The sequence below is a fragment of the Leucothrix arctica genome, from assembly GCF_003172895.1.
In the GTDB taxonomy this organism is placed as follows: domain Bacteria; phylum Pseudomonadota; class Gammaproteobacteria; order Thiotrichales; family Thiotrichaceae; genus Leucothrix; species Leucothrix arctica.
In genome coordinates this window covers 1-101,841 of the sequence record NZ_QGKL01000026.1, presented here as the reverse complement: position 1 = coordinate 101,841, position 101,841 = coordinate 1, and the positions used below count along the sequence as shown (strand labels likewise).

The 101,841-nt window shown below is 43.5% G+C and carries 97 protein-coding genes and 2 pseudogenes; 34 read left to right on the top strand and 65 right to left on the bottom strand.

The annotated features are described in order from the left end of the window. Positions 1-120: 120 nt before the first annotated feature. On the bottom strand, positions 121-432 hold the full coding sequence (locus DKT75_RS08690) for a transposase (RefSeq protein ID WP_109821425.1): 312 nt from the start codon (positions 430-432) through the stop codon (positions 121-123). A 57-nt stretch (positions 433-489) separates the two neighbouring features. On the opposite strand from DKT75_RS08690, the gene DKT75_RS08685 reads away from it, so the two are divergent. After that, a complete protein-coding gene (locus DKT75_RS08685) occupies positions 490-1,173 on the top strand; it encodes an ATP-binding response regulator (protein ID WP_146201344.1) in 684 nt (227 codons plus the stop codon). Positions 1,174-1,184: 11 nt separating this feature from the next. Here DKT75_RS08685 and DKT75_RS08680 read toward each other — a convergent pair whose 3' ends face one another. Further along, positions 1,185-1,697 carry a lipocalin family protein gene (locus DKT75_RS08680; RefSeq protein ID WP_109823030.1) on the bottom strand — a complete coding sequence of 171 codons (513 nt, stop codon included), beginning with the start codon at positions 1,695-1,697 and terminating at the stop codon, positions 1,185-1,187. 268 nt (positions 1,698-1,965) lie between these two features. Here DKT75_RS08680 and DKT75_RS08675 point away from each other — a divergent pair, with 268 nt between their 5' ends. Next, positions 1,966-2,808, top strand: coding sequence for a TAXI family TRAP transporter solute-binding subunit (locus DKT75_RS08675; protein ID WP_109823029.1), 843 nt, complete (start codon positions 1,966-1,968; stop codon positions 2,806-2,808). 78 nt (positions 2,809-2,886) lie between these two features. Here the strand turns inward: DKT75_RS08675 and DKT75_RS08670 are convergent, their stop codons facing one another. The 5 genes from DKT75_RS08670 to DKT75_RS08650 form a co-directional block, all read right to left on the bottom strand. Then, positions 2,887-3,708 (bottom strand): polysaccharide lyase family 7 protein, encoded by an 822-nt coding sequence (locus tag DKT75_RS08670; RefSeq protein ID WP_109823028.1) that lies wholly within the window; start codon positions 3,706-3,708, stop codon positions 2,887-2,889. 70 nt (positions 3,709-3,778) lie between these two features. Continuing rightward, complete coding sequence (locus DKT75_RS08665; RefSeq protein WP_109823027.1) at positions 3,779-4,123, bottom strand: 5-carboxymethyl-2-hydroxymuconate Delta-isomerase; 345 nt, start codon at positions 4,121-4,123, stop codon at positions 3,779-3,781. Positions 4,124-4,191: 68 nt separating this feature from the next. Beyond that, positions 4,192-6,327 carry a heparinase II/III domain-containing protein gene (locus tag DKT75_RS08660; RefSeq protein ID WP_109823026.1) on the bottom strand — a complete coding sequence of 712 codons (2,136 nt, stop codon included), beginning with the start codon at positions 6,325-6,327 and terminating at the stop codon, positions 4,192-4,194. Positions 6,328-6,517: 190 nt separating this feature from the next. Next, entirely contained in the window at positions 6,518-7,300 is a 783-nt protein-coding gene (locus DKT75_RS08655) for a HalD/BesD family halogenase (RefSeq protein ID WP_109823025.1), read from the bottom strand. A gap of 43 nt (positions 7,301-7,343) precedes the next feature. After that, positions 7,344-7,703 carry a hypothetical protein gene (locus DKT75_RS08650; RefSeq protein ID WP_109823024.1) on the bottom strand — a complete coding sequence of 120 codons (360 nt, stop codon included), beginning with the start codon at positions 7,701-7,703 and terminating at the stop codon, positions 7,344-7,346. 228 nt (positions 7,704-7,931) lie between these two features. On the opposite strand from DKT75_RS08650, the gene DKT75_RS08645 reads away from it, so the two are divergent. From DKT75_RS08645 to DKT75_RS22255, 4 genes and pseudogenes are all read left to right on the top strand, one after another. Further along, entirely contained in the window at positions 7,932-9,026 is a 1,095-nt protein-coding gene (locus DKT75_RS08645) for a rhodanese-like domain-containing protein (RefSeq protein ID WP_109823023.1), read from the top strand. Beyond that, a complete protein-coding gene (locus DKT75_RS08640; RefSeq protein ID WP_109823022.1) occupies positions 9,026-10,753 on the top strand; it encodes a PEP-utilizing enzyme in 1,728 nt (575 codons plus the stop codon). Before DKT75_RS08645 ends, DKT75_RS08640 begins: the two co-directional genes overlap by 1 nt. 183 nt (positions 10,754-10,936) lie before the next feature. Continuing rightward, entirely contained in the window at positions 10,937-13,249 is a 2,313-nt protein-coding gene (locus tag DKT75_RS08635; protein WP_109823021.1) for an Ig-like domain-containing protein, read from the top strand. A 257-nt stretch (positions 13,250-13,506) separates the two neighbouring features. Beyond that, positions 13,507-13,965, top strand: a pseudogene (locus DKT75_RS22255) (dioxygenase family protein); the annotation flags it as partial. A gap of 32 nt (positions 13,966-13,997) precedes the next feature. Here the strand turns inward: DKT75_RS22255 and DKT75_RS22425 are convergent. From DKT75_RS22425 to DKT75_RS08585, 9 genes are all read right to left on the bottom strand, one after another. After that, the gene (locus DKT75_RS22425; RefSeq protein ID WP_109823019.1) at positions 13,998-15,881 is read right to left on the bottom strand and encodes a DUF3592 domain-containing protein; all 1,884 of its coding nucleotides are present in this window, start codon (positions 15,879-15,881) and stop codon (positions 13,998-14,000) included. Between the two features lie 69 nt (positions 15,882-15,950). Further along, entirely contained in the window at positions 15,951-17,363 is a 1,413-nt protein-coding gene (locus DKT75_RS08620; protein ID WP_109823018.1) for a sensor histidine kinase, read from the bottom strand. After that, positions 17,364-18,038: a response regulator transcription factor gene (locus tag DKT75_RS08615; RefSeq protein WP_109823036.1), complete on the bottom strand. Its 675-nt coding sequence runs from the start codon at positions 18,036-18,038 to the stop codon at positions 17,364-17,366. It abuts the gene before it with no gap. 10 nt (positions 18,039-18,048) lie between these two features. Continuing rightward, positions 18,049-18,258 carry a hypothetical protein gene (locus DKT75_RS21730; protein ID WP_146201343.1) on the bottom strand — a complete coding sequence of 70 codons (210 nt, stop codon included), beginning with the start codon at positions 18,256-18,258 and terminating at the stop codon, positions 18,049-18,051. Between the two features lie 151 nt (positions 18,259-18,409). Continuing rightward, entirely contained in the window at positions 18,410-18,739 is a 330-nt protein-coding gene (locus tag DKT75_RS08605) for a DUF4389 domain-containing protein (protein WP_109823016.1), read from the bottom strand. Between the two features lie 225 nt (positions 18,740-18,964). Continuing rightward, entirely contained in the window at positions 18,965-19,954 is a 990-nt protein-coding gene (locus tag DKT75_RS08600; RefSeq protein ID WP_109823015.1) for a nucleotidyl transferase AbiEii/AbiGii toxin family protein, read from the bottom strand. Continuing rightward, positions 19,951-20,637 carry a DUF6088 family protein gene (locus DKT75_RS21980; protein WP_211665298.1) on the bottom strand — a complete coding sequence of 229 codons (687 nt, stop codon included), beginning with the start codon at positions 20,635-20,637 and terminating at the stop codon, positions 19,951-19,953. The genes DKT75_RS08600 and DKT75_RS21980 overlap by 4 nt, the downstream gene beginning before the upstream one ends. A gap of 205 nt (positions 20,638-20,842) precedes the next feature. Next, positions 20,843-21,589 carry a phosphate/phosphite/phosphonate ABC transporter substrate-binding protein gene (locus DKT75_RS08590; protein ID WP_109823014.1) on the bottom strand — a complete coding sequence of 249 codons (747 nt, stop codon included), beginning with the start codon at positions 21,587-21,589 and terminating at the stop codon, positions 20,843-20,845. Further along, the gene (locus DKT75_RS08585) at positions 21,586-22,032 is read right to left on the bottom strand and encodes a PAS domain-containing protein (protein ID WP_245923141.1); all 447 of its coding nucleotides are present in this window, start codon (positions 22,030-22,032) and stop codon (positions 21,586-21,588) included. The genes DKT75_RS08590 and DKT75_RS08585 overlap by 4 nt, the downstream gene beginning before the upstream one ends. 405 nt (positions 22,033-22,437) lie before the next feature. Here DKT75_RS08585 and DKT75_RS08580 point away from each other — a divergent pair, with 405 nt between their 5' ends. The 4 genes from DKT75_RS08580 to DKT75_RS08565 are packed head-to-tail and all read left to right on the top strand — an operon-like array spanning position 22,438 to position 25,396. After that, on the top strand, positions 22,438-23,181 hold the full coding sequence (locus DKT75_RS08580; RefSeq protein WP_109823012.1) for an amino acid ABC transporter ATP-binding protein: 744 nt from the start codon (positions 22,438-22,440) through the stop codon (positions 23,179-23,181). Positions 23,182-23,199: 18 nt separating this feature from the next. After that, positions 23,200-23,883: an amino acid ABC transporter permease gene (locus DKT75_RS08575; RefSeq protein ID WP_109823011.1), complete on the top strand. Its 684-nt coding sequence runs from the start codon at positions 23,200-23,202 to the stop codon at positions 23,881-23,883. Then, positions 23,880-24,566 carry an amino acid ABC transporter permease gene (locus tag DKT75_RS08570; RefSeq protein WP_211665297.1) on the top strand — a complete coding sequence of 229 codons (687 nt, stop codon included), beginning with the start codon at positions 23,880-23,882 and terminating at the stop codon, positions 24,564-24,566. The genes DKT75_RS08575 and DKT75_RS08570 overlap by 4 nt, the downstream gene beginning before the upstream one ends. A gap of 29 nt (positions 24,567-24,595) precedes the next feature. Next, complete coding sequence (locus tag DKT75_RS08565; RefSeq protein ID WP_109823009.1) at positions 24,596-25,396, top strand: transporter substrate-binding domain-containing protein; 801 nt, start codon at positions 24,596-24,598, stop codon at positions 25,394-25,396. A 122-nt stretch (positions 25,397-25,518) separates the two neighbouring features. On the opposite strand, the gene DKT75_RS08560 is transcribed toward DKT75_RS08565, so the two are convergent. From DKT75_RS08560 to DKT75_RS22500, 4 genes are all read right to left on the bottom strand, one after another. Further along, complete coding sequence (locus tag DKT75_RS08560) at positions 25,519-25,725, bottom strand: hypothetical protein (RefSeq protein ID WP_109823008.1); 207 nt, start codon at positions 25,723-25,725, stop codon at positions 25,519-25,521. Between the two features lie 90 nt (positions 25,726-25,815). Next, positions 25,816-26,904, bottom strand: coding sequence for a hypothetical protein (locus DKT75_RS08555; RefSeq protein WP_109823007.1), 1,089 nt, complete (start codon positions 26,902-26,904; stop codon positions 25,816-25,818). A 478-nt stretch (positions 26,905-27,382) separates the two neighbouring features. Beyond that, positions 27,383-28,693: a hypothetical protein gene (locus tag DKT75_RS08550; protein ID WP_109823006.1), complete on the bottom strand. Its 1,311-nt coding sequence runs from the start codon at positions 28,691-28,693 to the stop codon at positions 27,383-27,385. After that, entirely contained in the window at positions 28,694-28,834 is a 141-nt protein-coding gene (locus DKT75_RS22500; RefSeq protein ID WP_245923139.1) for a type I restriction-modification system subunit M N-terminal domain-containing protein, read from the bottom strand. Between the two features lie 300 nt (positions 28,835-29,134). Between DKT75_RS22500 and DKT75_RS08540 the strand changes: the two genes are divergently transcribed. Next, complete coding sequence (locus tag DKT75_RS08540) at positions 29,135-31,066, top strand: RelA/SpoT family protein (RefSeq protein ID WP_109823005.1); 1,932 nt, start codon at positions 29,135-29,137, stop codon at positions 31,064-31,066. 100 nt (positions 31,067-31,166) lie between these two features. Here DKT75_RS08540 and DKT75_RS08535 read toward each other — a convergent pair whose 3' ends face one another. The 10 genes from DKT75_RS08535 to DKT75_RS08490 form a co-directional block, all read right to left on the bottom strand. Next, complete coding sequence (locus tag DKT75_RS08535; RefSeq protein WP_146201342.1) at positions 31,167-32,288, bottom strand: HlyD family secretion protein; 1,122 nt, start codon at positions 32,286-32,288, stop codon at positions 31,167-31,169. Positions 32,289-32,393: 105 nt separating this feature from the next. After that, a complete protein-coding gene (locus DKT75_RS08530; protein WP_170310663.1) occupies positions 32,394-32,669 on the bottom strand; it encodes a BufA1 family periplasmic bufferin-type metallophore in 276 nt (91 codons plus the stop codon). A 36-nt stretch (positions 32,670-32,705) separates the two neighbouring features. Then, entirely contained in the window at positions 32,706-35,813 is a 3,108-nt protein-coding gene (locus DKT75_RS08525) for an efflux RND transporter permease subunit (protein WP_109823002.1), read from the bottom strand. A 9-nt stretch (positions 35,814-35,822) separates the two neighbouring features. After that, the gene (locus tag DKT75_RS08520) at positions 35,823-37,076 is read right to left on the bottom strand and encodes an efflux RND transporter periplasmic adaptor subunit (protein WP_109823001.1); all 1,254 of its coding nucleotides are present in this window, start codon (positions 37,074-37,076) and stop codon (positions 35,823-35,825) included. Positions 37,077-37,114: 38 nt separating this feature from the next. After that, positions 37,115-37,480 carry a hypothetical protein gene (locus DKT75_RS08515; RefSeq protein WP_146201341.1) on the bottom strand — a complete coding sequence of 122 codons (366 nt, stop codon included), beginning with the start codon at positions 37,478-37,480 and terminating at the stop codon, positions 37,115-37,117. A gap of 63 nt (positions 37,481-37,543) precedes the next feature. After that, positions 37,544-38,314, bottom strand: a complete 771-nt coding sequence (locus DKT75_RS08510) for an HvfC/BufC N-terminal domain-containing protein (RefSeq protein ID WP_109822999.1) — start codon at positions 38,312-38,314, stop codon at positions 37,544-37,546. Then, positions 38,315-39,142, bottom strand: coding sequence for an MNIO family bufferin maturase (gene bufB / locus DKT75_RS08505; protein ID WP_109822998.1), 828 nt, complete (start codon positions 39,140-39,142; stop codon positions 38,315-38,317). A gap of 159 nt (positions 39,143-39,301) precedes the next feature. Next, complete coding sequence (locus tag DKT75_RS08500; RefSeq protein ID WP_109822997.1) at positions 39,302-40,192, bottom strand: radical SAM protein; 891 nt, start codon at positions 40,190-40,192, stop codon at positions 39,302-39,304. 107 nt (positions 40,193-40,299) lie between these two features. After that, positions 40,300-41,577, bottom strand: coding sequence for a DEAD/DEAH box helicase (locus DKT75_RS08495; protein WP_109822996.1), 1,278 nt, complete (start codon positions 41,575-41,577; stop codon positions 40,300-40,302). A 111-nt stretch (positions 41,578-41,688) separates the two neighbouring features. Continuing rightward, positions 41,689-42,591: a DUF368 domain-containing protein gene (locus DKT75_RS08490; RefSeq protein ID WP_109822995.1), complete on the bottom strand. Its 903-nt coding sequence runs from the start codon at positions 42,589-42,591 to the stop codon at positions 41,689-41,691. Between the two features lie 536 nt (positions 42,592-43,127). Between DKT75_RS08490 and DKT75_RS08485 the strand changes: the two genes are divergently transcribed. After that, complete coding sequence (locus DKT75_RS08485) at positions 43,128-43,760, top strand: multinuclear nonheme iron-dependent oxidase (protein ID WP_109822994.1); 633 nt, start codon at positions 43,128-43,130, stop codon at positions 43,758-43,760. Then, complete coding sequence (locus tag DKT75_RS08480) at positions 43,750-44,361, top strand: HvfC/BufC N-terminal domain-containing protein (protein WP_109822993.1); 612 nt, start codon at positions 43,750-43,752, stop codon at positions 44,359-44,361. Before DKT75_RS08485 ends, DKT75_RS08480 begins: the two co-directional genes overlap by 11 nt. A gap of 213 nt (positions 44,362-44,574) precedes the next feature. Here the strand turns inward: DKT75_RS08480 and DKT75_RS08475 are convergent, their stop codons facing one another. The 9 genes from DKT75_RS08475 to DKT75_RS08435 all read right to left on the bottom strand — a co-directional run bounded on the left by DKT75_RS08475 (position 44,575) and on the right by DKT75_RS08435 (position 52,384). Beyond that, positions 44,575-46,428, bottom strand: a complete 1,854-nt coding sequence (locus tag DKT75_RS08475; protein WP_109822992.1) for an ABC transporter ATP-binding protein — start codon at positions 46,426-46,428, stop codon at positions 44,575-44,577. Between the two features lie 119 nt (positions 46,429-46,547). Then, positions 46,548-47,021: a GNAT family N-acetyltransferase gene (locus tag DKT75_RS08470; RefSeq protein WP_109822991.1), complete on the bottom strand. Its 474-nt coding sequence runs from the start codon at positions 47,019-47,021 to the stop codon at positions 46,548-46,550. A 160-nt stretch (positions 47,022-47,181) separates the two neighbouring features. Then, positions 47,182-47,478 (bottom strand): chorismate mutase, encoded by a 297-nt coding sequence (locus DKT75_RS08465; RefSeq protein ID WP_109822990.1) that lies wholly within the window; start codon positions 47,476-47,478, stop codon positions 47,182-47,184. A gap of 357 nt (positions 47,479-47,835) precedes the next feature. After that, on the bottom strand, positions 47,836-48,426 hold the full coding sequence (locus DKT75_RS08460; RefSeq protein ID WP_109822989.1) for a DUF6940 family protein: 591 nt from the start codon (positions 48,424-48,426) through the stop codon (positions 47,836-47,838). A gap of 88 nt (positions 48,427-48,514) precedes the next feature. Next, a complete protein-coding gene (locus tag DKT75_RS08455) occupies positions 48,515-49,507 on the bottom strand; it encodes a DUF6635 family protein (protein ID WP_109822988.1) in 993 nt (330 codons plus the stop codon). A 243-nt stretch (positions 49,508-49,750) separates the two neighbouring features. Next, positions 49,751-50,143: a type II toxin-antitoxin system VapC family toxin gene (locus tag DKT75_RS08450; RefSeq protein ID WP_211665296.1), complete on the bottom strand. Its 393-nt coding sequence runs from the start codon at positions 50,141-50,143 to the stop codon at positions 49,751-49,753. Continuing rightward, positions 50,143-50,373: a CopG family transcriptional regulator gene (locus DKT75_RS08445; RefSeq protein ID WP_109822986.1), complete on the bottom strand. Its 231-nt coding sequence runs from the start codon at positions 50,371-50,373 to the stop codon at positions 50,143-50,145. The genes DKT75_RS08450 and DKT75_RS08445 overlap by 1 nt, the downstream gene beginning before the upstream one ends. A gap of 76 nt (positions 50,374-50,449) precedes the next feature. Next, positions 50,450-51,016 (bottom strand): DUF234 domain-containing protein, encoded by a 567-nt coding sequence (locus tag DKT75_RS08440; protein WP_109822985.1) that lies wholly within the window; start codon positions 51,014-51,016, stop codon positions 50,450-50,452. Positions 51,017-51,700: 684 nt separating this feature from the next. Next, positions 51,701-52,384 carry a hypothetical protein gene (locus DKT75_RS08435; protein ID WP_109822984.1) on the bottom strand — a complete coding sequence of 228 codons (684 nt, stop codon included), beginning with the start codon at positions 52,382-52,384 and terminating at the stop codon, positions 51,701-51,703. A 159-nt stretch (positions 52,385-52,543) separates the two neighbouring features. Here DKT75_RS08435 and DKT75_RS08430 point away from each other — a divergent pair, with 159 nt between their 5' ends. Together DKT75_RS08430 and tnpC are read left to right on the top strand one after the other, a co-directional pair. Continuing rightward, positions 52,544-53,008 (top strand): DUF6444 domain-containing protein, encoded by a 465-nt coding sequence (locus DKT75_RS08430; RefSeq protein WP_109822983.1) that lies wholly within the window; start codon positions 52,544-52,546, stop codon positions 53,006-53,008. Between the two features lie 15 nt (positions 53,009-53,023). Further along, positions 53,024-54,010, top strand: a pseudogene (gene tnpC / locus DKT75_RS08425) (IS66 family transposase); the annotation flags it as partial. 263 nt (positions 54,011-54,273) lie between these two features. Here tnpC and DKT75_RS08420 read toward each other — a convergent pair. The 9 genes from DKT75_RS08420 to zapE all read right to left on the bottom strand — a co-directional run bounded on the left by DKT75_RS08420 (position 54,274) and on the right by zapE (position 62,095). Continuing rightward, complete coding sequence (locus DKT75_RS08420) at positions 54,274-55,164, bottom strand: hypothetical protein (RefSeq protein WP_109822981.1); 891 nt, start codon at positions 55,162-55,164, stop codon at positions 54,274-54,276. Positions 55,165-55,254: 90 nt separating this feature from the next. Beyond that, the gene (locus DKT75_RS08415; RefSeq protein WP_109822980.1) at positions 55,255-56,766 is read right to left on the bottom strand and encodes a fumarate hydratase; all 1,512 of its coding nucleotides are present in this window, start codon (positions 56,764-56,766) and stop codon (positions 55,255-55,257) included. Between the two features lie 54 nt (positions 56,767-56,820). Then, a complete protein-coding gene (locus tag DKT75_RS08410) occupies positions 56,821-57,063 on the bottom strand; it encodes an FAD assembly factor SdhE (protein WP_109822979.1) in 243 nt (80 codons plus the stop codon). Between the two features lie 163 nt (positions 57,064-57,226). After that, positions 57,227-58,009 (bottom strand): succinate dehydrogenase iron-sulfur subunit, encoded by a 783-nt coding sequence (locus DKT75_RS08405; RefSeq protein ID WP_109822978.1) that lies wholly within the window; start codon positions 58,007-58,009, stop codon positions 57,227-57,229. 9 nt (positions 58,010-58,018) lie between these two features. Beyond that, positions 58,019-59,815, bottom strand: coding sequence for a succinate dehydrogenase flavoprotein subunit (sdhA, locus tag DKT75_RS08400; protein ID WP_109822977.1), 1,797 nt, complete (start codon positions 59,813-59,815; stop codon positions 58,019-58,021). 4 nt (positions 59,816-59,819) lie between these two features. Next, complete coding sequence (sdhD, locus tag DKT75_RS08395; RefSeq protein ID WP_109822976.1) at positions 59,820-60,203, bottom strand: succinate dehydrogenase, hydrophobic membrane anchor protein; 384 nt, start codon at positions 60,201-60,203, stop codon at positions 59,820-59,822. Positions 60,204-60,213: 10 nt separating this feature from the next. Next, entirely contained in the window at positions 60,214-60,597 is a 384-nt protein-coding gene (sdhC, locus tag DKT75_RS08390; RefSeq protein ID WP_109822975.1) for a succinate dehydrogenase, cytochrome b556 subunit, read from the bottom strand. A 14-nt stretch (positions 60,598-60,611) separates the two neighbouring features. Then, entirely contained in the window at positions 60,612-60,812 is a 201-nt protein-coding gene (locus tag DKT75_RS08385; protein WP_245923136.1) for a DUF1674 domain-containing protein, read from the bottom strand. Continuing rightward, a complete protein-coding gene (gene zapE / locus DKT75_RS08380) occupies positions 60,809-62,095 on the bottom strand; it encodes a cell division protein ZapE (RefSeq protein WP_146201339.1) in 1,287 nt (428 codons plus the stop codon). The genes DKT75_RS08385 and zapE overlap by 4 nt, the downstream gene beginning before the upstream one ends. A 172-nt stretch (positions 62,096-62,267) precedes the next feature. Here zapE and DKT75_RS08375 point away from each other — a divergent pair, with 172 nt between their 5' ends. Further along, entirely contained in the window at positions 62,268-63,182 is a 915-nt protein-coding gene (locus DKT75_RS08375; protein WP_211665294.1) for a LysR family transcriptional regulator, read from the top strand. A gap of 137 nt (positions 63,183-63,319) precedes the next feature. Further along, the gene (locus tag DKT75_RS08370; RefSeq protein ID WP_109822972.1) at positions 63,320-63,970 is read left to right on the top strand and encodes an adenylate kinase; all 651 of its coding nucleotides are present in this window, start codon (positions 63,320-63,322) and stop codon (positions 63,968-63,970) included. 120 nt (positions 63,971-64,090) lie between these two features. On the opposite strand, the gene rfbB is transcribed toward DKT75_RS08370, so the two are convergent. From rfbB to DKT75_RS08355, 3 genes are all read right to left on the bottom strand, one after another. Continuing rightward, positions 64,091-65,161, bottom strand: a complete 1,071-nt coding sequence (gene rfbB, locus DKT75_RS08365) for a dTDP-glucose 4,6-dehydratase (RefSeq protein WP_109822971.1) — start codon at positions 65,159-65,161, stop codon at positions 64,091-64,093. Next, positions 65,154-66,044 (bottom strand): dTDP-4-dehydrorhamnose reductase, encoded by an 891-nt coding sequence (gene rfbD / locus DKT75_RS08360; protein WP_109822970.1) that lies wholly within the window; start codon positions 66,042-66,044, stop codon positions 65,154-65,156. Before rfbD ends, rfbB begins: the two co-directional genes overlap by 8 nt. A gap of 98 nt (positions 66,045-66,142) precedes the next feature. Beyond that, complete coding sequence (locus DKT75_RS08355; RefSeq protein ID WP_109822969.1) at positions 66,143-66,922, bottom strand: RNA methyltransferase; 780 nt, start codon at positions 66,920-66,922, stop codon at positions 66,143-66,145. A gap of 50 nt (positions 66,923-66,972) precedes the next feature. Between DKT75_RS08355 and DKT75_RS08350 the strand changes: the two genes are divergently transcribed. After that, positions 66,973-67,827: an inositol monophosphatase family protein gene (locus tag DKT75_RS08350; RefSeq protein ID WP_109822968.1), complete on the top strand. Its 855-nt coding sequence runs from the start codon at positions 66,973-66,975 to the stop codon at positions 67,825-67,827. 77 nt (positions 67,828-67,904) lie between these two features. On the opposite strand, the gene DKT75_RS08345 is transcribed toward DKT75_RS08350, so the two are convergent. From DKT75_RS08345 to DKT75_RS08335, 3 genes are all read right to left on the bottom strand, one after another. Next, a complete protein-coding gene (locus tag DKT75_RS08345; protein ID WP_109822967.1) occupies positions 67,905-68,114 on the bottom strand; it encodes a cold-shock protein in 210 nt (69 codons plus the stop codon). A gap of 192 nt (positions 68,115-68,306) precedes the next feature. Next, positions 68,307-69,173, bottom strand: coding sequence for a ParB/RepB/Spo0J family partition protein (locus DKT75_RS08340; protein ID WP_109823034.1), 867 nt, complete (start codon positions 69,171-69,173; stop codon positions 68,307-68,309). Between the two features lie 14 nt (positions 69,174-69,187). Beyond that, a complete protein-coding gene (locus DKT75_RS08335; RefSeq protein ID WP_109822966.1) occupies positions 69,188-69,970 on the bottom strand; it encodes a ParA family protein in 783 nt (260 codons plus the stop codon). A gap of 199 nt (positions 69,971-70,169) precedes the next feature. On the opposite strand from DKT75_RS08335, the gene aspS reads away from it, so the two are divergent. Further along, complete coding sequence (gene aspS / locus DKT75_RS08330; protein WP_170310662.1) at positions 70,170-71,933, top strand: aspartate--tRNA ligase; 1,764 nt, start codon at positions 70,170-70,172, stop codon at positions 71,931-71,933. An 87-nt stretch (positions 71,934-72,020) separates the two neighbouring features. Beyond that, complete coding sequence (locus tag DKT75_RS08325) at positions 72,021-72,551, top strand: hypothetical protein (RefSeq protein WP_109822965.1); 531 nt, start codon at positions 72,021-72,023, stop codon at positions 72,549-72,551. Positions 72,552-72,553: 2 nt separating this feature from the next. Here the strand turns inward: DKT75_RS08325 and DKT75_RS08320 are convergent, their stop codons facing one another. The 3 genes from DKT75_RS08320 to DKT75_RS08310 all read right to left on the bottom strand — a co-directional run bounded on the left by DKT75_RS08320 (position 72,554) and on the right by DKT75_RS08310 (position 76,435). Further along, a complete protein-coding gene (locus tag DKT75_RS08320; protein WP_109822964.1) occupies positions 72,554-73,408 on the bottom strand; it encodes an alpha/beta hydrolase in 855 nt (284 codons plus the stop codon). 148 nt (positions 73,409-73,556) lie between these two features. After that, a complete protein-coding gene (gene guaD, locus DKT75_RS08315) occupies positions 73,557-74,858 on the bottom strand; it encodes a guanine deaminase (RefSeq protein WP_109822963.1) in 1,302 nt (433 codons plus the stop codon). 20 nt (positions 74,859-74,878) lie between these two features. Further along, positions 74,879-76,435, bottom strand: a complete 1,557-nt coding sequence (locus DKT75_RS08310; RefSeq protein ID WP_109822962.1) for a permease family protein — start codon at positions 76,433-76,435, stop codon at positions 74,879-74,881. 164 nt (positions 76,436-76,599) lie between these two features. On the opposite strand from DKT75_RS08310, the gene DKT75_RS08305 reads away from it, so the two are divergent. The 4 genes from DKT75_RS08305 (at position 76,600) to xdhC (ending at position 82,455) form a co-directional block, all read left to right on the top strand. Next, positions 76,600-77,511, top strand: coding sequence for a LysR family transcriptional regulator (locus DKT75_RS08305; protein WP_109822961.1), 912 nt, complete (start codon positions 76,600-76,602; stop codon positions 77,509-77,511). Positions 77,512-77,634: 123 nt separating this feature from the next. Next, positions 77,635-79,131, top strand: a complete 1,497-nt coding sequence (gene xdhA / locus DKT75_RS08300; RefSeq protein WP_245923134.1) for a xanthine dehydrogenase small subunit — start codon at positions 77,635-77,637, stop codon at positions 79,129-79,131. A 2-nt stretch (positions 79,132-79,133) separates the two neighbouring features. Further along, positions 79,134-81,413, top strand: a complete 2,280-nt coding sequence (gene xdhB, locus DKT75_RS08295; protein ID WP_109822960.1) for a xanthine dehydrogenase molybdopterin binding subunit — start codon at positions 79,134-79,136, stop codon at positions 81,411-81,413. A gap of 10 nt (positions 81,414-81,423) precedes the next feature. Beyond that, positions 81,424-82,455, top strand: a complete 1,032-nt coding sequence (gene xdhC, locus DKT75_RS08290) for a xanthine dehydrogenase accessory protein XdhC (protein ID WP_158278816.1) — start codon at positions 81,424-81,426, stop codon at positions 82,453-82,455. A 3-nt stretch (positions 82,456-82,458) separates the two neighbouring features. Here xdhC and DKT75_RS08285 read toward each other — a convergent pair whose 3' ends face one another. Further along, entirely contained in the window at positions 82,459-83,760 is a 1,302-nt protein-coding gene (locus DKT75_RS08285) for a DEAD/DEAH box helicase (RefSeq protein WP_109822958.1), read from the bottom strand. Positions 83,761-84,016: 256 nt separating this feature from the next. Here DKT75_RS08285 and DKT75_RS08280 point away from each other — a divergent pair, with 256 nt between their 5' ends. Then, the gene (locus DKT75_RS08280) at positions 84,017-84,733 is read left to right on the top strand and encodes a hypothetical protein (RefSeq protein WP_109822957.1); all 717 of its coding nucleotides are present in this window, start codon (positions 84,017-84,019) and stop codon (positions 84,731-84,733) included. Between the two features lie 93 nt (positions 84,734-84,826). Continuing rightward, entirely contained in the window at positions 84,827-85,297 is a 471-nt protein-coding gene (locus DKT75_RS08275; RefSeq protein WP_109822956.1) for a hypothetical protein, read from the top strand. Between the two features lie 61 nt (positions 85,298-85,358). On the opposite strand, the gene DKT75_RS08270 is transcribed toward DKT75_RS08275, so the two are convergent. Together DKT75_RS08270 and DKT75_RS08265 are read right to left on the bottom strand one after the other, a co-directional pair. After that, on the bottom strand, positions 85,359-85,928 hold the full coding sequence (locus DKT75_RS08270; RefSeq protein ID WP_211665293.1) for a hypothetical protein: 570 nt from the start codon (positions 85,926-85,928) through the stop codon (positions 85,359-85,361). 42 nt (positions 85,929-85,970) lie between these two features. After that, on the bottom strand, positions 85,971-86,417 hold the full coding sequence (locus tag DKT75_RS08265) for an HD domain-containing protein (protein WP_109822954.1): 447 nt from the start codon (positions 86,415-86,417) through the stop codon (positions 85,971-85,973). 435 nt (positions 86,418-86,852) lie between these two features. Between DKT75_RS08265 and DKT75_RS08260 the strand changes: the two genes are divergently transcribed. Beyond that, positions 86,853-87,500, top strand: coding sequence for an RNA ligase family protein (locus tag DKT75_RS08260; protein WP_109822953.1), 648 nt, complete (start codon positions 86,853-86,855; stop codon positions 87,498-87,500). Continuing rightward, a complete protein-coding gene (locus DKT75_RS08255) occupies positions 87,497-88,777 on the top strand; it encodes an AAA family ATPase (protein WP_109822952.1) in 1,281 nt (426 codons plus the stop codon). The genes DKT75_RS08260 and DKT75_RS08255 overlap by 4 nt, the downstream gene beginning before the upstream one ends. 92 nt (positions 88,778-88,869) lie before the next feature. On the opposite strand, the gene DKT75_RS08250 is transcribed toward DKT75_RS08255, so the two are convergent. Further along, positions 88,870-89,820, bottom strand: a complete 951-nt coding sequence (locus DKT75_RS08250) for a bifunctional helix-turn-helix transcriptional regulator/GNAT family N-acetyltransferase (protein ID WP_109822951.1) — start codon at positions 89,818-89,820, stop codon at positions 88,870-88,872. A 343-nt stretch (positions 89,821-90,163) separates the two neighbouring features. Further along, the gene (locus DKT75_RS08245) at positions 90,164-90,697 is read right to left on the bottom strand and encodes a phosphatase PAP2 family protein (RefSeq protein ID WP_109822950.1); all 534 of its coding nucleotides are present in this window, start codon (positions 90,695-90,697) and stop codon (positions 90,164-90,166) included. A gap of 250 nt (positions 90,698-90,947) precedes the next feature. Here DKT75_RS08245 and DKT75_RS08240 point away from each other — a divergent pair, with 250 nt between their 5' ends. Then, positions 90,948-92,129 carry a glycosyltransferase gene (locus DKT75_RS08240; RefSeq protein WP_109822949.1) on the top strand — a complete coding sequence of 394 codons (1,182 nt, stop codon included), beginning with the start codon at positions 90,948-90,950 and terminating at the stop codon, positions 92,127-92,129. Between the two features lie 45 nt (positions 92,130-92,174). Here the strand turns inward: DKT75_RS08240 and DKT75_RS08235 are convergent, their stop codons facing one another. Together DKT75_RS08235 and DKT75_RS08230 are read right to left on the bottom strand one after the other, a co-directional pair. Then, the gene (locus tag DKT75_RS08235) at positions 92,175-93,254 is read right to left on the bottom strand and encodes a fatty acid desaturase (protein ID WP_109822948.1); all 1,080 of its coding nucleotides are present in this window, start codon (positions 93,252-93,254) and stop codon (positions 92,175-92,177) included. Positions 93,255-93,281: 27 nt separating this feature from the next. Further along, entirely contained in the window at positions 93,282-94,079 is a 798-nt protein-coding gene (locus tag DKT75_RS08230; RefSeq protein WP_158278815.1) for a fatty acid desaturase, read from the bottom strand. 80 nt (positions 94,080-94,159) lie between these two features. Between DKT75_RS08230 and DKT75_RS08225 the strand changes: the two genes are divergently transcribed. Next, the gene (locus DKT75_RS08225) at positions 94,160-94,822 is read left to right on the top strand and encodes a DUF6962 family protein (protein ID WP_109822946.1); all 663 of its coding nucleotides are present in this window, start codon (positions 94,160-94,162) and stop codon (positions 94,820-94,822) included. A 20-nt stretch (positions 94,823-94,842) separates the two neighbouring features. Here the strand turns inward: DKT75_RS08225 and DKT75_RS08220 are convergent, their stop codons facing one another. Beyond that, a complete protein-coding gene (locus DKT75_RS08220) occupies positions 94,843-95,538 on the bottom strand; it encodes a CPBP family intramembrane glutamic endopeptidase (RefSeq protein ID WP_158278814.1) in 696 nt (231 codons plus the stop codon). A gap of 513 nt (positions 95,539-96,051) precedes the next feature. Here DKT75_RS08220 and DKT75_RS08210 point away from each other — a divergent pair. The 4 genes from DKT75_RS08210 to DKT75_RS08195 all read left to right on the top strand — a co-directional run. Continuing rightward, on the top strand, positions 96,052-98,049 hold the full coding sequence (locus DKT75_RS08210) for a hypothetical protein (RefSeq protein WP_109822943.1): 1,998 nt from the start codon (positions 96,052-96,054) through the stop codon (positions 98,047-98,049). A 286-nt stretch (positions 98,050-98,335) separates the two neighbouring features. Continuing rightward, positions 98,336-100,096 carry an ABC transporter ATP-binding protein gene (locus DKT75_RS08205; protein WP_109822942.1) on the top strand — a complete coding sequence of 587 codons (1,761 nt, stop codon included), beginning with the start codon at positions 98,336-98,338 and terminating at the stop codon, positions 100,094-100,096. Continuing rightward, positions 100,093-101,595: an ATP-binding cassette domain-containing protein gene (locus DKT75_RS08200; protein ID WP_109822941.1), complete on the top strand. Its 1,503-nt coding sequence runs from the start codon at positions 100,093-100,095 to the stop codon at positions 101,593-101,595. The genes DKT75_RS08205 and DKT75_RS08200 overlap by 4 nt, the downstream gene beginning before the upstream one ends. Positions 101,596-101,649: 54 nt before the next feature. Next, positions 101,650-101,841: transposase (locus DKT75_RS08195; RefSeq protein ID WP_146201338.1), on the top strand; the 192-nt coding region annotated here is incomplete at its 3' end.

The following is a 101,841-nucleotide window of genomic DNA, read 5'->3' as shown; positions in this document are numbered from 1 at the left end:
GTTTAAGGCGTTGTGGTGAAACAGTTTTAGATGGTTTGCACCAGTAACGGTAACTACTTCGGTTGACCGCCAATACTCGACATAAACGGCTGACACTGTGGCTCTCTTGCTGCTGACGGATCAGCGCAAACCTTTGATTGAGTCCTGCATCAAGAGAGCTGAAGCCTTTTTTAGGATGTCGTTATCGCCTTCCAACCGTTTGATTTTACGTTCAAGCTCACGAATTTTAAGTTGATCAGAGGTCAGTGGTGCAGCGCTAGAAAGCTGACCGTTACGCGCTTGTTTAAGCTGTCTTGCCCATTTATCGACCGTCGATTTTCCTAATCCTAAACTCTCTGAGACGTCCTTAACATTGCGCCCTTTATCGACGACCTCTTGAGCAACTTCAAGGCGGAACTCGGGTGAGTAGGTTGGTCTGGTTCGTTTTGTCATATTTACACCTGCTTAGTTAAAGTGAGTTTATCACCTCTAATCAGGTGGCCAAATTTAGTGTGCCACTACAGGTTTAGCGTCAGTGATGACGGAATCGGTATAAAGAACGCCGACATTGATAAGCTATTCAATCAATTATCTCAGTTAGACAGTGGCTCTGACAGAGCACATGGCGGAACTGGCCTTGGCTTAGTTATTGTGAGCAAACTTGCGGGGCTCATGAACGGTACGGTAGATGTCCAGAGCACTCACAATGAAGGCTCATGTTTTAGTGTTTACTTACCGCTAGTTAAAGCGACGGAAGAAGAATATTCGTCTACTCAGCCCGTTATTACTAAGAAGGCGTCTAGCAATAGTAACCAACTGATTGCAAAAATATTGCTAGTTGAAGATAACAAGATCAATCAAATGGTCGCCAAGAAGATATTAGAAAAAGCGGGAAGTGAAGTGACAGTCGCCAACAATGGACTGGAAGGGGTAGAAAAAATGCAAACACTCAAGTTTGATGCAGTGCTTATGGATTGTCAGATGCCTGTTATGGATGGCCTGACCGCGACGACTAAGATTAGAGAGTTTGACAACATCACACCTATTATTGCCCTGACGGCAAACGCTCAAGACTCTGACCGAGAAGCCTGCATGAAAGTCGGCATGAACGACTTTATAAGCAAACCCTTTAGACCCGATGCACTCTACTCAGCTATTAAAAACCAAATGGCTAAGGTGAGTGCTCATGCTTAATTATGCTTTGGTTACTGCTTTACAAATATCAACTTACTCGTATCAAAACCAATCTCTTTCGCTTGCTTAAGAAAGCTTGCCTTCACTTCTGGGCTGACTGTTTTATTTCGTGATAACAACCACAAGTACGACAAATCTGGCCCAGAGACAAAGGCATACTCGTACCCTTCTTTATCCAGATCAAACACCACATAAGAGCCATAAAACGGCCCAAAGAATGACACTTTCAAGTAGCCCGTTGTCGGATCTTGAACGAACTTCGCCTTACCGACCGCCTCGCTCCACTTATTCTTAGTCGTTGAGTAGCCACGGTTAACAACTTTCACGCTGCCGTTTGGGTTCAAGCTGTACTCTGCACTCACCTGCTCCAAGCCTCTTTCAAACGAATGATCTAGGCGAGCGACTTCGTACCACTTTCCAAGGTAGCGGTTTAGCTCAAAGTCTTTAACGGGCGCAACGCCTGCGGGCATACCTGTGCAAGCACTTAAAAATAATGCCGCTGCGATCACTAATAATTTTTTCATAACATCCTCACTGTTACACACGCATCGGCAGTTTACCGATAATATGAAGTAAGCTTACGAGTGAAAGTGTCAATCTAACGTGAAAGCAAATGAATACACTGCTAGTGCTTACAACACTGACTCATTAACTAAATGTGGAATCCTTTATTATCCCCGTCAAAACAATGATAATAAGAGCGTGATTGAAAACATAATATGCCTATGTTGGAGTCAGCTGTAGAAGCTGAAGGCTACGAATTCTGTAAATTTTATTAAAAGGAAACATTTTATGAAAATGACGCTTATTGCGTTGGCCTTAACACTGGCCTCGTCTCAAGTAATTGCCGAAGAAGTAGTGATCAGTACTGGAAGTCGCGGCGGCGCTTACCATGCAACTGGCGAACAACTGGCAACCATACTGAACGAATATGACTACGAAGCTAAGGCGTCAAAAAGCAACGGCTCAGTAGAAAATATTGGTCGTGTAGCGAACTTTGAAGTCACACTGGGCTTTGCTCAACTGGATGCAGTAGCTTGGTGGATGAAACGCCACCCAACCCAGGCTAAAAACTTCTCGGTACTGGGAAACCTATTTCCTGAGTGTGTCTACATCGCAGTCAACAAAGATGGCCCGATTGGAGATGAAGGTGATTTGCAGTCAGACAAAGGCAAAATCGCCGTCCAAAAGAAAGGCTCTGGCGCAGCAGTGACGTGGGAATACATGCGCGAACTCAATCCGGGTTACGCAAAGTCCCAAACCTTTTACAAAGGCGGCATGCAGGTATTAAGTCAATTGGCGAGCCAACCTGATGGTGAGGTCAATGCTTTCTTATGGGTGAGTAATCCAGAAAAATTAGATCAACGTTACCTAAAGACAGTATTGAACAATGACCAGTTAGAACTCATTAACGTCGACGACTGGGACTTGAACGACAAACACGAAGAACTGGGTCGCCCAATTTATCGCTTTGAAACGCCAGAAGTTAAGAAAGGGTTCCTTAACGACAAAGAAATTAAAACCATCTGCATGGACTCAGTCGTTATCGCTAGTAAAGCGGCAGACGAAGACATGGTAGATGATGTCGTCGACCTACTGGTTAACAACCGAAGCAGACTGTTCCCACCGAAGTAAGTGTTATAAGCGACTTTATAGAACCAACTAACCGGCGACAAACCGGTTAGTTGGATATCAATCTAGCGTGAATATTTCTTAACGCTCCACTCTTGAATAGCTTACATCCGTCATCGTCACTCGAGATTCAGTAATTCCAAAACTTGCGTAACACGCTAAGAACGAACTGGTGTCACCCGGCGTCCCACACTTAGCATTTCCCTCAGGGTTTTGTGACTGCAAGTAGTTACCAAACTTCAGGTATGACGAAGAGTCATCTTCAACATTTAACTCAAACGTTTTGCCAAACGCACCCACTGATACTAAACCGTAGTTGTTCACTACTTTAAGGACAAAGCTTCCGCCTGTTGTGATAGTCCCAAGCGCGAACTTCTCTTCAACTCCAGAGGTGTTACGTAGACGCACATAGACATCAAAGACACCATTAGATGCGGTGCTATCATCAAATCCGCTTTCGCTAGAGTCAGACACATAAACTTTCATGATTGTGCCAAGGTCACCAGCATGGTGCTGAGCAATGATGGTTTTACCGCCCGCAGACATATCGACTTTGATGTTTGCTTGAAACTGCTCATACGTGTCAGTCATAGCAACACGAAGGTCTTGTTGAATCTTATATTCGTGACGTAATCCGTTGCCATTTGGCGACGTATACTGTGCCTGCAATGGTAGGAATATCAGTGTTTTTGAGTTGACTAATGGGTCTGGATTAGAGCCTTCAAGCTCCCACAAACTACCATCAGTAATGCTACTTGGAATCGTGCCGCCACTTGATGCTGATTCTGTGGGTATAGAGGCTATTACCTCTGCTTTTTCTTCTACACTGCCGCAACCTGCTAAAGCCGCTGTACATAAAACCAAGACGGCAGCAGATAACCTGCTATTCGTAGATAACATCATTCTCTTTCCTTCTCCTTGTAAATAGCCCAAAACGGAATCAGTTAACTGACTCCGTCCGGTATTCTAATCTTTAAAGCTTTTTCTTACTAAATCCGACGCCTTTTTCAAGGTCGCAAACATCCATTCCAATCGTTTCAACATCTGGGAACATTTCAGCCAGCGCGGTAATCACTGCCTTTGAAAGTGCCAGCTTTTGCTCTTTGGTTCGACCTTCTAAGATGCTAGCAAATACGTGGATAGACTCCACCTTCTTTCCGCCCATGAAGCTGTTGCTAAATGGAACTAAACGAACTTGAATATTGCTCTCACCGAATAACTCAGTCGAGTTGGCCGCTTTATGAACGTGTAAGTTAATCGCTTCCGCATCATGGGTCGACAACAGGCTTTCAGAACAATCAATAACGAAATGTGGCATGTAAACTCCTAATATGATGTAGATAGCCAGAGAGCATCACGCCCTCTGGCCCATCTATAAGTGACTAATTAAGCCTTTGGCTCAACAGCAAAGTAACCTGTCCAGCTGTACGTTACACCACCAAACTCAGCGGTTGCTTGAGTCTGCTCAGTAACATCTGGGCTGTTGTTAACCATTACTAACAATGAAACATCGTCACCGATGATTTCAACAACCGTCGCAGCATCGCTATAACCGATAACATTGACAGCCGTAAACTTACCCGTCGCGCCGTTACATACTTCAGTCGACTCATCAAAGAAACCGTGAGTCTCAACAACACTTGCGAACAAGCTGTCTTTCGCTTGGCGACGAAGCACTAAGCTAGTCTCGCTACGAAGGTTGAAGTCAGGATCATTTGCACCTGTACGTGTGAAGAACAATGTCTCATCAGAAGATGAAGCGCTCAACCATGTGTAGAAGCTCTCACCTTGCAACCAAGTCACAAGCGTTGTGTCTGCATCCGCAGCACCCTGTGCTTCATTCCAAATATGCTGGTAACCGAAGTCAGAACCTAGAGTGTTTAGCGTAGAGTGCTGCTTCACATCTGAGTTAGTACGGATGATCTGGCCACTGTACTGAATCGCATAGTCATATTGGTGTGACGCTTCACTATCCAAACGGAATAGATCAACCAATAACGGGTGCTCTAGTGTTTCATGCTCAACCAATAACACAGAACGCTGCTGATCAACGCCAGGATAGTAGTCACGTGCAAATGCACTAACCGCTTGAATCGGAGCATTACCCGTGAAGAAGTGAGGCTCACAATGCTTGCTATCTGCTAGCTTCACATTGAAGTCATTCTGACACTTCTCATCAACCGTTACTAAGTTGTGAGCAATTGTTTGACGTGCGTATGACTTGTTCTCGTCTAGGTAACGACCACCAAATTTGTGCTCAACGTTAACCCAACGGCCATAACCGTACTCACGTAGCACTTCTTGGTTGTTGTTGAAGAACGTCATGCCAAGACCGTCAAAGTTACCGTGACCCATACCGTGCTGACCGTAAGCCATCACGACTTGAGAAATGTCACCATTAGCATTTTGTGAACGGATAAATGCTTGTGCACCACGATCGCCATTAGGGCCTTCGTTTAGCTCAACACTTGGTAGGCAAGGTAGCTCAACATTGTCTTGTGCTTCATAAGACTCTGACAGTGCTGCACCACAACCACTCACCCAAAGGCGGCCCTGTAGTTTTGCAATACCGTAGATGTTCTTATCTTCAGGGTAGTGTTTCGCATACAAACTTACCGCTGTAACCACACCTTCATCGCTGTAACCCATTGTCTTAGACGCATCATTCAATGCTGGGAATACACCATTTGGATATGCCGAAGAAAGCATCGCTTGAATTGTCTTACCGATAACCTGACCTTTGAAGTTAAAGATATCTAACTCAGGACGGTAGCGCTGCGTGATCTCTGCCAATAGGCATAATGGACGGATCGCATAACGGTGGTAGTAAGGACCTTCAATGTAGTAGCCAGACGGTGCAAACAACTTGCTTATCTGTGCAAGGAAACCACCCGTTACGTCATCATTCAACAAACCGTGAATAGATAGATCGATATACTTCTCTTGCCCAATAGCAGCACCGATAGCCGCAACACCTGCAACCGCCCAAACACCGTGGTTATGAATACGGTCGAAATCGTGATCATACTTAACTGTCGCTACTTCAAGCATAGGCTCGAACAACTTAGTGATGATGTGCTGACGCTGCTCTTCTGACAACCACGCGCTAATGCAGCTGTAACCCAAACCAACGAAAAGCATCCATACGTGCTCGTTTAGCATCTGGTGGAAGAAACGACCTGGAGGGTTAGTGTTCTTCTGTTCGTGGAAGTCCATTCCAAGATACTTATCAGCGTAGCCAGTAATTAGGTCTGCCGTAAACTGAGCGTACTTCTCTTCACCAGTGATAAGGAACAAACGACCTGCCTGGTCGATGTATTTCGCGTTAGCTGTGTGCTTGTTATGTGCGTAACCGCCTGCAGGGCTGTGACCCGGAACATCAATGCCAAGTGCCATGAACTTATCTGTATCGAGAATAAGTTCCTTAAGGCTTTTGCCCATTAAGCTATCTTTGCCAAGCTCTTTCTGGATAGCTTCGATTTCTTGTTGATTCATTAAAACAGGTTTAGTACTTGAAGACATTGATGTTCCCACGGTTTAAAAAAATGATGGCAGTAAAAAATAAGAGTATTTTACTTTTGCCCTGCACTATTTAACTAGTACATAAGGTATCTAATAATAAACTGCCTGAGGTCTTAAGTACATGGAGCTGATGAAATTTGGTGCAAGATCAACTTGTTGGGTACGCTGAACGCCTATATTGCATGACGAACTACGCTAAACGACCGTAAAAAGTCATTCGTGCAGACTCTGACAACTCAACACCTTGCTGACCGTTGTAAGCCAAAACAACCAGCATACGCGTGGTATCACCTTCCGTAGGTGTCACCCGATGCATAGAGTTTCGACCGCGAAATAGCACCAATGACCCTTCTTCAATAGCCAAGGTTTGAACAGGCACTTCACCTTTTAATATGTGCTCTACGCCTTCAAAATTCATCTCACCGTTATCAGCATCACGAACATCTTTCACATACTCAAATGCGCCACCGCCAACAGACTTCTGAATCATCATAGTGATCGCAAATGAGGAGTTATCGAAATGCCAACCAAGCTCCTGCCCTTCACTGGCAAAGTGCACATTGATCGATGACAAAGGATCTGCGTATTCATACAGTGCTGCTTCACCGAGCACATCACAAAGAAACGACTTAAATGCTGCGGAGTCATACAAAGTATGTAACGGAGAATCCAGAGAAACTTGATCGTCGGTGATGCAGCCTTTACTCGAAGTGACTTCAATATTACGCGGGTGAGTCATGGAATAATCAGCATCAGGAGGCGTCAAAAACATATTGTGACTCTGCTTACAAAACCACGCTAAATGTTGATTCTCAGCGCTTTGTGCTTTGACTTGAGAGATCGCGGCATCTGTAAAGAAATTGGGTAGAACCAAAGCACCCTTATCATCCAACTGAGCTTTGCAATTTGCGCGAAACTCACGATCATCGATAGGATGTTTATTCGTATTGATAATATTTGATAACGTCTGCATATCGTCCTTTTAATTATCCAAAACACTGTTACTGTTAAAGCACTTAATCAAAAAACACCCAAATTCTTTGATCAGAGCCTGAGTAAGCATATTTAATTTCGGATAAGTGACCCGCTAAAGCGACTGGACTTACCTCGGTGTCTTCCCATGAGCTTTCATATGACCAGTTAACCGCTAACTGCTTCAAGCCTTCAGTATCAACCGTCGATAATCTTTCAGAAAAGCTACTAGACAATAACCACAAATTATCATTTTGAGTGGAGCTTCCACTTTTAAAACAACTTAGCAGTTCGCCTATATTGTCTTTGGTAAAGTTACCGCCACCAAGAATCGACGTTTCAGGGACTTCATCAAGGCGACTGAAAGAACAATCATCTGCTTCCGTAAAGAAAGTTGCATTCATACGTTACCCTCTAGGTATCAACATAAAACGGTCATTATTTAGCAGGTATTTTAACAGAGAAAACTCAAGAACTATCAAATTTCGCCATTCCAACTCAACGTTCGTTCTAGGTCATTTGTATCGTTTTTGTAAAAAATACCAACATCAGAGAACATAGCCTAAAATAAACGGTCAATACGATTAATAACTCTGCAAAGAGGTCATTAACCAACGACACATAGGGATAGCATGAAAACACCAATACTACTGATGGGTCTAGGCCTGCTATTAGCCAGCTTACCCGCTCATGCCATTCCACCACCTGATGCGGTTATCTCTCTTTGGCAGTCGCTGTTACAGTTTTTAGGGGTCGCCTCAGTCTTTATTGGTGGGGCCATTTTTAGTGTGCGTCAGTTTTTTGGTCACTACATTGTCGGCTGGAAACGCACAGCCTTTTACCTATCATTAGCCACTATTTTTATCGTTATTTTATGGGTTACATTTGGTTCTAAAATTGCCAAAGCGGAAACACCTAAACCCGACTTTGTCAGCGGTGAACTCATCCCTATTAAACAACTCGTCAAGCGTGAAAGTGATGATTGGATACGCGAGTGGAAGCTAGACACCATCGATGAAATGAAAGATGAGTTAAACCTCGCAAGGAAGCGCAAAGGTTTAGCTGAAGTACCGTTTAGTACCGTGCAGTCCTTCTCACCTAAAACACTGAACAGCCTTATTGAATCACGCAACAGCCAAGTGTATGTATTGGATATTCGTGAAGGTTATGAGCAATCTCGCTTCGGCATAAAGGCTAATGGCACTGCGCGTTATGGCGACATTGTTAATAATGTCATCCCTCAAGACTTACCAAAGGATGCGGTGATTGTTGTGTTATGTCACTCTGGTTTACGCGGATATTTGGGCGCTACCTTACTTAAAAATGCAGGGTTTAAACGCGCTGCATTTTTGCAAGATGGGCTAGCAGAATGGAATAAACAAGCGTTCCCTATTACAGGGACTGCTGATTACAAAGCTAAAAAACGCTGGTTGCCTACAGCCAAACAAGCTCGCTCTGTAAATGCTATCAAAGTGCAAGTAGACTCAGAGGGCAGTAAAGCCGTTCGCAACCTTCCTGACCTGATCAACCTACCGTACGAAACGGCTGCAACTAAAGACCTGCTAGAAATTATCCAAGCCTCACAGCAACTGCCAGTATTGTTAGTATGTAATACGTATGGTGGCTGTTTTCACACGACTAATTTTGCATGGTTAATTGAGCATCATGGTGGAAAAGTGGCAGGTGTTTACGATGAAACAGGCGAACATATGGTCAACTTTTTCTAATGTCAGATTTCGAGCAGCAAGGCGCTAAGCCTAGCAAATACAGCACGCTTAAACAGGCTCAAGAAGCAGGTTTAAATGTGCCTAAAAGCATTCTGTTAAACGCCGCTGACTTGATTGAAAACGATATTGAAAGATTTTTGAGTGACTCAAGCAGTCAGCTCTTTATCGTGAGAAGTGCCAATTTAGCGGAAGATGGTAGTGATTTTTCACTGGCAGGACACTTCTGGAGTTCAGAAGCCGTCAGTAAATCGGACGTAAATAGCACTATTCAATTAGCGGCCGTAGAAAACGGCAAAATACTAGCCTCTTTGAGCTTAGAACACGCACCTCTACTGATTTTGCAAGAGTACATCGAACACACGGTTGGTGGTGTATTGTTCAGTCCTTGGGGATTCTATCCTGACTATGCGTATGTCGAATACTCAGAGTCAGGTGTAAAAAGTGTCGTTGAAGGTGAAGACAGTCACCCTGCTGTTTTGTGTATAGACGAGAAGCAAAATGATCCGCTAGCGTTACCCGAAACACTCTCTCATCTCAAACCTTTGCTAAGCGCTTTATGTCAGCAGTTGCGCCAACTATTCCCTTTTCCAATCGACTGCGAATGGGCTTATGACGAGTCACAGCAATGCATTGTAGTACTCCAAGTCAGACCTCAAACTCATCTGATTGGACCTGTTTTGCCCTACAGTAAACTTCAACAATCAAAACCTGCAGGCAATAGTTCTGCACTTGATAATGGACAATGGGAATTCACCGCACTTTCCGAAAGTCTGGGACGGTTATCGCCACTGTCGTTTAGCTTATTAGAGCAACTTTATGCAGACGCAACCACGACACTTCAGTTACTTGGTTGCAAAGCAGAGTCCGTTAACTTTATGCATTACGCGCCGGATGGCTCTGTTTTAGTTGACGCGAAGCTTGAACAGCAATTCTTTAGAATGACCTTATTCGGTGGTTTTAAGCGAGGCTTACAACAAACACAGCTACTGACTGAAGCACTACAAGTAATGAGTGAATACCAAACGGATAACACCTTTTCGTATGACACCTTACAAGCTCTATTTAAGTATTGGCTAGCGGCGAATGTATTGAGTAATGGCGCAGGTAGGCACCAAGTCTCTAAAGATCACGCGGCTATCCATGCCTATGAATTGAGCTGGCCAACCTCACTGTTAGAACCTATAACACCCGATGATCGTTCATGGGCATCGATAAATAGCTGGGGACGTAACCTGTTTTTATTTGAGTTAAATAAGCTTAAACATGACTTGGCTCATGACTCAAAAACTCACCCTTACCAAACCTTTTTAACTTGGTCGGAGTTTACAAAGCAAGAGCATGCTCTGGGTGAGCAACGCCAACATACCCAAGCCCTTGGTGCGTTTTATGACCATGCACTTATATCTGATAATGACACCAATGAAACTCACGCATTAAGTACCACCAAGCCTGTTCAAGGGCAACTACTCATCATCACAAACCCTGCTCAGTTTACTGGCAACATCGCTGAAAGCTGCATTTTAGTAGCGCCCTATTTTGATAATCGCTGGGTAAGTAAAATTGAGTCGTTACAAGGCATAATCGTCAACAGAGGGAGTCGGTTATCGCACTCCGCCATTGTTGCGCGAGAGCACGGGATTCCGTATTACGTGATGTCTGGGTTAGACCTACACACGCTATCGACTGGCCAACAAATCACTTTAGATGCTGGAAAAATAGAGCAATAGCCTGCTATTAATACACCAACTTCATTAACTTATTGGACTGTTCGGTAATTGCTATGCCGACGGGCTTTATGGGTAATGACTTGCCTTTTATCAGAAAGCCACGCCCACTAGCTTAACCTTAGCTAGTAGCTTATCTCATTGATTTTTATGCTATCTCTATAAACAATAGCTAGGGATAAGCGCATGATAATCAAAAAAATAACAGTAACTTCAATCGTGGTCATGATGTCATGGTCAAACTCACTTCTCGCCGCCCCAGATACCGAGGGTGAATGGAGTGCAGTACTCGATTGGCCGCTCATCGCTATTCATGCCGTTATGACTCCACAAGGTAATATTTTTACTTGGGGAACTGACGAAGCTGGTGTCCAAGGTGCTCAATTTAGTTACGACCTTTGGAACCCACAACAAGGCACAGGCGCAGCATCTCATAACACATTAACCAATACACTTGGCGTTGATTCATTCTGCTCTGCTGCCGTTATGTTGCCAGAGTCAGGTGACATTTTGATGTCTGGTGGTGATGCCCGCCCCCAAGGTGCGACCAACTCAGGTATCAACTCTGCACCTATTTTTGATACAGGTAATAACACGCTTAGCAGTGCAATGGATATGAATGCAGAGCGCTGGTACCCCACTTCAATCACATTACCCAACGGCGAAATACTCCTTAACGGTGGTCGTGATGGACAGAACCGCACAGTCGCAACGCCTGAAATATACTCACCTTCTTCTAATAGCTGGCGCTCTTTGCTTGGTATAAATACAGCAAGCTATGGCTATTGGTATCCACGTAACTGGATTATTCCTGATGGACGTGTATTTGGCATTCAAAACAAGTCGATGTACTACCTTTCAACAACGGGTAATGGCTCGCTTCAGGATGCGGGAGATCTGCCCAACGTTTCGTTTGGTAACACCTCGACCCAAGTGATGTACGAGCCGGGTAAAATCCTTCAAGTGTCAGGTAATGGCACAGGCGCTATTGTAAATGGTGCTGTATTGATAGATGTAAACGGTACAACACCTGTTGTGCGTGAGACAGAGCGACCTTCGCAAGTAGGTCGTCGCTGGTCCAACTCAGTCGTACTACCTAACGGCAAGGTTTTACTATCAGGTGGCTCACAAACTGCAAACCAACTCGTTGGCGTTGCCTACCGTCCTGAGATTTGGGATCCAGCGACAGAGAAATGGTCTTTAATGTCGGCAGGACAGCGCTCACGACTGTATCACTCAACCGCCCTATTGCTTAAAGATGGCCGCGTATTAGTTGCTGGCGGCGGCGCTCCAGGCCCAGAAGTAAATACCAATGCTGAGATATTCTCGCCACCTTATTTATTTGATGGCTCTGAACTTGCAGCGCGCCCAACAATTAATTTCGCGCCTGATGAAGCCCCATATGGCACAGAAGCTTTTGTAGCTCACCCTGCAACAGACACGATAAGTCGAGTGACCTTAATCAAAACAAGTGCTGTGACGCATTCATTCAACATGGAACAGCGCTTTATAGAGCTGGATTTCTCTGACACCACAGGCGGCATTCGAGTCAATCTACCGGAGTCCAATACTATCGCGACACCGGGGCATTACATGATGTTCTTGATCGATAATAAAGGCGTCCCATCTGAAGGCCATATTATTCGCCTGTCAGCTTCAGCGACTTATAGCGAACCTGTTTACCCTGTTGCTTTGACAGAAACTGAGAGCGCGCAAGCTGGCGTACCTATTACCTTAAATGTATTAGCAAACGATATTGGTACCAACCTTAGCGTCACGGCTTACAACCAATACTCAGCACAAGGCGGGACAATTACTCAAAGTGGTAATCAATTGATCTACACAGCCGCTGCGAGCTTTAGTGGCGAAGACAATTTCTGGTATGTGATTACGGATACCTATGGTCGAACAAACAGCGCCAAGGTAACACTTAACGTCTCCAATAGTTCGACTAACCCTGTGCCTCTGGGTGTTGCTGATAACGCAAGTACAGGCTCTGGTAACAGCATTACAGTTGATGTTTTAGCGAACGATATTGGTAATGATTTAGCATTGAATACACCAAATATTTGGTCTCTAAATGGCGGGACAGTAGCCCTCAGTGGTAACCGCGTAAGTTACACTGCTTCAAGCAGCTTCACGGGTGAAGACAAGGTTTGGTACACCTTCACTGATGTTGAAGGTCGTACAAGTTGGGGACTGTTAACCATCACAGTAACAGGTGATACCCCTTACCCTGTCGGTATTGTAGATAATGTAACGGCATCAAGCGGTCAGACAACAACCATTGACGTGTTAGCAAACGATATAGGTTCTGGACTACAGCTCAACACACCCAATGCTTATTCTTTGAACGCAGGCGATATTGTGCTGACTGAAAACAAGCTCAACTACACGCCAAAGGAAGATTTTACGGGTGAAGATAAGCTTTGGTATACGTTTAGTGATTCATTAGGAAGAACCAACTGGGGAGAAGTAGTGATTACTGTTGAAAATTAACTGCCCCCTTGTACTTCAAAGTTTACTCAACGCCTAAATCAACTAGGTGCAAAACCTAAGACAATGGCCGATCCTCTTGGATTGGCCATTGTTGTTTATGACGCATCTAAAATGTATAAACCAATGACCTAGTAGCAACTCATCTGAAACCTCCTCTCCCCACTCACGTATTCACATAATAAATGAATGTTTATTATGACTGAGGCGCTGATTCCGATACTTTAGACGGTAAGATACAAACGCACTCGGAGTTAACTATGAAATATTCAAACCATTCACGTCGTGGCTTTATAGCCAGCATGGCCTCAGTAATGGGTGGTTTATTTATTACTCGGAGCGTTCACGCAAGAGACTTAACACCACGAACAACAGACGGGCCATTTTACCCACGACCTTCTATGCGCTTCGCTGACGTGGATAATGACCTTGTAAAAATCGAAGGCGCTGTGCGTGAAGCTGGTGGTGAGGTTTTCTACCTGAAAGGCGTACTCTCTGATAAGCAAGGCAGACCACTTGCTGGACATCGTATTGAAATCTGGCAAAGCGATGTGAATGGTAAATACCTACACACGGGTGATAACCAATCAACCCCGTATGACCAAGGGTTTCAGGGCTTTGGACACGACATTACGGATGCCAATGGCGCTTATCAATTCCGCACCATAAAACCAACTGAATACCCGGGGCGTACGCCACATATTCATGTGAAAGTGCTTAGTGCAGACCGAGAATTGCTCACAACACAGTTCTACATTAAGAACCATCCAATCAACACCCGAGATGGTTTGTTTAACTGGATGTCGGCCGCAGAGCAGGAAAGGGTTTCTATGGGGTTTCGCAATGGCGAGTCAGGTGTTGAGGCATTAGTGAATATTGTCGTCTGACTTGTAGTCGCGTCAGAGTGAACACTATCCTCTATTGCTGAGTGATGTTTTACGTTTGGCAGACTTAGCTTTTCACGCAAATACGCCTCAACAGTATTTGCCGCAGCCTGACCATCGACCTGCTTCGCTAAAGGCAGTTTTTCGCCCGAATGCAACAACGCCAGTATAGAGAAATGAACCGTATGCTTATTGCCACTCTGCGAGCGCATCACTTCTTTCTGCTCAATGCCTTCAATCTCTGAGAACGGTACTTCCTCGTTTTTAGTAGTGATACACAACAAGCCTGTTTTGACATTCAACGTTCTATTTTTGAATACTACTGTCAGCGAAGATAACAATGCTTTAACAGTAAATACCAACATTAGCGTGGCGATAGAGAAAATAACCCAGTAAAGAAACGAAGGCATTTCATCTTTAAACACACCCAACAATGCCTGCATAAACAACGCCACAAAGATCATGATCATTTTATTCATCGGCTTATAAAACATCGGATAATGAATACTCACCTCACCACCCTGCTCTTGTAACGGCAAAGAGTTTTCAAGGTCGGTTTCCTGTTTATTATCCATTAAAGCCTGTGGCACTTTGTAGCTAATAGTCGACTGTTGCTTAGTTTCATACACAGGTATGTCAAATGATCGCTTGAACTTGATCTCTTCAGACTCAACCTCTACGCGCCACTGATGCCAACTATCGTTTTTATCCAGCTCTGTTTCAGGTAATCCCTCGGGGACATCAACACTAAACTCGATACCTGCGCCAGCACCAAGCACACAGTTATTAGCAAAGGTATCCGCTTCCCATACCATGCTCTCTCTGAGGCTTCTGTTTTTTCCAGAGCCTGAGTAATGCTTACGTACGCAAATCACTTTCACTGAATAAAACGCCAACTCAGAGGCGTTGTTATTTAAAACAATTTTCCCACCGATCTGTCCGCCAATAGAGCCAGGAAACGGCGTCAGTGTGAGCGGTGTTTTTCCAAAACGTTTGCTCTGTGTGACTGCCTTAGCGGTGATATAAATAAGGTACACACCGATAATAGGAAACAGCGCGAATAATAAGCAGACGATTAATGGCAACTCTTCGTAGATTTTCTCTGCGCCCAAAATGACCGCTGGCCATGTGATTAGATTCCAAAACACGCTAAAAAACAGCAAACCGTACATCTCAAGCTTTGCGTTTGAATAGATCTTGTTAGCGGCCCATTCAGGCTTGCTAGTCCACGGTTTTTCGTGACTTTCAGCGGTGACAATACGCTTATCGCCACGCCAGCCAAACCACATAGCCCCCACACCGACCATGCCAAACAAAACGCCAAATATAGACATAAAGCCGACCATACCCCAACGTATTGAACGGTCAATAATGGACTCCTGAGGGTTGTCGGGGTTGTAATAAACCGTGACTAAGTTATCTGAGTTACGCAGCTTTCTACCCATGTCTTGATGATAGCTACCCACGTTATCGCTACCCGAGTATAAGGAAACTCGGTCGCCTTCGTACACGCGCCCATTTACTGGGTAGGTGTAGTCTGCGATGACTTTATAAGTCGTTGAATCACCTTGGTAGTACTTCACTTCTGAGGAAAGTAACTTGGCTTCAACAGGTTCCCAAAACTGCATACGAGCAGCGTTGTAAAACGGTGTTGCTAGCATGGCAATTAGCACATAAAGCGCTGGGGCGGCAAAGCAAGCCCCAAAGAAAATGAGAAACCACGAACGCTTTGTTTTAGTTTGAGAACCCATGCCAAGGTACCTGTTTTTATTATAGTTATTAGGTACGGAGTATAACTGAACTGAATTTATGTAGACAAACTAGCTGACCGTTGGAAACCCCATACAAACCAACAACCCCGGTTCATTATCCAATAACGTAATGTCAGCATTATGCAGCTCAATAATCGCCTTAACCAAAGACAGCCCTAAGCCAGTTCCACGCTTATCTGTTCGGCTTCGATCACCCTGATACAAACGCTCAAAAACATGCTCACGATCAGCTTCTGGTATGCCTGAACCATTGTCAGATACCTGCAATCTCACCTGCTCACCATCACTCACGCAGTGAATAACAATGGCCGTTCCCTCTGCACAATACCGAATCGAGTTCTCAATCAGGTTCGCCATCATTTGAATCAACAACTCTTTATCGCCGTTGATCATTAACGGAGGTTGGCTCTCAGCTTGGGCGTTCACTTCGAAGCGCAACGACATACCCGAGTCCTGCGCAACTTCCGCATAAATATCCATGACGGTATTGATTAAGTCATTCATATTTAGTGTCGTGAAATGTGCTCGACGCGCCCCACCCTCAATCTGCGCGATTCGCAACAGTGCATTAAACGTTTCAGTGATTTGACCTGACTCTTCATACGCATCATTCAAGGCCACCATTGCATCCTTGCCTTGCTCCGTCTGGTCTAGCGCGGTGATAAGGTCATGCCGCAAGCGGGAAATGGGGGTTTTCAACTCGTGAGCAATATTGGCTGAAATGTCCGTCATTGCTGACATGGAAGTTTCAAGGCGAGCCAACATCGTATCTATTTGTGCGCTGACATGCGCCAAGTCGTTATTTTTATCAGTGGGGCCAATCCGCTGTTTCAGATCACCCTGAGCGGCATGCTTTAACACATGCTCAATAGTACGGATTTGGTGATACGAACGATTCGCTAGATAGATAACGAGTAGCGTGGTGAAAAATAGCGAGATTAGGCCGTTAAACAAAAAGGAGGATACAACGATATCCATAATTTCTTGGTCGTTGTCATTGCTCTCTGCAACAACAAACACCAAACCATCTTCGTGCTTCACCAATAAGCGGTAGTGATCATCGTCATGATCTAATTCTTTGTTACTAAATCCTTCCTTTCGAAAGATCCTATTTTTCTTTGATTCTAAATCACGCTTAGGAAAGACGAGGAAAAACTCATTGCCGAAGTTTACTTGGTTCAGTGTTCTTGGCTCTGATGAGTATTGTTCATCGGAGTCACTATTGGATTGCTGCTGAACCAAAAGACCCATTTTTTGCTTAAGGCCGTCATCCATTCGCTCAACCAGCGCACCTTGCACCGATAGATAGGTAACAATAGACAGTAGCAACAGGCTGATTAGAAAAATACTGATATTGAGCACACCCTGCTGGATGGCACTCGATCGTTGCAGATTGGTTCTATAACGCAATAGGGTTCGAGTAGACACCGAACCGAACTTTTTGAACACTGAAAGCAACATCTAACTTACTTCCAGCTTGTAACCCGCCCCTCTGACCGTCTTCAAAAGTTGACTATCAAATGGCTTATCTAGTTTGTCTCGCAGACGACTAATGTGGGTTTCAACAACGCTAGTTTTAGGGTCAAAGTGAATGTCCCATACTTTTTCCAGCAGCATGTTTTTAGTAATCACTCGACCAGGATTACGAATGAATATTTCTAAAATTTTGTATTCTTTGGGTAATAGGTCCAGCACTGTGCCAGCACGCAACACTTTACGCTCAGCAACATTCATCACGATATCGGCATAGCTTAATGTCAGCTCTTCACCTTGTATGGGAGGGCGACGACCTAAGGCCGCAACGCGTGCGAGTAGCTCTGGAAAGGCAAAAGGCTTGGTGAGGTAATCATCTCCGCCTGCTTCTAAACCGTCAACACGGTCATCGACCCCGCCAAGGGAGGTGAGAAATAATACCGGTAATGCAAGATTCGCTGATCTCATTGCTTTGACTAAGGAGAGCCCATCGACTCCCGGAATCATTCGATCAATGACGCCTACGTCATAAGACTCAGTGACGCTGGCGGCCAAGGCAATACTGCCGTCACTGATGTGATCAACAGTATGCCCAGCACTTAATAGTCCTTGCTTGATGTAGTCAGCAAGTTTTTGATCATCTTCTACCAGCAATATATGCATGTCACTTTTCTCAACCGAATTTAGAGGAAACAGGTGTGACATCAATGATAATCGGTTTTCGTGTTCTTTTCGGTAAAAAAGGCCTCGCAATTAAACCCATTACGACTAAAACAGCGGTAAACCCTAATACTGCTAAACCAATCGTGGCGAAACTAAAAACCATAAAGCCAAAAGCAACAATGCCAAGGCTGAAGAAAACTGCTCTTTTTAACGTGTCCATGTGTCGTACTCCGTGGGTGAGACAACCCAGTGCTGTCTCAATAGTTAGGACTATATTTGATCCTGTATACAGCAAGTTTGCGTGAACTTTACAGGTTTGTAAGGTTGGGACTTTGCGTAGACCTTTTATTATTTAGGACTACGCAAACGGCTTAGCTACTCTGAGTAGGAAGGTCTGTGACAACGCTCGCTTGCTCAGTTGGCTTGTCCAAACTCTTATATGGAAAAGGACGCTCTTCAGTGTTGAATGTCAGGTAGTTGACGGTCTCGTGTATATAGTCCGACAGCTTCTGACCCAGTTCCTTTAGCGCCACGTTTTGCTCTTTAGCAAATAAGCCAAAGAGTATTTGTCCAACCACTAAAGCGAATAGCACGTTAAGGCTTATCCCGAGTGATACGGTGAGAACGAGCATGCTGATTAAACGACCTTTGGTGTCGTTGCTCGGCTTGCTGTCTGTTGCTACTTCTGTTTGTTCAGTCATTAGATTACTCCGTTGTGCTCTGTTAAATGGTGAAACTGCCAGTGCAATTCCAATGAGAGCATTCTAATGACTTCTGTATACAGGTTGTTTGCGGGGAGTTTACAGGTTTGTAAGGTTGGAGGTTTGTGAAAGTCTCAACCTTAGTTGAAAGTTTTCGTTACGATAATTATTAGAGGTAATAACTATGGTTCAGAAAGGTATCTCTCAATCGATTCCACAGAAACCTTAAGAGCTTTCAGAGTGTATTTCGACTTCAAGCTTCACTAAAACATCCAATAACTCTTTAAAGCTGGGCTTACTACCGAACAGCATTTCTTGCATCTGCTCATAGTCTGTTTGCAAAGCATCAATATGATTAACCGAAGGCTGTAACATCAGACCTGACAACGTTGCCGTGTCATAATTAGCCCAGCCACTGGCATAAAAGCGCTGCTTAAACAACACAACATCCTGTAGCAGCGTTGTATCAGTTAACGCTTTTTCATGAACGCCTGACTCAACCAACTTATAAACATCATAATAGTGCCTCGCGTAACGACTAGGTAATCTCTTATCCGCTGGTCTATGTGCTTCAGCATGCAAGATAGTCAGCTTTTCCCAAAAAGTACGTGCCACAACAATAGTCGGTACAGACACCACTCTCTGGTTAAAAACATCAGGAAAATACTCAGCTGCATAAGGCTGAACATCACACATTTCCATCGGTAACATTGCCGCCAGAGGACCGATCTCCAGCCGCACTTGCGGACGTAAGTACTCTGAGTTAAAAGCCTTAGGGTAAGTAATATTAATGGTATGCGGGTCTTCCGCATCAACCTCTAATTGACACACTTCCCCCATCAGCTCATTGAGCCTAGGCAGTAACACCTCTGAAATATGCGCTTGCGCCTGCTCATTAATATCTTGATTCAACTTACGTTGTTTGGTTTTACTTCGTCCCTCAGCGGTAGGATCTTCTTCCGTTAACGATGACCAATCTAAAATAAGATCAATATCTTCAGAGAAGCGTTCAATACTGTTGTAACACTTAGATAGACTGGTTCCACCTTTAAAACGTAAGTACCGGCTTAGCTTCTCATCCTCAAATACATGTAATAGTACCCAACAAATCCAGAAGTCTTTTTCAGCTGCTGCCGCCGTGATATTCATTGCATTAGCCGTTTCAGAGAACAGCTCTCGACGTTCTTTTTCGCTTAACTGTGCGACTTGTTTCATCGTTCTTTGATCTCTTGAGACTTAGAGGTACTTAACAGCACTTGACGAATGTTATGTGCTATCCAGCTAGTCACGTATTGCGTGTCTTTCAGTGTTCTATCAATCAATATTTGGGGCAGCTCTAAATCATCACCATCCGTTTTAGTACGGCTAGCTTTCAATAAATACGTTCGCAGCTTATGCAACTCTTCCGTTGTAAGTGATCTATTTCCCAACGTATGAATGGCTTGCACTAAAATTTCATTGTACGAGTACTTCAAACCTAACTGAGTAAAGCGTGTTTTTTTAAATGTAACCTCAGTGTTTCCTAGTTGATAAGACTTACTTGGGCCATCACTTAGGTACAAATATTGAGTTGGGATCTGGGTAGATAAACCCACAAGGTTTAGCGCCGCATTACCCGAGATTTGAATGGTCCAACCAAACTTACGAGACAGTGCTTGGGCTATTTGATTAATGTCGGGGCTGAGGTCTTTTTTAAGCAACTTACTATAGGCGGGGTAGTCATATAATCCGCGCATGACTCTTCGAACTGTGCCTTTCTCGGCCATCCGACTCAATGTTCTATCTATACTAGCCAGCTCACCTAAGTGAGAGAAATCTTTCTTAGAAAAAGACCAACCCCTACCTTTTCCATAGATAATGCTAACTACTTGTTTATCTAATGATTTAGATCTATCCAATTGAAAAGCCTTGTCCGAAAAAAACATTGTTATTTCGGACATAATAGCAGCTAAAGACAATTTTCAGCAAGCCACCAGACTAGTTTAGGTGTACAAATAATCATGAGGCATACATAACAAACAGAATATCAATAAGCTATCCTTTCCTAAGTGAAATAAGGCAAAAACAAAATGGGAACCTTCTGTTAAGATTTTCCATCCACGATCAAACCAACGTATCCATCAAATCAATCATAAACTCAGTATCCTCTTGCGTTTGTTCCTGCCATCCCGACAACCCCATACTGTCTAGTACGCCCTGACCTTTGTCACGATTAGGCATATCCAACAAGCAGGCTTTTAAGGTTTCCTGATGCGCTACAAAGTTCGGGCTCGCCAACAGCACATGCTTCACCACATGAATCTCGCTACTCAGCAACACTCGCAGCTGATTTTTCACGAAGTCCGACAAGCTGTGATATGCCTCCTGCAAGAAAAAACCAAGATCTGCACGCTCCTGAAACAACGCTTTAGCCACCAACACATAGCTATCAACCATTTGAACGTCGGTGTTATCTGCATTCAAATCCGCCGCTTCGATCATCATCATGCCGATCAAATTAACATCGGGGTCATCAGTCCGTGCAATGCGCGTGCCCGACTTCAGGTCGTCTAATGTTTTTATTGGTGAATCAACTGGCACAGAAAGCACAACCTCATCAGGCTTATCTAGAGGTGCTGCAATGGCTATAAAACCTTTTTCCCGCACCAACATTGCGGCATCAAAGGGGTTAGCATAAATCAGATCAATCTCGTCTCGGCCAATGGCTTCTCGCTGAGTCGCAAAATCGTTATATAACTCCAGATGAATATTTTCCCCAAGCTGACGCTGTAACCACGTATTGAAAATATACCAACCCGCAATATAGTCCGGCATAAAGTCAGGACTCACTGTCATTGTGTAAGGCTTCATGAAACCTCCTGCGCGCATAACTGCTGATACTGTTCGATGCACTCGGCAATGCGTTGGCGCGATGGTTTTCGGCGCACCGAGGTATAACCAACGACCTCACCCTGCCGTACATTTGCTACCACCGTAGCTAACACCCAATAATAGGCTCCGTCTTTGCGAAGATTTTTGACATAACCAGACCATTTTTCACCACGCGCCAAAGTATCCCAAAGGTCTTTAAAAGCGGCTTTTGGCATATCGGGGTGGCGTAAAATATGATGCGAATGACCAATCAACTCGTCTTCGGTGAAGCCAGACATTTCAACAAACGACTGATTACCATGGGTAATAACGCCATGCTTATTCGTACGCGAAACAATCAATTTCCCTTCTGGAAACGGCACTTCCTTGTCCGTCACAAACACTTCTCTGCGACTACCATCATGATGTACCAATACCTGCATACCTATCTCCCTCTCGTTAGAATCCATTCTATAAAAGTGATTTTGATGCTAGTAACTACTAACACCTAAACTTAGGTTAGCAGCTTAGTAAAAAGAAGGATTGACCTAAGTCATGTGGCGGATTGTTAGTGATAAAAAAGCTATTTAAAATGAAATTTAAATTTCAAAAAAACTTAACCGTCTATAATAAACGATAAAAAATGGTGCTTAAACACTTCAAAATCCCTACAAAGGGGCAATAAAAACAAAGCATCCTCTTTGTCTTCACATTCACTGTGACCAGTGAAATTAAAATTTCACCTTGTAAAGCCTAGTACCGTTCATACATCTTTGAATATAACCATAATCTGGCACAGCTTTTGCTATGAATTAAATATGCGAATAACACATTAATGGTCTCACCCCATGAACGAAGCGACTAATAACTCAATCGTTATAGAGAATATGAATAAATGGTATGACGACTTTCAAGTATTGAAAGACATCAACCTCACCATCAAACAAGGCGAACGAATCGTTATCTGTGGCCCCTCAGGCTCCGGTAAATCTACCCTAATTCGCTGTTTAAACCATTTAGAGATCTATCAAGAAGGAAAAATCACCGTCAATGACGTACACGTTTTTAACGGCATGAAGAATCCCGAAGCCATACGGGTCGAAGTCGGTATGGTGTTTCAATCATTCAACCTATTCCCCCACCTCACGGTGTTAGACAACTGCATACTGCCGCAACTTCGAGTGCTTGGCTTAGATAAAGTAAAAGCACGTGAAACTGCCATGACCTTTTTAGAGCGCGTCAAAATACCCGATCAGGCAGACAAGTATCCCGCACAACTATCAGGCGGACAGCAACAACGTGTCGCGATAGCCCGCGCCCTCTGCATGAAACCACAGATCATGTTGTTTGATGAGCCGACCTCGGCACTCGATCCCGAAATGGTTAACGAAGTCCTCGACACCATGCTAGAGCTAGCAGAGTCAGGTATGACCATGGTCTGTGTGACCCATGAAATGGGCTTTGCAGCTAAAGCGGCAGACCGAGTGATCTTTATGGATGCTGGCCAAATCATCGAAGACAGCACGCCAACCGAGTTCTTTGAAAACCCTAAACATGAACGTGCTAAAGAGTTCTTAGGGCAGATTCTGTAATGACCATGGTGAAAGCGTATGTTTGATTTTAGGTTTTATGAGATTTGGCGTTCAGAAGAATTCGTCCAAGTCTTGTTTGAAGGCGCATTTAACAGCTTCTGGTTAACAACTGTCGGTGGCATATTCGGCTTTATCCTTGGTACTGGCTTAGCGTTACTTCAAGATAAGTCTGTCTTTGTCGGTCTCAGGCTGCTGGCTCGCTCTTACGTAGAAATCATCCGCAACACGCCCTTCGTTGTGCAGATGTTCTTTGTAGCATTTGGCTTGCCTATATTATTAGATATGCAGTGGAGCTTTTTCGCCTCAGCGCTACTTGCCATCATGCTTAATTTTTCGGCGTACTTTTCTGAAATCATTCGCTCAGGTATCGACTCCACACCCAAAGGACAAATTGAGGCCGCCTACTCGCTTGGCTTTAAGAAATACGATCTCGTTAAAGACATCATCCTGCCGCAAGCCTTAGAAAAGGTGTATCCGTCACTGGTGAGCCAGTTTGTGTTCCTGTTTCTAACCACAGGACTAATCTCAGAAATTGGTATTGAAGACATCACCTGGGCAGGTCGTTTTATCTCAGACAGAAACTTTCGAGACTTCGAAGTCTATCTAGTTTTAAGCGCTATCTACATGAGTATGTCATGGATGTTCATCCTGATATTAAACGGTTGTCGTCGTAAATTATTCCCATGGAGAGCCGAAAAATGACTGACTTACTGATCTCAATATTTGGTGACTTCTACGGCAACATGCTGGGTATTTTACTTAACGCTACTCAGTGGACAATTTACCTATCGCTAACCGCTTTTGTCGGTGGCGGCATCGTCGGTTTGGTAATGACGGTACTCAAAATATCACCGAGCAAACCGCTGCGAGTGTTTGCATCGATGTACATCTGGTTCTTTCAATCCATTCCGTTGCTGATGCTGCTGTTTATTCTAGGTCTGGGCGTACCTGTGTTTTTCAGTATCGACGTACCGCCTTGGCTGGCTGCGAGTGTCGCACTTACGTTATTTACCAGCGCATACCTGTCAGAAGTGTGGCGCGGCGCATTGCAAAGCATCCCAAAAGGACAATGGGAAGGTGGCACAGCGGTTGGTATGACGTTTAGTCAAAACCTAATTTACATCATTGCCCCACAAGCCATCCGCATCGCTATACCCTCGACCGTTGGCTTTATGATTCAAGTCATCAAAGGCACCTCAATGGCCTACATCATCAACTATGACGACTTGATGCGCTGGGGCAAAAAAATCGCAAATTCACAATTAGATGGCGCAGAGCCATTTATTATTTTTCCAATCGTAGGGCTGTTCTATTTCGCCCTATGTTTTCCACTGTCTTGTTTATCTAAACACTTAGAAAAAAGACTCAACACTCAAAACCGTTAATTTACCTGAATAGAAATGGAGTTACTTCAATGTACAAATCATTAAAAAAGCTTGGCCTTATTTCTCTGCTATCCGTCAGCGCGATGATGAGCACGATCGCACCAGCAATGGCAGATCAGTTCGATGACATCTTAAAAGCTGGCACTATCAAAATTGGTGTTCCAGAAAACTTCCCTCCGTTTGGCTCAGTCGGTAAAGACTTCAAACATGAAGGTTATGATGTTGACGTGGCCGCACTAATCGCTGAAGACTTAGGCGTAAAACTGGAGCTAGTACCCATCACTTCAAAGCAACGTATTCCGTTTTTAACTACGGGTAAGATCGACTTGGTTATCTCGTCTATGGGTGCAAACCCAAGCCGTGCAAAATCAATTTGGTTTTCAAGCGCTTACGCACCATTCTTCTCAGGTGCATTTGCAAGTGCGGATATGGCTATCACATCACCAGCTGATCTTGCAGGTAAGAAAATCGGTGTGACAGGTGGAACGATTGAAGATCTAGAGCTAAGTAAATCGTTACCAGAAGGCGCTGATATGAAGCGTTTTGGTGATAATGCAGCAACGATTTCTGCTTATGTTTCTAAGCAGGTTGATGTCATCGTAACGGGTAACACGGTTGCCGCGAAGATCACCAAGGACAACCCAAAGCTCAACATGGAAACTAAGTTTATCGTAAGACAATCACCTGCGTTTATGGGCATTAAGAAAGGTGAAACGAACCTATTAAGATGGGTGAATGTGTTTATCTTGCATAAGACACTCGGCGGTAACTTGGATGAGTTATCTCAGAAGTGGTTAGGTCAGAAGCTACCGGCTTTGCCTTCGCTTTAATCAGTAACTGACAGACAAAAAGCTGATGGGGCACCTCCTCGCTCCATCAGCTTTTCATAATAAAAAAACTCCTACTGACTTAGTAGCAAACCACTTTACTTAATTGCGATTACAGCATTATTTCAACACGCTAATGTTGAGTCACCCCTGAAATACTTCACTTCTGAGGAGAGTAATTTGGCTTCAACAGGCTCCCAGAACTGCATACGCGTAGCGTTGTAAAACGGGGTTGCTAGCATGGCTATCAGCACATAGAGCGCAGGTGCGGCAAAAAACGCCCCAAAGACAATAAGGAACCATGTACGTTTTGTTTTTGTTTGAGAACCCATGCCGAGGTACCTGTTTTTATTATAGTTATTAGACAGGAAGTGTAGCTGTGAACTACTTACTTTAAGAAACTGATTGATAATTGGTTAGTTCTATTTTTCTTTTCTCTCAAAAATTTCTCGATAATCAGTATTTTCATACACCTCCCAAATTTTGACTTTCTGATGGTGTATAACTTGATCAGTGTGCTCATCGTACTCCTGATCAGGAGCTCCAGTATAAAATTCATTATCGGTTCTGATAAACTCAAAAACTTTATAATAAGAAATAATATCTTTTGAGAGTATATTTGCATACTCAACCATACCAACAAGATACATACCATTTAGCTCTGAAGAGGATTTCAGGCTATGTGATACTTCTATAGCAAAGTTCTCATCCAAACCATGATAAAAAGTATCTTGATTAGTCGACATATTTGGAACCACGTAATCTTCGGGTCCAGAATAGCTATTAGGTGAAACAACTCCAAATTTTTTACTAAAAAGCTTTCTTTCACTCGTAGTATCAAAATTTGAAGTAATGTGATTTGGGTTATTACCATCAACTAACCAGAAAGATAGTGTTACATTTCTCGCTGGCGAACTCCCAAAATTTAAAACTTTAGACCTGATTTTTATTGAAAAAGCATACTCATTTCCAACCTGCTTCTCTGATAGCTTAAAGTGAACCTGTTCAGCTAAGAAAAAATCACACCATGACCTATTAGCGTGCTCCATACTTATTCTAGCAATATCGTTTGAAGTATTGGCTGCAGCAGCTGCTTTACGGGTTTCATCAAGTGTATCTCTAATCAGAAAAACACTATAAATGGTAAATATAGTAGAAATAACTAAAAGCCAGAGCTGAATTACACTGAGCTTAAGTACCTCACTTGCAGCTTTCCACATTCCCTCTTGAGCCACTAAGTCCCTTTTATCTTTAATGTACTCATTTAATTCTTTGCTTGATTCTTTCTCGCAAAGCTCTCTATCAAAAGGTTTTTTTTGCCCCTTAACAAAAAAGCAATTTGCTATAGGATATTTCAACTTAGGTGCGGAGTACTCACCTATATGTTGCCTTTCGGCAGGTATATATGAATTCACTTCGTTGTATCCATACCATAAATTCCCTATAAATAAAAAAGATAAGACCATAAATAAAACAGCCAAAATTTCTTTATTTATTAATTTATTAATCAAACGCAAATACCTGAAGAAATTAGAGAAACGCAATTAAAGTAGCTTACTAAAGAACACTAAAAAGACCTATGTAGAAATTTTTATTTATGAATCTATTTGGCTAGTTTCAACCATCAACTAAAACCTACTAAAGAACTATGATTTAACAAAATTAAGAAACACCATAAAAACCAACAATTCCGACTCATTATCTATCAAAAAACTCAATTTCAGCATGATGCAACTCAATAATCGCCTTAACCAATGACAAACCTAAACCAGTGCCCCACTTATTCGTTCTGCTTATATCACCCTGATACAAGCGCTCAAAAAACACTCACGATCAGCCTCTGATATGCCCGCACCATTATTAGACACCTGCAATTTCACTTACTCACCATCACTCGTACACATAATAAGAATGACCGTTCCCTCAGCACCATAACGAAGTCAGAACGAGAATGCTGATTAAGCGCCCCTTAGTGACCTTGCTGGGTCATTATACTGAAACTTTCTCTTTCATTAGTTTTGATTCAAACTCCTTGTAGACACTTTCGACCAAGTTTGCCAATGGAGTAATATCATTATGATTGATATCTAGCTGAGCTAATTTATCGAAAGGTATTCTGATTGAAACGTGATATCCAAAAGCAATATTGAATAGTGACCGATTGGAGTTAAGGATTTTACCTTGCCAGTTACATTTAACTTTCCATTCTGAACTTATGTGTTCATCTAGCAAGTTTTCAATAGCGGGCCAAGCTGCTTTTTTTACTCTACCTGTGTATTTCGTGAAGTTTGCTTTAGTGTAAAGATTCTTCTTAAAGTCAGCTTTAGTCAACCATAACCCTGTTATGTAAGACTGTCCCATAAGCTTTATGTGGTAGTTAATCCTTGTTGGATAAGCAATATTGTCAACATGCAATTCATCATTAAACGTCGCCTCTTTATGAAAAATCCCGTACCCCTGCCCTTTGGTGTTTCCGGGGTATATATCAATCACTAAATCACCAAAATCGGGGTCGACTTTAAACAAAAGTTCGTTAGCCCAGCCTTTTGAAAATGTAGTACCCAATCTATCGTTGTAAGTCAGTTTCTCGACTGTTTCATCATTTTTACAAAACTCAGTGAGAGCCGACTCTATTCTTCGATGAATAGATTTAGGGTTCTTACCTTTTAAAGAGCCAATTGGAGTTTCAGGTAGCCAACGGAAGTTATGACCTTTTACGAGCTGAATAAAGTCGGTAAGAAATCGATTGGTGTTACCTGTCGTTTTTTCAAAACTGGCAACTTTTACAGCAATAGCCATGAGTTTCATCCAGTTTAAGTCAACGGGGGTCACAGCGTCCTTATCGCTGACGATGCACTTACCCTGTTTTTTTAAAGTATTCAGTATTTGGTTGTACAGTTGAGCTGTACAGTTGATGTTGTCCCTTTTGGCTTCAACAACGATCAGAATATCATTGACCGTAATTACCAAGTCACAAACTGGGTCATACTCTGAGTTATGAGTCTGTTGCCAAAAATTTGACATGACGCTCTCACTTAAAGAAACTGCGAATACCTTCTCAAAGTCAATGATGTGACTTGTTTTCTTTTGAATTTCTATTTGAATTTCTGTGTCGCCATCAATATCTTCAAACAACTTATTGTATAAAGCTGAATCATTAATAATAGCTTTCAAGACCTCATGAAAAAATAGAGCATCCTCTTGTAAACAAATCGCCAAAGCTCTTGTTAAGTCATTCTCTAATTGGTAACTACGGTTACCTTTCGCGTATGTTTTAAAGATATTTAAATGCTTATTCATTTACAGAAACCTTTTTATGCGTTTAAAGAAAAGTAGCGGAAATATGTAAACTTTAAAGTCAGATGCACCAACAGAGCCTTTTAAGATCCAAGCTGCTTTTGAAAGGTATTGCTCTAACTGCGAGAGCGTTATTTTATCCATAATTTAGCGACGCTAATTCTTGTTGACAACACCATGTTATTTAGGGATTTTCTACACCGTGCCGTAATTGTGAATTTTGTCAGTCAACCTGCTAGAAAAAAGGTCATTTAGTTTTGTCATCCTAACCGTTAATCAGCGACTGTGCCACATTTTATATCTCGTCATCTAGGCTGAAAAATTGATACACCATACAAAGCACTTCTTCAAACCCCGCTTCACTTATTGTGTAACCTGATTTTGTTATACAATGAGCACTCAGGCTGTAAAAACAAACCTCGCACAATTAGAAAAGACATCCCCATGAAGCATACTAAATTTTCTGGACAGGCAGAGTACCAATCCGTCAAAGACGTCGAGACGTATTTATTAAAAGGCGTTGAAGAAGAGCAACAGCGGTCGCTGCTTAAGCAAGCCATTCAATGCGCTGACAGCATACAAGATGAGCCTACTCACCTGCCGTCATCGGTTGATATTGCCTTCATACTAAAAAAGCTGGGCGTAGAGCCACAGACGCTGATAGCCGCACTACTCACTGACCCACGTTTTGATGAGCGCCTATCGCTACTTGATATCGAAGACCAGTTTACGCCCAGCGTTGCAGCACTGACTAAGCAAGTTAACTGGCTCAATACCTTTAAAGAACCAGAGCTGGTTGAGCACAACATACCTGACCAAGCGGAAGCCTTGCGACGCATGCTTCTAGCCACAGTCAACGATGTACGCGCGGTACTGGTACGTTTGGTTTATCGTGTACAACGCTTACGAATGCTGGGCACTGAACCACGACACGTCCAGTACGCCATTGCCCGTGAAACGCTAGATATCTATACGCCATTAGCAAATCGCTTAGGTATTGGTGAGTTGAAGTGGGAAATGGAAGATTTAGCGTTCCGTTACCTAGAGCCTGAGCAGTACAACGCCATTGCGAAATCGATGGATGTTAACCGCACACATCGGGAAGCCATTATTGATGGTTTTGTCGATACCTTGCAGGACTTATTTGCTGAACGAAATATCGAAGCACGTTGCTACGGCCGCGCTAAACACCTCTATAGCATCTGGAAAAAGATGCAGCGTAAAAACCAAGAATGCCATGAGTTATCAGACTTACTCGCGGTCCGTGTGGTGGTTGACAGTGTTGAAGATTGTTATCAAGTATTAGGCTTAGTTCACGGCCTTTGGCGTCATCTGCCAGAAGAGTTCGATGATTATATTGCCAATACAAAAGAGAACGGATACCAGTCAATTCACACCGCTATTCACGGCCCTGAGCAACAGGTTATCGAAGTTCAGATTCGTACCAAGTCGATGCAACAGTTTGCCGAGTACGGTGTAGCAGCACACTGGCGGTACAAAGAAGGCAGTAGCCAAGACCAAGCGATGGAGAATACCATCGAGGCACTACGCAGCCTGTTGGAACACCCTGTTGCGGATGAACAACTACTTGAGCAACTAAAACCAGACTATTTGAATGACCGAGTCTATGTCTTAACACCCAAAGGTGAAGTGGTAGATTTGCCGCCTCAGGCAACGGCCTTAGACTTTGCTTACTTTGTGCATAGCGAGGTTGGACACCACTGCATTGGCGCGACTATCGATGGGCAGCGTGTCCCTCTGAGCTATCCACTTAAGTCTGGCGAACGTATCGAAATACTGACCGATCCAAACTCAACGCCTAAGCTAAGTTGGCTCAGTTATAAAAATCGCTACTTCACCACATCACGCACAGCGGCGAGTGTTCGTAGTTGGTTAAATAACCATTACAAAGACACCGATACCGCTCAACTCATCACTAGCGAACTTGTGACGGGCGTGGGTAACCGTGAGATTATTGTGTCGTCTTGTTGTCAGCCGAAACTAGGCGAGCGAATCGTTGGTGTGTATCAGTCTGACACTTCGGTCGTTGTTCACTCAGCTGAGTGTCCAAATGCGGATAAGAGCAAACACGAGCAGCCTGTTTTGGAACTCGAATGGGGTGAGAAAACAAACACCATTCGCCAGACTATTCATATCAAAGCCTTTGATCGACAGGGATTACTACAAGACCTATCGACTTTGATGAGTCAGGCACAGGTGAACATTTTGCAGATTAATTCGGTGACGGATACTGATGACCAATCGGTGTCGATGGATCTGTTAATTGAGATTGGCACAGAAGATGAACTACAGCACTTGTTTAGACGGATTGAGTTTATCCCGAATGTGTTTGAGGCTAGTGTGGGTGGGGAGTAGTTCCACACCCTAGTTATGTAAATTAACTAAGTATACTTGAGTACAATTGCTCGAAAAATCCGATAGACACGCTATAGCTCCAAGGAAAATTTTCACCGAATCACCAAGAAACACGCCCATTTTTTCCGATTGGAAGTACATTTTCTTGAGTAAACTTAAGCCGGATTTCTTGGGTGCTTGCTTGCCCTGTCACTGTTGCAACGATGGAACGTAAAGACACCTCTAATTGTTTATCATCAGCAGTGAAATAAATAGTTTTGGCTTTCTGCAAGCTGTCCAACTCATTGGCAGATAACGATGCAACGACTTCAGCATCTTGAATAGACAGCAATTGAAATGCTTTTTCACCGGTGGCGATTCTCTGCCCCTGTTGGACCATTCTGTTAACGATTTGACCATCAAATGGTGCACTTAATGTGCATCGTGAAACCATAAGCGATTCCGTTTTATATCTCGCCTCTGCGGCTAACAAGGTTGCAGCAAAAATAGAAACATTCGTTTTAGCTACATCTAAATTGCTTTTTGCGGCTAACGTTTTCGCTTCCTGTGATTTCACCATTGCAGTAGCAGCACTTGCTGTTGCCTCTGCGGTAGCAATATTAGCCTTTACAGCGATTAAGCTTGATTCTACTGCTCGGCACTCAGCCTGGGCGACTTGCAAAGTGGTCTGTGCAGTGTCTAACTCCTGCTGTGAGATTGCACGTTGCTGACGTAGATTACGAGCTCTCTGTAACTCTATATTTGCCAGCAGACACTTAGCTTGCTCTGCCTCCAACCTAGCTTTCGCAGCGCTGTACTGAGAATGAGCAACAGAGATACGAGAGCGCTCAGCTTGTGCTTGAGCCTCAGATAACGCTTCATTTGCTTTACTCGCTTGAATATCACTTAGACGTGTTTGAACCAGTGACTCCGCCGATTTTTTTTGTGCTTCAATGGTTTTAACATTCGCTTGTGCCTGTTCTAAATTGGCATCGTATTCACGGCAATCAAGGTGCGCAAGCTCATCTCCTAATTTCACCGTATCACCAACATCAACATGAATGCGTTCAATATTTGCGGCAACTTCAGCACTAACAAGAGAGTTTTTTAAACTAATGATACTGGCAGGTGCGCTATGTAATGTGCCCACACTCGATTGATTTGTTTCAGTTACTTCATTAGCGATAACATCCCCTGAAGCAAAGACCAGTGCCATCATTAATACAGCAGGTAAACGATTCATAAAAAACTCTCTATTGATTTTATTAGTAAGGTCCCACTCACGAGGCAAAAGTGGGACTTTCAAGCAATTTGCAGCGTCAACGTCTGCCTCACTGCGCAAGAAAAATTACATTTTCATGCCTTCTGACTCATCTAATACCGTTCCGCCAGCAATTTTTTCGCAAGTACCCTTAGGTAATGTAATCCAATCTTCTGGGGAATAGTCCTCTTTACCCATACCTGCGCATGCATGTTCACTTGTGCCACAGTCATTCATGCCGGCTTTTACAACACCTGCACAAGACTCTGTTTCAGGCTTTGCCTCATCTGCTGTTGCACTCCCAAGGCCTAGCGCTAAAACACTACTGATTGCAGCACTGACCAATAATTTATTTTTAGACATCACTTACTCCTAATTTATAGATTCAAATTCACAGCTTTAAAATGACCGACGTTTCCATATTAGGTAGATCGCCGGAATCACTAACAAAGATAGCAATGGCGCTGTAACCATGCCACCAATCATAGGCGCAGCAATACGCTGCATGACCTCTGACCCTGTACCAGTACCCAACATAATGGGCACTAAACCCGCAATAATGACGGCCACCGTCATGGCTTTTGGACGCACTCGCATAACAGCACCCTCCATTATTGCTTCACGCAATTCTTCTTCGCGATTAATTCCACCTGGATGGTCTTTCAAAGCATTATCCAGATAGACCAACATAATGACACCGAACTCCGCAGCCACACCGGCCAAGGCAATAAAGCCAACCATCACAGCCACTGATACATTGAACTCCAGTAGCCACAGATACCAAACACCCCCTGCAAGCGCAAAAGGTAAAGACAACATCACAATCAATGCTGAAATCATGTTGCTAAACGTTAAGTAGAGCAAAATAAAGATAATCACCAAGGCCAATGGAACGAGTAATTTCAATTTCTTTTCAACACGTAACATGTACTCATACTGACCCGCCCAAGAAATTGAGTAGCCTGCGGGCAACTTAACTCGTTCAGCAACTCTAGCTTGTGCAGATTCCAAATAGCTTCCCAAGTCAACGCCACGTATATCAACAAACGTCCAACCATTTAATCGCGCATTTTCTGTTTTAATCATTGGTGGACCTTCGGTGAACTTTAAACTTGCTACCCGTGATAAAGGAATATGTTCACCCGTTGGGGTCACAATAGGTAAATCTAATAATTTATCGATACTGTCACGCGTCTCTCTCGGATAGCGAAGATTGACTGGGTAGCGCTCTAAGCCTTCCACCGTACTCGTAATATTTGCCCCGCCCACAGCAGAACCAACAACACTCTGAATATCAGCAATATTCAAACCGAATCGAGCAGCAGCTTGGCGATCAGGGATAACTTCGATATAACGACCACCTGATACACGCTCTGAAAAAACGGATGCGGTACCTTCTAGATCTCCTAGTGCCGTTTCAATATCCTTACCAATACCTTCAATAACCTTTAAATCTTGGCCTGCCACCTTAATCCCGACAGGCGTTTTTATCCCCGTTGCCAACATATCAATACGCGTTTTAATGGGTTGTACCCAAGCATTCGTTAAGCCAGGAAACTGCACCGTCGCATCAAGTTCAGCGATTAATTTTTTTAGCGTCATTCCTTCTCGCCACTCTGACTTGTCTTTTAGCAAGATCGTGGTTTCTATCATGGTAAGCGGCGCAGGATCAGTCGCAGTATCAGCACGCCCGATTTTGCCGAAGACTCGTTCTACCTCAGGCACTGTTTTAATGAGTCGATCTGTTTGGATGAGCATTTCTTGGGCTTTACCAATCGATACACCCGGTAACGTCGTCGGCATATATAGGAGGTCACCCTCCTCTAACTCCGGCATAAACTCAGAGCCCAATTGTTTATAAGGTAAAAAAACCGAAACCATCACAAGTAGAGCAACAACAATGGTTGCTTTTGGCCAATCAAGGCAGACTTTTAATGCCGGCTTGTACAGAGCAATAAGAAAGCGTGAAATCGGGTTTTTTTGTTCATTTGGAATATGTCCACGAATAAAATAGCCCATTAATACGGGAATTAGCGTTACGGATAAACCTGCCGAAGCTGCCATAGCGTAGGTCTTAGTGTAAGCCAATGGAGAGAACATTCTCCCTTCTTGCGCTTCCAACATGAACACAGGAACAAAGCTGAGCGTGATAATTAATAAAGAGAAAAATAACGCAGGACCAACCTCTGCCGCGGCACGCTCAATCACCACCCAGCGGTCTTCTTTCTGACCACTTTCCTGCCATCGTTCCAAATGTTTATGAGCATTTTCGATCATCACAATCGCCGCATCCACCATGGCACCGATGGCAATAGCAATACCGCCTAATGACATAATATTGGCGTTAATACCCTGCTGTTGCATGATGGTAAAAGCGATCAAAACACCTAAAGGGAGACTAACAATCGCAACTAATGCCGAGCGTAGATGAAACAAAAAGACAAAGCAGACAAGTGCTACTGCAATAAACTCTTCTCCTAACTTAAGGCTGAGGTTATCAACTGCGCTTAGAATCAAATCAGAGCGATCATAGGTGGTGACTAACTCAACCCCTTCAGGTAATCCCGCTTTCAGCGACTCTAATTTAACCTTGACGTTATTAATCACCTCTAAGGCATTTTCTCCATAGCGCATAACGACAATGCCGCCGACAACCTCTCCTTCACCGTCTAAGTCCACAATACCGCGGCGCATTTGAGGACCCAACTGAATGTCCGCAACATCACGTAATAAAATGGGTGTCCCTGTTTCTGCGCTAACGGCGATGGGTATAAGCTCAAGGTCCTCTAAGGTACTCAGGTAGCCTTTTGCACGAATCATGTATTCGGCTTCAGCAATTTCCATGACGGAACCGCTGGTTTCTTGATTAGCCTTTTGAATCGCGGACTTAATCTGATCCAAGGTAATATTATAAGCGCGCAGCCTTTGTGGGTCTGCTGTGACTTGGTATTGCTTTACCATGCCACCCACGGTGGCGACCTCTGATACCCCTGGCACCGTTTGCAATTCAAACTTAATGAACCAGTCTTGTAAGCTGCGTAGTTGGGATAAATCATGCTTACCCGTTTTATCAACTAAGGCATACTCATACACCCAACCAACACCCGTCGCATCAGGCCCTAAACGAGGTTGAACACTGGCCGGCAACTGACTAGCCGCCTGACTTAGATACTCCAATACACGTGCCCGTGCCCAATAAATATCCGTACCGTCCTCAAAAATCACATAAACGAAGGAGTCACCAAAAAACGAATAGCCACGAACCGCTGTTGCTTTGGGAACGGAAAGCATCGTCGTTGTTAGTGGGTAGGTCACTTGATCTTCAACGACCTGCGGCGCTTGACCTGCATAGTTCGTTTTGATGATGACCTGCACATCGGATAGATCAGGGATCGCATCTAGAGGGGTCATCTTCACCGAGACGACACCAATGACCGTCAATAAACCGGCCAACATCAGTACCAAAAAGCGCTGCTGAATGGAGAAAGCAATTAATTTTCTTAACATGGTTTTCTCTTATTGGCTCATGCGCTGAAAGCTAGCTTGGAGGTTGCTTTCCGAGTCAATCAAAAACTGCCCTGACAAAACAATTTCATCTCCTACATCTAAGCCTTCAGTAATTTCTACCCGATTACCCGCCTTAATACCAACCTTGACCTCAACGGGCTGATAATGATTTTCCTCAGTCACTTTGACAACGCGAAAGCCTTCCGAACTAGGAATCAACGCTTCACGAGGAATCGTGACAGCGCCAGCCACTGGACGATTGTTGATTTTCACACTGGCAAACATATTGGGTTTTAACAAACCGTCATCGTTTTTAAACTTAAGTCTGACCTGCAATGTACGTGTCTTTTCATTGAGCTCTGGGTAAATATAGTCAACGCGACCACTCCAGGTTTCACTGGGTAATGCACCCACCCGCATGGTTGATTGAGCGCCTTTTCTGACCCAACTTAACTGGTCAGGAAATACATCAACAATGACCCAGACACTACTCAAGTCGGCTATCGCATAAAGTAACTTAGAAGGTGTAACGTACATGCCATCACGCACGCCTATTTCTGTGACTACACCATCAATAGGTGAGGTTAAAGGAACATTAGGCGTTTTAGTGGCGGTTGTTTCTAGGGTTCTGATAACTGACTCCGACACCTCCATGACCTGCAAACGCGTTAATACATCGATTTGCTTTTGTCGGTCACTGGTATTTCGTAAAGCCGTTAAATAGTCTTCCTGAGCGGTATAAATGTCTGGTGAGTAATAACTGGCTAATCGCTGGCTTTTTTTAACCTTGTCACCCAAAACTTTCACAACAGGGTCTTTAATCCAACCATTTGTGCGCGCATGGATGTGGAAAAGCTTACTCTCATCATAGCGAACATAGCCCACCGTATTGATCGCACGAGACAAGGTTCGCTTAGTCACTTTACCTGTTCGCACCCCCATACTTTGAGCAGTACTAGAAGACACACTAACAATAGGCTTCCCACTACTCATATTGGGGTCAAAAGACTTAAGGACCAAATTCATGCCACAAATCGGACAGGAGCCTTCCTCACCTTGTTGGACTTGCGGGTGCATAGGGCAAATATAGGTGGGGTCAGCGTGCTTGGCAGCATGCTCTGCGGGTGAGGCTTTTTTAGCCTCAGACAAAGTCTCAGAGCCTGGTACTATCCGTTCAATATCTTTTGCGATAGCGATATTTGATAGAACTATTAGTACTAAGGCAGTAATGCCCATAAAGGGCGTAAACCAATTGTTTTTCATGCGTCATACTCAGGTAAATGAACAAAATTCAAATAAAACTAAGCTGGCATGATCCTTGGAGGTCGTTGATTGGGAAGTAGAAATTGTGTCTGCAGACTGGGAATGTCCATTTTTTTGAACGATACCAAACCAAAATAAGGTGCTAGGTAAGAAAGCAACTCGTTTGGTACTTTGGCCGTGTTGAGACTGTCACACTGACAGTTATCCATATTGCAGGGGTTATCAGCCTGAGAAGGCTTAACCTTTTGATGAGAGCGCTCTGACTGCGCAACTTTCATTTGCTCGCAATGCGTCATCACTATTTCATCGTTGGTAGGTACAGATACCATCACCGACATTGATGCAATTGACACTGAATTCAGTACCAACATCAATAAGGTGATTAAAGTGATCTTTACTTTCAACAGCTTCTCTCAACAAAAAAACAATCTAGTGAAACTTTTACATAAATTAAGCACCTGAGCAAGTTAATTAAAATTGCATATCCACCCTTGTTGAACTGCCGTTGCTAAAAGCGTAGTGATATCACTACCAAACTCATCGCTTAACGCCTGAAGCGTGTATTTCTGCTGAACACACTGTAAAAATCGCCACTGCGCATGGCTCAGTTCGCTTTGTTTCAAATGACGCCCTTGTCGCCAAATGATGACATATACTTCACTTTTTAAGACTAACGAGGCTAACTGCTCCGAAACCTCTAGAGGGCTCTTTGCCTGATGAGCCAACCAAATCGCATCTACGGCAAACGCTGAGTGCAACAGAGAAGCGGAGCTAGGTAGCTCGAAGTGTAACTCCGCTTGCGCTTGTTCATTCAGTTCGGCTAATTGGGAAAAGTCTGCAATGGGCTGGTTTGGTTGGTGCCAGGCTAAATGGCGCATCCACTCTAAGCTTGCAACATCTGCTATATACGGATGAGACTTGAGCGCTTCTTGTTGACTTATAAAGTCATTAAAGCACTCGCCAAAGTCCGCAAGATAAGGCGTTGATGGTTGATTTTGGTCAATAAACGTATTGGACAACACTGCAAATCGTTGTTGCCCAATGAGTTGCTGAGAAACCGAAAATAACGCGGCGAGGTGCTGCTTCAAGATGGCCCTTGTACTGTTCCGATAAATACCTAAGCGCTGCTCTGCATTTAATTGGCCTTGCGATAAAACATTTTTACTCGCCGCGATTAAATCTGGTTGCTTATCAAACAGCGCATGAGCGACAAGATGTTGTAACTTGCTAAGATCCATTTACATCACCTTGCCAGACTGTTGGAGCATGTCTGATGCTTTACTCGCTTCTCGTAATAAAACGTCTAAGGTGGGAATATTATTATCCCATTCAATCAGTGTTGGCACAGGCCCAAACCGCTGCAATGCTTTCTCATAAAGCGCCCACACAACATCTGGTACAGGGTGACCATGTGTGTCGAGCAAATGCGTACCCCGATCTTCAAATCCAGCTAAATGCATTTGCCGAATTCTTGAAGCGGGAACCGTATTCAAATACGTCTCAGGGTCAAACTCATGATTATGGGCACTCACGTATATATTATTAATATCTAACAACATGCCGCAGTCAGCAGACTCAGCAACTTCGCTAAAAAACACCCACTCAGGCATCTCTGACGTTTTGTATTGCAAGTAGCTAGATACATTCTCAATAATCAACTCATATCCTAAGAAGTCTTGAACTTGCTTAATACGAGCAGACACATGTTCAATGGTAGCTTGGTTGTAAGGCAAAGGCATGAGGTCGTGTGTATGCATACCATGAACGGCTGACCAACATAAATGATCCGAAATCCATGCTGGTTTAACCTTATCGGCTAACGCTTTTAAACGCTTGAGATAATCCATGTTCAATGGATCAACTGAGCCTAGTGATAACCCCACACCATGCATGGTAAGCGGGTAATGATCGGCAACCTCTAATAAATAATCTTGCTGCACACTACCCTCAACTAAGTAATTATCAGTTAATACCTCTAGCCAAGGGATTGGGGGACGCTCTTCTAGTATCTGATCGATATGTGAAAATCGAAGCCCAATACCACATCCTGAAACTGCAAGATCCATACGATTACTCAAAAATAAAAAAATATTAGTTTGCTAACTTAATAACTCACCTGTCAAGCCAATTACCAATGATAGACTGATCTACAATCATTGCATCAGCGATCTCTTTTATGATGTAACTTTAGGTGTTTTTCTAATTTGGAAAATCGCTAAAAGATTCTACAACCCACGCTGCCATTCCTGTCTCAGCCCTGCACTACTCGGTGAAGCGATCGCTTGGTTCACCGTTTGCAGCAGCTTTTCTTTGTCCTTATTCAACACACCTTTTAGGATTAAATAGTTAGAGGCATGGTCGCTACGGAAAATCGTTTTCTCTAGCTCCAACGCCTCCAATAACATCTGCATTTCACGGAATAAGTCCATCTGTTCTAGCGGCAGGTATTGATCCTCAAAACCCGCTTGTACACGCTGCATCCCCATAGGAAACGACACAACGAGTGTTGCTAAATAATCAGGCTGTGCTTCATTCATTAGCAACGCTGAGCGTAATGCATGCTGCTCACTGAATCGTACGCCTCCCATGCCATTTAGAATCATCACAGAGCTTTTCATGCCGCTTTGTTTGATTTTTATCAACGCATCTAGTGAGCTGTTAAAAGTCTCACCTTTATTGATCGCAGCCAGTACTTCATCGTCGCCACTTTCACAGCCGACATACATAAGCGTCAGGCCTAACTCACGGAGTTCGGTAAGTTCTTCGACGGTTTTATTTAGTAGATTTCGTGGCAAACAATAGGAGGAAACACGCTGTACCTTTGGCAGGTACTTTTTGATGGATTCTAAAATGCCTTTGAGACGTTTAAATGACAATGTCACCGCATCGCCATCAGCCAGGAACACGCGACGTACATGCTCACCTGTTGCTGCAATTGCCTGTAACTCTTGATCAATATCTGCTTGAGGCTTAGGTCGGAATTTCTTTTGGTCAGCGGTGTACATATCGCAAAACGTACATTTATTCCACGAGCAACCGTTGGTGACTTGCAGAACGAGCGAATAAGCTTCACTGGGCGGGCGAAATACGGGTTCGATGTAATTAATTGGGAACATATGATTGTCTGGCCTGTGTTAGCGACCTGCTTATTATACTCAATACGAAATTAGGCACAGGAGCTTTCGAAATGTCTGTGTATATCAATTAGAGAAAGGCTTCCCTATTACAACAGATCCCGCCAGCTCTCACGCTTAGATTTAGATTTCCCACGACCACCACGCCCTTTTGACTTCCCTCGCTTTGACGCTTGAGGGTCTGCTTCAAAATTACCATACTCTTCATCAACTGAAGGATGTGCCAGTCCTGCCACGCTAGGCTCAAAGCCCGGAATCACGTCACGCTCAAACTTACGCTCAATAAGCCGCTCAATCGCCTGTAACTGCTTATATTCATCTTCACTAAACAATGACACTGCTAAGCCTGAAGTCCCTGCACGCCCCGTACGACCAATGCGGTGCACATAGTCTTCTGGCACATAAGGCAGGTCAAAGTTAACCACGCACGGTAGCTGGTCGACATCTATTCCACGAGACGCAATATCCGTCGCAACAAGCGCAACGACCGCACCCGTCTTAAAGTCTTCTAAGGCATGAGTACGCGCATGCTGAGTTCTGTTCGCATGAATAGATTCTGCAGGAATACCTGCGTTCTTTAGCTCGACAACTAAACTATCCGCACCTCGCTTGGTACGACTAAACACCAACACTTGATGCCATTTATTTTGCTTAATCAGATGGATTAATACCTGACTCTTAAGCTCTTTATCTACAGGGTGAACGACTTGCTTTACTGTATCGGCGATACTGTTTACCGCAGTCACTTCAATCAGTATTTGGTCATTCAACATGCCATCTGCAAGTGACTTGATCGCTTTAGAAAACGTTGCTGAAAACATGAGCGTTTGACGATTAAGCGGCAGTAGCGTTTGGATGTGACGGATGTCGTCGATAAAGCCCAAGTCCAACATCCGATCAGCTTCATCTAAGACGAGTATCTCAAGTTGGTCAAAGTTAATGGCTTGTTGTTTATAAAGGTCTATCAAACGACCCGGGGTTGCGACAAGCACATCTAGACCACTTTCTAGCTCAGAGATTTGCGGTTCAATGCGCATCCCGCCAAACACGGCTGCAGATCGAATATTCATCGCGCGGCTGTAATTTTTAACACTCTCAAACACCTGTGCCGCAAGCTCACGAGTGGGTGTAATGATTAACGCACGAACAGATTTTGACTGAGGGCTAGCGCCTCCAGACAACAACTGAACCACAGGCAAGGTAAAACCCGCTGTTTTACCTGTACCCGTTTGCGCTACAGCCATCACGTCGCGCTTACTAAGCACCGCCGGAATCGCTTCAAGTTGTATCGGTGATGGCGTTGAGTAGCCTTGTTCGGCAATCGTTTTTAACAGCTCATCATACAAGCCTAAAGCGTCAAATGACATGAATTAACATTCCTTGGGGGGTGAAATTTTCTAGATGATGCCTGAAAATTTAACCTAACGTTAGGTGATCATTGATTATTTTCAGAATTCGCAAAATCTATAGTGAAAACGCTACTTCGACACTTTCTCCATACCCCAGATCATTAATCCGCCGACCACCATTAAACCCAAAGCCATCAGCGTTGAGCTCTCGTTTAACATAGGCGTAAACCATTCGTAGCCAGTGGTAATAACTTTGTCGTCCTTACCTTCACGAGTAACGATTTCAGTTAATGTGTTTTTCCACGGCCAAACAATCGCTAACGACCCGACTATAAAGCCTGTCATCAAAGCAACGGTTTGATCATGAAACTTGTCGTACACCCAACCTAACAAGTGAGCAAAGGCAAGCAAACCTAAGCCACAACCTAAAGCCATTGGCAACAAGATAGCCATATCAAAACGGCCTATCGCACCTAGCACCAGCGCGTAGTTACCCAAAATAATGAGAACAAATGAGCCTGACAAGCCGGGTAAAATCATTGAGCAAATGGCAATCACACCACAGAGAAACAAATAACCTGCATTGGCGTTTTCACCAGCCGGTGCCAGCATGGCGACACTCACGGCCAGTATGGTTCCTAGTACAAGGGCTATCAAAGCACTTGCGCCCCACTTCTTCACTGTACGCCCAACACTGATGACGGACACCGCTATTAGCCCGAAGAAAAACGCCATGGTCAGTACTTCGTAATTATCTAGCAAGTACTCAAGTACCTTAGCCAAGCTAACAATACTCACCACCACACCGCCTAATATTGACGATAAGAAAGCACCATCAACATGCTTCCATGCCCCTTTAAAGTTTCTAGAAAATAGCAGTTTTAATGCATTAAGGTCGCATGACTTGAGTGCATTAATCAGGCGCTCATAGATGCCTGTCACCAACGCAACAGTTCCGCCTGAAACACCAGGGATTACGTTAGCCGCACCCATGGCTAATCCTTTAATAAAATTGGAAATATTTTCGTTCATTAGTAGTGGCTTTATGTTGAGTGTTAAAAAGAGAGTCAGATTTTATTTTATATCATTGGTGGGGAATTTATAGACATACCCTAAGCATCATTGTAGGGCATCTAGCAATACACTTACCTAAATATTTCGACCAACACGCGAGTGAACAACGGAATAGCTAAATAAACCTTATAAAATTAAAATGCAGTCATTTTTTCATGTGCGCGTCTTTATGAAGAGGCGTGTGTTTTTTATACATGACTTTAATAACATTTCTCTTAATTTTTAAATATAAAGGCATTTAGTTGAAGAGTATGCTCAGCACGAAAATGGCCACTTCATGGTTAAGAACAAAGACGGTAGCACTGTCTTAGTAAAGACTGAGTTCCAAGTTAAAAAAATCGTAACGTAAGTGAGCGGGAAGCATATCATTCTACGAAACAAACCAAAAAACACCTTGGTTTGAAATGATCGCAGATGATTTACTATTGTACGCGAGCATTACCCTATTGCACTACAAGCGGTTGGTTTAAACATTGCTGGCCCATACCCTTTAGATACCAAATACCCTCAGTGCCTTAGCTTCTATCTATCAACATACTGAAGCTGCTTGGCTGTCTGATCACCTGTGCTGGTCTGCAGCGGGTAAACGACAACATTTTGACTTACTCCCCTTTGCATTTACTCAAGATATGTTGGGCTACCTCTGTCCGCGAATTGATCAGGTACAGCAAAGTATTAATGCGCCTTTAGTCTTGGAAAACATTAGTTATTACCAACGTTTCCAGCAAGATGAAATGAGCGAGTGGGCATTTACCGCAGAGCTTATGAAGCGAACTGGCTGCCGAATGCTATTAGACTTAAACAATCTATGGACCAATTCGACTAACTTTGACCTTGATCCAAACGCAGAACTCGCCACACTCATATCGTTAATCGGTGCAAATGATATTGCACAAATACACGTGGCTGGCTCTAAGTTTCACCCAAGCAATGAACAGGGTGACGAAGGCTATTGGGTTGATACGCATGGTGAAGAAGTCCCACCAGAAGTTTGCGAATTACTAAAAGCCGCACATGCCGCCTACGGTGACATCCCTACTATTATCGAGCGTGATAATAACTTACCCGGCTTTGATGAATTAGAAAGTGAACGCCAAATGTTAGCTAGGAATATTTATGGGCAATAAACAAACCTCGCCCTTCTCCGAAGCGCAACAACAGATGTCTGAGCACATTTATCAGGAAAGTGACTCTGGTGGACTGGATAACTGGCGTTGCAGTTCACGCATTCCAAAAGAAGTCGCGTTAAGTATTTACCAACGTAATTTTCACGTGGGTGTCGAGCAGCATTTGCAGTCGCACTTCCCTATTGCGCATGCCTACATCGGTGCACAAGGTTACCCGTTCATTTGCGCCCAGTACTTAAAAGCACACCCACCAGAACAACCCATTTTTACCATCTACGCAGCCCATTTCCCAAGCTTTTTAATCGAATTTGGTGAGCAACACCCACAGCAATTAATTTGGTCAGTGGCAGCGCAGTTAGCACCGATTGACTTCTTTCATCACAATACATTTTATGAGAACCAGCGTATGGAGGTTGCAGATACGGTTTATCAGCTTTGGATAGATATGACGTCGATCGTGAACCGTGAAGTAGAGCTGCCTGCAAACGGCTTATACCAACTACCAGACCTTCATCCAGAGAGGCGTAGCAAGTTAGAAAGTCGGCAGATTACACTGGTTACTTTTTGGCAGGATGATGAGTTATTTTTTCGTGCTGAGTGAACAATACCTAAATAACAGGCAAAGCACAGATGGCTAAATAGAGCACAGTGAAATCTATATACCCAGATTCTTACAGCCCTATTTCATCTGTTTGTTATATACGACGTTACATGAATCAAATCTTCAACGTAAACTTCTTTTAACTCTACGAATAGGTCAAATTTCAGCCGAAAAATAATGGTATTAAACGGCTATAACAAAGAATTTCTTAAATTACTCCTCATCCGCTCCAATAAACCCGCCAGATTGACGCTTCCAGAACCCAGCGTAACGCGTGTCTTGCTTGACCAGCTCATCATGCGAACCATCTTCAATGACCTGCCCTTCTTCGAGCACAAGAATACGATCCATCTGCGCAATCGTCGATAAACGATGCGCGATTGCAATCACCGTTTTCCCCTCCATCACGGCTTGCAGCTCTGCTTGAATTTCGGCTTCAACTTCACTGTCCAGTGCTGACGTCGCTTCATCCAAAATCAAGATAGGTGCATTTTTCAAAAACACACGTGCCAAAGCAATACGTTGGCGTTGCCCGCCAGATAATTTAACACCGCGTTCGCCCACATGCGCATCATACCCTGTACGACCTTTGCTATCTTTCAACTCTCCAATGAAGTCATCCGCCTTAGCTTTTTTCGCTGCTGCCATGATCTCATCGAGTGTTGCATCCGCTTTACCTAGCGCAATGTTGTCATAAACAGATCGGTTGAGGAGCGCGGCTTGTTGGCTCACCATACCAATGGCACCGCGCAGACTATCTTGGTCAACCGTGCGAATGTCTTGACCATCAATGAGGATAGTACCCTTCTCAGCTTCATAAAAACGTAAGATCAGATTTACCAATGTCGACTTACCCGCGCCAGAACGTCCAACAAGGCCGACTTTCTCACCTGCGCCCAGTTTTATAGAAACGTCATTTAAACCGCCACGCCCTGTGCCATATTGGTGGTTCAAGCCTTCTAATGTGATCTGGCCGCCTGTGACGACGAGATCTTTTGCATCACGGTGCTCGGGAATGGTGATTGGCTGCGCAACGGTTTTAAGTGACTCCTGCAAGTTGCCGACACTTTCGAAGATACGCCACACTTCATTGAGTACCCACTCTGCCAAACTGGTGATCCGTAGGCTCAGCGCCACAGCAGAGCCGATAAGACCAATCGTACCCGCCCCAACAGACCACAACCAAACGCCATAACCAATGAAGCCGACCATGATCAGACCTTCTAGAAGTACAACGATGGTGTTCATTGAAATAGAAATTTGTCTCGATAAGAACAGTTTCTCGCGCGTCAGTTCTAAGCTTACTTTGTGATCCGCTGAGATATCTTCGCGTCGAGAAAATAACTTCAGCGTGTCAAAGTTAGAAAAGCTATCCACGACATTGCCCACGAGCGCAGATTTCGCGCTGAAAAACTTCCGCTGCGCCTTCACCATGCGCGGGATAATGCGAATCATAATCCCCATGTAGAGCGCAACCCAAAGCACAAGCGGCAAAGCCAAGCGGATATCTGTTTGCGCCATGAGAATGATCATACCGATCATGTAGACAAGACCAAAGGCCACTGCGTTGAGCAGACCGCCAATAATGTAGGATGCTTGATTGCCCAGATCGACAAGCCGCACCGACGTACGCCCTGCGAGATCATCTTGAAACCAGCCAACAGATTGCTTAGAAAGGTGCTGGTGTCCACGCCAGCGAAACAGATTCGCGACATTACAACTGATGCTGATATCGTTTACCACGTGGCGTGCACATTGCGATAGAGGGCGTACGAAAAGTACGGCAAGTGCTGCCAAAATAAACTCACCGCCATGAACTTGCCAGATTTTTTCTGGCGTTGTTTGCGCCAGCGTATCAATAAGCTTACCAGCGTAACTGATCAACCAAACTTCAATGCAAGCGGCGATCACCGTTAACACTAGGCTCAGTGCTATTGCTTTGCGCATTGGCTTCAAGTTTGCCCTGATGTAACGCCAAACTGAATCTGTTGGTGGCGTATCACTTGGGACATATGGATCGATTAAATTCAGAGCGCTACGCGTGATCTTTTCAAATATGCTAAACATAAAATCCCTTTAGGTTCCTCCATTGGCTGAGCTGGTAAATCTTAAAACACTTAGAACATGGTGACTCGATTCACTTTGACTTGATAATACTGAGAGTTTCTGGCCGTTTAATCAACTATTTAGGCCAATGATTTCGACATATGTGTAGCTGTATTTTTGAAGCCATGATTTTCGTAGAAATCAACAGCAGTTTTATTGAAAGTAAATACGTCTAAAACTAGACGCTGAGCACCATGCTCTTTAGCTATTTCACATACCTTTTCAAATAACTCAGAACCTACGCCTTTTTTCTGGTGTTCATCTGAGACTACTATTGTTGCAATTTTGCAGCGTTTCATCGGGTTCAAAAAAGGCAGGTTCGGCATATCAGAAACCTCGGCAGCCACAAAGCCCACAACATTGCTATTTGAAAGCGCCACAAGAACGAAACCGCCATCCTTTTCGTGTGACTCTTTCCAAAAGCTCCAATCATCACCCTCAGCGACAGGCTGACAAAAAACTCCTGGCTCATTCAAATAGTGGTCACTGTTTATCTGGTGCGACAGTTTACAAACGCCTGACTTATCTGAGTCCTTCAAATATCTAAGATCCATATGACTCCCTATTGTTCGCCTTTCTGGAAATATCCCTCAGTCGAGAAATACCTTCCTTGCATACTTGCGTGATACTCATCATTTGATTCTTATAACTCTAAGTTAAACGACAGTAACCCCTTTCCGACGCACTTGCGCCGAAGGGAATTTATACGCCTTATTAAGTAGCTGGACCATCATTGTAAGAGCGAGCGATTTGTTCATGATTTTTTACAACTCGATCAATGACTGCTTCTAAATATGATTGAGCAAATTCTGGGTCAAGACCATATTGTTCAGCGAGTTCAGTCATCCTTTCAAATTGTAATTTTTCTTTTTCATGGTCTTTTGAAACCAACTGATTCTCTGCCTTAAAAATCCCAACTTTGTTAGTAACTTTAAATCGCTCAGCGAACATAGCAACAATCGCATTGTCGATGTTATCGATACTTTTTCTCATCTCTTCTAGAGGTTCCATTTTCTCTCCTTACATTACTTAAGCTACTGAACAGCTCATTAAAAAGGCCTAAGACCTTTAGCATACCCCACTATACTTATGTGTAAATACAAGACAACTGATAATCTATATTAACGAACCATTCTCAACTAATCACAAAAAAGGGATAACCACAAAGGGTTTAATTATAAATTGAGTCTCTGACCAAGTTCCAGCAACTGTTACAAGTGCAAAGATGAACAAAAAAGCAGAGACAGATGCTAAGCGAAATTGATTTAGTTTATTTGACACCGTTTTAATTGATTCCTTATAAGTTCTTTTGCACGCTCCAAAAACTTCCAACCCAGAGGCTACACAGTCCGCCATTCAAATTTATTATTAGGCGGTTTTGAATGGTGAGTAAGCGTAATATTTGGGCTGGTTGTCAACTCGGGCATGCAACCATGCTACACCACCACCCGCTGTACTCACCCAAATAGAATTTTTGTCGAGCATGAATTTTACAGTACCTCCAAGCACCTTCCAAAAAGCATCATGTTGCTCTGCAGGAGCTTGACGGAGGAATGCGGCCAAGTGCCCGTATGCATTTGCGTCTGTTCGGGGAGAAGGAACGATAAGGGTCGCGTCACCACCGAGGTTGGCGAAGGTCACTATTCCACCGTTTTTTTCTTTGTTAGTGAAATACTTTTTATACGTCGCCGCATCAGTTTTTCGATTACATAACGATGGAGAGTTGATAAGAACAAATTCAAACTCATTATCGACAGTGCCAATGTTTAATGCTGGTGTCTCCCAGCGATACGCAGTAAAAGGCGATGCTGCCAGCAGGGATGTAAAGTACTCTCGGAAAGTGAAATCAGTGCTCCAGAGGTCCAACACGTTGGCGTACGTTAGCGGCGAACCGTTGCGTATGACGCGATACTTAGCAACACGACCAGCTTCTTCGTTGACGATGATGGCTTTGAACATAGATGTAATCTCATAACGCTAAGCTAAATGGTACAAATTGTTATGATGTTGCGAAACGAACCACAACAACATCAAACACTCCAACCATTCATAGCGAACGCCCAACAGTGGACAGAACATCAATAATATCAAAAAGGCGCCCGGCGTACTTCTCCCTTAGGTGGAAGTCAGAACCTTTCTTACCGCTTAGGTCACTCCCAACCGCACTCACCAGTTTTTTCAATCTTTTCTGATGTATTCCGAGCTTCGCTTGTAATGGGTCAGTCAAGATTCCTATGAACGTTGAAATAAGTGCAAGTACAATACAGATAACAACCGTAACAGCCATTAATTGCGAAACCGAGGCAGCAACAGGGAAAACTGCATAGTAGTATAAGCCAGGCATTGAACCTAGCCAAAAACTTGATGCTGCCGCAGAGTTCGCCACCGCTGCAGAAACAGCAGCCCCTGCACTAAGTGCACCAAACGATGCTTGCCCAAGCGCAATTTTACTCGTCACCAATAGCGTTGTGCTGGTTGCCAACTCCGATGATGCAGTGCGTGTTGCGCCGTACTCAGCCAGTTTGGCATCAAGCTTTGCTCTGAACTCTGGAGATTTCGCAGGCTCAGACAACGTATCAAGCTTCTCATTAAGCAATGACCGCAAATGAGGATCTTTGAGAACTTCAGTCATCAGTGCATCGTTGTCGCTGATTTTCTGACCTTGTTGATACGGAAGCTCAAGTAACTCAGTGACAATAAGCCAACTAATCTGCCGATCCATATTGGTCTGTAGACCTAGGGGAATCTTTTTTATCCAGTCCTTTGGTTTCTTCAGCCCGACAAGACCTGCTAAAAAACCAAACAACGCTAGGAGAGTTCTTACAACCGACAACAGAATGTTAACGGGCACACGAATCAAGTCCCAACCAAATGCGTGCCTGTGGATCTTTAGCGCACCACGAAACGAATAGTGGCGACGAACGAAGTCACCAATACGCTTTTCACGTTCACCAATGTAGCTCCCAGAACCAACGGTAATCGCTTTTCCAATGAGGGCAAGCACCTCACCTTCACCAAGCTTTCTGTGTAAACCTCCCAACTTACTCTCCCATTGCCTATGTGCCTATTTTTTAACCCCTTGCTTATACCTGCATAAACAACTGCTAACTACAAAGCCAGCCTACGAGACTATAAATCATCCAACGACAATCCACGATACTCAATTTTATACCCTTCAACTTTTGCTCCAGCTTCACCGTCTTCTCTTTCAGCTTACTTAAACGAATATTCTTAGGGTTATGCTTAACCTCGTCAATATAGCTAAGCTTTAACAACCAATGTATTAATACCAGTCCTCTAGGTCGAGCCCTGCAACACGCGAAAACTCACCGGTGTTATGCGTCACTAAAACACCTTGGTTAGCCAGAGCTGTCCCAGCAATCAAAATATCCTGTGGTCCAATAGGTGTACCCTGCCTTTCTAAAGTCGCTCGAACTGTTGCCGCACACTTAGCTTCAGCCTCATCAAACGGCAATATATTCACCAATGAACATAACTCACCGATCTGGGCACGACGTTTTTGCGGTGCATTAGACTTTGCTAGCCCATACTCCAGTTCATAAACCACAACAGATGGAATAGCGAGATCTTGAGGAGGTATTTGCAACAAATTATGCTTAACGTTTCCCATGTCTTTAAAGAAATAGATCAGCGTGTTCGTATCAAGTACATACATCAAAAGGACTCTCTTGCTATATCTTGTACTTGATTAGCACGTAACTCGTCAGCTTCTGGAAAGTCGCTCCATGAGCCTGCCATATCTATCACCGATTGCGGCCACTCTTTTGCTATTTTTTCTTGGATCAAACGCGCTATCCACTTACTTTTAGAAAGGTTAGCTGACTCCGCTGCTTTGATCATTTTTAATTCGATTTCTTCTTCGAGATATATTGTGACTTGTCCCATAAATCACCTCATAAAGTATATGTGTCATTATATGTTAGCAGAAAATAAGCTTTGTCACAGCATTTAGATATAGCCGTTACTCCACTGACAAGTCATCCAACGACAAACCACGATACTCAATATCATACCCTTTCAACTTTTGCTCCAGCTTTACCGCCTTCTCTTTCAGCTTACTCAAACGAATATTTTTAGGGTTACGCTTCACCTCCGCAACCAACGCCGTCTTATCCAACTCGTTTAGGGCGACAATATCAATTTCGTTTTTATTTCTAGGCCCCCAGTAGTTACCAATCACACTGTATTGACCAGTTGCGGCAAGCTGCTCCTGAAACAAACGCTCCAACCACTCACCACTGTAAGTTGCAAAGTCACGCTGAATGACTTGTTGTAAAAACTCCAAATTACCAATCTCAACCGCACTACGGTAACGGTAAATAAAACGAAACCAAAAGCTCAAAAACGCATCTTGAATACGGTACTTCACTTGTCGTGACTTAGGCGTAGAAAGCACAGGCTGAATGCGCTGAATAATATCGAACTCACCCTCCAAGCGTTGCAAGTAAGGCTCAACCGACATCTCCAGCACAGACTCAATATCACTACGACTCGTTTTACCAGACGCAATACAGGCTAAATCAATCACGCAAAATTGAATATTGAGATCAGCTATGCCAACAGTTAGAATTAAGGATGAAAAAGGACGAGAAGTCGAAGTAACCAGGGAAAGAATACTTTGCTTGAGAAAAGTAAAGAAATTGCGGACTAAGAAAATCAAGCCTTGATAGACCGTGAGCAATCTGAGAAATTCTCGTCTAAACCTAGTTCATGAAGAACTAAACAGTGGTGAGCTAGTACAACTCACCACTGCACGTTTTATAAAAAATTAAAAACTGTTTTCTGTGGAAAACTTATTGCGATTAACAGTTCTCTTAGGCTTTTCGGGTGATTATTTCTATATTGCGTATCAAGAGATGAAAGTTACGCTATCATTTTTTCAGTGCATTCGTTACCCAACGCAAATAATAATTTTTCCGTCTACTTGTCATCTTTAACATTCATATAACAAGTATGCACTTACTGCATCGTCGCCAGGTCACCATCACAAAATCAAGCCTCATCAGTATCCTAGTCTTATGATATTAAGTATGTAGGGAGCTTTATAATTGCAGCAAAACAAACTGAAATAAACCATCGTTTTTCTTTGTTTCTAAGGCGAAAAAATAATTTAGCAGATTATATATGTGCATAACCTGCTAACTTACCTAAATAGGCTTTAAAGGTACTGGAAATGGTTTCTTATTTTGAATCTTGTGCGCAAAGACTTTGCTCACTCAGTTCCTAACAATGAAGATACGGCATTCATGTCTAATCCCAGATAACCCAAAGATTGATTATTAATTGTTTTTGGTTCGAACGAAATAGCGGTTTTAGGTTTGATGTTATTTTTTTGAGCTTTCGCGCCATTTAATATCTCTTTTATAGTTATCATTTTTTTCCTTTCATAAATTCGGTTAGTGTGCTCATCTATCTCGACTTTTTTTGAGCTACACATGTAACTTGACTTGGTAGGACCCGTCCACATTGACATATCTACAGGATAAATCTCAAAATAACCAATATTGTATTTATTGTCAAAACCACTTTTATCAACGGAGATCTTAAATGATACCATTGGGTTGTTTTTTTCCTGGGTAACTGTATTTGTTATTTCGGTTCTAAATATCATCAAAACACCAGGACTACTATTACTTTCATGCAATGAGTCGAATTTCAATCGGATTTTTTTGGCATCAGAATTTTTGGAACAATTTTCAACTTTAATTGCCCAGTCAATAGACTTAATCATTAACTGCTCTGCGACTTTTTTATATGGTTCAATTTTCTTACCAAGATCTTTTACCATCTCTATTCCATCTTGTTTTCTAGGATTAATGTCAGCTAAGGCTTGAAAACTTATCGTTGAAGCCAATATAATCAATATTGGCTGAAAAAAAGATTTAAAATTTAACATTTATTAAAACTCCTATTTTAGATAGCGCACGCTATTACAAAAAATGATAACAATACTAAAAAATAGCGTAAAAATAAAGCTTTTTACCTTGTAGTCAGCTATTTTTAACGTAACCGTTCACGGGGTTGTATTTAAGTCATCATTCGTTATGATTAGATAATGAACAAACTTACTGAGGCACTTTTCAATGATCAACTACCCACTGAGCTTGCGGCTTCGCAACAGCTCAATCGTCAGTTATTGGACTTAGTGGCTCAGCTAGAGCAACGGGTGGCTGAACTGGAAGACAATGCGGGCAGCGGGAGTTCTTCCAGAAACTCATCCAAACCACCCTCCCAGGATTCGCCAGAACAGCGTGCTAAGCGCGAGAAAAAACCAAAGAGGCCTCGCAAAAAAGGGGCACAACCCGGTCACAAAGGACATCAACGTGTGCGGGTAGATCTCTCTGCTACTGATGAGAAAATTCATTACTATCCTGATACTCAGTGCGCCTGTGGAGCCCTCTGTGATTTATCTCAGGAGCCTTACCAACGTCATCAGGTATTTGACCTTCCTGAAGTACGCAGCAAGATCACTGAGCATTGTCTTTATGATGCAATATGCCCTCGTTGCCAGATGCGTTAGGTTGCTCATCTACCAGACACAATACCTAGCGGACAAATGGGGCCAGGGTTGATCAGCTGGATTACGTTGATGAATGGGGCATACGCCTTATCCATTTCAAACATCCAACGATTACTGAACGATCAATGGCAACTCTCCTTTAGCACGGGTGCAGTGAGTCAAGCGACTCGGTCGGTAACGGAATGGTTGTTACCACTTTATCAACAGGTCGGCCAAGCCGTCCGCGAGTTGCCCATCGCCCATGCGGATGAAACCAGTCATTACCGCAACAGTGAGCGGCGTTGGCTCTGGGTGCTTTGTTCGTCACAGGTCGTCTACTTTCTAGTTCATTATTCTCGGGGTAAAGGCGCAGCCAATGGCTTGCTGGATGAATTTGATGGCATACTCGTGACCGATCAACATGGCGGTTACAACGATTACCCTATCGAGAAACGGCAACTTTGCTGGGCGCATATTATCCGTAAGTTCAAGAAAATATCAGAACGCGTGGGGCGAGCGGGTGTACTGGGAAAACAGCTCTGGCGATTATCCCGCTTGATTGTTCACTTCCGTAATCGTTGGCGATCTGACGGTTATTCTGATGCCTGTTATCACGCTCGAATGCTGCGATTTAAACAGTGGATGCACCGCCTACTCAACTTAGGTCTTGAAGTTTCGCCAGCTGACGTGGAACAAAAAACCAGTAAAACAGCCAATCAGTGCAAACGTTTACTGATTGATGAATCTATGCTCTGGACATTTTTGCGGGATCGTACGATTCCCATGACAAACAATGAAGCGGAACGCGCGATACGTCCTTATGTGATCTGGCGTAAAACCAGTTTCTTTAGTCAATCGGCCAGAGGTGATCAGTTCCGTCCGGTGATTCTGACCCTAACTGAAACGTGTAAGCGCCTAGGCTTGGGTGTTCATGAGATATTGAGAAAAGTCTGTGAACAAGGCCTGCGTGGTGAAGCGATTACCGTACGGCTGCCGTTAGGTCAGCATGCTATATCGGCCTAAGTCCCCCCGTGAACGGTTACATTTTTAACTATCTCTTTATAAGTTTAGACCCAATTGGTTATGTGTTTAGACCCAGTTGGTTATGGTCTCTCTAAATTTGATAAGCTATACCATGCTCGTCAAGTGATGAGATGTCAGATCTCGTATGATCATATAGCGCATATTCCAAAAAGAAGCTATGCTCTTTATCAAGCAAGAGAAGCTCTTTTTAGTTTGTTCAATGATACAAGGACTGTCTAATGGTTATTACGAACGCTAGTAGCTTACTGCAGGGAAAAGTCACGCACCACCACATAAGAATCAGCAAGGTTTTGTATCAACTTTCCCATTGATTTTTTTCTAGTTTCAATTAACTGATCTCTACCAACCAACTCATACGGAGGCTTATACTTAAAAGATAGCCCAATATCTTCGTAGTAGTGATCTTGACTCACCTGATTAAACATAGAAATCAGTTGATTCCACATATTTTTCTGGTTTTCTGCAATTCTTTGATCAGTACATAACTGCCTACTTACTTCCCAGTCGTTATTAGTTTTTCTGTCGATAAAGTAAAAAACATTTGCAGGAAAAAAATATCCAGCTTCCGTACTTGAATTAAAAAGCGCTTCAAAAATGAAAGACAGTTCATCTAAAAACTCTCTAGCTTTTATCTGGTCTTCTCTTGAATTAATATTACTCTCTGCTTGGGTACCAAGTAGTGAACATATATCAGCATTCGGAAGTTTAAATAACTCTCTTTCAAGATCGTCATTTGAAAAAACACCAACTGTTACAAGATTGTATTCCTTCTTTAAAGACTCCACAGCCTGAGATATATGGGGAGAAACCCCTTGAAATTTATCATTTAACACATAGTAGAATGAATTTATTCTAGATATGTCATCCCAGTAACCTTTGAGAACTTGAAAGTCTCGTTTAACTTTTAAAATTGCATTCTTAGTATTTTTAAAAAGCTCTTCTGGGGCATATACTTGGTAATAACTACCAGTACTTTGCACCCAACCGTCATTGCCTCTATCACCAATGTTACCATGAGGCTTAACACTCTTAAAATCATCAACAGCTAACCTCATAATACTATTAAACAATATTTCATACTGAGTGCCATCAGATTCATAGACTTTTAGCCTAAATCTTTCTCTTAAATCCACAATTTTAATCCTATTAATTATCACAACTGACAATTAATTAACAAATGAGGTTAGGCCCAAAAGACCTAACCTCAACGCATTTTGATAATCTTACGACTTCTTATCTAAAATAATCTGCTGCCACTTCTGAGGCCCAGTCTGGTGTACTGACTCACCCAGTGAATCAACCGCAACCGTCACCGGCATATCACGTACATCAAACTCATAGATCGCTTCCATGCCCAACTCAGGGAACGCAAGTACTTCAGAGTGAACTATCGCTTTAGACACCAAGTAAGCCGCACCACCGACCGCCATCAAGTACACAGACTTGTGCTTCTTAATGCTTTCGATAGCCACAGGGCCACGCTCAGCTTTACCAATCATACCTAGCAAACCAGTCTGCTCTAGTACTTGGTCTGTAAACTTATCCATACGTGTTGCTGTTGTCGGGCCAGCAGGACCAACCGCTTCTTCACGCACTGGGTCAACAGGGCCAACGTAATAGATAAAGCGACCTTTTAGCGATACTGGCAACTCTTCACCACTATCCAAAATGCCTACAATTTTCTTATGAGCCGCATCACGACCTGTCAACATTTTACCTGACAGCAAAATCACTTCACCCGGTTTCCATGTTGTAACGTCTTCAGCAGTCACAGTATTTAGATCAACACGACGTGAGTTCTCACCTGCTTCGTAGCTAATGTCTGGCCATGCTGACAAGTCAGGCGGCGTCTGTAGCGACGGGCCACTACCATCAAGCGTAAAGTGTGCGTGACGTGTCGCCGCACAGTTAGGGATCATACAAACAGGCAATGACGCTGCGTGTGTAGGATAGTCCTTAATCTTCACATCAAGCACAGTCGTTAGACCACCAAGACCCTGCGCACCAATACCAAGGTCATTAACCTTATCCATGATCTCAAGACGTAGCTCTTCAACGCGGTTTTGTGGGCCACGGTCACGAAGCGCTTGAATATCAATCGACTCCATCAACGCTTCTTTTGCCATTACAGCCGCTTTCTCAGCTGTTCCACCGATACCTATTCCAAGCATACCCGGTGGGCACCAACCTGCGCCCATTGTCGGTACTGTTTTAAGTACCCAGTCAACAACGCTATCACTAGGATTAAGCATCGCCATCTTCGCTTTATTCTCAGAACCACCACCTTTAGCAGCGATTTCTAATTCAATCTTGTCACCCGGCACAACTGTCATGTGAATCACAGCAGGCGTGTTGTCTTTAGTATTTGTACGCTTGCCCGCAGGATCAGCAAGAATAGAGGCACGAAGAATATTATCAGGCTGCGTGTAAGCACGACGCACACCTTCATTAATCATGTCTTCAACGCTCATACCATCCGCTTCCCACTGCACTTGCATACCGATACGTACAAACACAGTAACGATACCCGTATCCTGACAAATAGGACGGTGGCCTTCAGCACACATGCGTGAGTTGACTAGGATCTGTGCAATAGCATCTTTTGCAGCTTCAGACTCTTCACGCTTGTATGCGTCATACATACCTTCGATGAAGTCTTGTGGGTGGTAATAAGAAATATACTGTAGAGCATCCGCGACGCTATCGATTAGGTCGTCTTTCTTGATAATGGTCATATTATCCTCCTGCTAAATTATTCATGTGGCTACTAGGAATGGTAATGGATTGTGTTACAACGAGACGATCGTGCGCAGCTTATCCATCAGTATCTTTTGGTCAGGATTTTGTGGCTCGATTCGCTCCATTAGCAAATCAATAATGGTTGGATCTTCAACCAAAAGCAGTTCTTCAAAGGCAGTTTTCTGACTCTGCTCTGCGTCTACATAGACTTGCTCAAGATAACGGTTCATTACGATATCTAATTCTTTCTGGCCACGTCGACAGCGCCAACGTAACTTCATCATTTCACTCATTGCGTTTCCTCTCTGCTTCAGCAGGATTGAGTAGCAATAAAAAACTCCGGCAAGCTCAGTAGCTATACTGGCTTGTACCGGAGTCATGTCGCATTGTTTTAAGTCTGTACGTTCTAGGGATTTCCGTAGAAAACCTAGAACGACGAACTAAACAAACATCATACTAGATCTGACGTTCAACCAGCATTTGCTTGATTTCAGCAATTGCCTTAGCAGGATTCAAATCCTTAGGGCAAACATCAGTACAGTTCATGATGGTATGACAACGGTAAAGCTTGAACGGATCTTCCAACTCATCCAAACGTGCGCCCGTTGCATCATCACGAGAGTCCTTAATCCAACGGTGTGCGTTAAGCAGCGCAGCAGGGCCAAGGTAACGATCACTGTTCCACCAGTAGCTTGGGCAACTAGTTGAACAACATGCACAAAGAATACACTCATACAAACCATCAAGCTGCTTACGGTCTTCAACAGACTGTACGCGCTCTTGGTCAGGTGGTGCAGGTGTGTCTGACTTCAACCAAGGCTCTACTGACGCATACTGCGCGTAGAAGTTAGTTAGGTCAGAGACCAAGTCTTTAACGACTGGCTGGTGAGGTAGTGGATAAACGTTAACGTCTCCTTCTACTTCAGCAATCGCCTTAGTACATGCTAGTGTGTTTCTGCCGTCGATGTTCATCGAGCAAGAGCCACAGATACCTTCACGACATGAACGACGCAATGACAGCGTTGAGTCCATTTCGTTTTTGATCTTCAACAAAGCATCAAGAATCATTGGACCACAAGTGTCCATATCAACTTCGTACTTGTCCAAAGACGGGTTACTACCCGTTGAAGGATCGTAACGGTATACGTTGAAAACTTTGACGTTTGTAACGCCCTCTGCCGCCTTGTACGTTTTACCTGTCTTAACGATAGAGTTTGCTGGTAATGTAAATTCAGCCATGATTAGCTCCTAGTAAACACGTTTCTTAGGTGGGATAACTTCGCAGTCATCAGACAATGTATACATATGTACAGGACGGTAATCGATAGATACCTTACCTGTCTCAGGGTTAACCCAAGCCAATGTATGCTTCATCCAGTTCTCGTCATCACGATCTGGCATATCATCACGCGCGTGACCACCACGACTTTCGTCACGGTTAGCTGCACCACACATAATTGTTTGCGCTTGTAATAACAAGTTCTCAAGTTCTAGTGTTTCAACTAAGTCCGTATTCCACTGTAGACCGCGGTCAGAAACGCCAACATCTTTGAAGCTTTCGAAGATCTCTTGCATCTTCACAACACCTTCATCCATGCTCTCACCCGTACGGAATACGGCTGCTTTTTGCTGCATAGTGATCTGCATGTTGTCACGAATAGACGCTGTAGAGTTACTACCTTTAGAGTTACGTAGCTTGTCGAAACGAGCCATGATCTTGTCAGTAATTGCTTCATCAAGCGGCTTATGAGGCGTGTCTTTCTCAACTAGTTCCGCTGCACGGATAGCCGCTGCGCGACCAAATACAACGATATCTAGTAATGAGTTAGAACCTAGACGGTTAGCACCGTGTACAGATACACAAGCTGCTTCACCGATAGCCATCAAACCAGGCACGATTGAATCAGGATCACCATCTTTCAGCGTCACTACTTCACCGCGGTAGTTCGTTGGAATACCACCCATGTTGTAGTGAACTGTCGGTAGTACTGGGATAGGATCTTTAGCAACGTCTACACCTGCGAATACACGCGCACTTTCTGCGATACCCGGTAGACGCTCGTTGATTACATCAGCACCCAAATGCTGTAGGTTTAGGAAGATATGATCCTTATTTGGACCTACTCCACGACCTTCATTGATTTCAACCGTCATTGAACGAGATACAACATCACGAGATGCTAAATCTTTAGCATTCGGCGCATAACGCTCCATGAAACGCTCACCTTCGGAGTTGGTTAGGTATCCACCTTCACCACGAACACCTTCAGTGATCAATACACCTGCACCGTAAATACCGGTTGGGTGGAACTGAATGAATTCCATATCCTGTAGTGGAAGACCTGCACGAAGAACCATCGCGCTACCGTCACCAGTACACGTATGAGCAGATGTAGCTGACTGATAAGCACGGCCAACACCACCAGTAGCAAGTACTACTTCGTGGGCGCGGAAACGGTGCATTTCACCCGTTGCCAAGTCCCAAGCCATAACACCACGACAAACACCGTCGTCGTCCATGATTAGGTCAGTTGCAAAGTACTCAATGAAGAACTCAGCTTTGTGCTTTAGAGACTGCTGGTAAAGCGCGTGCAAGATTGCGTGACCAGTACGGTCAGCAGCAGCACAGGTACGCTGTGCAATACCTTCACCAAAGTTAGTTGTCATTCCACCGAAAGGACGCTGGTAGATTTTACCTTCTTCAGTACGTGAGAACGGAACACCGTAGTGCTCAAGCTCAATCACTGCTGGAATCGCTTCACGACACATGTACTCGATTGCATCTTGGTCACCTAACCAATCAGAACCTTTTACAGTGTCATACATGTGCCATTTCCAGCTATCTGGACCCATGTTACCCAATGCAGCAGACATACCACCCTGTGCAGCAACCGTATGACTACGCGTTGGGAATACTTTTGTGATACACGCAGTACTTAAACCAGCCGCTGCCATACCCAATGTCGCACGCAAACCTGCACCACCCGCACCAACAATGATAACGTCATAGTGATGATCAATAATTTTGTAATCGCCTTCTTGCATCGAATTAACCTCCGACCGCAATTTTGATAACTGAGAAAACACCCAATGAAGCAAAGAAGAAGCATGAAAGCTTCATAATCATAATGCTTGCCATATGGATCTTAATATTTGAAACGTAGTCTTCTAGGATGACTTGTAAACCCATCGATAGATGATAAAACGAAGCAACAATGCTTAGCATTAACATCACTGAGTTAAATGGCGACTTCATCCATGCAACAACAGTTGCGTAGGTTGCTTCTGGCATCATCGCGAGACTTAGGCAGAACCATAAAACAAGAGGTACTAGTGCAACTGCTGTTACGCGCTGCATCCAAAAGTGGTGTGTACCACTCTTTGCCGATCCGTGACCTTTAGCCACAGACAATGGACTTCTAAACTTACTCATATCGAATTCCTTACAACAGGGCAATAACCCAAGTCAGACACGTTAGTACACCTGTAGCAGCTAGTACTATGGGACCTGATTTATTCACTTCGTGCTTCTCTAGGCCTTTACCCAAATCCCACATCATGTGACGGATACCGTTACAAAAGTGGTAAAATAAGGTAGCAGTAAAGCCGAAAAGGACTAAGTAACCAAACCAGCTAGATAAAAATCCCTGCATAGTATTCCAGCTGCCTTCACCATTAGCGGCAGCAACCAATGCAATGACTAACAATATCATTCCAGCTGAAAGCGCCGCACCCGTACCGCGGTGTAATATTGAAAGTTTTGCCGTCACTGGAAGATCATAGATCCCCAAGTGGGGTGACAATGGTCGACTATCATTCTTGGACATGTGTTTCACCTGTGTTAAAAATCGATACAACGGCCGTTCTTTTCCCAATCGCCATAGCGGGTTGGGTCGAGGCCAGTTTTGCGTCCACCTATTTCGGCAGAGCCGTCAGTGGTTTTCTCATCCTTAGGCTCAGTAGACTTGTTCAGTTCACTGATTGGCTGGATACGGATAACCGTGTCTTTCAACGACGGCTTTGAATTTGTTTCATCAGTCATGATTCTTCATGCTCACTTCGTGGGTCGTGCTCAGCGGTAAGGTATTCCTTAGAGCGAATTTCCATTAGACGACTGATCGTACGATCAAACTCAAATGTCATGCGCTTACCGGTGTATAACTCTGTTGGAGTCGCTTCTGCTGAGATCACAACGTTTACGCCACGGTCATACAGCTCATCAATCAGGTTAACGAAGCGTCTTGCAGCATCGTCTTGGAGTGTTCCCATCACAGGAATATTTGAAATCAGAATTGTATTAAAACGCGTCGCTAATTCGATATAGTCAAGCGTCGATCTAGCACTCATGCATAGATCTTTAAATTCGAACCAAGCAACGCCTTTATAAGCCTGCTTAATTGGAATGCTACGACCATTCACCTCAATCGCTTCATACTCAAGCTCTGCATTGATACCGACCATGGCAGTGAAGTAGTTTTCTAGACGCTTCTCTACTAATTCGCCAGTACCAATTTGATAGACGTCTGCTTGCTCTAAAGCACGCATTCGATAATCCATTTCACCATCTGCATTAATCAGCTCAGTATGCTTCTCAAGTAATGCAATTGCAGGCAAGAAACGTTTACGTTGTAATCCGTCCTTATATAGCCCTGCTGGTGGAATGTTTGCAGTGGTAATTAGCGTAACACCATCCTTAAATAGGTGTTCGAATAACCCGCCTAAAAGCATGGCATCTGTGATGTCATTGACGTGCATTTCATCAAGGCAAAGAATGCGTGTTTTGGCAGCAATCTGCTTGGCAATTTTTTCTAATGGCTCTTCTACATTTCCTAAGTCACGAATCTGGTCATGAACAGACTTCATAAACGAGTGAAAGTGTGTACGTTGTTTTTGTTCAGTCGGTAGGTGCTTAAAAAAGAAGTCAACAATAAATGTTTTACCGCGACCAACGCCACCCCAGATATAAACGCCCTTTATAAGCGCTTCAGCTTCCGGCACATCAGCTTGGCCGACAGCGGATAGGAAGCGACTAAAGAAAGATTTCTTTTCATCAGTTTCCGTTATAGTAGTTTTGGACGCTGAAAATGCATCGAAAACGGGGGTCAAAGCATCGATCAATGCAGCTTGATGTGGGTCTGCCAAAATCTCGCCATTTTTAATCGCTTGCTGATATAAATCGTGAAGAGTAAGGGATTTCATCGTATCTGCTTGTTTCGCTTGGGCTTGCTGTAGCAACCGTAATACCTCATTGACAAGATCAGCGCATAGCGTTTCATTTCTAAACGCACGCATAGTAACCGAGAATAATACGTGATTGCTAAGCACTTAAACACTTAATTATCCCAATACTATTTATCTAAAATAGCACTTACAAGCAATTAAGTATTGATTTTTCCAATACTTATACGGCAAAATACTAGATGAAATTGTTAACACGAAATAATCACTTCTTATCTCGTGCTTGACCGCCCTCCTACCCGCGAGATACAGGATGCCTATGAAGCACTTAACAACATGTAACCTTCTTAAAGAGCTTCGCGCTTTTTGTGTAACACGCCAAGAAGGAAGCATGAGTAAAGCGTCTGAAGTGCTTTATGCTAGCCAGCCCACTATTTCGTTACAAATAAAAACACTAGAACAAGAATTAGAAGTTAAGTTATTTGAGCGACGAGGCCCAAAACTAAAACTAACCACAGAAGGTGAAATCCTTTACGACCTTGTTAGCCCTTTAGTCCAAGGCATTGACCACATAAAAGAAAGCTTCGCAGCACATTATGGCGACCTGACAACGGGTGAATTAACCATCGCTGCTGAAGAATCGACTATACTTTATACACTACCTGAGCCGGTTCGCCGATTCGTAGAAGAGCATCCGGGCATTCGCTTACGCCTTGCTAATGTAACGGGTCGCGATGGACGCGATATGTTATTAGCCGATGAAGTCGATTTTGCTGTTAGCTCGATGTTAGATGTTCCAGAAAACCTAGACTACACACCCTTTGTTTCATATCCACCAGTACTTATTACACCTAAAGGACACCCTTTAGCGAAGCTAGATAAAGTTACACTGGCTGATATCGGTGAGTACGGCATGATTCTACCGCCCTCACACTTCAGTAGTTGGCGCTTGGTTAAAATGGTGTTCGCACTAAATGGCACAAGCTATCGCGTAGTATTAGAAGCAGGTGGCTGGGAAGTTGTGAAGCGCTACGTTGACATTGGACTAGGGATTTCGATCGTAACGGACATTTGTATTACCGATGCTGACCGCGAGCGCTTTGAAATAGTTAATCTAGATGAGTACTTCCCTGCTAGAAAGTACGGAATCGTGGCTCGAACAGGTAAATTACTGTCGGCACCCGCCCAAAAATTTATTGATATTCTTAATGAGTGTTATACCCAGAAACCTTGAATAACTGCTTTAAGTATATTGAAAACTGATTATTGCGATTAAATCGCTCAACTAATTCTTCATCACCTTGCGCCTATTTTCAAAATACGGTAGAAGTGGTGTTATATATTTTTTAGTTTATGGAAGGAATTAATCTTATGAGAATCGTATTACTCGGTGCTCCAGGCTCTGGTAAGGGCACACAAGCCCAACAGCTTATTTCAGAATATGGCATCCCGCAGATTTCAACGGGTGACCTACTTCGTGCTGCAGTTTCAGCAAACAGCGAATTAGGTAAGAAAGCTAAATCAGCAATGGATAATGGCCAATTAGTGTCTGATGACATCGTACTTGGTATGATCGAAGAACGTCTAAAAGACGACGACACACAAAAAGGCTTCATCTTAGATGGCTTCCCTCGCAACCTATCTCAAGCAGCATCACTTGACGCGTTACTTGCTAAATCAGGCAAGCCACTTCAGGGCGCACTACTGATCGATGTTGAGTTTGATGTGCTTCTTAAGCGCATTACAGGTCGCCTTTCTTGCAAAAATTGCGGCTCTATATTCAACCGTTTCACTTCAGCACCTAAAGTTAAGAACATTTGCGATAAGTGTGGCTCTGAGCTTTTCCACCGCGCGGATGATAACGAAGCAACAATTGGTAAGCGTTTAGAGACTTACGAAAACGAAACAGCACCACTAGTAAACTACTTCGATGAAAAAGGTCTACTGCTTAAAGTAGCTGGCATCGGTGAGATTGAAGAGATTACTGCGGCAGTAAAAGCTGAGCTAGCAAAAATTAGCTAATTCCAGACTGACTTGCTAAACAATAAAAAGGCCACTCATTGACATAATGAGCGGCCTTTTTATTTAATGATGAAATGCGAGCCTACAAAGAACCCACATCACTATCTATTTTCAAAAGAATTACGCTTTCAATAATGGAGCCCACCACTCAGGATTATCCAAGTACCAGTCAATTGTTTTATCAATTCCAGTCTCGAATGTCTCAGCAGGCGTGTAACCCAATTCGTTCTGACTCTTTCCTGCATCAATCGCATAACGCCAATCATGACCTGCACGATCTTCAACGTAAGTGATCAAGTCTAAAGACTTCTTACCATTCGCAGGCGTAGCATCTGGGTAACGCTCAGCAAGTGATGGATTTTCAGCAAACTTTTTATCCATAATCTCGCAAAGTAGCTTTACGATATCGATATTAGTCCACTCATTGTGACCACCGATATTATAAACTTCACCCAACTTATCTTGCTTAAGGATTAAGTCGATACCACGTGCGTGATCTTCCACAAACAACCAGTCACGAATATTCTTACCTGTACCGTAAATAGGTAGCGCCTTATCTGCCAAGATATTACTTAGGCATAAAGGAATTAACTTCTCTGGAAACTGGTAAGGACCGTAGTTGTTAGAGCAGTTGCTCGTTGTAACATTCAAACCAAATGTATGGTGATATGCACGCACAATATGATCAGAAGCAGCTTTACTTGCAGAGTATGGCGAGTTTGGCGCGTAAGCGTGATCTTCAGTAAATGCAGGATCGTTATCACCTAGCGTTCCATATACTTCATCTGTAGAAACATGGTGGAAACGGTGATTAGGCGTTGCTGTTTCAGGGTTAACAATCCACACCTGGCGAGCAGCTTTCAATAAGTTGTGCGTACCAACAATATTAGTTTCGATGAATACATCTGGACCAGAAATTGAACGGTCAACATGGCTTTCAGCAGCAAAGTTAACAATAGTATCTAACTTATGCTCTATCAATAGAGACTCAACCAGTGTTTGATCACCAATATCACCTTCAACAAACACATAGTTTTCGTTACCCACAACAGGCAGAAGACTTTCTTCATTACCAGCGTAAGTCAGCGCATCCAAAACAACTACCTTGTCAGCAGGGTATTTACCCAACCAGTAGTGAACAAAGTTTGCACCAATAAAACCAGCACCACCAGTAACTAAAAGATTACTCATTATCCATATCTCTCTTTAATTCGTTCATCATATTTCGTAAAGCTACGCGCCAATGCGTGCCTTCCAATCTTAATGCTTTCCAAGTTGTCGTTTTATCTAACACGCTATACGCGGGACGACTTGCAGGGGTCGGGTAGTCTTCAGTCGTTAACGGCGCAAGATCAATTGTATGATCTAACAAACCAATGGCAACACCCTCTTCCATAATTGCTTGGGCAAAGTCATACCAGCTCGCAACACCTGCGTCGCTCCAATGGAACGTGCCTTTAACATCTAACTTAAGTGCTTGCCATAGTGCAACAGCCAAACCATTAGCCCAAGTAGGCGAACCTACTTGATCAGCAATTACACCTAACTCTTCGCGACTAGCCATCAGCTTCAGCATTGTTTTCACGAAGTTATTACCATGAGCCGAGTACAACCAAGCTGTTCTAACAATAAATGCCTGATCACCCAGTATCGCTCTAATAGCCTGCTCACCCTCTAACTTAGACTGACCGTAAAAACCTTGTGGCTTACATTCAGCATCTGAAGGGATTGGCGAATGTGCATCGCCAGAGAAGACAAAGTCTGTCGACACATGAAGTAGTTTACAGTAATTATCAAAAGCAGCCTGCGCTAGGTTTCTAGCGCCTTCTGTATTGATTGCAGCAGCCTGCTCACGCTCTTCTTCAGCTTTATCAACAGCAGTATAAGCAGCGGCATTAATAATGGCGACTGGCTTATGCTCAGCAACAAATGCTTTCACTGCATCCGCATCACTAATATCTAGCATTGAGCGATCTGCAGCTAATACTCTATAACCATCGGGACACATCTTTTGTAACTCATAGCCTAACTGGCCATTTGCACCCGTAATAAGAACTGTACTTTTACTATCCATCAATTAATCCTATCGCTTTAGACTAAACACTTTAATAATATCGCAGCATCTTACCTAACATTTACAGCCAATCAAGTGATAAGCCTCTCAACTCGTGATTAGTCCTGCTCTGTCTTACGACGCTGTAACTTACGCCCTTGAAATGCAGATAACGAACCACGCAGCAAATTCAACTCACTACGTGTCACATTAATGCGTCCATACATGCGACGCATGCGACGCATCAAATAACGCGGATCATCTGGATTTAAGAACTCAGTCTCAACCATCAACGCTTCTAACTGGTGATAAAACCCGTCCATGTCCGCCGCACTAACAATTTCTTCACCCAATACCTCAGCGTCAGCTTCCTGACTCGCTGATTGCTCTGCTCCACCCTCAGTCAGAGCAAGATGCCCTACTCGGCTCTCATAACTCAAAATCTGCACAGCGGATGCCACATTCAAAGAACTATAGTCAGGGTTACTAGGAATATGTACCAACTGGTGACACAACTCCAACTCTTCGTTAGTCAAGCCGGTGCGTTCACGACCAAACACAATCGCGACCTTTTGAGTCTGCGCACTTTTTGCAGCAAACTCACCACAAGCTCGCGGCGTCAATAAACTCCAGCGCAATGTACGCTGTGAACGAGCACTAGTGCCAATGATATGCTGACAGTCTGCGACTGCCTCCGACAAACTGGAGACCACCGTTGCCCCATTTAAAACGTCATCAGCACCCGAAGCCATTGCGTCCGCCTGAGGGTCTGGGTATTTCACCGGATTGACTAAACATAAGTCACTCAACCCCATAGTTTTCATTGCCCGTGCTGCTGCACCAATATTTCCGGGGTGAGATGTTTGAATTAATACGATTCGTATATTGCTCAAGCTCATTATCTGCTATCCTGCGCGCCAATCAATGTTGTTTAAAAAAGTCAAATACCATGCACCCAATGCTTAATACCGCTACAGCGGCTGCTTTAAAAGCAGGAAAATACATTCACCAACAAACTGAGCGTCTAGATCAACTCACTATCGAGAGCAAAGAGCTTAACGATTTTGTGTCTGAAGTAGATCGTACTGTTGAAGCTGACATCATTGGGGCATTACAACGCGCCTACCCTGATCACGGCTTCCTTGGCGAAGAAAGTGAAGAGATCATCAATCCAGACGCTGATTATCAATGGATAATCGACCCGCTGGATGGTACTACTAATTTCCTTCGTGGCGTACCTCATTTTGCAGTATCTATCGCGCTTACCTACAGAGGTCGCCTAGAACAAGCTGTCATCTATGATCCGATTCGCGATGAGTTATTCACTGCAAGTCGTGGTGATGGCGCACGTTTGAACAACAAACGTATTCGCGTAGGCGCACGTCGCTCTATGTCAGGCGCTCTGCTTTCAACGGGTATTCCATACCGTGAGAGCCACATGAAGTACCTAGACACTTACCTCGATACGGTTAAGGCCCTTCTTCCTGGTACAGCAGGCGTACGTCGTCAAGGCGCAGCATCGCTAGACCTAGCTTACGTAGCAGCAGGCCGTTATGATGGTTTCTGGGAGTTTGATCTAAAACCTTGGGATATCGCAGCAGGCCTATTGATCATTCAAGAAGCTGGCGGATTATCAAGTGACATGCAAGGTGGCAACACGCAAATGCAAACAGGTAATGTTGTTGCAGGTAGCCCAAAAGTATTCAAAGAAATGTTACAGCGCTTAAATGGCGTAACCATTGCCGTTGAAACTGAAAGTACTGATGTTAAAGCTAAGCTTTCGTTGAAAGGGAAGTCTGAATAATAATTCAGGCTTGATCTCTAAACGCTAGATACAAAAAGGGGAGCCAATTGGCTCCCCTTTTTGATTACAGAATTCGATTACAGTGGAGTAACATTTTCTGCTTGTGGGCCTTTCTGACCCTGAGTTACTTCCATTGTGACACGCTGGCCATCATGAAGAGTCTTACGGCCGTCGCCGTTGATTGCAGAAAAATGTACGAATACATCCTTACCGCCTTCTTGCTCGATGAAACCAAAACCTTTCTCATCATTGAACCACTTTACCGTGCCTTGTACTGAATTTGACATATTACTTCTCTTGGAAAAATGCCGCGTCTGCGGCTGACTAGAGATTTAATTGAATACCATATGCCCTTATAAAGCAATAGATTTATTGACACTTTTTACCGCTAAAAACATCGCACCGAGATGGTGCGCTCTACCCAGTTACTCAATTAATCTTGGTTAACTAGAACATTAGTTAACCAAAATCGCCATAGGTTATTGAATATGCGATAAAATACCATCTAACTCATCAAGGTTACTATAAGCAATAACCAGCTTACCTTTACCTCGACTGTTATACTGAATTTCCACGTTTGAACCAAGACGGTCCGCCAAATCTTGCTCTAATTTTCGCACTTCAATAGACTTTTTAGGGGCATTTTTCGACTTTTCACCACCGGACTGCTCTTCCAAAATTTGTTTAACCAGTTTTTCAGTGTCTCTAACAGACATTTGGCGTGACGCAACTTTAGCAGCCGTCTCAACCTGAACGCGTCCTTTAAGCATCAACAAAGCACGCGCGTGCCCCATATTTAATTGCTTAGAGTCGAGCATAGACTTCGTTTCAGGCTCTAAATCTAGCAAACGCAATGCATTACTAATCGCCGAACGTGAACGACCAATCGACTCGGCTGTTTGTTGATGCGTTAAACCAAACTCAAGAATCAAACGATTAATCGCTTGAGCTTCTTCTAAAGGATTTAAGTCTTCACGCTGAATATTCTCGATCAATGACATTGCTGCCACTGTCTTATTAGGAATACGACGCACTAGCGCTTGAATCTCATGCATTCCAACCATCTGTGCAGCACGCCAGCGGCGCTCACCTGCGATCAGCTCGTAACGACCATCATCTAGGCGACGCACGATAATAGGCTGGATCAAACCTTGAGCTTTAATAGACTCAGATAGTTCCTGCAAAGCATCGGGATCAATATTTATACGTGGCTGATACTCACCACGACAAATCTTCTCTACCGGCAGCTTCTTAAGTACACCATCATCATTTTCTGTTTTATTGGCAGAGCCTGAACTCAACAACATATTCAGACCACGGTCGCCCAACCCTGATTTTTTTACCATTTTTTGTCCTTCCATCAAGCTGCAACTTTACGGGATGCTTCCTTTCTCAAAATCTCAGCGGCCAAGGCTAAATAAGCCAATGCACCACGCGACTTCTGGTCGTACATAAGCGCAGGCATACCATGACTAGGTGCCTCAGCTAAACGTACATTACGAGGAATCGCGGTATTATAAACTTTGTCTTTAAAGACTTCGAGTAACTCACGTGACACATCGCGCGCCAAATTACTTCGAGGGTCATACATCGTTCTTAGCAAGCCAGTAATATGTAGATCTGGGTTAGCCGCTTCACGAATCGTCTCTATAGTACGAATCAGTGCAGACAAACCTTCCATTGCATAATACTCACACTGCATGGGAATAAGCACAGAGTCAGCTGCAACCAACGCATTTACCGTCAGCATGTTCAATGAAGGTGGGCAATCGATGATCACGTAATCAAAATCATTACGCACCGTTCTTAGCGCACTCTCAAGACGATACTCTCGCTCATCCATATTCATCAGGTGAACTTCGGCAACCGTCAAGTCAGGCCCGCCAGAAATCGCACTCATACGAGTGTCACCTATTCGTTGAATAGCACTGTCAATTTTGACATCACCCAGCAATACATCACTTAGTGAAGCAATAGGGTTGTGCTTATCTAAACCGACGCCTGTTGTTGCATTACCCTGAGGGTCCATGTCAATCAACAACACGCTTCGCTTCACTGCATGAAGAGACGCTGCTAGATTGACGCTAGTGGTAGTTTTACCTACGCCACCTTTTTGATTTGCAACCGCAATCACTTTACTCATTGATTATCCCAAATTCCTAATAGTGGGTTGATGCTCTGACCATTTTCCATAATAACACAGCCATCTTGCAAGCTCACCTAAAACACAAGGCAACAAAAAAGGTCCGAACGGCTTTCTACACTACCAATACACTTGCGTCAATTCGCTACAACGCTTAACATTCTCGCTCTTTAGTATAGCCTTAAAATGGATGATTATTATGCGAAGCCACCACTGCGGACTCGTTGACGACACATTATTAGAACAAAAAGTAACTGTTTGCGGTTGGGTTAATAGCCGCCGTGACCACGGTGGCGTTATCTTTATCGACCTTCGTGACGGTGACGGACTTGTACAAGTGGTTGTTAATCCTGGAAATGATGAGATCTTCGCACTAGCTGAACGCACGCGTAATGAGCACATCCTTAAAATCACAGGAACTGTAAAGCCTCGCATGGAAGGCACAGTTAATGACAAACTTCGTAGTGGTAAAATTGAAATTATCACCGAAGAATTCACTGTATTAAGTGCATCTGACACTCCTCCTTTCCAACTTGACGACAATGTAGGCGAAGATGTTCGTCTAAAATATCGTTATGTTGACCTACGTCGCCCAGAAATGCAGCAGCGTATGCGCACTCGTGCGAAAATGACTTCAATCATGCGTCATTATTTAGAAGACAACGATTTCTTAGAAATCGAAACACCGATGCTAACAAAAGCGACGCCAGAAGGCGCACGTGACTACATCGTACCTAGCCGTACTCATCCGGGTAACTTCTTCGCACTTCCACAGTCACCACAGCTATTTAAGCAGTTGTTGATGATGGGTGGAATGGATCGTTATTACCAAATCGTTCGCTGCTTCCGTGATGAAGATCTTCGTGCTGATCGTCAGCCTGAATTTACTCAGGTGGATGTTGAGATGTCGTTTGTAGAAACGGCAGACGTTATGAACATGATGGAAAACATGATTCGTAAGTTGTTCAAAGAAACGCTAAACGTTGATTTCCCTGAAGTGTTGCCACAGATGGATTACAGTGAAGCGATGCGTCGTTTCGGCTCTGATAAGCCTGACATGCGTAACCCGCTTGAGCTTATCGACGTAGCTGACTTGATGAAAGACGTTGAATTTAAAGTATTCTCAGCACCTGCTAACGACCCTAAGTGTCGTGTTGCAGCGCTACGTTTGCCTGAAGGCGGCAAGTTAAGCCGTAAAGATATCGATGGTTACACTAAATTTGTTAGCCGTTACGGCGCACGTGGTTTGGCATACATCAAAGTAAACGCACTAGCTGATGGCATTGAAGGCCTACAGTCTCCAATATTGAAGTTCCTACCAGATGACGTTGTAATGAACATCATGGAACGCGTTGGTGCTGCTGATGGCGACATCGTATTCTTCGGTGCTGATAAAGAGAAAGTTGTAAACGACGCACTGGGTGCACTACGTGAGCAACTAGCAAAAGACCTTAACCTACTTGTAGGTGACTGGGCTCCGCTATGGATTGTTAACTTCCCAATGTTTGAGTGGGATGAGAAGAACGAGCGTTACCAAGCACTTCACCACCCATTCACAGCACCGACGTGTACTGCTGAAGAATTGGTTGCTAACCCTGCTGAAGCATTGTCTGACGCTTATGACATGGTTATCAATGGTTATGAAGTGGGCGGTGGTTCGATTCGTATCAACGACCCTAAAATGCAGTCAACTACGTTTGATGTACTAGGTATTTCTGAAGAAGAAGCGAACGCGAAGTTTGGCTTCTTACTAGATGCACTAAAGTTCGGCTGCCCTCCACTAGGTGGTTTAGCATTTGGTTTGGATCGTTTGGTTATGTTGATTACTGGTACGGAAAACATCCGTGACGTTATCGCATTCCCTAAGACTCAGACTGCGGCTTGCCCATTGACTGACGCTCCTGCTGATGTGCCTCGTGCTCAGCTACGTGAGTTAAGCATTCAGGTTAAGTTACCAGAATAAGCTTAGAAGAAACAATGAGTAAGGTGGCTTTATGAAGCTGCCTTACTTTTTACGTAACACCCTTCCCTTCATACTAGAATCATATCTATGACTCTTTTAGCTATCGTTACACTTAGCTGTATTCTTCTCTATATCGGCTTTCTCATATACACATCATCGCTATCGACTAAGTACTCTGTCATTAGCCTCATCAGTGCGACCTTATTTAAAAGCAGTCGCGGCGATGTAAGAATAAGCACCGTTATTATTAATGACACTAAGAACGCAGAAGATAGACAAGCTGGCTTAGCCATACTTGGCTCTAAAACGGTCAACAACATCAATGGTCTTGATCTAGTCACAAATGATCTAATACTTCCACTGACTCAGCTCGAAATTCTTAGCGTTATAGATATTCTTAAGATAGGTGCACCGCTAATATTTACCTTAGGCGACAAAAAAGAATTCAAAATGGTGATGGACGAACACCCTGACAAAGCCAAAATACTATTTAATACCAGCGCTCTGTTTCGTCAGGTATATGTTGTCAACGTATTGAAAAGCGACATTAAACAACTGATGACTGGGTTTGAATTACTACTTGAAGACCCTGTTTTGCAAGACTCTCCAAGTAAATAACTTTAGCTAGCTTGTTGTTTTGCTAACTGAGCTTCTAACCACTCTTTCACATCGGCAAACACCAACGCTTTTTCAGGATCATTAAATAACTCGTGATAAAAGCCGTCGTATACTTTTAGTGTTTTGTCTTCTGAAGAAACCAACTCATACAAAAACTCTGCACCAGCCGGATCAACAATACGATCTTCCGTGCCTTGCAAAATAAGCATTGGCAAAGTAATAGATTGTGCCTCAGCCTCTACTCGCTCCATACCATTCAATATTTCAGCCAACAAACGGATCGTAATTTTACCGTGACCAAAAAGTGGGTCATTGATTATCGACTCAAGCACCTCTGGCTCTCGGCAAACGTCTTTACCATTGATGGACTTAAAACCAAATGTAGGTACAAGCGCAGACAAAATTCTGCCACCAATTTTGGTGATAGGGCTGATGCCACCCGCTGGTTTAATCGCAGGCGCAGACAAAATCAAGCCTGAAAAGTCATGTTGATGATCTAGCAGATAATTCACGGAAATGAGTCCACCCATACTATGCCCAAGCAAGAACACGGGTGACTCTGGGTGCTGTTGTTTAATCTGAGCAACGTACTGAGACATGACATCAGTGAAGTCAGTAAATGCGTCGATATACTTTCGTGGCCCATCTGAGCGACCGTGACCAAGGTGATCCCAGCTATAAACGGCATAACCTAGAGGTACTAAAGAATCGATTAAATAACCGTAGCGTCCACTATGCTCACTTAAGCCATGTGCCAGCAGTAGCACTGCTTTTATCTCACCTTGAGGTAACCAAGCTTGGTGAAATATGTCGTTATTATTGGCATCTTTAAACATGCCATTTGAATGATCAATCACGAAACAACCTCATTAGACTACGCATTATTTTCTAAAAGAGTAGCACTAATCCTTAGTCTTTACTCTCCCTATAGTCTAATGAATAGACAAGCTCAGAGATAAAAATACTACTGAGCCAACTAAAAAACAGGTTAACCGTATTGGTGCTTTAAAACTTAGCTTGCTCACCTTTGATATAAGTCGCCGAAATACTTCTGTCATCACCGAGCATCATCAAAGCAAACAACTTATCATGCAAGGTAGTAGCTGCTTTTAAGCGCCGCTTTATCAAAGGTGTGGAGTCATAGTTAAGCACCACAAAATCAGCTTCTTTACCCTGCTCAAAGTTTCCAATTTTGTCATCCAAATACAACGCCTTCGCACCGCTCAATGTCGCAAGATACAAAGCCTGAAACGCTGACAGTTTACCTCCACTTAATTGCGTGACCTTATAAGCATCACTGCTGTTACGCAGCATATTAAAACTCGTTCCCGCACCGACATCACTCCCCATGCCTATACGTACACCCTTCTCTTTAAAGTCAGCAACATCAAACAAGCCACTCCCTAAAAACAGGTTTGAGCTTGGGCAAAATGCTGCGGCTGAGCCAGTGTCTGACATACATTTTTTATCGTCATCATCAAGATGTAGGCAGTGAGCCAATACCGAACGTGGCCGCAACAACTCATGCTGCTGATATACATCTAAGTAACTGCGACTTTCTGGGAATAGCGACTCAACCCAAGCCACTTCATCTTTATTCTCTGCAACATGCGTGTGCATGTAAACATCTGGGTACTCACTTAACAACTGTCCTGCTTTTGCCAGCTGCTCTGGCGTTGAAGTCGGTGCAAAGCGAGGTGTCACGGCATAAGACAGACGCCCTTTCCCGTGCCATTTTTCAATGAGTGTTTTGCTGTCTTCGTAACCTTGCTCTGGCGTGTCTTGTAGGTACTCTGGACAGTTACGATCCATAAGTACTTTACCTGCGATCATTCGCAAGTCTAGACGCTCCGCTTCTTCGAAAAATGCATCGACCGATTCAGGGTGAACCGTGCCAAACACTAGCGCCGTGGTAGTTCCATTACGTAACAACTCACTCAAAAAGAACTGCGCTACATCTGCTGCATGTGCTTTATCTGAAAACTGTTTTTCCGTTGGGAATGTATACGACTCCAGCCAAGTGAGCAGCTGCTCACCGTAGGCTGCAATCATATCGATCTGTGGATAATGCACGTGCGTATCGATCATGCCGGGAATGATGAGTTGGTTAGGATACTCAATCACTTCGCACCCCTCTGGAAGGGTCTTCAGTAAAACCTCCGCAGGCCCAACCGATTTAACATAACCTTCTACAATAAGAAGTAAACCATCTTCCCAATACTCTATTTTTTCAGAATCCAAATCATTTTCAGGATCACCGAGTAGATGTAAAATTGAAGCACGAAACGCTTTACACTTTGACTGCATTATCTATATCCAACTTGTCACTATGACTGAGAAGTATCTTGAGAAAGTGACTCCACTTTCCCCCAAATTGGGTATGCAATCAACGCAACACCCATAATTAAATAGCCACCAACGATACCATTCAACTCAGGCATGTGAAGCGCTCCTGCATGAAGAATACCTACCGATGACATCACCGCACCCGCAAGCGCAAAACCACCTGCATTTTTGAAATGACCATCAATCACACTTGCAACAATAGCACCCCAAACCAGACCCGTAATAATCGCTCCTTGTGACAACGCTTGATGCCCAACAACATGTGCGCCCTGCTGCATCATTGCCGCCACCATTGCGTCATCCGTCAAGCCAGTAAGATTGGTCGCTCCCGTCTCACGCAGTGCGTTCATCATCGAGCCCCACTTTGTCATCAAGAAACTAGAGACATGTGGAATCATCGCAACGGCCACTGCAGCCATATGAGATGGCTTAACACTTGCCGCTGTATTAGAGATCAAACTGATCGCAACAAACACGAGTATAGGTGCTGCTGCCGCTAAAGGAATCATATTACTCAAGAACGCGAGTAAACCAAAAAATGCGGCCAGTGGAATGACAATACCAACACCGATAATGTAACCCGTGTGAGCACCCATGCGCTTATAAGCGGGATGACCAATATACGCAGTTGTTGGAAAAGGCGAGCCAAATAGTGCGCCAATCATCGTACCCGCGCCGTCTGTTAACTGGCACACTGCAACAGGGTATTTATCACCCGCAGCTTCTGCTGACTCAACGTTATTCATCGTCTCAATAAAGTTATAAATCTGAACCGGCACCAGAACAAGGAATAACTCAGGGTTAGCAATAAGATACTGAATACCTGCGACCAAATCACCGTAATATGGCATAGGAGGATAGACGCCGACACCTTCAAAACTAATCGACGACTTACCCATTAGTAGCGCCATCAATGTACCAACGACTAATGCCAACAGACCTGCGGGAATATTATACGGTAGCTTGTAACGCCCAACCAATCCCCAAAGAACGATCAACATACAAGTGAAACCAACTAATGGCATTTCAAACACTTCGGCCATCGGTACTACAGCAATAAATACCAACGCAATGCCGCAAAGCGTCCCTAACATACCCGCTCGTGGTGTTACTTTTTTAAGAAATGGACCAACGACTGCACCCAAAGCCGCAACGATACCACCCAAGAAGCCAGCACCAATACCCACCTGCCAAGCCAGAAGTGCATCATTCGTCGCCCAGTAAATAGGCCCGATCACACCAAACAAGTACACAAACATGACGGGGGTACTAATACCATAAGGCATTGCCGTGACATTCTTACCCGTTTTGTTAGCCACATATTTTGCTAGCAACGCGTACACGATAATCCCCGCGATAATAGCAACGGCGGCACCGGGGACGATGCGCCCATAAACAATGTCAGCCGGCATTTGAAAAACGAACTGACAAACCCCGCTCAACACCATCAAGTTAATTAAGTTGTCGGTAAACAACGCCCAAAACGCACTACTATCATTCCGTGAAAAAAGCTTATAGCGAAATACTGACTCATTCATGCAACTGCTCCCAAGTAGGCACTCTATGTGCAATTCAAATACGATCCCTTTAAATACCCCATAAACTTAACGGCATTTCATATACTATAACTAGCAACATATTTAGCTCAGGCGATGCCTTTTAAGCATCACTTAAAAAATCAACCAACGACTTTGGAAGTTTTATGCCCATCCATTCTAGTTTTCTTAAGTATTTTGATGAAGTGTGCAAGAGCGGCTCGATCAGGAAAGCCGCAGGTAATTTACATATCGCCTCGTCAGCGGTTAACCGCCAGATCTTAAAAATAGAAGATGAACTGGGTGTGAAATTATTTGATCGCTCTCATGACGGCATCACACTCACTGAGGCTGGGGAACTACTGTCGCAGCATGTATCTCGCACACTTAACGATGCAGATAGAACCATTAAAGAAATCGCGAACTGTAGTAACAAAGCTCCCAATATACTGACTGCTGCTGGGCAGGAGTCGGTTATTGCTCGCATACTACCACCCGTTTTTATGGAGCTTTATGCCGAGTTCCCAGATGCGTCTACCTCATTCCTTGCTTCTGGTGGTACGGAATTAAGCAAGATGCTACTGGATGGTCGAGCGGACGTTGCCATCATGTTTGATGCTACTGAAGACTCGAACATTGAGATACTGGCACAGGTAAACCTTCCTGTGGGTGCGATCATGTCACCTGATCATCCACTGGCTAACAGCGAGTCATTAACTATTCAAACGTGTTCTAAATACGTACTAATTTTACCTGATGATAGCTGGATGCTGCGGGAGCGGCTAAATAAAGAACTGGCACGTGCGAAAATAGACATTGGAACGATGACCACCTCAAACTCCGTGGAGTTTTTACGTGCGATGTTGGCTAAAAAAACCAGTATTGGCTTCAAAACAACCGTCGGCCTTGAAGGCGCCATTGAAGACGGCAGCTTGGTTCATATTCCTCTCACCAGTATAAATGGCTCGCCACTTACACAAACCTTTTCTATTGGCGCAAATAGAAACAGGAAGCCATCGGTGGTGCTAGATAGAGCATTAGAGTTATTAAAAGAACGCTTAACAATCTACGCAAGCTAAACACACAACCCTAATAGATGATGCTAAAAAGGCATCACCTGTGTGGAAAATAATTCTACCTCTCACACTAAAAGCTATGCTAGCTTAATACACTGTACTCGACTCTTTAGGGGCTTTGAAAAAGTGAATCAAGACAACCAAATTGGCTCGCCAAACCGCAACATCCAGTTTTTATTAAATAACGAGATTGTGCGAGTTAGCGATGTAGAGCCCACCAAATCAGTACTTAGTTACTTAAGAGAAGACCGCTTCCTAACGGGTACTAAAGAAGGCTGCGCGGAAGGCGACTGTGGCGCATGTACCGTGGTCATCGCTGAACTTGAGTCAGAAGGCTTATCACTTAAGTCAGTCAATGCCTGTATTCAATTTGTCCCGACGCTACACGGCAAAGCAGTATTTACCGTCGAGTTTTTACGACGCCAGAACAATGGTAATTTGCACCCGGTACAACAAGCAATGGTCGATAAGCACGGTTCACAGTGCGGCTTTTGCACTCCAGGATTTATTATGTCGTTATGGTGTTTATACAACGAACATCAAGAAGCCAAAACCATCCCTATTCGTAGTGATGTGAGAAGCGCGCTGACCGGTAATTTATGCCGTTGCACAGGATACAAACCTATTCTTCAAGCCGCTGACGCGATGTTTGAAGTCGCTCCTGTAACGTTTGATAACGACGGTCTACGTGACAAGTTACTGGCACTAAAAACAGAATCGCCAAGTACTTACTCACATACAGAAGGACAGCTACACTCACCAACAACCACTGCCGAGTTATTACAACTTCGTGCTGACCACCCTGAAGCGACCCTACTCGCTGGCGGTACTGATGTTGGTTTGTGGGTGAATAAGCAATTCAGAACGCTTAGCAGCATTATTTATCTCGGTGACATTCCCGAGTTAAAGTCCATCACGCAAAACGATCAATACATCAATATCGCAGCGGGTGTGACACTAAGCAATGCTTACAAAGCCTTAGCCAAGCACTACCCTGAAATGAATCAGATGTGGGAACGTTTTGCCTCACGCCCTATTCGCAATGTCGGCACCTTAGGCGGCAACATAGCCAACGGCTCGCCGATTGGTGATTCAATGCCTGCGCTGATTGCTATCGCGACACGAGTCGTTTTGAGTAGTGTTCGTGGCCAGCGTGAACTGTTATTGGAAGATCTGTATCTCGACTATATGAAAAAGGATATGGCAGCAGATGAAGTCGTCACGCTCATCAAAATCCCATTACCACTCGCAGACCAAGCATTCCGTTGTTACAAACTCTCTAAGCGTTATGACTCTGATATTTCAGCGGTATTTACAGGCATGGCGATCACCTTAGATAACGACTTGGTGTCAGATGTAAAAATAGCCTTTGGCGGCATGGCAGCAACCCCAAAACGTGCCAGCCACACTGAGCAATTCTTACTGGGCAAGTCATGGGACGAAGCAACCGCCAAGCAAGCGATGACAATACTTAAACAAGACTACTCGCCCATGACCGACATGCGTGCGAGTGATCAAAATAGAATGCAATCGGCCATGAACTTACTTTACCGTTTTTACTTAGAAACGCGTCCAGTAAACCCGTTAACAAAAGAAATGACTGACGTCTTTGGTGAGGTGTAATTATGTCTAGAAAATCACATCCACATGAGTCCGCAGCACTTCACGTCTCTGGTGAAGCGAGTTACGCAGACGACTTAAGAGAAGCCGCAGGTACCTTATACGCTGCTGTTGGCATGAGTGAGTCTGCTCACGCTAATATTCGTTCAATGGACTTAGCAGCAGTTAAAGCGTCGGCGGGTGTCGTCGCGGTGCTGACTGCCAAAGACATTCCCGGCATCAATGACTGCGGCCCGATTATAAAAGACGACCCTATTCTGGCTGATGGTTTGGTGCAGTATATTGGCCAAGCGGTGTTTGTGGTGGTGGCTGAAAGCTATATGCAGGCACGTCGAGCAGCGACTAAGGCAGTGATTGATTACGACGAGCTCCCTGCTGTGTTAAAGCCATTAGATGCTAAAGCGGCCGAGTCTTTTGTTGCGCCACCGATGCAACTGGTGCGTGGTTCACCTCAAGAAAAGCTCGCCAACTCACCAAACCGCAACTCAGGCACACTCTCGGTAGGTGGTCAGGAACAATTCTATCTTGAAGGACAAATTTCGTACGTTATCCCTAAAGAAGACAATCAGTTTCATGTCTATTGCTCAACGCAGCATCCGACAGAAATGCAGCATGCAGTGGCTCACGCACTCAAGTTATACTTCAACCAAGTGTTAGTTGAAACACGTCGTATGGGAGGTGGCTTTGGTGGTAAAGAGTCACAATCAGCGATCTTCGCTTGTCTGGCCGCTATATGCGCCAACCACTTAAATCGCCCTGTCAAATTACGCTTAGACCGTGATGATGACATGATGATTACTGGAAAACGCCATTGCTTTGAGTATGACTACGACATCGGTTTTGATGACGACGGTAAAATACTCGCTGCCAAAATTGAAATGGTAACGCGTGCAGGTTACTCCGCTGACCTGTCTGTACCAGTTGCAACGCGTGCGGTGTGTCACTTTGACAATGCATACTACTTAAGTGATGTGGATATTGCTGCGTTTTGCGCAAAGACCAATACCCAATCCAATACCGCATTCCGTGGTTTCGGTGGCCCACAAGGCGCTATCGCCATCGAATATCTCATTGATAATATTGCCCGCATCTTAGGCAAAGACCCTCTGGATATTCGCAAGATAAACTACTACGGAAAAACCTCACGCAACACCACACCGTACGGTCAAACGGTTGAAGATAACGTGATTCACGAACTGACCGCAGAGATTGAAGCGTCGAGTGACTACCATCAGCGTCACAGTGAGATTCAGGCATTCAACAAGACGAGTCCGATACTGAAAAAAGGCTTAGCCCTCACTCCGCTTAAGTTTGGTATTTCGTTTAACGTGGTTCACTTTAACCAAGCCGGTGCGTTGGTACACGTTTACGTTGATGGCTCTATCCTTGTTAATCATGGTGGAACAGAGATGGGGCAAGGCCTCAACACCAAGGTCGCACAAGTGGTATCGCATGTACTAGGCGTGGACTTAGGTATCGTCAGAGCCACTCCAACCGACACCAGTAAAGTCGCAAACACCTCTGCCACTGCCGCTTCAACAGGCACAGACTTGAACGGAAAAGCCGCTGAAAATGCTGCGTTAAAAATCCGTAAACGTCTCTGCGATCTTTTTGTAGAGCGCTTTGGTGGTGAAGTCGATGACATCTTATTTGCCGATAATAATGTCAGGAATGGTTCGCACGAAATCAGCTTCAATGAACTAGTCGAACAGGCGTACCTTGAACGCATTCAACTATGGTCTGACGGGTTTTATAAAACGCCCGAGCTGAACTGGAATAAAGACACGCTGACTGGACGACCATTTTACTACTATGCCTATGGCGCATCGGTGTCTGAAGTATTGATCGACACGTTAACCGGTGAATGGAAGCTGTTACGCGCTGACTTACTGCACGATGCCGGTAACTCGATAAACCCTGCGATAGATATGGGACAAGTGGAAGGTGCGTTTATACAGGGTATGGGTTGGTTGACGACCGAAGAATTGAAGTGGACACCCAAAGGCAAGCTTGCGACACATGCGCCGTCCACTTACAAAATACCTGCGGTGAATGACTGTCCTGATGACTTGCGTGTGAAGCTGTTTGATAACAAGTCTAAGTTTGACACGATCATGCGCTCTAAAGCGGTGGGTGAACCGCCACTGCTACTTGGGTTCTCAGTGTTTTTTGCGATACGTGATGCGATTGCTAGTGTTGCAGACTACACACAAAATCCTGAGTTAAATGCACCGGCAACACCTGAGGCAATTTTGTCTGCGATTACAGGACTACAGCAACCTTGAGTGCTCATCGTTGAGTACTAACGAATGGCTGACTGAGTTAGCAGCGTTAAACACTGACGCTGTGCTAGTGACCGTGCTTGAAACCAAAGGCTCTGTACCGCGTGAAGCTGGCACTAAAATGCTCGTCAGCAACTCAGACATACACGACACTATTGGTGGTGGTCACTTAGAACACCAATGCATTTCAATGGCCAACGAACGCTTAAATCCTAGCAACACGCACAGCTGGATTAGAGTCATAAAACGCTTCCCCTTAGGCGCTCGACTTGGGCAGTGTTGTGGTGGCGTTGTGGTGGTCATGCTTGAGTACGTAAAAGTGAGCGACACTCCAGAGACATGGACTAAGCAACTCGATACGGCAACCACTGAGCGTCAAGAAGTGGTATTGGTCACGCCTTTAGATCAAACCGAAGGCAAGTTTTTGATGAGTCGTGAAGTTGCACATAACACACTACTCACTCTGAGCATAAGAGCGCACTGCCAAACTGCAGCAAGTGAACTCCTTAATTCATCAACGCTGCAACAAACATTACTCACTGACAGCTCAGGCACACCGAGTTACTTTTTAGAAAAATACTCATCGAGTCACTTTCACATCATGTTATTTGGTGCGGGTCATGTGGGGCGCGCATTGGTTAAAACGCTGGAAGATATAGACTGCCATATCAGCTGGGTCGATAGCCGTGCGGAACAGTTCCCAACGACACTACCTAACCATACTCAACGCATTATTGCTGACTACCCTGAAGATGAAGTGAGTCATGCGCCTGCAAATACCTGTTTTCTGATCATGACGCATGACCACCAACTCGACCAACGCTTATGCGAAAAGGTACTGGCGAGGGATGATGTTAGGTTCTGTGGGCTGATTGGATCAATGACAAAGAAAAAGAAGTTCGAACATCGTCTTAGCGCAAAAGGCTTTAGCGATGAGAAACTTTTGGAGCTGACCTGCCCAATTGGTGTCTCGGGCATAATTGGCAAAGAGCCAGCGGTCATTGCTGTGTCAGTTGCAGCGCAGTTATTAGCGCTGCAACACTAGCACTTATTTTGGTGCTGAAGGCTTACGACGTGGGCCGCGACTTTTTGATGGGCCGTTAGGCTTACGTCCGCCACCCTTCTTATCTTGATGGCTTGCCACTTTCTCTCGCTCAACACGAATAGGTTTTTTAAGCTTAGGCAACAAATCAGCCGTCACATCTGCCATTGGGATTTTAGAACCAATGTACTTTTCAATTCCCGGCAAATAGAACGCAGTATCTTCACAGGCAAAACTGTGTGACTCACCCGACGCGCCCGCTCGTGCCGTACGACCAATACGATGCACGTAATCTTCTTCAGACTGCGGTAGGTCAAAGTTAAATACATGTGTTACATCGTCAATATGCAAACCACGTGCCGCAACGTCTGTCGCGATCAATACTTGGTGCTTACCTTGCTCAAACTCTTCTAGGTAACGCTGACGTTTGTTCTGTCGAACATCACCCGAAATCATTACTGCGCCAATATCATTACCACGCAGGAAATCATCAATCTTTTCTGCGTTGCGCTTAGTGTTTACAAACACGATGCAACGTTTCGGCCCTAGCGTTTGAATAAGACCCACTAATAATGGAATTTTTTCGTCATTCGCAGGGTAATACACCCACTGCTCAACGCGATCAGCACTACGTGTATCAGCCGCAATCTCAACCTTAGTTGGGTTGTTCATGTGCTCATAAGCCATCTCTAATACGCGTGCAGACAGCGTTGCAGAAAACAGCATGTTTAGACGCTGCTCTGGGTCTGGTAGACGACGTAAAAGAAAGCGAATGTCTTTGATAAAACCAAGATCAAACATACGATCAGCTTCATCTAACACTAAGCCTTGGCAACGGCGTAGTGTGTAAATTTTTTGTTTGAAAAAGTCGATTAGACGACCCGGTGTACCGATAAGAATATCTGCACCGTCGGCAATCGCTTTTTTCTGTGCATCGTAACCTGCACCACCGTAAGCCAGCGCTACTTTTAGGCCGCTTTCGTTAGTGAATACTTCTGCATCTTTAGCAACCTGAATCGCTAACTCACGCGTTGGCACCATTATCAGCGTTCGTACTTGGTCTGGCTTGCGATCTTCCAGTGGATTGTTCAGCAAATGCTGAATAATTGGCAACATGAAAGCCGCAGTTTTACCCGTACCTGTTTGCGCTTGGCCGGCAACATCTTTGGCTAGCAAAGTTATTGGCAAACTCTCTGCCTGAATGGGCGTGCAAAACTCAAAGCCTGTTTTTTCGATAGCTTTGTGAAGGGCAGGATGTAGGTCGAAATCGCTGAAGCGAACGTCTGATAAATGTGTTGTATTGGTCATGCAATGAGCTTACCACGTCGGTATTGATAAGCGTACCTCTTAAAAAGTGCCTACTGGGCAGACAATTAGAATTTTTACGTCAAATACCAAATTACGTTAAAGCCTATGTCACGCAAAAAACAGACTCAAAACAACTACACCTTGATGTATTATTACACTTACTGCTTCCATTAGAATTAAAAGGCTTGAAGTCTGATAAAAATATTGAAAGAAGCCAAGCCTCTTAATAAGTTACTAGTCTTTATCAAGGATATGTATGGAAATTACGGATACGAAAATAATTACAACTATTATAGCTGGCGCTGCAGCTATCTTAGGAGCTGTAATTGGTGGTTATTTCAAAGCTATTTCAGCTAAGCAAAAAATACTCGAACTTAACCAAAACTATAACCAAAAACTCCAAGACAACTATCTCGAAAAAGCTAGGGAATACACAGAGTCAGTCTATGCGCCGTTGAGTATAGCGTTAGCAACGCTATCTTATAGCTTTAGGAAGTACCAAACCAACATAGAAACAGACAATGAGCAGGAACTAATAACAGAACTTTCTGCATCCATTGATGATTTTAATTCTGTCGTAATGGGTTTAATGTCCAAAGGTGCTGGAGCCTTCTTAACTACTGAACTTGACGAGAGATTACAATCGTTTGGAGCTTTTTTAGACGCATCAAAAAGTGCTGATAACCCAATTTTAAAGATGGTTTTAAGTTATAAATTACCTTTATTAGGTAGTGGCTTCCAAGAAACTAAAAATATAATTTCAGGCAAGTTCGCACAAACTTTTTGGAGCCCAAGATTATCAATACCTATGAGGGGCTTTGGAATTAGCTATGAAGCAAAAGAGACACTTGCTGCACCGTTTGAAAGTCGTAACTTCGAAGCGCGTTTTGTGAGAGATGTTCATATCATCAATGTTCTTATTAAGGAAGTTACACTTGGAGCAAAAGCAAAACACTCTATAAACAACGAATAACTTCTTAGTTTCTATTAAGAGCAAACGAGTCAACGCTAAACATGAGCAGATACACCCTATTTTGAACACATAAATTCTACAAATGGTTAACCTATGAATCTGATACTCGAAAATTCTAAGTATGTTGAATGCTATTCTTATTTAGACCCTCTGTTCTATAAAATTCCTGAGTTAAAAGAATATCACTGGGTTCTTTCAAACCAAGAAATAAGCTATTCAGCAGTCAAAAAGATTCAGATTCATACAAGCCCTGCAGTATTTAGCGGCGATGAGTTGGCCGAAATAGTTAATACTGAAAAAATTCAATTTATCTGGGGAGTATTTTCAGCATTCCTAAATAAGCCTAAAGTAGACGCTAGTAATTTACCTTATGCAGATGGAAATTCCAGTTTCTGGGAAGGCATACCTCAACCACAAGCTAAGGATGCAGAATTTGAAATAGTCTGTTGGGACAGTACTTGTACCTTGTTTATTGGTGTGAGTGAGCAGTTAGCAGAATCACTCAAGCACCTATACCCTGACATAAAAGATCTAGACAAAGAAAACAATAAAATACTTCGGTGAGGCGTTAATTCCACTCCCTCACACTAGTAAATTGAGGGAGTAGTAATTGCTTATTTCTCGATTACTGCTTTAAGACCACTAGTTCCTTAACCCGCGTCAGCGACAACCGTTTAATAGGCTTCCCATCAATACTGCTGAGACTGTTCTGCCGTATCTCCAACGTAGGATACACCGACAACTCAATCGGATAGTCAAACCATAGATAAACATGATGGTAGTCGTTCAAACGCCCATTTTGCTGAATAGTGACCAGTGTATTTTCATATTGCCAACCTAGGTGATCCAAAAATATCAGCAGCGATTCGATATGATCCACAAACACATGAATATCTATATCACTGCTTTCGCAAATACGTCCTGTACTGACCGAGCCAATTAAACGCGGGGAAAAGTCTTTGAGCGCGCCCATCACTTCGATGGCGACTTTGCGCATTTCAAAGAGTTGCTGATCCAATACTTCAGAATCCAATAGATGATTCATTTGGTAAACGGCATCGGCCACTTCTTTGTTGCTGGGTAGATTTTTTAGAGGTTTTCCAAACAAACGTTTGGCGGCTAATTTCTTCGCATCGAGGAACTGTGTAACATTTTCTTCGACCATTAACCGAGCGGCTTCACGAACGAGAATCATACGAATTTGTTGCTGTTTTTTACTCATAGTAATGGTGGCAATTTATGCCACGATTTGGGTGAAATAAGGATCTAATAGTGTAATGGCTTGCTGGGGGCTAATCACTTCAGCATTAAACTCACGACCTGATAAATCCCAGTGTCGTAGCTGTTGTAATTGCTTTAATTGGAGGCTGTGCTTACGAAGCTTTCGCTTGGTTTGAGAAGGAGCGATTAGTAAATCAAGATGGTGTTCGACCAACCAAACGATTCGCTCATTCAGTACACCTCGCAACATGTCAGCGCCTACTTTGTCATGCTCTTTTGAGCCACAAGCTTTACCAACATCATGAAATAATGCGGCAGCCCATAAAAGTGGTTGATCACTTTGTTGGTGGGCGTGTTGAAACACTTGAAGAGAGTGAAAAAGGGCATCGCCCTCAGGGTGGTAGTACGGGTCTTGCTCAATACCGTCGAGGTCGAGCAATAGAGATAACAAATAATCTTTCACATAATAGCCAGCCGACTGCTGGTTGTTCGTTGGTGTGAATTTGCTGTGTTAGCAAAATGATGGAGCTTAATTAGTCTAGCACACTATTTCGTACTTACAAACCTAGGCTATTGAAAAGCATGGTTACAGTAGCTTTAAGCACAACCAACGACTGTCCTAAAATTAATTAATAGACACCCAACAGTAAACCATTTACGCTACACAAATAATACTAACTAGGCCTTTGGCCGACTATTCCTTCAGAGTCATGTAATTATTTTTATCCAGCACAGTCATCATTTAACACACGATTTGTCGTTCTTTAACGACGCTTAACTACTCAGTTTTTTCAAACTCAGTCGTTCGAATTCGTGTGCTTTAAAAACGTGTTTGGAGCCGCCCTATTTCGATCAGATTACTCATTGAATATTAGGTGTGCTTCGTAGGATTAAGACAATGTCAAATTACATAAAATACCCGCGCACACATCATTTACCTTGGTCTCCAAGCGTAAGTAGCGATGATGTACGCACTACCAATACCACCCACTTTGTCGGGCGTGACATTATCGTCACCGAAAAGATGGATGGCGAAAATACCTCACTTTATTGTGATCATACTCATGCCCGTTCTTTGGATAGTCGTAATCACCCATCACGCGATTGGCTCAAGCGCTGGCATAGCACTATCGCACACGATATCCCAAAAGGATGGCGCGTTTGCGGTGAGAATATGTACGCTCAGCATTCGGTGGCGTATCAAAACCTGCAAAGCTACTTCTATGGCTTCTCTTTATGGAATGCCCATAACGACTGCTTAAGTTGGGCTGAAACTGAAGAGTGGTTTGAGCTACTTGGCATTTATTCCCCGCCTGTGCTTTACCGTGGCGTGTGGGATGAGGCGTTGCTCCGTGAGATCCATATTGATGAACGTCTAGTAGAAGGTTACGTCGTCCGCTTGGCTGACTCGTTTGCTTATGATGAGTTTAAACAGAGTGTTGCGAAATGGGTGCGACCAAACCATGTGCAAACCGATCAACATTGGATGCAAGCTGAGATAGTTCCAAATGGCTTGCAGGTTGCGAAAAAGGAGACCACATCATGAAAATAACAACATGGTTAGAGCATTTAGCTGTTGATGCAATGCCAACAATAGATGAATGTGTTGAGCAGTTAGGCCCTCACATTGATTACCTCAATCGCTTCAAAGACACGCCGCAAGATCATAAGTGGCATGCCGAAGGTGATGTGCACATCCACACAGGTATGGTGTTGGATGAGCTGTATTTATTGCTGAGCAATCAAGCGAGTCATATACAAGGATGGCAACGTCAGGCCCTAATTCTAGGCGTTATTCTTCATGATATCGCTAAGCCGATACGTACCCGCGAAGTAGACATTCAAGGGAAAATACGCATCGCTGCGCCACAGCATGAGGATATCGGCCGTTCTTATTTAGCCTTCAAATTACACCATCTGGAGTTATCCTTTGAGGTAGTTTGGACAGTGCTAAATTTGGTCGGTGAACATCACATGCCCAAGCGACTAGCTATCAAAAACATGTCAGTTTCTGATTATTGGAGGCTGGCTCGACAGGTGAATACTGAGTTGGTTTATTGGTTAGAAGTCGCAGATATGCGAGGGCGAACTTGCCCTGACCTTGCTCAGCAGTTGCTTTACCTGGAAGAGTTTAAACTGTTCGCAGAAGATTATGGTGTATGGGGTAAGCCACTTGATGTGCGCAGTAAACTTGCGCCTGAGTTGAATCAGTTGTCGCCACATATTCAGGACTATGTTTACGCGCATGCTTTGTATCAGCTAGAAAACGGAAAGATTACGCAGCCAGAAGAAGCGTTGGGCACGACCTATCAGCATAGGGAAGATCACCCGCATGTGGTGGTGATGTGCGCGCCCAGTGGCTCGGGGAAATCCACGTGGATTAATCAGAACTATCCGGACTACGAGCTGGTTTCTTTGGATGTATTACGCGAGGAGTTTAATGGTGACCGTTCAATTCAAAAGAACATAGGCCAAATACTTCAAGCGGCTAAAGAGTTGCTGAGAGTTTCATTACGTAAGAAGCAAGGTGTTGTTTGGGACGCTACTAATCTGCGTAGTGATTTTCGGGCGCTGATCATTGATCTGGCTCGGGACTATCATGCCTTAGTGACTTTAGTGGTGATGTTGCAACCAGAGAAAACGATCTACAAAAACAATCTCGCACGACAATATAGCGTGCCTGATAGTGTGTTGGATAAGCAGTTTGATGACTATCAACTACCGGCGCTAAATGAGGCACATCAATATTGGGTGGTAGGAGAGAAAGGTAAAACTTTATTTCGCAATGGCTATTATCGGGAGTCGGGTGATGGATTTTGTTAAGTATCCAAAACTCAGACTTTAGGTCGTCTATTACCTGTAGATTAGCTGGAGTGCCCAGTCCACAGCGAACTGGGCACTTTTTTTGAATCCGTTTAACCCTTAATATTTAGCACCATTTGGACATTACAACGCTTGTAAGGTGAGTCACTATTAGCAACAGGCTGGAACCCTAGTTTTTGATACAAGCCTAACGCAGGCGCAAGTACTGTATTACTCTCTAAATAAAGACTGTTTGCACCCAGCGATTTTGCTTTATCAATAACGTGCTGACCCAGCAATGTCCCTACACCTAAACCTTTCATCGCTTCATCAACCGCCATTTTAGCTAATTCGTATCCGCCACTTTTCATTTTAATCAGAGCACACACGCCAACAGGCACATCATTATAGAGCGCGACGACGATATAACCGCCTTGGTTGATGATGCTCTCGGTCGGCTTATCCAATGCCTTGTAGTCAGCGGCCTCAAGTGTCCAATACTTCTCTATCCAAGCAATATTGAGATCTCTAAATGCTGCTTCATATTGCGACAGATAGGGAACTAATTCGATCTCTCCCCGCTTTCGAGCCTTACGTGCTTTCACTACTCTTTCAAATAATCCCTGCCCTTTAAGCTCTTTTTCAACCACATCAAGCTCAGCCCAGAGATTAGGCCCACTCTCGTTTAGTAGATTGGTTACCGCTGCATTTACATCCAAACATTGGTCTTCAAGATTAGCCGTAATCGCTTTGCCTTTTTCGGTCAACATAACCCTATTTACACGTGCATCATTGGGGCACTTTTCAGTTGTCACCACACCCCTCTGCATCATGCTTTTAACGACCTGACTAACAGCCGCATGACTATGACCAACATCACTCGCAAGCTCGGTAATAGCAGCGCTTTCTTTTATCGTCAGCATATAAAACACGGGAAACCAACGGGGATCGATATCCACGTCGTATAGACCATAGACTTTCTCAGCATCATTCATCAATACATCGCCAAGTTGTCGTAAGCGACTGCCTAACGCCATTTGCCCTGCCACAGAATAAAAACTCATCTCTACCTCGTATTTATGTAAGTGCTTACGTAAATCGTAAAGTATATTCAAATTAGTTTCAATGTTTAGCTAGTACTTATGAGAAATACCTCTGATCAAAAGAGCGAGATACCCCATTAGATAGTGAGTTCAAGGTAAGTAAGAACTAAAACATTGATTTGCGTTAACGGTAGCAATGCGGGTTCAAACCACATAGCTCAGGTGTTGGTGAACTGCAAGAGTTTGGAATTGTTGATAAAGATAGTTAAGACAAGCTGAAAGTCCAGACTACCTGTGTTGCGATTTTTTTTATTTTGGGTCATATCGCCATGATTTTTGGCATGCTTGACCCTTCAATTTCAGGTCACTCGAAATATTGCAGCAAAGAAATACTCACTTGGGATATTACCAAACCAATAGCCGCGCCAATCACCACATCACTAGGATAATGCAACCCCAACACCACGCGCGATAATGCGACTAAGGCAGTAAACGGTAGCACCAGCAAAGCCCATTCTGGATAGTAGTACAGCAGCACCAATGAAAAGCTTGTTGCATGCTGGATATGCCCCGAAGGAAAGCTAAATTGATCTAAGGCTGGGACACTCCTGAAAATATTTTCGTGATAGTTATAAGGACGTACTCGCCTAGTCGTTACCTTTAACCACTTATAAACCGCCAGCCCTAACAATCCTGCAGCAAGCATATGAACAACAGCATTCATTGCCTCTACGCCATGAATGACAGGCAACATCACAATCAAGACATACCAGAACACCCCATTTCCCAAACGACTTATCGCAGAGAGAAACAGACTGACAGGCCGGCACTGATTAGCACGGTTAAATAGTAAACATAGAGGGATTTCATGTTTATTGAGATCATGGAGTACTTTCATGACTCACCTCCAAATAGATGGTTAAAGTAAGTATAGAAGAGCATTTGAAATACGTTTGGAAATTATCCCACCAGTTGTCTGAATAACTTTACCGCAGGGGGAATACCTCAACGTTATTAAGAAAAAACTTTCGAAGTAGACTAAAGTTTAAGCTCATGACCTAATACAGAAAAACTCAACACCTTGAGATAATAACCGTCAAAAATTATGGCGTCGTTTGTCTGCTTTATATGCTTAAATCGGAGAAAGTGTGAAGAAAATTATAATTCTGTCTAATGAGTCAGGCGGTGGCCACAAACAGACGGCTAAGGTCTTAGCGAAAGCATTACAGCGAGAAGACCGAAATATTCGTATTTTAAGCACATTTAATGAGTTATTTATCGACTTAGATGTCGGTGAGAAACTATTTGGCTGCTCTGGGGAGTCTATTTACAATACAGTCATCCTGAAAAAAGAAGCGTCGCCACTGGTCTATCGTTTGTTTTTTGGAACGATCAATTATCTCTACCGAATTCCTAACCAAAAACGCTTGATCAAACGCCTTAAAGACTTCTTTAATCAAGAGAAGCCTGATCTTGTTATTTCGGTTATTCCAATCATCAATCATGAAATTGTGACCGCTCTTGAAGAGCAATGCCCTTGCGTCATTATCCAAACAGACTTGTTTGAGTACGAAGAGACTTCACGACTTTGGGCTAAGGTTATTCCGAAAGAGGTTTGGTTTGTAAATAACACTCATCCGTACATGCTTTCAGGGACAGAGAAAGGCTATCAGCAAGCATTAACGTATCATGCCGATACACATAAAGTACGGCAGCTATCGGGTACGGTCATTGACCCTCTTTTTTTGCAGCCGAAGCATCTCGACGTCATGTCTGAACGTCAAAAGTTGGGCTTTAACATGGATAAGCCAGTTGGCATGGTTCTTTACGGAGGCTACCCTCCTGAGCGAATTTTAAAATTGGCCAAAGCGCTGGATACACTAAAGATTGATGCACAGCTAATCTTCATTTGCGGCAATAACGAAAAACTAAAAAATCAACTAGATCAACTCTCCACGCGTTATAAAAAAGTAGTGATCGGTTTTAGCAAAGAAGTACCCTACTTTATGTCTATCTCAGACTTTTTGGTTGGCAAACCAGGACCGGGAACGATAATGGAAAGTATTGCATTGGGTTTACCTTCATTCTTAGACACCAGCCATGTGATGCCTCACGAATCTAATAATGCGCCTTGGGCTGAACAGCAGAATCTCAGTCAGTCGTTCAAAACAGCTCAGGAGCTATATGACTGTATCAGCACTTTGAAAACAGATCAGGATTCGGCTAAAGCACGCCAAGCCTTTGTAAACAAAGCAGTTTACGAAGTCTCAGATTTGGTTGATGAAATACTATTAGCGTCTAGTACTGATGACACATCTAGCGCTAGTTAGGCGTCAAACTAGCGCAACTAAGAATTGCCAGTAAACGTTACAAATCTATAGTTCCTCGAATGACTTCATTGGGTAGTGCTTCTGCTCAGAGCTGTGATTATCAACATAGTTACACGACCAAATTATCCTTATGTAGTTAGAATATGAGAATTGCTTCGGCTCGTAATTCGCATCTATTTTCCCCACTAAGTCTTTGGTTGCTGCTTCTATTTTATAGTGTGGAATCGATGCAAAGATGTGATGAATCACATGAAAGTTTGCAATATTGTGATGCAACTTACTTACGATGATATTTAGCGCACCATACCTGTAATCGAAAGTATTTAGCGCACCTTTAAGGCGTGTCCAATCTTGAGAGTAATACCATTTAGAATCATCCGGATGATGGTGCTGCATTAACGTCACAAAAATCAAAATGTGATAGCAGACCATAAATGGTAGCCAATACATAAAGAACATCATGATAGGTTGCTTGAAGGTTAAATAAACCAAAACACTCAAAGAAAGCACTGCTACAGCCGTTCCTAAGTAGATCCATTTGTTATCACTTTCCTTTAAAAATACCTTGTTGGGTAAGAAATGAGAGCACTTGGTAAAAGGGTTATAAACAGTGTAAACGTGAAAGCTGATACCGGTAATAAGTGTAATTAGGTTAAAGAGCCTCACGACAAAGAATGATTTTTTATTCCCTTTCTCTACACCTAAAACAGACTCAGCATTGTCCTGTGTGATCGGCACAAATGATTCATCCCTCTCAATATCACCCGTAAACATATGATGTCTGTGATGGCTTTTTTTCCAAGCCCAGTAAGGTGTCAGTATGAATTGATGAAGGCAAAAGCCAACAACATTATTGACTGTTTTATGCTTAGAAAAACTCCCATGTCCGCAGTCGTGACCCAGCACAAACAAAGAGAAAAATAGATTTCCAGCAAACAGTGATAGCAACAAGGATATAAAATAGTAGCCACTTGTGGTGACGCTGTAGACAGCGATAAGCGTCAAAGATAGCAACAATATATCCAGCAAAACGTAGAAAAAGGACTCTCGAAAACTTGGTCGAAATTTTGACAAGTCTAGTTTATTTAGAGCAGCTTTAAGTTGTTCGTTATCAGTATCAAGCATTTTTGTTCCTATGAGTTAGAGTCATTTTTATGATTGACGCCAATCGAAATACGAGTCGTGTATAAGCTCATCGGGAATCTGATCTTTAATGGTTTCATGAAACTCTGGGAGCTTCGACCAGTGCAGACCCGGCCTTAGGTGGTGAGCGGTATGGTAGCCCAAATTTCCATGCATTATATTGTGTAACTTGTTGAGGTTGTTTCTTGAAGCATGTAACGGTGTTCCTGTATCAAGTTCAGCATGATGATCATAAGTGGCGAATACTGTAAAAATAAAGATCAGCAACATCGGTACAAGAAACAGCAGCAAGGCATTAATAGGTTGGTAATAAAGCAGCGTTGCCAATAGTAGTAAGCCAATAACATGATGATAAACCACACTCTTCAGCAGCTTTGGATGACGCTTTCCAATATGGAAAACATGACCGTAAATAGTTAAGGTATTGAACACGGTATACTTTAAAGCGCTCATTGTTTGACCGTTGTTAGTCATCCAACGCGCTTCATCTTTTAACGGCTCTTTGTAGTTAATGTGATGCCCCAAATTGTGCTGTAAAACCCACATATTTGATGTAGCACCCGTATGTAAAAAATAGAAAAACTCTAGGATGTGATTTAACACTGGACTACGAAACGTTTTATGATGTTGGTGATGATGAGTAAAGGCAGAAACTGCCCCTTTTACAGGTAACACTAGTAGTATGTAGGGAATCAGTACCAGCCAATTATCGACTATAAAATAGAGTAAAAAGTCCAGAACTGACAACGCCAAAAATAAGAATACGGGTAGACGATCTGCCGAATATCGGAAGTATTTAGTTTGCATAAAAATAACCGCAGGGCTTAGGCTTAATACAGTAAGCATAGTCCTGATTCATGTAGATTTCAGAGAAAGATTTATAAACGATGAGTGAAGTGATAAATAACAACCCTTATGAATTATTTACAGCCTTAACCAATGTTTTATGGGCACTGGTTGCGTTTATTTCATTCATCTTAATAAGCAAAAATAGTAACAACTCAAACTCTAAAGCCAAGCTTTGGAAAGCCGTCTTCGTTATGTTGTTTGTATCTAATATTTTAGCATCGTTGGTTCATGGTTTGAGCATAGACATTGAAACAAGCGAGCTTATTTGGATACCTATAAACCTGATACTAGGCCTAATGATTGCTCTGCTAATGTCGGCTGCGCTTTACGACTATTTAGGCAAAGACACAATGCAGAAGTACTTCCCGTATCTCATCGGGGTTGCCGTGATCTTTTTTGCAATGACGCAGTTTAATCGCGACACCTTTTTAATATTCATTGCTTACCAGTCTATCTACATGCTGCTAATTTTAACGATGTACATTCACTTAGCGATTAAAAAACACGTAGGCGCTGGAGTAATATGTGTTGGTATGTTTTTATTTATCCTCGCTGCTGTTGCTCAGGCTATTGGGCCTTATGAACTTGCTCTATTTATCCCTATTAACCAAGATGGTTTGTACCACCTCATCGGAATACCTAGCACTATTTTGCTGACTATTGGCGTTATTAAAAACCTAAAAAACAGGAATATTGAATAGTAACTAGTAAGCTAATTTTGTTACAAAACACCAAATGTAAAAGCAGCACTTCCCAAAATCATATGCATGATTGATATGCCTAAAATACTGTTGTGACGTAAGTACATCCAACTAAACAAATATCCCATAAGGAACGTCATAGCCATCGCCGCAATACCAAGGTGCATGTGCATAAATGAAAACAACAAATTGCTGAGCAGTAATGGTAGCCATAATGAGTGAGCACGAAACAGGTGCAATAATGTTGCCAATACCACGCCCCGAAAAATAAATTCCTGAATAATGGAGTGAGGAATATATGCGAGAGTTTCAGGCTTTAGCCAATCCCAGTTGATAGAGTCGGCTAGGCTCCCTCCCTCTAACTTGCTAATAACGGTTAAAACGAAGGTACCCAGGATCAGTAGTATGCCGCTAATAACAACACCTTCTTCAAGTGATTGTCGCCAGTTTTTTAGCGTGACACCAAAGACACTTAAAGGCTTTTTAAGCCACCATAGGTAGGCGGCCATCGGTGCACAAACTGCTGCTGTATAAAGCCAAACAAAGGTATTGGAGTAAATATCAACCGAACCAATGTTGCTAAGTAACCAGCTATCAATACTCTTGGAAATAAGTAAAACAGTAATAATCGCGGCTAGAAACATGGCTGCTTCGCTGCGCTGTTTACGAGGTTGTTTTTCACCCCATAAATCAGAATTACCTTCCAGAGATGCCATGTAGTTTTGCCCTTGCCTATTCATAACTAAAGCATAGGAGAAAATGAGGATAATTGTAGGTTACTAGCGGTAATTAGACTCAACTGGCAGTGTTTTATTGACGGTAGGGAAGGCCTTTATTTGCATAGCTATTTATCTCTTCCCGTTCATTGACTACAAGACATAAAAATAGCCATAAAATGTACAGCCAATTTGTAATGGTAAAGAGTTTGCTTATTACTCCAAAATCAAGGAAGTCCTTGAGGTTGATAACTATTTTTCACCCTAATCATTCATGGAAGCGTGGTTTTAGCGAGAACCTCAACGGATTGATGAGACAATATCTTCTCATAGGAATGGCATTGAATAAGGTCACTGCTGAAAACGTTGAGCAAATCCAAGGTAAATTAGATAACAAGCCTTTTACAACAACAATAAGACACCATCAACGAATGACTAAATTGTAATATAATAGTATTATATTACAATTGTTGATATATCAAACTGTTTAACCAAAAGGGTAAGGAATCAAAGATGAGAGCAATTAGCAAAGTTCTAGCAATAAGTGGAGTCGGGCTTACTTCATTATTACTTGTTAGCTGTGGTGGCGGAGGGAGTGATAGCGGAGGTTCAAACATAATCTCCCAACTCGATCCAAAGGCCAGCCAAGCTTACACTGGTAGCCGAGACCCGGTATTATTGAACGAATCTAATGCGCTACTCTTTGCATCATTAATTGTTGGAAACTCCGCAAGTGGTGAAGCTCTAAGCCGTCCACAAGGTACTTCGAAATCTATATTGACGAATCAACCGCAACTAATTGATGGTCTTTTAAAAGTCACTGAAAATAGAAGTATTAATACTGACTTTCAAAGTCGTGCTGTCTCAGAGTCAGAAGCATGTGAGTATGGTGGAACGGTCTCAGGTAATGGTGATATTGACCCAGAAACTGAGGTTGGATTCCTAGTTCTCACATTTAAAGACTGTAAATTAGACAGTGACTCAACACTCAATGGTCAAGCTTCTCAGACAACTCACGCTGATGAATCTGTGACATTGGCCTATCAAGACCTGACCGTTTCACAGGGTGGTGAGTCTTACTCTATAACTGGAGTGGTTACCAATAATGAAATAGAAAGGGTATCGAACCTGACTTCTATTAACACACTAACAGGCTTATCAACTTACCTACAAAATTACACGATAGAGAGTAATCGCTATGATTTAGAAAGCCCTAACGCTATTAACGGTAAGGTTTATATTAGTAATCTAGGTTATGTAACTATTTCGACATCTGATGACTATTCAACCTACAGTGATTATGGTGTTTTCATTCCATCAAACGGTGAAATTCTTCTAACGGGTGCTGCCGTCTCAAAAGCGAGAATCGTTGACTCAGGTGAAGGGAATTATGACAATGGTTACAGCAGCGAGAGCAAATATACTGTCGGGTTAGATGCCAATGGTGATGGCGTCTACGAACTAACAGCTATTCAAGACCAAACTTCATCTGAGCCGACCGATTTAGAAGAAAACACTGCACCTACGTCAGTGCTCGTTGCCACTCACTATAATTTAATAGATGGCAACACAGATCATGACGATACTGCCGAATATACAATCGGTACAGAATTACAGTTATTTTCTGATAACTCTTATGACAACGATGACACTGAGCTTCAAACCGTGTGGACAATAGAAGAGTACCCTGAGGGTAGCTCTGCAACAGTCGTAAATCATGAAGATACGCATGACTATATTTATGGGTATATTAATCAACAAGCATCGTTTACTCCTGATGTCCAAGGTACTTATAAAATCAGTTTGAAAGTGACAGATTATCTAGGTAGCGGTCAAAGTAGCATTAGCTTTATTACCATCAACATCGCTAATGCAACACCATCAATCAGTCAACTTGAAGACTATATCTATGATGATAAGGCTGCTGGTTCAACTTTCTCAGTAGGCATCGCTTCAAGTGATAGAGATACATTTACTGAAGACCCTGGCGTTATTATAAGTTATGAATGGATAGAAAAACCAAATGGAAGTGCAGCGGAACTACTTATTGAACAAGAGTACGTTTTTGCCGAAGTAGACTTTGGGTTTAATATAAATATTTGGTACTCATTCATAGGTGATGAAGCTGGTACGTATAAATTACGCTTTAGAGCGACAGATGCAGAGGGCGCCTTTAGCGAAGAGGTGGTCGAAGTAAATGTGCGCTCGACTGAACTGACAGCAGAAGATTTCCAATGTCATGGATACTTATGTGACTGGGATAATAGAACCACGACTACCAATGAACTTATGTCTCTCGACATTACAGATAACAACTTCAGTAGTTGCAAATGGCAGTTACTTTCAGTATCACCGGAACATAGTTTCGTACCTGAAATATTTCAAGGCTATGACACTAGTACGTTAAGCTTTACAGCAACACAAACTGGTGAATATGATTTATCGGTGACATGTGACAGCGCTTACAGCTCTGCACAGACTCAGTTTAATACTTCACTATATATAAACTAAGTAGTGTAAAAGAGTCACAGACTCCTGTGGCTCTTTTGTTCACAACAGTTGTCTTAACTGCTTGTCGCTTAGTGTTTGCCATCATCTAAAATTAATTTTAATCAAAAACCACATAGAAAAGTATTAGGAGCCGCCCTCCTTTAAAGAACAAAACAAGCCACTAAAGCACACAATAAACACATAAAGATATTAAACAAAACACCATTCTAGTATATTAGAAGACAACGAGGAGTGGCTAAACTGCATTCGAAGCAGCAGCCGAAATAAACAAAATTGGTGGCGTACAATGAAAAGAACGGATGGGAATCTCAACTTCTGGGGCGTGATAAAGCTATTAGCGCTTCCCATGAAGTACCAAATCGCTAAAGCCCTATCGGCTCAAATCACCGCCCAACTCTGCCAGTTAGGCCAAGCCTTTTCATTAGCATGGATCGTTCGTGAGTTACTGCGCTTCTATTACTACTCCCCCGGTAGCAGTGAAAAACTTGACCTCAGTTTTGGCGTTATTTGCTTCGTGCTATTTAGCCTTGTCGAGCTAGTGTCTAGGTACTTATCTGGCACTTTCATCTCAACGCTACAGTCCAATATCAAAACATTAATTTTGGAAAAGAGTTTCTCCAAACTAATGACGCATTCCAACGATTATTTCACGTCTAAAAGCACGGGGAAAATCACCAGCGGCATCAGCGGTTTGCCAAAAGAAATGAGCAATCTGATTGATATCATGTTCATGGATATGATCCCCAGTATTACTATTGCGCTGATCGCGGCCATAGGGCTGGCTTTTGTAAGCCCGATTATTTCGGTGGTGCTGTTGGTATGGTTCTTTCTGTTCCAGGGTGTTGGTATTTATTGTGCCGTCATCCGAGTGCCATTACACAGTAACTCAAGCAAAATGCGTGGTGAAGCGTTCGGTAACATAATGAATGTTGTCGAGTGTCAGCAGTCAACTCGCCAAGCCTCTAAAGTAGAGTACGAGCGCCTGCGTTTAGGCAAGATTCTCGACGTCTGGGATCGTGAGAATATGCTCTACTCCTTCTCCTCAGAAACCGCCCGTGTTTATCAATCGCTATTCGTGACACTGTTCAAGATAATCATGATTGCGATGCTGAGCGGCTTACTCATGGTCGGCTGGATAGCCGCTTCGGAGTTCTTTCTCGCGTATCTCGTCATCAATATCGTAATACGAAATGTCCAGTCCAGCGTTGATCGCCTTGTCGATTTATTCAGAATTCACTCTCGTATTCAAAACAGCATTGCCACTATCTTTTTTGAATCTGAAATACCAAACACTGGCACCATAAACGACTTTTCACCGAACCATATCCACCTACAAATGAAGGATGTGAGCTTCACTTATACAGGCACCACCGAGCGCCTTTTTGAAGACCTCAATCTAGCGTTTAAATCAGGTGAGCGAGTCGCGATTGTCGGCAGTTCTGGCTCTGGCAAATCAAGTCTCATGAAAATTTTGGTACGTACCAATGACGTGTCGAGTGGCGCTATCACCATGAATGATACGCCCATTAAAGACCTCACTATCGACAACTTAAACACGCTTATATCAGTAGTGCCGCAGAACCCAAGTTTATTCAATCGCACGATCATGGATAACTTAAAAATAGGTAATGCCGACGCGACTTTCGAAGACATTATAGAAGCCACTAAAAAAGCTAACTGCTATGACTTTATAATGAGCTTACCCAAGCAGTTTGATAATGAAATTGGTGAAAAAGGCAGTAGTTTGTCGGGCGGTCAAGCTCAGCGTTTATCTATCGCCAGAGCCTTGTTAAAAGACGCGCCAATTATGATTTTTGATGAAGCAACCTCATCATTAGACTCAATCTCTGAAACCAATATTCAGTCAGCGATTTCGCGTATTTCTAAAGACAAACTCGTCTTAGTCATCTCGCATCGCCTATCCACCATTAAAGACTTTGACCGAATACTAGTCATGGAAAAAGGCAAGATTATCGAGCAAGGCAACCATGACGACCTCATCGGTCGCGAATCCGTTTATCACTCAATGTGGAATGCAGCGGTATGAGTACTATAGATCAGTCAATTTCTCAGTCAGAGCGTGTTGCTGTCCCTATTTGGGGAGATAACGCGCCGAATATACGACGCTTTTGGGAGCTTATTCTCAGTGCTAACAAACGCATTATTGCTCAGATATTTGTGGCACAAACCATTGCCTCGATTGCACTACTAGGGCTTCCGATCACTCTGAGTGTTTTATTAAAAGAGTTGATCAAACTTGATACTAGCAACGCGGTGAACTACCAAAAAATAGCGGTACTTATCCTGCTCTTTTTATTTTTTGAGCTGCTGTATTTTCAGTGCGCTCGCTTTTGCTCCAAAGCACAAACATTGAGTGGAACGACTATTCGCCACACTGCGATGATGTGTCTCTACGAACATCTGCTGCACCACTCGAAGAAATTCACTCACAAAACACAGTCAGGTGCCCTCACCTCTAGTTTGATGGAAGCCGCTCATGCCATCACCGCTGGGCTTTGGATTGTGATCATGGACTTGTGGCCGACCTTATTAATCACGGTACTGGCGACATTGCTGATCTTTGCCATCGACCCGATCATTGGTTCTGTGGTGGTCGTCTGGTGTGTCGCATTTTCTTACTTCACTTTAAGCGCAGCTAAACGACGCAATAACTTGGCGAAAAACGCCAGTAAAACCAATACAGGATTTGTCGGAAAGCTGAGTGACATCATTTCAAACTCTTACATCGTACGCTCGTTTACTGCGGTTAATACAGAGCGAAACCGCCTACTAAAAAGTTATCAGGAATCGATCGATGAAGAGAGTCATTACACGTGGCAATCACACAAAGACCGTTTCCGCCTAGATGCTAGTAGTCACCTATTTCGTATCATCGCTATTGTCGGTGCGACCTATTGGATTAGTGGCAGCGACTTCAATATTGTTGAGCTACTCTTGATTGTATTGCTTACCAACTTATCTATTCGTACCGCGACGCAAGGGACGTTAAAAATGGATAGATTTCTGCAAATAAACGCAGAGATCTACCCTGCTTTAGATAACATCCTTAAACAGCATGATATTAAGTTTCCAGAAGCTAGCGACATATCAGTGACTGATAAACCAGACCTAGCCGTACAGGACATTACCTTCTCGTATTTAGGTACCGATAAAACCATCAACGGCATCAACCTGACAATTTCTTATGGCCAAAAGGTTGCAGTTGTTGGCTCTTCTGGCTCCGGTAAATCGACGTTCTCTGACCTACTGTTGAGACAATATGATGTTGGTACTGGCGAGATAGTGTTTGGTAGCACAAAGATTACTGACTTACCCCAAGCAGTGCTTTACCGCTTAATAGGCTCAGTGTCACAAAGTACGCTGTTGTTTAATCGAAGTGTCTTTGAAAACATCACCTATGGCCAAACCAGCTTCACGATGGATGACGTGATTCGGGTGGCCGAGCAAACCAATTGCCATGAGTTTATCGCGGAGTTACCCAATGGCTACGAAACGCTGGTGGGTGAAAGTGTAGTGGCACACTAAATTTGGCCACCTGATTAGAGGTGATAAACTCACTTTAACTAAGCAGGTGTAAATATGACAAAACGAACCAGACCAACCTACTCACCCGAGTTCCGCCTTGAAGTTGCTCAAGAGGTCGTCGATAAAGGGCGCAATGTTAAGGACGTCTCAGAGAGTTTAGGATTAGGAAAATCGACGGTCGATAAATGGGCAAGACAGCTTAAACAAGCGCGTAACGGTCAGCTTTCTAGCGCTGCACCACTGACC

Bases quoted from the DNA above. Each gene is read 5' to 3' on its own strand.
- DKT75_RS08690 (WP_109821425.1), bottom strand. From the start codon at position 432: ATGACAAAACGAACCAGACCAACCTACTCACCCGAGTTCCGCCTTGAA.
- DKT75_RS08680 (WP_109823030.1), bottom strand. From the start codon at position 1,697: ATGAAAAAATTATTAGTGATCGCAGCGGCATTATTTTTAAGTGCTTGC.
- DKT75_RS08675 (WP_109823029.1), top strand. From the start codon at position 1,966: ATGAAAATGACGCTTATTGCGTTGGCCTTAACACTGGCCTCGTCTCAA.
- DKT75_RS08670 (WP_109823028.1), bottom strand. From the start codon at position 3,708: ATGATGTTATCTACGAATAGCAGGTTATCTGCTGCCGTCTTGGTTTTA.
- DKT75_RS08665 (WP_109823027.1), bottom strand. From the start codon at position 4,123: ATGCCACATTTCGTTATTGATTGTTCTGAAAGCCTGTTGTCGACCCAT.
- DKT75_RS08660 (WP_109823026.1), bottom strand. From the start codon at position 6,327: ATGTCTTCAAGTACTAAACCTGTTTTAATGAATCAACAAGAAATCGAA.
- DKT75_RS08655 (WP_109823025.1), bottom strand. From the start codon at position 7,300: ATGCAGACGTTATCAAATATTATCAATACGAATAAACATCCTATCGAT.
- DKT75_RS08650 (WP_109823024.1), bottom strand. From the start codon at position 7,703: ATGAATGCAACTTTCTTTACGGAAGCAGATGATTGTTCTTTCAGTCGC.
- DKT75_RS08645 (WP_109823023.1), top strand. From the start codon at position 7,932: ATGAAAACACCAATACTACTGATGGGTCTAGGCCTGCTATTAGCCAGC.
- DKT75_RS08640 (WP_109823022.1), top strand. From the start codon at position 9,026: ATGTCAGATTTCGAGCAGCAAGGCGCTAAGCCTAGCAAATACAGCACG.
- DKT75_RS08635 (WP_109823021.1), top strand. From the start codon at position 10,937: ATGATAATCAAAAAAATAACAGTAACTTCAATCGTGGTCATGATGTCA.
- DKT75_RS22425 (WP_109823019.1), bottom strand. From the start codon at position 15,881: ATGGGTTCTCAAACTAAAACAAAGCGTTCGTGGTTTCTCATTTTCTTT.
- DKT75_RS08620 (WP_109823018.1), bottom strand. From the start codon at position 17,363: ATGTTGCTTTCAGTGTTCAAAAAGTTCGGTTCGGTGTCTACTCGAACC.
- DKT75_RS08615 (WP_109823036.1), bottom strand. From the start codon at position 18,038: ATGCATATATTGCTGGTAGAAGATGATCAAAAACTTGCTGACTACATC.
- DKT75_RS21730 (WP_146201343.1), bottom strand. From the start codon at position 18,258: ATGGACACGTTAAAAAGAGCAGTTTTCTTCAGCCTTGGCATTGTTGCT.
- DKT75_RS08605 (WP_109823016.1), bottom strand. From the start codon at position 18,739: ATGACTGAACAAACAGAAGTAGCAACAGACAGCAAGCCGAGCAACGAC.
- DKT75_RS08600 (WP_109823015.1), bottom strand. From the start codon at position 19,954: ATGAAACAAGTCGCACAGTTAAGCGAAAAAGAACGTCGAGAGCTGTTC.
- DKT75_RS08590 (WP_109823014.1), bottom strand. From the start codon at position 21,589: ATGAAGCCTTACACAATGACAGTGAGTCCTGACTTTATGCCGGACTAT.
- DKT75_RS08585 (WP_245923141.1), bottom strand. From the start codon at position 22,032: ATGCAGGTATTGGTACATCATGATGGTAGTCGCAGAGAAGTGTTTGTG.
- DKT75_RS08580 (WP_109823012.1), top strand. From the start codon at position 22,438: ATGAACGAAGCGACTAATAACTCAATCGTTATAGAGAATATGAATAAA.
- DKT75_RS08575 (WP_109823011.1), top strand. From the start codon at position 23,200: ATGTTTGATTTTAGGTTTTATGAGATTTGGCGTTCAGAAGAATTCGTC.
- DKT75_RS08570 (WP_211665297.1), top strand. From the start codon at position 23,880: ATGACTGACTTACTGATCTCAATATTTGGTGACTTCTACGGCAACATG.
- DKT75_RS08565 (WP_109823009.1), top strand. From the start codon at position 24,596: ATGTACAAATCATTAAAAAAGCTTGGCCTTATTTCTCTGCTATCCGTC.
- DKT75_RS08560 (WP_109823008.1), bottom strand. From the start codon at position 25,725: ATGGGTTCTCAAACAAAAACAAAACGTACATGGTTCCTTATTGTCTTT.
- DKT75_RS08550 (WP_109823006.1), bottom strand. From the start codon at position 28,693: ATGAATAAGCATTTAAATATCTTTAAAACATACGCGAAAGGTAACCGT.
- DKT75_RS22500 (WP_245923139.1), bottom strand. From the start codon at position 28,834: ATGGATAAAATAACGCTCTCGCAGTTAGAGCAATACCTTTCAAAAGCA.
- DKT75_RS08540 (WP_109823005.1), top strand. From the start codon at position 29,135: ATGAAGCATACTAAATTTTCTGGACAGGCAGAGTACCAATCCGTCAAA.
- DKT75_RS08535 (WP_146201342.1), bottom strand. From the start codon at position 32,288: ATGAATCGTTTACCTGCTGTATTAATGATGGCACTGGTCTTTGCTTCA.
- DKT75_RS08530 (WP_170310663.1), bottom strand. From the start codon at position 32,669: ATGTCTAAAAATAAATTATTGGTCAGTGCTGCAATCAGTAGTGTTTTA.
- DKT75_RS08525 (WP_109823002.1), bottom strand. From the start codon at position 35,813: ATGTTAAGAAAATTAATTGCTTTCTCCATTCAGCAGCGCTTTTTGGTA.
- DKT75_RS08520 (WP_109823001.1), bottom strand. From the start codon at position 37,076: ATGAAAAACAATTGGTTTACGCCCTTTATGGGCATTACTGCCTTAGTA.
- DKT75_RS08510 (WP_109822999.1), bottom strand. From the start codon at position 38,314: ATGGATCTTAGCAAGTTACAACATCTTGTCGCTCATGCGCTGTTTGAT.
- bufB (WP_109822998.1), bottom strand. From the start codon at position 39,142: ATGGATCTTGCAGTTTCAGGATGTGGTATTGGGCTTCGATTTTCACAT.
- DKT75_RS08500 (WP_109822997.1), bottom strand. From the start codon at position 40,192: ATGTTCCCAATTAATTACATCGAACCCGTATTTCGCCCGCCCAGTGAA.
- DKT75_RS08495 (WP_109822996.1), bottom strand. From the start codon at position 41,577: ATGTCATTTGACGCTTTAGGCTTGTATGATGAGCTGTTAAAAACGATT.
- DKT75_RS08490 (WP_109822995.1), bottom strand. From the start codon at position 42,591: ATGAACGAAAATATTTCCAATTTTATTAAAGGATTAGCCATGGGTGCG.
- DKT75_RS08480 (WP_109822993.1), top strand. From the start codon at position 43,750: ATGGGCAATAAACAAACCTCGCCCTTCTCCGAAGCGCAACAACAGATG.
- DKT75_RS08475 (WP_109822992.1), bottom strand. From the start codon at position 46,428: ATGTTTAGCATATTTGAAAAGATCACGCGTAGCGCTCTGAATTTAATC.
- DKT75_RS08470 (WP_109822991.1), bottom strand. From the start codon at position 47,021: ATGGATCTTAGATATTTGAAGGACTCAGATAAGTCAGGCGTTTGTAAA.
- DKT75_RS08465 (WP_109822990.1), bottom strand. From the start codon at position 47,478: ATGGAACCTCTAGAAGAGATGAGAAAAAGTATCGATAACATCGACAAT.
- DKT75_RS08460 (WP_109822989.1), bottom strand. From the start codon at position 48,426: ATGTTCAAAGCCATCATCGTCAACGAAGAAGCTGGTCGTGTTGCTAAG.
- DKT75_RS08450 (WP_211665296.1), bottom strand. From the start codon at position 50,143: ATGTATGTACTTGATACGAACACGCTGATCTATTTCTTTAAAGACATG.
- DKT75_RS08445 (WP_109822986.1), bottom strand. From the start codon at position 50,373: ATGGGACAAGTCACAATATATCTCGAAGAAGAAATCGAATTAAAAATG.
- DKT75_RS08435 (WP_109822984.1), bottom strand. From the start codon at position 52,384: ATGTTAAATTTTAAATCTTTTTTTCAGCCAATATTGATTATATTGGCT.
- DKT75_RS08430 (WP_109822983.1), top strand. From the start codon at position 52,544: ATGAACAAACTTACTGAGGCACTTTTCAATGATCAACTACCCACTGAG.
- DKT75_RS08415 (WP_109822980.1), bottom strand. From the start codon at position 56,766: ATGACCATTATCAAGAAAGACGACCTAATCGATAGCGTCGCGGATGCT.
- DKT75_RS08410 (WP_109822979.1), bottom strand. From the start codon at position 57,063: ATGAGTGAAATGATGAAGTTACGTTGGCGCTGTCGACGTGGCCAGAAA.
- DKT75_RS08405 (WP_109822978.1), bottom strand. From the start codon at position 58,009: ATGGCTGAATTTACATTACCAGCAAACTCTATCGTTAAGACAGGTAAA.
- sdhA (WP_109822977.1), bottom strand. From the start codon at position 59,815: ATGCAAGAAGGCGATTACAAAATTATTGATCATCACTATGACGTTATC.
- sdhD (WP_109822976.1), bottom strand. From the start codon at position 60,203: ATGAGTAAGTTTAGAAGTCCATTGTCTGTGGCTAAAGGTCACGGATCG.
- sdhC (WP_109822975.1), bottom strand. From the start codon at position 60,597: ATGTCCAAGAATGATAGTCGACCATTGTCACCCCACTTGGGGATCTAT.
- DKT75_RS08385 (WP_245923136.1), bottom strand. From the start codon at position 60,812: ATGACTGATGAAACAAATTCAAAGCCGTCGTTGAAAGACACGGTTATC.
- DKT75_RS08375 (WP_211665294.1), top strand. From the start codon at position 62,268: ATGAAGCACTTAACAACATGTAACCTTCTTAAAGAGCTTCGCGCTTTT.
- DKT75_RS08370 (WP_109822972.1), top strand. From the start codon at position 63,320: ATGAGAATCGTATTACTCGGTGCTCCAGGCTCTGGTAAGGGCACACAA.
- rfbB (WP_109822971.1), bottom strand. From the start codon at position 65,161: ATGAGTAATCTTTTAGTTACTGGTGGTGCTGGTTTTATTGGTGCAAAC.
- rfbD (WP_109822970.1), bottom strand. From the start codon at position 66,044: ATGGATAGTAAAAGTACAGTTCTTATTACGGGTGCAAATGGCCAGTTA.
- DKT75_RS08355 (WP_109822969.1), bottom strand. From the start codon at position 66,922: ATGAGCTTGAGCAATATACGAATCGTATTAATTCAAACATCTCACCCC.
- DKT75_RS08350 (WP_109822968.1), top strand. From the start codon at position 66,973: ATGCACCCAATGCTTAATACCGCTACAGCGGCTGCTTTAAAAGCAGGA.
- DKT75_RS08345 (WP_109822967.1), bottom strand. From the start codon at position 68,114: ATGTCAAATTCAGTACAAGGCACGGTAAAGTGGTTCAATGATGAGAAA.
- DKT75_RS08340 (WP_109823034.1), bottom strand. From the start codon at position 69,173: ATGGTAAAAAAATCAGGGTTGGGCGACCGTGGTCTGAATATGTTGTTG.
- DKT75_RS08335 (WP_109822966.1), bottom strand. From the start codon at position 69,970: ATGAGTAAAGTGATTGCGGTTGCAAATCAAAAAGGTGGCGTAGGTAAA.
- aspS (WP_170310662.1), top strand. From the start codon at position 70,170: ATGCGAAGCCACCACTGCGGACTCGTTGACGACACATTATTAGAACAA.
- DKT75_RS08325 (WP_109822965.1), top strand. From the start codon at position 72,021: ATGACTCTTTTAGCTATCGTTACACTTAGCTGTATTCTTCTCTATATC.
- guaD (WP_109822963.1), bottom strand. From the start codon at position 74,858: ATGCAGTCAAAGTGTAAAGCGTTTCGTGCTTCAATTTTACATCTACTC.
- DKT75_RS08310 (WP_109822962.1), bottom strand. From the start codon at position 76,435: ATGAATGAGTCAGTATTTCGCTATAAGCTTTTTTCACGGAATGATAGT.
- DKT75_RS08305 (WP_109822961.1), top strand. From the start codon at position 76,600: ATGCCCATCCATTCTAGTTTTCTTAAGTATTTTGATGAAGTGTGCAAG.
- xdhB (WP_109822960.1), top strand. From the start codon at position 79,134: ATGTCTAGAAAATCACATCCACATGAGTCCGCAGCACTTCACGTCTCT.
- DKT75_RS08285 (WP_109822958.1), bottom strand. From the start codon at position 83,760: ATGACCAATACAACACATTTATCAGACGTTCGCTTCAGCGATTTCGAC.
- DKT75_RS08280 (WP_109822957.1), top strand. From the start codon at position 84,017: ATGGAAATTACGGATACGAAAATAATTACAACTATTATAGCTGGCGCT.
- DKT75_RS08275 (WP_109822956.1), top strand. From the start codon at position 84,827: ATGAATCTGATACTCGAAAATTCTAAGTATGTTGAATGCTATTCTTAT.
- DKT75_RS08270 (WP_211665293.1), bottom strand. From the start codon at position 85,928: ATGATTCTCGTTCGTGAAGCCGCTCGGTTAATGGTCGAAGAAAATGTT.
- DKT75_RS08260 (WP_109822953.1), top strand. From the start codon at position 86,853: ATGTCAAATTACATAAAATACCCGCGCACACATCATTTACCTTGGTCT.
- DKT75_RS08255 (WP_109822952.1), top strand. From the start codon at position 87,497: ATGAAAATAACAACATGGTTAGAGCATTTAGCTGTTGATGCAATGCCA.
- DKT75_RS08250 (WP_109822951.1), bottom strand. From the start codon at position 89,820: ATGAGTTTTTATTCTGTGGCAGGGCAAATGGCGTTAGGCAGTCGCTTA.
- DKT75_RS08245 (WP_109822950.1), bottom strand. From the start codon at position 90,697: ATGAAAGTACTCCATGATCTCAATAAACATGAAATCCCTCTATGTTTA.
- DKT75_RS08235 (WP_109822948.1), bottom strand. From the start codon at position 93,254: ATGCTTGATACTGATAACGAACAACTTAAAGCTGCTCTAAATAAACTA.
- DKT75_RS08230 (WP_158278815.1), bottom strand. From the start codon at position 94,079: ATGCAAACTAAATACTTCCGATATTCGGCAGATCGTCTACCCGTATTC.
- DKT75_RS08225 (WP_109822946.1), top strand. From the start codon at position 94,160: ATGAGTGAAGTGATAAATAACAACCCTTATGAATTATTTACAGCCTTA.
- DKT75_RS08220 (WP_158278814.1), bottom strand. From the start codon at position 95,538: ATGGCATCTCTGGAAGGTAATTCTGATTTATGGGGTGAAAAACAACCT.
- DKT75_RS08210 (WP_109822943.1), top strand. From the start codon at position 96,052: ATGAGAGCAATTAGCAAAGTTCTAGCAATAAGTGGAGTCGGGCTTACT.
- DKT75_RS08205 (WP_109822942.1), top strand. From the start codon at position 98,336: ATGAAAAGAACGGATGGGAATCTCAACTTCTGGGGCGTGATAAAGCTA.
- DKT75_RS08200 (WP_109822941.1), top strand. From the start codon at position 100,093: ATGAGTACTATAGATCAGTCAATTTCTCAGTCAGAGCGTGTTGCTGTC.